The organism is Streptomyces sp. NPDC031466 (assembly GCF_055581265.1).
Genome location: NZ_JBVIJT010000009.1, coordinates 125,914 through 239,624, shown reverse-complemented (window position 1 = coordinate 239,624; position 113,711 = coordinate 125,914). Strand labels below are relative to the sequence as shown.

Here is a 113,711-nt window from a genome sequence, read left to right as displayed (position 1 = left end):
TGCACCGGTTCCGGCTCGACGTGCCGGCCGACACGGTCGGGGCGGTGCTGCCCGTCCTCGCCCGGCTGCGGGCCGTGCCGCACACACCGACGACGAGCGGAGCCTCGTACCGCCTGGAAGGAGACATTCCCGCGCAGCAGGTGCACGCGCTGGAGCAACTGCTGCCGGGACTCACGCGGGGCGAGGGCGAGTGGGAGTCCGCCTTCCACCACCACGAGCCGGTGCGCGGCGCCCCTCCCGCGCGGGAGCGGACGGACCACGACCCGCTCCACCGCAAGGAGTACCTGCTGCGGGTGGTGCGCAGGACGCCCGCCTGAGCAGCCCCTGGGGGCTTGACTCAGTCCCCGAGTGGCGGGATACGCAGGTTCCGCAGTCGCTCGGGGTCCGCGATGATGTTGATCTCCACGATCCTGCCGTCGACGACCGTGAACGACCCGATCGAGAACACCTCGCCGCCCGGAGTGGCGACCAGGCCCGGCTGACCGTTGACGAGCACGAGGTGCTGGTGGACGGCGAGGCTGGCGAACATCGCCGCCTGCCCGGCCACCGTCGCCGCGCCCCGGACGAGCTTCGACAGGCCCGAGGACAGCTCCCCGCTGTCGGCGCGCAACACGACGTCCGGGTCGAGGAGGGCGAGCAGCGCGTCGAAGTCACCGGCCTTCGTCGCCGCCATCCACGCCTCGACGACCTCGCGCTGCTTGGCGACATCCGTCTCCTGGGCGGGGGTCGATCCCTGCACGCGACGGCGGGCCCGGCTGGCCAACTGCCGGGTCGCGGCGGTCGAGCGCTCGACGATGGGCGCGATCTCCTCGAAGGGAACGGCGAACATGTCGTGCAGGACGAACGCGAGCCGCTCGGCCGGCGCGAGCGTGTCCAGCACGACGAGCAGGGCGAGGCCCACGGAGTCGGCGAGCAGCACCTCCTGCTCGGGGTCGACCACGTCGACGCGGCTCACGACCGGGTCCGGCACATGCGTCTCCAGGGAGACGTCGAGGGAGTCCTCGCGCCGGGACTGCCGGGAGCGCAGCAGGTCCAGGCAGACCCTGCCGACGACGGTCGTCAGCCAGCCGCCGAGGTTCCGCACCTCACCGGCACCGGCCTCGTCACCCGCGCCGACGCCCTCGCGGGTGGCCGCGTGCTCGCTGGTGCCTGCCTTCCCGGCGGCCGGCCTCCCGACGGCCGCCTTCCCGACGGCCGCCTTCTCGGTGCGGCTGAGCCGGAACCACGCCTCCTGCACGGCGTCCTCGGACTCGCTCAGCGAACCGAGCATGCGGTACGCGACCGCGTTCAGCCGGGGCCGGTGCTCCTCGAAGCGGGCGGCAAGGCTGTCCTCGGCCGCCTGCCCCGCCTGGCCGGCCTGGCCCACCTGAGCCGCGTGGCCCACCTGAGCCGCCTTGGCCGATGCGTCCTCGATCATCTCTGTCACATTCTTCCGTCGCGATCCGTCATAGCTGTGACCGAGCTTCCCCACCCCGACGCCACACCCGAGAAGAACAGTAATGAACGTCCGTACGCGTCTACGGGCAGCCCCGACGGCCGCCCGAGGCGCTCAGAGCAGGGGACCCAACGCCTCGCGCAGATCGGCGGGTTCGCGGAACAGTACGGCGGGCATGCCCAACGCTTGTGCCGCCGCCACGTTCTCCTGACGGTCGTCCACGAAGAGGCAGCGGCCCGCGGCGACTCCGGAGCGCTCGACCGCGGCGCGGTAGATACGGGGGTCCGGCTTGGTCACGCCGAGGTCGGCGCTGCTGATGACGTCGTCGAAGAGCCCGGCCGGGCCGGTGAGGCCGAGCAGAGCCAGGTCGTCGGCCAGCCACGGCGTCGCGTTCGTCACCAGGAGCACCGGCAGCCCCGCCGCACGGACCTTCCGGAGCATCTCCACCACCGCCTCGTCGGCATGGAACCCGGTGGCGGCCAGCGTCGTCCCGAGCCGCTGCCCGCGCTCCCACGGCACCCGGTCGGCGAGGCCCCGGGCGATCGAGTCGATCCACTGCCCCCTGGTGATCTCGCCGCGCATCAGCGGCAGGTCGGTCCCGGGCGCGAACGCGATCTCGGCGGTGCTGCCCCGCGGCAGCCCGAACGCGTCCTCCAGCCGCTCCAGTTCCCCCATGTCGTAGAAACGGATCACACCGTCGAGGTCACTCAGCACGGCATCGAACGTCCGGCCGGAGATCGTCATCGCACGAGTCCATCGGTCATCGCACGAATCCCTGAGTCATCGCACGTATCAAGTCGTCATCGCCTGTGCTCATCAGTCTCCGCATATGTCCATCAGCCGTCGCCCGTGTCCCACACGCGCGCCGCCCGCGCCGTGCCTCTGACCGTTTACCGTGACTTCTCACCGAGCACCTCGCGCACAGTGTCCCGCACCCGCTCCTGGTCCCTGCGTACGGCCGCGTACCGGGACTTGTTGCGGCGCAGATCCGCGCGCTGCACCTCGTCGCTGACGGCCCACCACACGCCGGCGGTGTTCAGCTCCCGCTTGCAGGTGACATCGGCGACGGCGGTCCCCAATTCGCGGCTCGTCCGGCTCGTGTTGCCGTCGTCGCGGCCCCTGCGCCATTCCTTGTCACGAAACGCGTTCATCGCACTCTCGTACGTCTTGAAGCCCTTGCCCGCGACGCAGCGCGACCAGTCCCGGTAGGCCCGGCGCACCCGCTCGTCCTCGGCGACGGCCTTGTCGAGTTTCTCCTGGCGCCCGGCCACGTACGTCCACATGCGCTCCACGTCCGCCACGCCCCTGACGAGCTGCCGTGCGCCCTCGGCGGAACAACCGCCCCCGGGGACCTCGCGGCCGTTCACCACGCGCTTGCCGCCGCCTTCCGTGCCGTGCAGCACGTCGTCCTCACGTTCCGTCGGCGCACGTCCCGTCGGCAGGATCCTCTTCAGCTCGGCCTCGGCGCGGTCCGGGTCGAAGCCATAGCCCCAGCGGCGCGCCTGGCGCAGGTCGAGCATCCCGTACGAGGGCATCGCGACCATCGTCATGGTGGTGGAGTGGGACTCGGCCATCATGGGCCCCATACCGGGTTCGAGCGGAAAGTCGTCAAACCCGAACGAGCGCATGCACCGCCGCACCACATGCGACTGGGCCCGCGCGATACGCCCACTGTCCCGCGCACTGAACTCCCTCTTCTCCAAGGGAAGCTCACGATGATCCCGCTCGGTCTTCACCCGGGGCACGCCGGGCTCCCGAGCGTACGCGGGCACGGAGCCACCGGAGCCCACACCCACGCCGGCACCGCTTCCGTACCCCACCAACACCAGCACCACCGCCGCCGCCGCTGTCGCCACCAGGGCGACCACCCCTGGCCCCCACCGCACCGTCATCGATCCCCTTCCCCGTGACCGCCGCTACCTGCTGGGGCGCTTCCCGGCCGCCGGAACTCCCTGTCGCCGCGACACGCCCGTCGTACCGCACACGGCAGCACCTGCCCGAGCCCCGGCTGACTGAGCTGGGCGGGAGTCCTCGGGGCACGAACCCCGAACACCCTGCGCCGCCGTATGACCGTACCGACCGGCTCATGGTGCCGGCCCCGACCGCAGAACCCGGGCCCTCCACTACCCATGCACACGGATCATTACCGCTCCGTCCCGCGGAGCAGCCGCCCAGCGCCCGGGACCACCTCCCCGCAGCCGTGTGCCGTCCCGTCCGCTTCCTCACGACGTCAGCCCGTCGCCCCCGGCTCCCGCCACATGGGCCACATCCGCGGCCCGTCCGGCAGATCGAGCGGCGTCCCGGTGACGGCGAACCCCAGCCGTTCGTACAGGTCGCGGCTCCGCGCGTTGCTCGCCTCCAGATAGGCGTGCAGGCCGTCCCGATCACACCGTTCGAGAACGGCGGTGATCAGCGCCGTACCGAGCCCCTCCCCCTGTCGCCCTGGCCGCACGGCGATCATGTGCAGGTATTCATGCGCCCGGTCAGTGGGATGCGCCGCGTCCGTCATCCGCCCGATCAACTCGACCCGCTCGTTCTCCGGATCGACCGCCCGCCGCAACAACGCGGGCCCATCCGCCTCACCGCCCCCGCATTCCCCATCACCCCCGGCAGCTTCCACAGGGAGACCCGGCCCCCGGTCCGAGGCAGCGACTGGCGCGACGCCCGAGGCAGGGGCCGGGGTGAGGCCTGAGGCAGGGGCCGGGGTGAGGCCCGTGGCCGAGCCGGGTGCGACGCCCGAGGCAGCGACTGGCGCGACGCCCGAGGAAGGGGCCGGGGTGAGGCCTGAGGCAGGGGCCGGGATGAGGCCCGTGCCTGAGCCGGGTGCGACGCCCGAGGCAGCGACTGGCGCGACGCCCGAGGAAGGGGCCGGGGTGAGGCCTGAGGAAGGGGCCGGGATGAGGCCCGTGGCGGAGCCGGGTGCAATGCCCGAGGCGACGGCCGTAGCGCCGCCCAGGACACCGCCCGATGTACCCACCGAGGCGCCGGCCGAGACGCCCTCCGGCCTGGCCCGCTCGGCAGGGCCCTCCAGCGTGCCGGGTGCTGAGGCACCCCCGGGCCTGCCCCGCTCCGAGGCGCCCGCCCGCACGGCCCCCTCAGAGACGCCCTCCGACCCCGTCCCTTCCGAAGCCGGCGCCGGGACGGACCACCACAGCGCCGCCGCGTCACCGTCCTCGGTGACCTCTACGTACCCCTCCTGGAGCGCGAGGTCGAAGAAGGCGCCCATCAACGCCCCGTGCCTGCGCCGCCGATGCTCCTCGTCAGGAAAGACCCATCTGCTGACCGGGTCCCCCATGAACGCCTCATCGAGCAACCGCACCACGTCGGCCCGGTCCCCCTCCCCGGCTCTACGGATCGCCACGCCCACAGCCAGCCCCGCCCCTCACCACTCGTCCGCATCCGACGACGCGCCGTCCCCCACACGCCTCAACTCCGCGTGTCGGCTCGCCGGTTGCAGCCTAGGTGATGGCCCCCCTGGCCACAGGAGCCCTGCGCACACCACCCGCCCCTCAGGCGGCGCGCAGCCCCCTCGCCCCTCCTCCCCCTACTCAGAACGCCCCTCAACCACCTCCCCTTCGCCACCCAGCCCAGTCCTTCACCCCTCCACGGCCCCTTCGCGTCGGACCGCCCGAGCCCCACCCGCCTTCGCCCCTCCTCCAGGCCTCGCAACCTCAGGCCCTCCCATGACCCCCCGTGCCGCCCGCCCCGGGGTGCCTCAATGCGTACGCCGCGTCACGAACTCGGCGAGTGCCAGCAACCCGCCCGCCGCCTCGGGGTCCGGCACCGCCCTCGCGAGCTGGCCTATCGCCCTCGACATCCGGTCGGCCGCGTGCACCGTGGCCCAGTCGCGTCCGCCCGCGCGCTCCACCGCGCGGGCCGCCCGCTCCAGTTCGCCCCCGCTCTCGGCGAGCGGGCCGCTGTAGAGCCCGGCGAGCTCCACCGCGGCCGGCGTACCGGAGGCGAGCGCGGCGACCACCGGCAGGGATTTCTTGCGGGCCACGAGATCGGCACCGGCGGGCTTGCCCGTGTGACCGGGGTCGCCCCAGATGCCGATGACGTCGTCGATGAGCTGAAAGGCGAGCCCGGCCTCCCTGCCGAAGCCGTCGAGCGCGTCGACCACCTCCGGCCCGGCGCCCGCGTACAGCGCCCCGAGCGCACACGCACATCCCAACAGCGCCCCGGTCTTGGCCTCGGCCGTGGCTAGGCACTCCGCGAGCGTGACCTCGTCGGGCCCGCGCCGCTCCATCGCGCAATCCGCATGCTGCCCGGCACAGAGTTCCACGACACAACGGGCGAGGCGGGCGGCCGCCGCCGGGGCCCCCGGGTGGGGGTCCTCGGCTAGCAGCCGCTGTGCCAGTGCCTGCATGGCGTCACCGACGAGGATCGCGTCGGCGTCGCCGAAGACGGTCCACGCGGTGGGCCGGTGCCTGCGTGTCGTGTCGCGGTCCATCACGTCGTCGTGCAGGAGCGTGAAGTTGTGGGTCAGCTCCACGGCCGCCGCGGCCCGGACGGCATCGGCGGGGTCCCCGCCGAGCGCCTGCACCGCGGCGAGCACGAGCGCCGGTCGGATGGCCTTGCCCGCGTTCCCCTCGGCCGGCGTGCCGTCCGCGTGCTCCCAGCCGAAGTGGTAGCGCGCGACGCGGCGCAGGGAACGGGGCAGCGAATCGACCGCCCCGCGCAGCTCGGGATCGACGTACGCGCGCGCTGCCGCGAGGATCTCCGCGGCCTCATGCCCGTCGCCGGACCCTTGCGGCCCCGCCGCCTGCGCCGGGGCCGCCGTGTCCGTTGTCATGTCCGTCATGGACTCACCCCGGAAAGGAAAGGGGACGGTGGGGGTTCCTCGGCCCATGGGCGCGTACGCAGGGGGTGTACCCAGCGCGGCGGCCATGGACACGGTCGGGGGGTCAACTCCAGCGGCCGATCTCTACGTTCTCCAGGACACCGAGCGCGTCGGGCACGAGCACGGCGGCGGAGTAGTAGGTCGAGACGAGGTACGAGATGATCGCCTGCTCGCTGATGCCCATGAACCGCACGGACAGGCTCGGCTCGATCTCGTCGGGGATGCCGCTCTGCCGCAGGCCGACGACGCCCTGCTCCTCCTCGCCCGTACGCATACAGATGATGGACGTCGTGCGGGCCTCGGTCACCGGGATCTTGTTGCACGGGAAGATCGGCACCCCGCGCCAGGTAGGGATCCTGTTGCCGGCCATGTCGATGGTCTCGGGGACGAGCCCCCGCTTGTTCAGCTCGCGGCCGAACGCGGAGATCGCGCGCGGGTGGGCGAGGAAGAGCTTGGATCCGCGCCTGCGGCTGAGCAGTTCGTCCAGGTCGTCCGGGCCGGGCACACCGTCGTGCGGCTGGATCCGCTGGTCGTACTCGCAGTTGTTCAGGAGGCCGAACTCGCGGTTGTTGATCAGCTCGTGTTCCTGGCGCTCCTTGAGCGCCTCGACAGTGAGCCGCAACTGCTGCTCGGTCTGGTTCATGGGCTGGTTGTAGAGGTCGGCCACGCGCGTGTGGATGCGCAGAACCGTCTGGGCGACGCTCAACTCGTACTCACGCGGTGACGTCTCATAGTCCACGAAGGTGCCCGGCAGCACCGCCTCGCCGACATGCCCGGCCGAGAGGTCGATGGGTGCCTCGCCGTACCTGTTGGTGCGCTGGGCGGGGATGGACCGCAGCCGCTGGAGGTGATCACGCAGCGATTCGCTGCGCTCGGCGACCTGCTCGAGATCCTGCCTCGGCAGAGTGAGCACGGTGCACGCCGTCACCGCACGCGCCGTGTACTCCCAGATGGCCTCCGAGTCCAGGAGGGCCGACTCCCCGAAATATGCGCCGTCGGCCAGTGTCCCCAGCACGGTGTCGTCCCCGTACGGGCCCGAGCCGACCTTCTCCACCCGCCCGTGCGCGAGCAGGAAGACCTCGTCCGCCTGACTCCCGAAGGAGGTCAGCATCTCCCCCGCGGCGAACTCCCGCTGCCGGCAGCGCCGCGCCAGCTCGCCCAGCGCCTCCTGGTCATCGAAGTCCCGGAGCACCGGCAGCTCGCGGAGCTCCGCCGGAATGACCTCCACATGGTCACCCGTCTGCACAAAGGTCACGCGGCCGTCACCGACCGAATAGCTCAGCCTTCGGTTCACCCGGTACGTGCCGCCCTGCACCTGCACCCACGGCAGCATCCGCAGCAACCAGCGCGAGCTGATCTCCTGCATCTGCGGTGCCGACTTGGTGGTGGTGGCCAGATTCCGCGCGGCCGATGTGCCGAGGCTCTTCTGCGGCTGCTCCGACTGCTCGCGGATCTCTTCGCCTACCGACATTGGTGTGCCCTCCCAAGTACCTGCGGTGATATGCGCACACCAGCCTCCCAGCACGGAACGTGTCGGCGCCATTACACAAACGAGCGGGAATGGATCACGGTCGAACGGGGCAGGGGGCTCTTTTCCACTCGTTCGGCGCACCCGGCTCGCCCGCACGGCGCCGGGGAACTGCAAGATCCCGGCTCCCGTTGAACACTTTGCGGGGCGTCCACCGCCCGCATCCTTCCCCTCGACCCGCAGGAGACAGCAATGGCAGGCTTCCTGGACCGCGCCAAAGAGCAGGCGCAGCGCGGCCTCACGCAAGGCAAGCAGAAGCTCGACGAGGTCCAGGAGAAGCGTGCGGGAGACGCCCTCCTGAAGAAGCTCGGCGCGGCGTACTACGCGGAGCGCCGGGGCACCGGCTCCCCCCAGGCCACCCAGCAGGCGCTGGAGGCCGTGGAATCCCACATCGCGACGCACGGGGACGCCTTCTTGCACGGCACCTGACCGGATCGGCTCGCACGCCGCCCGAACAGTCCCCCGGAGGGATTCCGAACAGCTGGTCCGATCTCGGGACCTCCGGTACAAGCAGGGCATACGAGGCGGACCGCGACAGGCGGCCGTCGCGCCCCGCAAAGGAGGCGGCCATGGCCTCACCCATGTCCGCGGGACGCTTCTTGGAGGCACTGCGAGACGAAGGCGTGACCGTCGTCGAGGTCGGCGACTGGGAGCACCACAACCGCGATCACAAGGGCCCTTGGGGCCCGGTGCACGGCGTGATGATCCACCACACCGTCACGTCGGGCAGTGAGCGCACGGTGGAGATCTGCCGCGACGGGCACCCGTCGCTGCCCGGGCCACTCTGTCACGGCGTGATCACCAAGGACGGCTGCGTGCACCTCGTCGGCTACGGCCGTGCCAACCACGCCGGGCTCGGCGACGACGAGGTGTTGCGCGCGGTCATCGCCGAGAAGCGGCTCCCTCCGGACAACGAGTCGAACACCGACGGCAACCGCCACTTCTACGGCTTCGAGTGCGAGAACCTCGGCGACGGCGAGGACCCCTGGCCCGAGGCCCAGCTGGACGCCGTCGAGAGGGTCTCGGCCGCCATCTGCCGTGTTCACGGCTGGACGGAACGCTCGGTGATCGGCCACCTGGAGTGGCAGCCCGGCAAGGTGGATCCGCGCGGTTTCACCATGGCCGAGATGCGTCGGCGCGTCGAGGAACGCCTCAAGTAGCCACCGGGAAGTCTTCCCGCCGGGCTCCTGTGCCCGACCACCCCCCTGCCGGGCGGCGTGCCGCGGGGGACAATGGCGGGGTGCACCCCACCCCGCCCGCCGGTCCGAGCCCCCGGCTCCCGTCGCCGTTGCAGCGCGTACAGGACGAACGTTTCGACGAGCGCGGCGTGCGTCTGCTGCTCAAGCGCGACGACCTGATCCACCCGGAGCTGCCGGGCAACAAGTACCGCAAGCTCGTCCTGAACCTCCGCGCCGCCGACGCGGGCCACGACACCCTGCTCACCTTCGGCGGCGCCTACTCCAACCATCTGCGCGCCACCGCGGCCGCGGGCCGCCTCCTCGGCTTCGCCACGGTCGGTGTCGTACGCGGCGACGAACTCGCCGGACGCCCTCTCAACCCGTCCCTGGCCCGGTGCCGTGCCGACGGCATGCGGCTGCGTTTCGTCGACAGGGCGACGTACCGCGCCAAGCGCGAGCCCGAAACACTCGCCGCGATCCTGCGCGATACGGGTGCGCGGTCCCCGTACGTGATTCCGGAGGGCGGCAGCAACGCCCTGGCCGTGCAAGGTTGTACGGCGCTCGGAGAGGAATTGCGCGAGCACACCGATGTGGCGGCCGTGGCCTGCGGTACCGGCGGCACCCTCGCGGGCCTGGCCGCCGGCCTGGGCCCGGACCGGCAAGCGCTCGGCATACCGGTCCTCAAGGGCGGCTTCCTGGACGCCGACATAAAAGCGCTGCAACTGGAGACGTTCGGTGCCCCGACCGGCAACTGGCGCCTGGACGACCGCTTCCACTGCGGCGGCTACGCCCGGACGCCTCCCGAGCTGCTCGCTTTCGCCGAGGACTTCGAACGCCGCCACGGCCGGGAAACAGGCCTCTCCGTAGAACACCTGTACGTCGCCAAGCTCCTCCACGCCCTGACCACCCTCTCCAAAGAGGGCGCCTTCCCGCCCGGCACCCGGGTCACCGCGGTCATCACCGGCACCGGCGACACCCCGGCTCAGTCCTCGACCTCCCGGTAGGCCGCCGCCTCCTCCAGGTCCAGTTTGCGCAGCAGCGTCCGCATCATCTCCTCGTCGATGCGCCGCTCGTCACGCATTCGCACGAACACCTCGCGCTCCGCGGCGATCGCCTCCCGCGCCAGTCGCCGATAGGTGTCGTCGGCCGACTCCCCCGTCACGGGATTGGGTTGGCCGAGCCGCTCCCACACGGAGTTGCGGCGGCGCTCCAGAACGGTGCGCAGACGGTCCTGGAGTGGCTGCGGGAGGCAGTTGCGCTCGTCCCGCATGAGGTCCTCGACGCGGGCCTCCGCGGCCTGCGAGGCGGCGTTCTGCGCCTGCGCCTCGGCGAGCGTCTGCGCCTGCGCGTCACGGCCCGGCAGCTTCAGGACACGGATCAGCCACGGCAGCGAGAGCCCCTGCACGACGAGCGTGCCGATGACGGTGGTGAAGGTCAGAAACAAGACAAGGTTGCGCGCGGGGAAGGGCTCCCCGTTCTCCATGACGAGAGGGATCGAGAAGGCGATGGCCAGGGAGACCACGCCGCGCATCCCCGCCCAGCTGACGATCAGCGGCCTGCGCCAGTCCATGTCGTCCTCGCGCTCCCGGATCCGCGCCGACAGCGCCCGTGGCAGGTAGGTGGCCGGGTAGGACCACACGAACCGCGCCGCGACGACGAGGAAGAACACCCCTGCCGCGTACCAGGCCGCCTGCCCGACGCTGTACTCCCCGAGCCCCTTGAGCACGATCGGCAGTTGCAGGCCGATGAGCGCGAAGACCGACGACTCCAGGATGAACGCGACGACCTTCCACACCGCGGCCTCCTGCAACCGCGTCTCGAAGTCCACCTGCCAGGACCGGTGCCCCAAGTAGAGGGCCACGACCACCACGGCGAGCACTCCGGAGGCGTGCACCTGTTCCGCGGCGGCGTACGCGACGAAGGGGATGAGCAGGGACAGGGTGTTCTGCAGCATCGCCTCCTTGAGGTGTGTGCGCAGCCAGTGGATCGGGACCATCAAAAGCAGGCCCACGCCGATCCCGCCGACCGCGGCGACCAGGAACTCCCGCACCCCGCCCGACCAGCTCGCGCCCTCCCCGACCGCCGCCGCGAGGGCCACCTTGTACGCGGTGATCGCGGTCGCGTCGTTCACCAGGGACTCGCCCTGGAGGATGGTGGTGATCCGTGCGGGCAGTCCCACCCTGCGGGCGACGGCGGTCGCGGCGACCGCGTCGGGCGGCGCGATCACGGCGCCGAGCACCAGGGCCGCCGTCAGCGGCAGATCGGGGATCAGCAGATACGCGAGCCAGCCGACGGCGAGCGTCGCGAACAGGACGTAGCCGACCGAGAGCAGCGCCACGGGCCTGATGTTGGCCCGCAGGTCCAGATAGGAGCTCTCCAGTGCCGCCGTGTGCAGCAAGGGGGGCAGGAGCAGCGGCAGCACGATGTGCGGGTCGAGGTGGTAGTCGGGCACTCCGGGGACGTACGAGGCGATGAGCCCGACGCCGACCAGGAGCAGCGGCGCCGGCAGGGGGGTCCTGCGTGCGGCCCCCGCCACCGCGGCGCTCGCCGCGATCAATGCCACCAGGGGCAGTACGTCCATCGGCAGACCCCTCCGCCTTCCGCTTTCCCGTCGTAACCTGGCAATCATGAACGAGTGCCAGCACGTCGCGGCGCTGCCGCACCCCGAGGTGGCCCCGCTGAGCGAAACGTGTCTCGAGTGCCTGGCGGCCGGCAGTCACCCCGTCCAGCTGCGGCTGTGTCTGGAGTGCGGCCATGTGGGCTGCTGCGACTCCTCGCCGTTCCGCCACGCCACCGCGCACTTCGAGGAGACCTCACACGCAGTGATGAGGACCTTCGAGCCGGGAGAGAGCTGGCGTTGGTGCTTCGTGGACGGTTCGATCGTCTGACGCCTGGGTACGTCAACCCGACGCCTTTTCTTTCCAATTGGGCCTGCGAAACCCCTAGCCACTGTGCGTACCCATATGCTTACTATGAGTGACAGCAACGGGGCGGGGCCCCCGGGACACGGAGCTGGGGAGCGCGGTAGCGTCACCGCATAACTACGTGGTGCGTTACCCGTGTGACGCAGTCCGGACCGCCGCTGGGCGGCGGTACCGGAACCCCGAAAGTGCTTGTACCACCTTGGAGGTGAGGGTGTCCCAGATCGCAGGCGAGCCCGGAAATCAGGACTTCGTGGAGGTCCGCCTTCCGGCTGCGGGTGCCTACCTGTCGGTGCTGCGGACGGCGACGGCCGGCCTCGCGGCGCGTTTGGACTTCACTCTCGACGAGATCGAGGACCTCCGCATCGCGGTCGACGAGGCCTGCGCGATCCTGCTCCAGCAGGCCGTGCCGGGCTCCGTGCTCAGCTGTGTCTTCCGGCTCGTCGACGACTCGTTGGAGGTGACGGTCTCGGCGCCCACGACCGACGGCCGGGCCCCGGAGCGGGACACCTTCGCCTGGACCGTGCTGTCGGCCCTCGCGGGCCAGGTGGACTCCACCGTCGCCGAGGACAACACCGTCTCGATCAGCCTCTACAAGAAGCGCGGCGCGGGACCCGGGCCGGCGTGAGGAACGGGGACGGGCCGGTGCGTGACGAAGAGCGCGGCACACAGAGTCTGCCCGCCGACGGCAGGGAGGGGGTACACCCCATGGCCACCGGGATCCCCGAACAGCAGGCCAAACCTCACCCGGAGGACCCGGGAAGCCCCGGGCCCACGACGGTGGCCGATGTGTCGGAGCAGGCAGAGCCGACCGCCAAGGAGGAGCCGAAGCGGCTCTCCGGCCGGGGCGGCGGGCGACGGGCGGGAAACATGAGCGAGCAGCACAGCCGGCACGATCCACAGGACCGAAGCGGCGCACGCGCGATGTTCATCGAGCTGCGCGGCCTGCCGAACGACAGCGTGGAGTACGCGGAACTGCGCAATCAGCTGGTCCGCATGCACCTGCCGCTCGTCGAGCACCTGGCCCGGCGCTTCCGCAACCGCGGCGAGCCCCTCGACGACCTCACCCAGGTGGCCACGATCGGCCTGATCAAGTCGGTGGACCGCTTCGACCCGGAGCGCGGCGTGGAGTTCTCCACGTACGCGACGCCGACGGTCGTCGGTGAGATCAAGCGCCACTTCCGCGACAAGGGGTGGGCGGTCCGGGTCCCCCGACGCCTCCAGGAGCTGCGGCTGTCACTGACGTCGGCCACGGCCGAGCTGTCCCAGCTGCACGGCCGCTCACCCACGGTGCACGAGCTCGCGGAGAAGCTGGCCATCTCCGAAGAGGAGGTACTGGAGGGCCTGGAGTCGGCCAACGCCTACTCCACCCTGTCGCTGGACGTCCCGGACACCGACGACGAGTCCCCGGCCGTGGCGGACACCCTGGGCGCCGAGGACGAGGCCCTGGAAGGTGTCGAGTACCGCGAATCCCTCAAGCCACTCCTGGAAGACCTTCCCCCGCGCGAGAAGCGCATCCTGCTCCTGCGCTTCTTCGGCAACATGACCCAGTCGCAGATCGCGCAGGAGGTAGGCATCTCGCAGATGCACGTCTCGCGCCTGCTCGCGCGCACCCTGGCGCAGCTGCGCGAGAAGCTTCTGGTGGAGGAGTAGCGGTTACTTCTGGCCCTGTACGTCGCCGGGGCCCCGGATGCCCAGGGCCTCGGTCGTCACGGGATGGACCAGGAGCACCAGCGAGGCGACCGCCACGACCGCGAGGGCGATCCCGGCCGGGATCGCCGCGCTGTCGGCCTGGAGCAGCTGCCAGGCCACCGGCAGGGCCATGATCTGGGTGATGATCGCGGGACCGCGGCTCCACCGGCGCAGCCTCATCAGGCCGCGGGCCGCCAGCAGCGGCAGCAGCGCGAGGACGATCAGGGTGACACCACCGGTCTCGGCCTGCCGCGGATTGTCGGGCGACCCGGCGAGCCCCATCACGAGCATGTAGATGCCCCCGGCGAGCAGGGCGAGGCCCTCCAGCGCGGTCAGGGCGGCAGCGGCGGTCAGCCGCGCGGGACGCGGGCCCGACTCGGCCGGTTCCGGGGCTTGAGGGGTGGATTTCCGCTGAGTGCTCACCCCAGCAGGGTAGCTCCGCGTAGCCGCGCACCGGCACCTCGGTCTGGGCCGGGTAAAGGCCGCTGGGTAGGCTGCTGGGCATGCGTGCACTCCTCGTGGTCAACCCGGCGGCAACCACCACCAGTGCGCGTACGCGTGACGTGCTGGTCCACGCGCTGGCGAGCGAGATGAAGCTGGAGGCGGTCACCACGGAGTACCGCGGGCACGCCCGGGACCTGGGCCGGCAGGCCGCGGAGAGCAAGGACATCGAGCTGGTCGTCGCCCTGGGCGGCGACGGCACCGTCAACGAAGTCGTCAACGGCCTGCTGCACCACGGCCCCGATCCGGACCGCCTCCCCCGTCTCGCGGTCGTCCCCGGCGGCTCCACCAACGTCTTCGCGCGCGCCCTGGGGCTGCCGAACGACGCCGTGGAGGCCACCGGCGCCCTGTTGGACGCCCTGCGCGAGGGCAGCGAGCGCACGGTGGGGCTCGGCATCGCCGGCGGCACGCCGGGCACGGAGGACGAGGCCATTCCCTCGCGCTGGTTCACGTTCTGTGCCGGTCTCGGCTTCGACGGGGGCGTGGTCGGCAGAGTCGAACAGCAGCGCGAGCTGGGCAGACGGTCGACGCACGCCCTCTATGTGCGCCAGGTGCTCCGCCAGTTCCTGGACGAGCCCCACCGGCGGCGCGGGATGATCACGGTGGAGCGCCCCGGCGAGGACCCGGTGACGGACCTGGTGATGTCGATAGTCTGCAACACCTCGCCCTACTCCTACCTGGGCAATCGTCCCCTGTACGCCTCTCCGCGGGCCTCCTTCGACACGGGCCTGGACGTGCTCGGCCTCAAAAAGCTCTCCGCGGCCGCGGTGGCCCGTTACGGGACGCAGCTCCTGACCTCCACACCGGAGCGGGGACCGCACGGTAAGCACGCGGTCACGCTGCACGACCTCACCGACTTCACCTTGCATTCGAAGGTCCCGCTCCCCCTCCAGATGGACGGCGACCACCTGGGACTGCGTACGAGCGTGACGTTCACAGGCGTTCGCCGTGCACTGCGTGTGATTGTGTGAGTGGAAGGGCCCAAAGTCCTTTCACTCGAACGTTTAGGCCAGGGTCCACCCCATAGAAGTACGGCTGTGACCCAGTCGACACTGAGGAATCAAAAAAAACTTTCCTGAAGGGGTTGTATCCGCCGCCGAGGTTTGCGAATCTCTACATGGCGATCGGGACGGCCCGCAACATCGGCCCCACAGAGAGCCAGAACCCCTCCTCCATTACAGGTCCACACCAGGCGACTGGGCGTCGGCCCTTCCCGTGTCGAGGGATTCGTGAAAGCGTTCACATTCACAAGCAACAGCATGTAATACCAAGGAGAGGTAGCAGCCATGGACTGGCGTCACAACGCCGTTTGCCGCGAGGAAGACCCCGAGCTCTTCTTCCCCATCGGCAACACCGGTCCTGCGCTGCTGCAGATCGAGGAAGCCAAGGCCGTCTGCCGCCGCTGCCCCGTCATGGAGCAGTGCCTGCAGTGGGCGCTTGAGTCCGGCCAGGACTCCGGCGTCTGGGGTGGCCTCAGCGAGGACGAGCGCCGTGCAATGAAGCGCCGCGCCGCTCGCAACCGTGCACGCCAGGCCAGCGCCTGACGTCCACGCCCCCTACGAGCCTCAGCTTGGCGGCGCGTACAGCGAGTACGCATCTCCCGCCCCCGAGCCGCAGCCGCGCAGTACCCCCGATGCGCATCGCAACGTGAGCAGTGAGCCCCGGACCGAAGTGGTCCGGGGCTCACTGCTGTGTCCAGCGCTTCCTGCTCGCCGAGTGCCTGCCGGCTACTTGGCGGCTCGGTCACTTGTCGGCGCGGACCGGGACGTCGAGGAGGACCTTGGTGCCGCGCTCCGGGGCACGGACCATGTCGAAGGTGCCGCCGAGCTCTCCCTCCACCAGGGTGCGCACGATCTGCAGACCGAGATTGCCGGAGCGGTGCGGGTCGAAGCCCTCGGGGAGGCCCACCCCGTCGTCCTGCACCGTGATCAGCAGCCGCGCGTCCTTGGTCGTACCGCCGCGCACCGCCGAGACCTCGACCGTGCCGGTCTCCCCTTCCCGGAAGCCGTGCTCCAGGGCGTTCTGCAGGATCTCCGTGAGAACCATCGAGAGGGGCGTCGCCACCTCCGCGTCGAGGATGCCGAAGCGTCCGGTGCGCCGGCCCGTGACCTTGCCGGGCGAGATCTCGGCGACCATCGCGAGGACCCGGTCGGCGATCTCGTCGAACTCGACGCGCTCGTCCAGGTTCTGCGAGAGCGTCTCGTGGACGATGGCGATGGAGCCCACACGGCGCACCGCCTCCTCCAGTGCTTCCCGGCCCGTGGCCGAGTCGATGCGCCGGGCCTGGAGACGCAGCAGCGCGGCGACCGTCTGGAGATTGTTCTTCACCCGGTGGTGGATCTCCCGGATGGTCGCGTCCTTGGTGATCAATTCCCGTTCGCGGCGACGTAGTTCGGTGACGTCGCGCAGGAGTACGAGAGAGCCGATGCGGGGCCCCTTGGGCTTGAGCGGGATCGCGCGCAGCTGGATCACCCCGTCGCCGCCCTCGATCTCGAACTCGCGAGGCGCCCAGCCGCTGGCGAGTTTGGCCAGTGCCTCGTCCACCGGGCCGCGGGACGGGGCGAGTTCGGCCGTGGCCCTGCCCAGGTGGTGACCGACCAGGTCGGAGGCGAGCCCCAGGCGGTGGTACGCGGAGAGCGCGTTCGGTGACGCGTACTGGACGATGCCGTCGGCGTCGAGCCTGAGCAGTCCGTCCCCCACACGCGGGGAGGCGTCCATGTCGACCTGCTGCCCCTCGAAGGGGAACGAGCCGGCGGCGATCATCTGCGCGAGGTCGGACGCCGACTGGAGATAGGTCAGCTCCAGCCGCGAAGGGGTGCGGACAGTGAGCAGGTTGGTGTTGCGGGCGATCACCCCGAGGACGCGCCCTTCCCTGCGTACGGGAATGGACTCGACGCGCACCGGGACCTCCTCACGCCACTCCGGGTCGCCCTCGCGCACGATGCGGCCCTCATCGAGGGCGGCGTCGAGCAGGGGGCGACGGCCGCGCGGGACGAGGTGGCCGACCATGTCGTCCTGGTAGGAGGTGGGGCCGGTGTTGGGCCGCATCTGCGCCACGGAGACATAGCGGGTGCCGTCGCGCGTGGGGACCCAGAGGACGAGGTCGGCGAAGGAGAGGTCGGAGAGCAGCTGCCACTCCGAGACCAGCAGATGCAGCCACTCGAGGTCGGAGTCGCCGAGGGCGGTGTGCTGGCGTACGAGGTCGTTCATGGAGGGCACGTGTGCGAGCGTACCTGCCGCGTGCGGCGGGTCCTGTCGGGGAGATTCCCGACGAGCCGCGGCGCCAGGGCGGGACCCTCAACCCGCCCACGGCACCGCAGCCCTTCAGGTGCACCGGCCGCCAGAATGTGCGGTACTGGCGGGCCGATCGAGAGGATCCGGCGCGGTCAGGGCAGAGAGCGCCGGCTCCTCGGTCCGCTCTCCTGTGCGGGAAGAGCGGAGGCTTTACCCACGCATTGTGGACTAGACCATTCTCCCATGTCTACGCGTGCGCGGGATCAGTAATTGCGGCCGCGTCCGCCATGGTCTCTTCCCCGGCCGTCAGACTCCATTCTGCGCCCGCCGAGGCTCCGGCCACGCCCGCATCGCCAGATCGGCGACCGCTTCCAGATGTTCCCTGGTGGCACCGTCCCTCGCCTGCTGGGACATGCCCTGGAAAACCGCCCCCGTATAGCGGGCGAGCGCCGCCGGATCGACGCTCGCCGGCAGCTCCCCCGCCGCGACCGCCGCGCGGATGCGGGACTCGATGCCCGCGATGGTGGCGTTGCGCCGCTCCCTGAGGCTCTCCTCCACCTCGGGCGTCGTGCAGTTGGTGGCCGCGGTGATCACCAGGCAGCCCCGAGGGTGGTCCGGGTCGGTGAACTCGGCGGCGGCCTCGCGCAACAGCCGCGCGACGGCGCCGCGCGCGGTCGGCTCCTCGTCGAAGGCTCGCCCGCTGAAGGCGCCGTGTGTGACCCCGTACCGCACGACGACCTCGTCGAAGAGTGTCCGCTTGTCCCCGAACGCGGCGTAGAGGCTGGGCGCCCCGATGCCCATGACCCGTGTGAGGTCGGAGACGGAGGTGCCCTCGTACCCGTGCTCCCAGAAGGTGCGGAGCGCCTGCTCCAGCGCCGTCTCGCGGTCGAAGGAGCGGGGGCGTCCGCGCTGTTTCGTCGCCATGGGATGAATTGTATAGCGGGCACTAGAAAAACGGTCCGGGGTCGGGTACGGTTTTTTTCTGTAGCGATCACTAGAGAAAGAGGGGCGTCCGCCATGGGTGCATCCACGGGCAGGCTCGCAGGGAAGACGGCGCTGGTCACGGGCGGTAGCCGGGGTATCGGGCGGGGCATCGCCGAGCGCCTGGGGCGGGACGGGGCGCGGGTCGCCGTGCACTACGGCACCAATGAGACGGCCGCGAAGGAGACGGTGACCGCGATCGAGGCGGCGGGCGGCTCGGCCTTCGCCATCGGCACGGAGCTGGGTGTGCCCGGTGACGCCGAGGCGCTCTGGACGGAGTTCGACCGGCAGGCGGAGGGACTGGACATCCTGGTGAACAACGCGGGCATCGGACTGTACGCCCGCGTGGGAGAGGTGCGGGAGGCCGACTACGACCGCGTGTTCGCCGTCAACGCCAAGGCGCCGTTCTTCATCGTGCAGCAGGGGCTCGACCGCCTGCGTGACGGCGGACGGATCATCAACATCTCCTCCGGTGTCACCCGGATCGCCTTCCCGGTCACGGTGGCGTACTCCATGACGAAGGGCGCGGTGAACGTCATGACCCACACCCTGGCCCAGGAGCTCGGGCCACGCGGCATCACGGTCAACGCGGTGGCGCCGGGGATCATCGAGACGGAGATGATGGACGGCGCACCCGAGGAGACGCGGGCGGAGATGGCCGGTTATTCGACCTTCGACCGCATAGGCCGGCCCGCCGACGTGGCGGACATCGTCGCCTTCGTCGCATCGGACGACGCACGGTGGATCACGGGCCAGTACATCGACGCGACGGGAGGATCGGCACTGGGGCTCTGAGGGCGGGCCCGGGCGGGCCCTGACACCGGCCGCGACGTGAGCCCGGCGGTGGGGTCGGCGCTCGGGGGGCGAGGGGGTGGCCGAAGGGTGAGCATGGACGGCGGGAAACAACTGTTCCCGTGGCGCGGCTCTGCTAGATTGGTCTATACCACCAGTCTTCTTGAGTTCCCGTCCCCTCTCCAGATCGGCAGGCCCAGCGTGGAAGTTGTCATCGTCCCGGACGCCAAGGCAGGCGGCGAGCTCATCGCGGAGGCCATGGCCGCCCTGGTGCGCCGTAAGCCTGACGCCCTGCTCGGTGTCGCCACCGGCTCCACCCCGCTGCCCATCTACGAGGCGCTGGCCGCCAAGGTCGCCGCCGGTGAGGTGGACGCCTCGCGGGCGCGGATCTGCCAGCTCGACGAGTACGTGGGGCTGCCCGCCGGGCACCCGGAGTCCTACCGTTCGGTCGTGCTGCGTGAGGTCGTCCGGCCGCTCGGGCTGAGCGAGACCTCCTTCATGGGGCCCGACGGCAGTGCCGAGGACGTGCAGGCGGCGTGCGAGGCGTACGACAGGGCGCTCGGTGAGGCCGGCGGGGTGGACCTCCAGCTGCTCGGGATCGGGACCGACGGGCACATCGGGTTCAACGAGCCCTGCTCGTCGCTCGCCTCGCGCACGCGCATCAAGACGCTGACCGAGCAGACCCGGGTGGACAACGCGCGCTTCTTCGACGGGGACATCGAGCAGGTTCCGCACCACGTCATCACCCAGGGCATCGGGACGATCCTGGAGGCGCGGCACCTGGTGCTGCTGGCCACGGGCGAGGGCAAGGCGGACGCGGTGGCGGCGACGGTGGAGGGGCCGATCGCGTCGGTCGTCCCCGCGTCGGCGCTCCAGCTGCACCCCCACGCCACGGTCGTCGTGGACGAGGCGGCGGCGTCCAAGCTGAAGCTCGCCGACTACTTCCGGCACACCTACGCCAACAAGCCGGGCTGGCAGGGGCTGTAAGAACCTCAGCCTCCGCGCCGGCACCGGAACGAGGACCAGGTCCGGGCCAGGAAGCGGCCCCGGACCCGGGAACGGCCCACGGGCCCGGGCCCCCGGCGACCGGCGCACAGGAGTTCCGCTCCTCGGTACGCATGTCGAAGGGGTGCCCCCCAGTCGGGGGCGCCCCTTCGACGTGCCGTCAGTGCGGTCAGCGGACTCGGCGAGACCAGCGAGACCGGTGAGGTCAGACGCCGGTGATGACCTCGGCTGCCGCCTCGCCGCAGACCCTGGCCGCGCCGCGCGTCGCGATGTGCAGGGCGCCGGTCGGGGCGGACTGGGGGACGCCCATCTCGACCACCACCATGTCGGGGCGGGCGGCGGTGAGCGTGTCCAGGGCCGCGGACATCCAGCCGTGGCGGTGCGCGTCGCGGACCACCGCGACGATGCGCCGCTCCCCCGCGGCCGCGAGGGCCTCGGCGCCCGCGGTCGCGCCGGTGAAGCTGCCCGAGGCCGTGCCGGGAAGCCGGCGTTCGAGTTCGGCGGTGACGCCCCACGGCGTCTCGTCGCCGACCGCGATGTTCGGCAGCGGCGTGAAGGTGGCGACATAGGGCGGCTCGGTGACGGGGGCCGCGTAGGTCTCGCCCCGGGTGACCGTCAGCGCGCGCCGGGCCGCGACGAGGCCGATTCCGGTGTCGGGCGCGCCCCCCGAACGCTCGGCCGCGCCCGACACCGAAGCCCAGCCCGCCAGCGCCCGCACGCGGTCGGCGGCGTCGGCGAGGCGTTCCTCGGACAGTTCGCCCGAGCGCACCGCCGCGACGAAGGCGTCCCGCAGCCGCAACACGGTCCCCTCGTCGGAGGGCCCGCCGCCCACGCAGATCGCGTCGGCGCCCGCGGCGACGGCGAGGACGCAGCCGCGCTCGAAGCCGTACCGGCCCGCGATGGCCTGCATGTCCATGCCGTCGGTAACGATGAGGCCGTCGTAGCCGAACTCGCCGCGCAGCAGGTCGGTGAGGATGCGTCGGGAGACCGTGCCGGGGTTGTCCGGGTCCAGGGCGGGGGCGAGGATGTGGGCGCTCATCACGGCCCGGGTGCCCGCGGCGATGGCGGCGCGGAACGGCGCGAGGTCGCGGGAGTTCAGCACGTCCCGGTCGACGTCGATGACCGGCACGGAGTGGTGCGAGTCGATCGCCGTGTCGCCGTGTCCCGGGAAGTGCTTGGCGGAGGTCGCGACGCCGGACGACTGCATGCCCTCGACGTACGCGGCGGTGTGCCGGGCCACGAGGAGCGGGTCCGCACCGAAGGAACGTACGCCGATGACGGGATTGTCCGGGTTGGCGTTGACGTCCGCCGACGGCGCCCAGTTGAAGTTGATGCCGCAGGCGGCGAGGCGGCGGCCGAGGTCGGCGGCGACCTCGCGGGTCAGCGCCGTGTCGTCGACGGCGCCGAGCGCGTGGTTGCCCGGGTAGGAGGAGCCGGTGCGCACCTCCAGGCGGGTGACGTCGCCACTCTCCTCGTCGATCGCGACCAGGAGGTCCTCGCGTCCGGCCCGCAGCTGGGCGGTGAGGGCGGCCACCTGCTCGGCGCTCTCGACGTTGCGCCCGAACAGGCCGACGGAAGCGAGGCCCTCGTCGATCCTGCGGCGCAGCCAGTCCGGGGCGGTGGTGCCGTCGAAGCCGGGCTGGAGGACAGCCAGGGCGTTGCGGGTGAGGGTGTCACCGGCGTGGGCCAGAGTCGTCATGGTGAGTTATCCCTTCACTGCGCCGTCGGTCAGGCCGCTGACGGCCCTGCGCTGCAGGAAGACGAAGAGGATCAGGATGGGGAGGGCGAAGAGCGAGGCCGCGGCCATGGTGGCGCCCCAGTCGTCGCCGAAGGCGGTCTGGAAGCTGGAGAGCCACACCGGCAGGGTCTTGGCGTCGGCTTCCTTGTTGAGCACGAGGACCAGCGGGAACTCGTTCCAGGCGGTGATGAAGCCGAAGAGCGAGGTCGACATCAGACCAGGGGCGAGCAGCGGCAGGATCACCCGGCGGAAGGCCTGCATGCGCGTGCAGCCGTCGACCATCGCGGACTCCTCCAGCTCCTTGGGCACGGCGGCGACGAAGCCGCGCAGTGTCAGGAGGGTGAAGGGCAGGATCATCACCATGTAGAAGAGGGTGAGCGGGATCAGGCTGTTCAGCATGTCGGCGTCGCGCACGATCATGTAGATCGCGATGACCATGACCTCCCAGGGCGCCATCTGGGCGAGCATGAAGCCGATGATGAAGCCGCGCCGCCCCTTGAAGCGCATCCGGGCGAGGGCGAAGGCCGCGGTCACGCCGATGACGAGCGAGAAGACGACCGCGAGGACCGTGACGGTGATGGAGTTGCCGACCATGGTCCAGAAGTGGTCGGCGTCCATGGCCGTCCTGAAGTGTTCGAACGTGGCGTCGGTCGGGAACCAGACCGGGTCCTCGCTGATGATGTCGCCGGTCGGCTTGAACGCCGTGGCGAACATCCAGTAGACGGGGAAGACGAAGACGAGGAAGAGAAGGACGGCGGTCAGGTTGGGCCAGATCCGGCCCAGCGGCGAGCGCTTCACAGCTCGTCCTCCTCTTGCTTGAGCACGATCCGCAGGTAGTACGAGGTGATGGCCAGCAGGATGAGGATGGTGAGCAGCGCGATGGCCGCGCCCATGCCGAAGTGCTGGTTGCCCATGCCCTCGATGTAGGCGTAGACGGGCAGGATCTCGGTGAGCCGGTCCGGGCCGCCCTCGTTGAGGGTGAAGACCTGCACGAACGCCTTGAAGACCCAGATGATCTCCAGGAACGTCGTGGCGTAGAGGAAGGGCCGCAGATACGGCAGCGTCACCTGGGTGAACTGCTGCCAGGCGCCGGCGCCGTCCAGCGAGGCCGCCTCGTACAGCTCCTTGGGGATGGTCGTCGTGGCGGCGTAGAGGTTGATCGCCACGAAGGGGATCGACTGCCAGACGATCAGGAGCAGGACCACGAAGAAGGTGGAGTACTGCGTGGCGAGCCAGTCGTGGTCGGCCATCGACTCGAAGCCGAGCTTGGCGAGTATCCAGTTGACGACGCCGAAGCGCTGCGCGAACAACCACTGGTAGACAGTGGTCGAGGCGACGACGGGCATGGCCCAGGCGAGGACGAGGCCGACCATGAGCAGGGTGCGCATCTTGCGGCCGAGCCGTGCGAGCAGCAGGCCGACCAGCGTACCGAGGATCATGATCAGTACGACGTTGGCGGCGGTGAAGACGACCGAGCGCCCGGTGACCCGCCAGAAGTCCTCTCCGGTGAGGACCTCCTTGTAGTTGTCGAGTCCGTTCCACTCCGTGAGGTGCAGAATGAACTGCCTCATGTTGAGGTTCTGGAACGACAGGATCCCGTTGTTGACCAGCGGCCAGCCGAGCAGCAGCACGGTGGCGACGATCGCGGGGGCAAGGAGCAGATAGGGCGTCAGGCCGGCGAGACGCCCCGGGTCCTTGCGCGGGCCGCGTGGTCGTGGTCCGCCGTCGGGTGTCTGCACCTCCGTCGGGCCGGAGGGCGGCCGTTCGGTCTTCTGCACGGTCATGCTCGCCATCTCTTTCGTGGGCATCGCGGTACGCAGAGGTGTGCCGGGGCGGCGGGGGCAGGTCACCCGCCGCCCCGGCAAGAGGCGCGTCCTTACTGCTTCTGCGACAGGCGCTTGTTCAGCTCGCCCTCGACCTGCTTGGCGGCGTCGGCCGGCGACTTACCGTTGAGCACCGCGGTCATGTAGTTCTTGATCGGGTTCGGCGGGTTCTCGACCGCGCCCCACTCCGGGATCAGCGGGGTGGTGCCACCGCCGACGGCGGCGGGAGCGGCGGCCTCGGCGGCCGGGTTGCCCTTGAGGTTGGACTCCAGGGCCTTCTTGTTCGGGATCTGGCCGCCTTCCTTGGCGAACTGGCCCTCGAACTTGTCGGACAGCGCGATCTTCAGGAACTCCTTGGCCAGCTCCTGCTTCTTGCTGGTCGCGGCGACGGCGAGGTTGGAGCCGCCGAGGAAGACACCCTCGGGCTTGTCGGCCGTGGGGCCGGGGATCGTGAAGTAACCGATGTCCTTCTCGATCTTCGGGTTGGCCTTGATGGCGGTGGGCGCTTCCCAGCTCATGCCGATGAAGGCGCCGGTCTTGCCCTTGGCGAAGACCTCGGCCTGCTGCGGGGTGGCCTCGTCCTTGTTCTTGGGGGCCTCGGAGAGCTTCTGGAACTCCTGGTACGTCTTCATGGCCTTGGCGACCTTCGGGTCGTCCAGGTTGGAGACGTACTTGTCGCCGTCCTTCTTGACCAGCTCGGCGCCCTCACCGATGGTCAGGCCGACGAAGTGGTACCAGTTCTGGCCGGGCAGGTAGATCGGCTCGGCGTCCGTCTTGGCGCCGATCTGCTTGAGGTCCTTGAGGAACTCGGCGCGCGTCTTCGGGGTCTTCTTGATGCCGGCGTCGGCCCAGACCTTCTTGTTGTAGATCACGACGCGGTTGAGGACGAACCACGGGGCGGCGTACTGCTTGCCGTCCACGACCGAGGACTTGTTCATCGACTCGGTCCAGTCCGCGCCGATCGACTCCTTGAGGTCGCCCAGCTCGGCGAGGCCGCCGGTCTTGGCGTACGCGGGGGTCTGGGTGTTGCCGATCTCGAAGACGTCGGGAGGGTTCTCTTCGGAGAGGGCGGTGGTCAGCTTCTGCTGGATGCCGTTCCAGGTCTGGATCTCGACCTTCAGCTTGGCGCCGGTCTTCTTCTCGAAGGCGGCCTTGACGTCCTTCTGCCACGTGTCCGGCGTCGAGCCGTCCATGGTCCAGAGCGTCAGCGTCTCGCCCTTGAAGCCGTCGGCACCCCCGGCCTTCTTGTCCCCGTCGTCGCCGCCGCACGCCGCGACCGAGACCAACATGCCCGCGACACCAATGGCCGCTATGAGCTTGCGCTTCACGTTCACCCTCCTCAAGGGATGCCAGTCAACCCCCCACCCGCAGCGACCGAATGGACCGAGATCTGCCCGTGGGACTGGAACCTGGTCTTTAATGGTGTAGACCAGTACGGGGAGCTTGGCCTAGACCTATAGGGGTGTCAAGGGTGTATAAGAAGGGCAGTCGCGTCCGTTATCGGACCGACACCTGAGCGGGCAGGGCCCTCCCCCGAGCTCTCGACTTCGCTCGACCAGGGGGCGCCCCATGGCCCGGTCCGTGCCACGATGTGAGCCGCGACAGACGGAGGAGCCGGTGACGGCAGCAGCACAGGAGCCGGGAAGGCAGGCCATGGGCACCGAAGCGGGCAGCACAGGGACCGAAGTGAGCGCGCCCTCGGAGGCCCCGGCCGTCGGCCGTACCGCGCGCGTGCCCAAGTACTACCGGCTGAAGCGGCACTTGCTCGACATGACGGAGACGCTGCCGCCCGGCACCCCCGTCCCCCCCGAGCGCACGCTCGCCGCCGAGTTCGACACCTCGCGCACGACCGTCCGCCAGGCCCTCCAGGAACTGGTCGTCGAGGGCCGCCTCGAGCGCATCCAGGGCAAGGGCACGTTCGTCGCCAAGCCGAAGGTGTCCCAGGCCCTGCAACTGACCTCCTACACCGAGGACATGCGCGCCCAGGGCCTGGAGCCGACCTCCCAGCTCCTGGACCTCGGCTACATCACCGCCGACGACACCCTCGCCGGGCTGCTCGACATCGGCGCGGGCAGCCGCGTGCTGCGCATCGAGCGGCTGCGCCTGGCCAACGGCGAGGCGATGGCCATCGAGACCACGCACCTGTCCGCCAAGCGCTTCCCCGCGCTGCGCCGCTCCCTGGTGAAGTACACCTCCCTCTACACCGCGCTCGCCGAGGTGTACGACGTCCATCTCGCCGAGGCCGAGGAGACGATCGAGACCTCGCTTGCCACCCCGCGCGAGGCGGGCCTGCTCGGCACCGACGTCGGCCTGCCGATGCTGCTGCTGTCCCGGCACTCGCTGGACGCGGCGGGCCGGCCGGTGGAGTGGGTGCGCTCGGTCTACCGCGGCGACCGCTACAAGTTCGTGGCCCGCCTCAAGCGCCCCACGGACTGACCCCGGCCCCACGGACCGACCCGGACCCCACGGACTGACTCCGGCCCCACGGACCCACCCGGACCCCCCGGACTGACCCCGACCCCCTGGACCGACCCGCACCCCTCGGGCGGGCCCGCGCACCGGGGGTCTGGCGCGGACCACCTCCCTGCTCTACGGTCCTCCCGTCATCGCATGCAGCACGTCATCGCATGATGAACGGGAGGACGACCCGGTGCGCAGAGCAGATCCCCGATCCCTCGTCGTCTGGTCCCTCGTCGCGCTGGTCGGCGCCACGGGCTGGACCGTGCTGGCCCTCGCGCGCGACGAGGAGGTGTCGGCCGCCTGGATGGTGGCGGCGGCCCTCGGGTCGTACGCGATCGCGTACCGCTTCTACTCCAAGTTCGTCGCGCACCGGGTCCTGAGGGTCGACGGGACCCGGGCCACCCCCGCCGAGCGGCTCGCCGACGGCATCGACTTCCACCCGACCGACCGCCGCGTCCTGCTCGGCCACCACTTCGCGGCGATCGCGGGCGCGGGCCCACTGGTGGGGCCGGTGCTGGCCGCCCAGATGGGGTACCTGCCCGGCACCATCTGGATCATCGTCGGCGTGATCTTCGCGGGCGCCGTGCAGGACATGGTGGTGCTGTTCTTCTCCACGCGGCGGGACGGCAGGTCGCTCGGGCAGATGGCACGGGAGGAGATCGGGCCGTTCGGCGGGGCCGCCGCGCTGCTCGCCGCGTTCGCCATCATGATCATCCTGCTGGGCGTGCTCGCCCTGGTGATCGTCAACGCGCTCGCCGCGTCCCCATGGGGCACCTTCTCCATCGCGATGACCATCCCGATCGCCCTGTTCATGGGCTTCTACCTGCGCGTCCTGCGTCCGGGACGGGTCAGCGAGGTCTCCCTCATCGGTGTCGCACTGCTGCTGGCGGCGCTCGTCGCCGGGCGCCGGGTCGCCGAGTCATCGCTCGCGGACACCTTCACGCTCGCCCCGTCGACGCTGGTGATCTGGCTGGTGGCGTACGGCTTCATCGCCTCGATCCTGCCGGTGTGGATGCTGCTCGCGCCGCGCGACTACCTCTCCACGTTCATGAAGATCGGCACCATCCTGCTGCTCGCCCTCGGTGTCGTGATCACGCTGCCGACGCTGCGGATGGACCCGGTGACCGACTTCGCCTCGCGCGGCGACGGTCCGGTCTTCGCGGGGTCGCTCTTCCCGTTCGTCTTCATCACCATCGCCTGCGGGGCGCTGTCCGGCTTCCACGCGCTGATCTCCTCGGGCACGACGCCGAAGATGATCCAGAAGGAGACGCAGGTCCGGATGATCGGGTACGGCTCCATGCTGATGGAGTCGGCCGTGGCGATCATGGCACTGGTCGCGGCGTCGATCATCGATCCCGGGCTGTACTTCGCGATGAACGCGCCGGCGGGGGTCGTCGGAGACACCGTGCGGGAGGCGTCGAAGGCCGTCGCGGGCTTCGGGTACTCCCTCTCCCCCGCCGACCTCGCGCAGGCCGCCAAGGACGTGGAGGAGTCCTCGCTGCTCTCGCGCACCGGCGGCGCGCCCACGCTCGCGGTCGGTGTCTCCGAGATCTTCTCCCAGGTCACGGGCGGCTCACTGCGGGCCTTCTGGTATCACTTCGCGATCATGTTCGAGGCGTTGTTCATCCTGACCGCGCTCGACGCGGGCACGCGCGTGGGCCGCTTCATGCTCCAGGACATGCTCGGCAATGTCTGCGAGCCCTTCAAGAGGGTGAGCTGGAAGCCCGGCCTGGTGCTGACCAGCGCCGCCGTCACCGGCCTCTGGGGGTACTTCCTGTGGGTCGGCGTCCATGAGCCGCTCGGCGGGATCAACCAGCTCTTCCCGATCTTCGGCATCGCCAACCAGCTCCTCGCCGCCGTCGCCCTGACCGTCTGCACGACCCTGCTGGTGAAGTCGGGTCGCCTCAAGTGGGCCTGGATCACGGGCGTCCCGCTCGCCTGGGACGTGACGGTGACCCTGACGGCGAGCTGGCAGAAGGTGTTCTCCGGCGACCCGCGGGTGGGGTTCTTCACGCAGCGCTCCCGCTACCGGGACGCCATCGAGGAGGGCAGGATATTGCCGCCCGCCAAGACCATGGACGACATGCACACCGTCGTCACCAACTCCACGGTGGACGGCGTCCTTTCGGCGGCCCTCGCCCTGCTCGTCGTCATCGTGATCGTCGACGCGGCGCGGGTGTGCGTACGGCACGTGCGCGACCCCGCCGCCACCGCACTGCACGAAGTGCCCTACGTGGAATCGAAGTTGACGGTATGAGCATAGTGGTGCGCGCCATGACCATGGCCTCGCGCGGGCTGCGCCGACTTCGGTGGTACGTCCGCGAGTTGACCGGCGAGTCGGCGTACGAGCGGTATGTGGCGCACGTACGCGAGGACCATCCGGCCGCGCCGGTGCCCAGCCGTCGCGCGTTCGAGCGCATGCGGACGGACCGCCAGGAGTCGGACCCCCGGCAAGGGTTCCGCTGCTGTTGAGCAGGCACATCGACCAGTCCGTTATCCGGACAGGGGTTCCATACAGCGAGACTGTGGCTTAGATTTCCCGCACGTTAAGCATGGGATAAGTGAGGGAACGGAGCCGCGACATGTCAGATGCGCCTGAAGTGAACAGACCGGTGGTCACACCGGTCCGCGTGGTCATCGCAGCCTGCCTTGTCGCACCCTTCGTGGCAATGCTCTGGGTGAGTTCGTACGCGAAGGTCGAACCGACCTTCATCGGCATCCCGTTCTTCTACTGGTACCAGATGCTCTGGGTGATCATCTCCACCCTGCTCACGATGACCGCGTACAAGCTGTGGCAGCGCGACCAGCGCGCCCGCAAGGAAGGTGGGCGGTCATGAAGGACGGGGTCAACGGCGTCGCGCTCGCCGTCTTCATCTTCTTCTTCGTCGCGGTCACGGTCATGGGCTTCCTCGCCGCCCGCTGGCGCAGGGCCGAGAACCAGAGCCTGGACGAATGGGGCCTCGGCGGCCGGTCGTTCGGCACCTGGGTGACGTGGTTCCTGCTCGGCGGCGACCTCTACACCGCGTACACCTTCGTCGCCGTCCCCGCGGCGATCTACGCGGCGGGCGCGGCCGGCTTCTTCGCGGTGCCGTACACGATCCTCGTCTACCCGCTGATCTTCACCTTCCTGCCGCGCCTGTGGTCGGTCTCGCACAAGCACGGCTATGTGACGACCTCCGACTTCGTGCGCGGACGCTTCGGCTCCAAGGGGCTCTCGCTGGCCGTCGCGGTCACCGGAATCCTCGCCACGATGCCCTACATCGCGCTCCAACTGGTCGGCATCCAGGCCGTCCTTGACGTCATGGGCGTCGGCGGCGGCCCGGACACCAACTGGTTCGTCAAGGACCTGCCGCTACTGATCGCCTTCGCGGTGCTCGCCGCGTACACCTACTCCTCGGGGCTGCGCGCACCCGCGCTGATCGCGTTCGTGAAGGACGGTCTGATCTACCTCGTCATCGTCGTCGCGATCATCTACATCCCGATCAAGCTCGGCGGCTTCGACGACATCTTCGCCAAGGCCGGTGACGCCTTCGCGCAGACCAACCCGGCGACCGGCAAGCCGCGCGGCGCGCTCGCGCCCGCCGAGGCCGGCCAGTGGACGTACGCGACGCTCGCGCTCGGCTCGGCCCTCGCGCTGTTCATGTACCCGCACTCGATCACCGCGACGCTCTCCTCCAGGAGCCGCGACGTGATCCGCCGCAACACCACCATCCTGCCGCTGTACTCGCTGATGCTCGGCCTGCTCGCCCTGCTCGGCTTCATGGCGATCGCGGCCGGGATCAAGGTGGACAACGGCCAGCTGGCGATCCCCCAGCTCTTCGAGACCATGTTCCCCGACTGGTTCACGGGCGTGGCCTTCGCGGCCATCGGCATCGGCGCGCTGGTCCCCGCGGCCATCATGTCCATCGCGGCCGCGAACCTCTTCACCCGCAACATCTACAAGGACTTCCTCAAGCCCGACGCGACGCCCGAGCAGGAGACCAAGGTCTCCAAGCTGGTCTCGCTGCTGGTGAAGGTGGGCGCGCTGGTCTTCGTCCTCACCATGGACAAGACCGTCGCGATCAACTTCCAGCTCCTGGGCGGCATCTGGATCCTCCAGACCATGCCCGCCCTGGTCGGCGGCCTGTTCACCCGCTGGTTCCACCGCTGGGCGCTGCTCGCGGGCTGGGCGGTCGGCATGGTCTACGGCACGCTGGCCGCCTACGGTGTCGCCTCGCCGACGCAGAAGCACTTCGGCGGCTCGTCCGACTCGATCCCGGGCATCGGCGAGATCGGCTACATCGGCCTCACCGCGTTCGTCCTGAACGTGCTCGTGACGGTGGTCCTCACCTTCGCCATGCGGGCGCTGAAGGCCCCCGACGGCATCGACGAGACCTCCCCCGAGGACTACACCGCGGACGCGGGTGACCCCGGCGTCGTCGAGGAGCTGCCGCCGGCGACGGCGGGCGCCGCGCACTGAACACGACCCCGTGACGCAGGGCCGCATGACGAAGGGCCGCCGGAAATTCGGCGGCCCTTCGCCGTGCCCGTGCTGCACACTGCGCCGCATGGACAACACCACCCTCACGATCAGACCCGCACACCCCGACGAGTACGAGGCGCTCGGCGCCCTCACCGCACAGGCCTATCTCGCCGACGGCCACCTGGACTTCGGGGCGGACGACCCCTACCTCGCGGTGCTGCGCGACGTGGCGGCGCGCGCGGCCGCCGCCGAGGTCCTGGTGGCCGCGGCGGACGGGAAGGCGCTCGGCTGCGTCACCTACGTGCCGTCCGGCGGCCCGATGGCGGACATCGCCCGCGCCGGCGAGGCCGAGATCCGCATGCTGGCCGTCTCCCCCGAGGCCCGCGGCAGAGGCGTCGGCGAGACGCTCGTACGGGAGTGCGTGCGGCGCTCCAAGGACGCGGGCCGCACCGGGCTCGTCCTGTCCACCCAGACGTCGATGCACACCGCCCACCGGCTGTACGAGCGCCTGGGCTTCCGGCGCGCGCCCGAACGCGACTGGAGGCCCATCGAGACGGTGCCGCTGTTGGCGTACACGCTGACGCTGTAGGCGCCGCCCCCCGCGAGCCGACACAAGATGTGGGCCCGCCTCCAAGGCCCGGCACAAGATGTATGCTCGTGCTCGCTGTCGCCGCAGGGGAATCCGGTGCAAGTCCGGAACTGTCCCGCAACGGTGCATGTGTACGCATTCGGCGTACGCGGAGTCCGAGGACCTGCCGGCAGCGCACCCGTACCGTCCGGTCCGGGTGCCGACCGTCCGGGCCTCGTGGAGTGGGCCGGTGGACGCGGTACGCCGCCCTGCCCGGGTGCGCCCGTGTGCGCCCATCCCTCCCCCCTGGCCCAGAGCCGAGCGAGGGAGTGCCCCCACGTGACCATCGCGCCTGCCGAACCCGCGTCAGCGCCGTCGACGCCCACCGCCCAGGGTGCCGAAGGAACCGACGGGCCGGGGACCGCGCTGCTGCGCACCCTGACCGACCTCACCGCCGACCTGCCCGACGCCGACCCCGGCCGGGTGGCCGCCGCCGCGCTGCGCGGCCGCTCGGCGCGGGCCGACGAGGCCGAGCTGCGGGAGCTGGCCACCGAGGCGGCCGCGGGGCTCATCTCCGAGGACCCGGCGTACTCCAAGCTGGCGGCACGGCTCCTGTCGATCGGCATCCGCGAGGAGGCGGCGACGCAGGGCGTGCGCTCCTTCACCGACTCCGTCGCGGTCGGCCACCGCGAGGGCCTGATCGCCGACCGCACGGCGTCCTTCGTGACCGAACACGCGGCCCGGCTCGACGCGCTGGTGGAGGGCGCGCTCGCCGACGGCGCCGACTTCCGCTTCGAGTACTTCGGCCTGCGCACCCTGCACAGCCGCTATCTGCTGCGCCACCCGATCACCCGGCAGGTCATCGAGACCCCGCAGCACTTCATGCTGCGCGTCGCGAGCGGCCTGGCGGAGGACGGCAGCGAGCGCGCGCTCGACGAGGTCGCCGCGCTGTACCGCCTGATGAGCCGCCTGGACTATCTGCCGTCCTCGCCGACGCTCTTCAACTCCGGTACCCGCCACCCGCAGATGTCCTCCTGCTACCTCCTCGACTCCCCGCTGGACGAGCTGGACTCCATCTACGACCGCTACCACCAGGTCGCACGGCTCTCCAAGCACGCGGGCGGCATCGGCCTGTCCTACTCCCGCGTCCGCTCCCGGGGTTCGCTCATCCGCGGCACGAACGGGCACTCCAACGGCATCGTGCCGTTCCTGAAGACCCTGGACGCCTCGGTCGCCGCCGTGAACCAGGGCGGCCGGCGCAAGGGCGCCGCCGCGGTCTACCTGGAGACGTGGCACTCCGACATCGAGGAGTTCCTGGAGCTGCGCGACAACACCGGTGAGGACGCGCGCCGCACGCACAACCTCAACCTCGCGCACTGGATCCCGGACGAGTTCATGCGCCGGGTCGCCGCCGACCAGGACTGGTCGCTGTTCTCCCCGGCCGACGTGCCCGAGCTGGTCGACCTGTGGGGCGAGGAGTTCGACGCCGCCTACCGCGAGGCCGAGGCCGCCGGGCTCGCGAAGAAGACCATCCCGGCCCGCGACCTGTACGGCCGCATGATGCGCACCCTCGCGCAGACCGGCAACGGCTGGATGACGTTCAAGGACGCCGCCAACCGCACCGCCAACCAGACGGCGGAGCCCGGCCACACCGTGCACTCCTCCAACCTCTGCACGGAGATCCTGGAGGTCACGGACGACGGCGAGACGGCCGTGTGCAACCTCGGCTCGGTGAACCTCGGCGCCTTCGTGGACACGGCGAGCGGCGACATCGACTGGGAGCGCCTCGACGAGACCGTCCGCACCGCCGTCACCTTCCTCGACCGCGTCGTGGACATCAACTTCTACCCGACCGAGCAGGCCGGGCGCTCCAACGCCAAGTGGCGCCCGGTGGGCCTCGGCGCGATGGGCCTCCAGGACGTCTTCTTCCGGCTGAAGCTGCCCTTCGACTCCCCCGAGGCGCGTGCGCTCTCCACCCGCATCGCCGAGCGGATCATGCTCGCCGCGTACGAGGCCTCCGCCGACCTCGCCGTCCGCAACGGCCCGCTGCCCGCCTGGGAGAAGACCCGCACCGCGCGGGGCGTGCTGCACCCGGACCACTACGGCGTCGAGCTGACCTGGCCCGAGCGGTGGGCGGCCCTGCGGGAACGTATCGCCGAGACCGGCATGCGCAACTCGCTGCTGCTGGCCATCGCGCCGACCGCCACCATCGCCTCCATCGCGGGCGTGTACGAGTGCATCGAGCCGCAGGTCTCCAACCTCTTCAAGCGCGAGACGCTCAGCGGGGAGTTCCTCCAGGTCAACGCCTACCTCGTGCAGGAGCTGAAGCGGCTCGGCGTCTGGGACGCGCAGACCCGTGAGGCGCTGCGCGAGGCCAACGGCTCGGTACAGGGCTTCGGCTGGATCCCCGAGGACGTCCGCGCGCTGTACCGCACCGCGTGGGAGATCCCGCAGCGCGGCCTGATCGACATGGCCGCCGCGCGCACCCCGTTCCTCGACCAGGCGCAGTCCCTCAACCTCTTCCTGGAGACGCCGACCATCGGCAAGCTCTCCTCGATGTACGCCTACGCCTGGCAGCGGGGTCTGAAGACCACGTACTACCTGCGCTCGCGCCCCGCCACCCGCATCGCCCGCGCGGCCGGCTCCGGCGCCGCCACCACCGCCCCCGTCCCCGCGCAGGTCACGGCCGAAGAGGCCGTCGCCTGCTCCCTGGAAAACCCCGAGTCCTGCGAGGCCTGCCAGTAATGAGCACCACGACGAACAGCGAGAAGAACCTCCTCGACCCGGGCTTCGAGCTGACCCTGCGCCCCATGCGCTACCCGGACTTCTACGAGCGCTACCGGGACGCGATCAAGAACACCTGGACGGTGGAGGAGGTCGACCTGCACTCGGACGTCACCGACCTGGCGAAGATGACGCCCGAGGAGCAGCACCTGATCGGCCGCCTCGTCGCGTTCTTCGCGACCGGCGACTCGATCGTCTCCAACAACCTCGTGCTGACGCTCTACAAGCACATCAACTCCCCCGAAGCGCGGCTGTACCTGAGCCGTCAGCTGTTCGAGGAGGCCGTGCACGTCCAGTTCTATCTGACGCTGCTCGACACGTATCTGCCCGATCCGCAGGACCGGGCGGCCGCGTTCGACGCGGTCGAGGAGATCCCCTCGATCCGCGAGAAGGCGCAGTTCTGCTTCAAGTGGATGGACTCGGTCGAGAAGCTGGACCGGCTGGAGACGCAGGCCGACCGCCGCCGCTTCCTGCTCAACCTGATCTGCTTCGCCGCGTGCATCGAGGGCCTGTTCTTCTACGGTGCCTTCGCCTACGTCTACTGGTTCCGCAGCCGCGGCCTGCTGCACGGCCTGGCGACCGGCACCAACTGGGTCTTCCGCGACGAGACGATGCACATGAGCTTCGCCTTCGACGTGGTGGACACGGTGCGCAAGGAGGAGCCCGAGCTGTTCGACGACGCGCTCCGGACGCAGGTCACGGACATGCTGAAGGAGGCCGTCGAGGCGGAGCTGCAGTTCGCCCGCGACCTGTGCGGCGACGGTCTGCCGGGCATGAACACCGACTCGATGCGCGCCTACCTGGAGTGCGTCGCCGACCAGCGCCTCCAGCGCCTCGGCTTCGCGCCGGTCTACGGCTCGCAGAACCCGTTCTCCTTCATGGAGCTGCAGGGCGTGCAGGAGCTGACCAACTTCTTCGAGCGACGTCCGTCGGCGTACCAGGTCGCGGTCGAGGGTTCGGTCTCCTTCGACGACGAGTTCTAGGGACGGCTGTCACGAACGTGTGGGCCCCCCCCGTCACGGGGGGCGGGGCGGGCCCACCCGGCCGCTCAGCGCGGCTCGGCGCGCAGGACGAGCCGCTTGGGGTGCAGGGTGATGCCGACCCGCGTGCCCGTGTCGGTCTCCGCGACCGGCGCCAGATGCCACCTCGGCACCACCGTGCCCAGGATCAGGGCCAGCTCGGCCAGGCTGAAGTGGTCCCCGGGGCACTTCCGGTTGCCGACGCTGAACGGCATCATCGCGAACTCCGGTACCTCCTGGGCGCGTTCGGGGAGCCAGCGGTCCGGGTCGAACTCCAGGTGCCGCTCGAAGGAACGCGGGTCGCGCTGCATCGCGTACACGCTGTAGACGATGTCCGCGCCGGCGGGAATGCGATAGCCGCCCAGCTCGGCCTCGGTCACGGACCGGCGCGTGAATATCCAGGCGGCCGGGCGTACGCGCATCGCCTCGGTGATGACATTGCGCAGGTGCGGCAGGGATCCCAGATCGGCGAATGTGATCGCGCGATCCCCGGCCACGGAATTTACTTCTTCAACCAACCGCCTTTCCTGCTCCGGGTGTTCGGCGAGCAGATGGAACGTCCATGCCAGTGTGGACGCGACATTCTCCGCTCCGGCGACGACGAGGGAAACCACGTGATCGTGGATCTCCTGATCGGTCAGCGGCTCCCCGGAATCGTCCCTGGCCCGCAGCAATTCCGCGAGCAGGTCCTGCGGGCCGCCGGGGCCGGCCGCGCGGCGCTCCCGGACGATCTCGTCGACCAGCGTGTGCAGATCGGCCAGCGCGTTCCCGAAGCGCCGGTTGGCGGGGGTCGGTACGCGGTAGAGCGGCCCGACGGAGAGCACCATCCGGCGGTAGAGGCCCTGGAAGACGGTGTGCAGCGAGTCGGCGATGCGGTCCGCCTTCTCGCCGATCGAGTCGACCTCCAGGAGCGAGCGCGAGACGATGCGCACGGCCGTGCGGAACATCTCCGCGCTCACGTCGACCGTGGCGCCCGGCCGCCAGCGGGCCGCCGTGGCGCGCGCCTCCTCCTCCATCACCTTGGCGTAGTCGGCGATCCGCTCGGGCCGGAACGCGGGCTGCATCATCCGGCGCTGGCGCCGGTGCAGCTTGCCGTTGCTGGTCGCCACGCCCTTGCCGAGGAGCACTTCGAGGGTGTCCCACAGCGGTCCGCCGACGATGAACTCGGGGCGCTTGAGCATCGCGCCGACGAGTTCGGGGTCGCAGACCGCGTAGGCGGTCCTCGGTCCCAGCCGGATCCGTACGAGGTCTCCATGGTCCCGCAGCGCGGACAGGAAGCCGAGCGGGTCGCGCACCAGGTGCCAGGCGTGACCCAGTACGGGGACAGCGCCGCGGACCAGCGGCGGGGTGCGCAGCGGGCCGGACCCCGGGGCGGCCGGCGCGGGTGTCGCGGATTCGACGCTCATTCCTCACCCACCAGTTCGTTTTCCGCCAGGACGTCTTCCGTGACATACGGGGGAATGGACCGGTCGTCCCAGCTGTCCACCCGATAGCGGCCGGATTCGTGATGGAACCAGTACACGGAAGAGAACCAGTTCCGCATGTTGAAGACGCAGGATTTCACCGCGTCCGCGAGCTCTTTTCCTTCGACGGTTCCGTCGGTCAATTCCTCGACGAGTTGCAGCACTTCCTGTTCGGCCGCGAGGAAATCGGTGACGCACCGACCGACTCGCCGGTGGACTTCCCGGACGGCTTCTTCGAGTGTCATCCCCTCGTGGTGAATGAGGCTGATGCCGAGATTGTGCAGTTCGTCTCCCGCGAGTTCCTTGGGGAGCGAGCACAGGTCGTTGTACCAGGCCGAGAAGTCCTGGGTGGCCAGGGCCGCCCGCCGGTACGCGGGGTGCTTCCTTATGGAGCGCGGCAGTTCGCGGCGCGCGGTGGGTTCGAGCAGGTCGATCCACGCCCAGTGCGCGAACGTGAGGCGGCGCAGCTCCACGTACGCCTCGACGGTGGGGACCGCGCCGCCGCGCCGGTTTTCGAACTCCTGGTCGTAGGCGTCGATCACGGGGTGGAAGTGGCGGGCGAACCTCGTGTTCCAGCTGGGTCCGAGGAAGGAGTACAGGCGGCGGACGCAGTCGGCGAACCCGGCGATCAGCGGGTCGCGGTGGCGCAGGTGGAGCCGGGGGGCGTCCAGGGCGCCGTGCAGGCCCTGGCACAGCCGCCGCCACTGCTCCGCCCTGCCGTGCACGGAGTCCCGGTCGTGCCGGTCGTCCCAGGCGAAGAACCAGCTGCTGAGGTCCGCTATCGCGGTCAGCAGCGCGTCCGGTGCGCCAATGTAGTAGCCCGCCACCAGGTCGGTGTAGCAGAGGCTGTCCGCGTACCGCTCGACCTTGTCCGGCGGCATGAGCCGCATTTCGCGCAACCAGCTCCTGGACTTCTCCTGAAGCTTTGGCCAATACGGATGCAGGCGACGCGGAAACGCGGCCTCGATCACCGGAAGGGCCAGCGCCGGTGGGACCGATACCGCCTGTGTGTGTGGCTGTGTCTGTGAAGTGCTTCCGGAATATGCAGGCACGGACAAACCCCTTTCAGCCGCCTGAGCGGCGCACGCCCCTCTCGCTGTGCCGGGCGCGCGCCGTTGCGTATCCCCGCGCTTTCCATTCAGCACCACAACTGACCGTTCAGGGAACAGTTTTGCGCCATTCACTACCCCCGAGTGCCGAGAACGTCCCCGTACGTGACCGAATATGGATCTTCGTCAGCCGGTTTCGCTCGCACAGGTGAGCGCCTCATGCCAGCGGCCCCCGGCCGGGAAGGTTCCCGGCCGGGGGCCGCTCGTGTCGCGCGGGTCCCGCGCCGCTCAGGCGTCGCGCCCGTCAGTCGTTCGGCACGACGGGGTAGCGCGGCGTGCCCTCCGCCATCTGGCGCAGCGCGTCCTTGCGCTCCCGCTTGGAGAGGCGGTCGATGTAGAGGTAGCCGTACAGGTGGTCCGTCTCGTGCTGGAGGCATCGGGCGAAGTAGCCGCCGCCGCGCACCTTGATGGGGTTGCCCTTCTCGTCCTGGCCGGTCACCTCGGCGTAGTCCGGGCGGGCCAGATCGGCGTAGGCGGTGGGCACGGAGAGGCAGCCCTCGCCCGAGTCGTCCAGGCGGCGGCGCTCGGCGGGCAGCTCGGTCAGGACCGGGTTGCAGACCACGCCGACGTGGCGCACGCCCTCGTCGTCCATGCAGTCGTAGACGAAGACCTTCAGGTCGACGCCGATCTGGTTGGCCGCGAGGCCCACGCCCTGGGCGGTGCGCTGGCTGGCGAACATGTCGTCGACCAGCTTGGCGAGGTCGTCGTCGAAGGCCGTGACGTCCGTGCACTCCTTGTGCAGGACCGGGTTGCCGACGACCGTGATCGGCCGGGACGTGCCGCGCTCGCGGTAGGCCGTCTCGCGCTCCTCGCAGTCCTCCGTGTCGATGACGAAGCCCTCGTCGTCGACGGGGAGCACCCCGCCGGAGGCCTGCTGCTCAGTGTCCTGCGCCATGTCCGCCGTAAGCCTTCCGTGAAACCCTCAAGAGTTTGTGCCGGTACAGCCTACGGCGAAGTGCCGACCGGCTTTCTCGGGTCGGCAGTCCACTGCGGGTGGACAGTCCTCTTCAGGTCAACAGTCCTCTTCACGTCAGCAGACCTCTTCGAGGTCCCGCCAGTCGCGCGAGTCCGGGCTGTCCGCGACCCAGCTGTCGAGGAGCCCGCGCACCAGGGCGGCGGGCGCGGCGATGCCGCACTCGCGCTCCGGCACCCAGACCGCCCCCGGGCTGCGGTGGCCGAGCGGGCCCGGGTGGCCCGGCTCGCTGTGGTCGTGCGGGTCCAGGTGCTCGCCGTCGCCCTCATCGCTCGGCATCCGGGACTCCGAGCACATGCGGCACAGCAGCCGCACCGAGGAGGACCAGTCCTCGGCGGCGAAGCCCGCGTCGGCCGCGAGCCGCTCCAGCGCGTCCCGGTCGTCCTCGGTGGCGGCCTCCAGGAGGACCACCCAGGTCGGCACGGGTGAGGGCGCCCACAGCTCGATCTCGTCGAAGACGGGGTACGAGTGGCCGGCCGCCGTCGTCCGCTCGCCGTGCGGGACGCCGTCGTGCAGCACGACCTCGCCCCAGCGGCGCCCGGAGGAGGGCAGCGGGATGGACAGCACCTCTATGCGGGCGGGGTCCAGCCTGCGGCCCCACACCACCTCCGCCTCGCCCTCCGGGGAGAGCCGCACGGCCGCGCTGCCCAGCTCCATGCCCGAGGGCTCGCCGGACGCCGCGACTCCGCCGGGCACCTTCAGGCCGTACGCCTGCCAGGCGCGGCGGGCCAGTGGCCAGTCCTGCAGCGCCGTCGCCGCGATGCCCACGTTCCACCAGTCCGGGGCGCCCGCCGAGCGGTCCAGGAGCGCCACGGCCCGCAGTCCCGCGGCCCGCGCCTGCTCCCAGTCGTGCCGGAACTTGTGCAGGAGCGCGAGGTTGAACCAGGACTCGGACAGCCAGGGTTCGAGATCCGCCGCGCGCGTGAGCAGCGCTCCCGCGTCCTCGTACCGGCCGTCGCCGATCAGCGTGAAGGCGCGGTCGGTCGCCTGCCGCCATGAGGCGGAGGGCCGGTGCCGTCCCTTGCCGAAGATCCTCACGATTCCCGCCTGATTCCCGCCTGTCACGATTTGTGGAGTCCCATCTTGCGAAGGCGCGGCGTCGGGTCGATGCCCCCGCGCACCCTCTTCTTCGCATCCAACCACGTACGGTCGGACAGCCGCTCATTACCCATGGGTTACCCAGCCGGGGGCGAGCTAAGGCCGCCCCTGGACACCACCCTCGCCAGGGACTCCACGACCTCGGGCTGATAGTCGCGGCCGGTGCCCAGCCGCAGCCTCTCCAAGGCGTGCAGCGGCCCGCCGAGCGCCCCCGTGGGTCCTTCTCCCCGCGCCATCTCGTCGTACGCGTTCGCCGTGCGCACAATACGGGCGGTGAGCGGCTGGTGGCAGTAGGGGTCGGCCTGGCGCTCCACGACGACGGCCACCGCGGAGTCCACCCCGGTCTGGCGCACGACGGCGCCGCCGAGCAGGGCGATGCGGCGCTGCTGCTCCTCGGGCAGGGCGGCGGTGGCGCCCTCGGGCACGGGGTCGACGAGGGAGAGCTGCCCGATGTCGTGCATCAGCGCCGCGTACTCGAGAACGGTGAGGTCCTGCCCGCAGAGCCCGAGGTCCCGCCCGACGGCCCGGCTGAGCCCGGCGACGCGGTGGGCGTGCCCCTGCGGGGTGTACCCGGCGATCTCGGTGGCCCTGGCCAGCGACGCGATGGTCTGCCGGTAGGTGGCCCGCACCGCCGCGTAGCGCCGGTAGGAGAGCTGGGTGAGCAGCAGCGGGAGGCTGAACACGGGCAGCGCCCACAGGCCGGCCACGGCGACCGCGAGCGCCATCACGGCCCCCGTCGCGCAGACGGCCGAGCCGATGCCGAGCATGGCCCGCAGTTCGTCGCGCAGGAGCGGCCCGAACGGCCAGCGGGTGCGGGCGCGCGCCAGCGCGGCGGCGAGTACGGCGTCGCAGAGCGCGGTGAGGACGAGGAGGGCGACGATGACGAGCGCGAACCAGGGGCCGTGGCCGACCCAGTGCTTCAACTTGCCCGCGTTGTACAGGGGTTGGAAGCAGGCCGCGGCGAACGCGACGGTCAGCACGCGCCGCGCCATGTCGTCGGGCATGGGCCCGTGGCCGAGTGCCACATGCGGCACGGCGCCCACCAGGGCGGCCGCGACGACCACGGCGATCACCTGGAGCGCGCCGTGGTGCGTGGCCGTTCCGGCGTTCTGCCCCAGCAGGGCGTACGCCAGGGCGCCCGCGGCCCCGAGCGGTGCGGGCTCCCGCTCGCTCTCGCTGCCCCCGCTGCCCCACCGGGCCAGCTCACCGAGCGTGATCAGCACCCCGAAGGCGAGCGCGACCGGCCGTTCGGCGACGCCGTGCCACAGGGTCCAGGTGAGTGAGACGACGGCGAGCAGGCCGGCGAGGGCGCGGGCCACCGTGGTGGGCAACCGCAGTGCGCGGGAGGCGGCACGCCCCCCGGCGTACGCCGTCACGGGGCGCCCGGCCCGCGCGCCGCGGGCGTGCCGGCGAGGCGGGCGGGCGGTACGTTTCCGCCCGGGTCGGGGCCGTGCCCCAGGTCGCGGGCCGGGACGTCGGAGGTGACTTCCGGATGCCAGCCGTCCCGGCCGAGCGCCCGGGTGAGGGCGGCGACCATCGCGGGGTCGAACTGCTCTCCGGCGCACCGGGCCAGCTCCTCCAGTGCGGCGGACACCGGCCGGGCACGCCGGTAGGACCGGGTGGACGTCATCGCGTCGAAGGCGTCGGCGACGGCCACCACCCGGGCGGACTCGGGGATCTGCCGCCCGGCGAGGCCGTAGGGGTAGCCGCTGCCGTCGATCCGCTCGTGGTGGTGCAGGATGGCCGCCCGCGCCTCGCCGAGGAAGCCGATGCCGCGCACCATCTCGTGCCCGTACTCGGGGTGGAGTTCGATGACGCGCCGCTCCTGGGGCGTCAGGGGGCCGTCCTTGCGCAGCAGGCGGGTGGGCACGCCGAGTTTGCCGACGTCGTGCAGGATGCCGGCGAACCGCAGGACCTCGACCCGCTCGTCGTCCATGCCCAGCTCCCGCGCGATCATGACCGAGGCGCGGCCGACCCGCTCGCTGTGGCCGCGGGTGTACCTGTCCTTGAGGTCGACGGCCTGGACGAGTGCGCGGATGGTGGCCTGGTGGGCGGCCCGCTCCCGGTGGTACTGCGCGAAGACCCAGCACGAGACGCCCATCGGGAGCAGCACGAGCAGCGCTGCCGGGGGCCCGTACGGGCTGGTCCACAGGACCGCCATCATCAGCCCGGCGAGTCCGTGCACCGCCACGGGCGCGAGGGAGCGCGGCAGGAGTCCGCGCCAGGCGGTCCGCAGCGGCAGCCTCTCGGCGGTCGCGAGGATCCCGGCGTCGAGGACGGCGAGCACAACGCAGAAGCCGAGGACGGCGGCACCGGTGGGCCCAAGGACGTGCGGGAAGTCGCACGCGGCGCGGGCGGCGGGTCCGCCGAGCGCGCCGTACACGTGTGCCGCGGTCCAGGTGGCGAGGACGAGCTGCGCGCCGCGCCACAGGCGGCGCACCCGGCGCGGACGCCGGTCGATGCGGGCGAACAGCGCGCCCGGCACGGCGACGAGGGCGGCGGCCGAGGGCGGCAGCAGGAACACCCCGGCGAGCAGCACCGGGAAGAAGGTGCCGAGGCCGCCAGGGACACGGCGCCCGATGAAGCGGCACCGGCCGGTCTGCTCGCACCCGGCGTAGAGCACCGCGAGGAGCGCGACGGCGGGCCAGGGGGTGCGGCCGCCGCTCAGGGCCGGCGCGAGGCAGGCGGCACCGGCCAGGGCGACGCCCAGGATGTACACGCGGGCCCACGCCGGCACCGACCGCATGGAGTTCTCCTCCCCGTTCCAGGTCCTGCGACCCAGTCGTCCGGGTCGCGAGACCCAGCTCCGGAGATTAGAACGGCCATCTCGCGGTCAGCGCCCGACGGCGGCGAATTAGCACATTCGAGTGACGCTGCGGCGTTTCACGCCTCCGAGGCCCGCACTCCCGGTGCGGTGTCCTGGCTGACGTCCTGGTCGGGCACGGCCTGTCCGGAGCGGATGAGGTCGATGCGCCCCATGACCTTGGCCCGCAGGTCGATCGGGACGTCGTCCTGGCCGCAGCAGCGCTTGACCAGCTTCTTCACCGCCTGCTCCAGGCCGTACTTCTCCAGGCACGGCGAGCACTCCTCGAAGTGCGTCTCGAACTTGGTGCAGTCGCTGTCCGGCATCTCGTGGTCCAGGAACTCATAGAGATGGTCCAGGACTTCACTGCAGTCAGTCTCGTGCGGCTCTCCGCAGCTCATGAGCCCGAGCCTTTCGTTCCGTTCGACTCGCCGGCGCCGGCCGGGACGAGCCCGCGCTCACGGGCGTAGTCCTCCAGCATGCCGCGCAGTTGGCGTCGGCCGCGGTGCAGCCGGGACATCACCGTACCGATGGGTGTCCCCATGATGTCCGCGATCTCCTTGTACGCAAAGCCCTCTACATCGGCCAGATAGACGGCGATGCGGAATTCCTCGGGGATCGCCTGGAGCGCCTGCTTCACGTCCGAGTCGGGCAGGTGGTCGAGCGCCTGCGACTCGGCGGAGCGCAGACCGGTGGACATGTGCGACTCGGCGCGCGCGAGCTGCCAGTCCTCGATCTCCTCGGCGGCGCTGCGCTGGGGCTCCCGCTGCTTCTTGCGGTAGGAGTTGATGAAGGTGTTCGTGAGGATGCGGTACAGCCACGCCTTGAGGTTGGTGCCCTCGCGGAACTGGTGGAACGACGCGTACGCCTTGGCGTAGGTCTCCTGGACCAGGTCCTCCGCGTCCGCCGGGTTGCGGGTCATGCGCAGCGCGGCGGAGTACATCTGGTCGAGGAACGTCAGCGCGTCCCGCTCGAAACGGGCCGTGCGCTCCGCGGCCGTCTCAGAACCCTCTTCGGGGCGCTCCGCCTGGCCGTGCTCGGTCCCTGCGTCGGTCCCTGTGACCGGACCCACCTCCTCCAACGACGTGACGAGGCCGAAAGCAGCCCCACTCGAATCGGAGGATAGACGACGATCCGCTCCGCGCGCCGCCCGAATAGTTGCGTTTTTGGGTGCGCTCAAGACCGTCCACTCCAGGTCAGCGGCGCTGGAGCGGTTCGGGCAGATGGTCGAACCCATGCGGCGGACTCCCTCTCGTACGAACACGTCTGCGACGGTGTTCACCGTCTGTTCGCGACAACAGAGGTCACGCGGCCAGCATTCCCGCCCACCGTGTGACGGCGTCCGTGATGATCGCCACGGCCTCCTCCTGGGTCAGGTCCGCCTTCTTCGGCACCGCGAAACCGTGATCGCCGTACGGCACTTCCACCCTTTCGTACGCGCCGTCAGGGAACTCGGCGGGCCTGCCGAAGGGGTCGTTCCCGCCCTGGACGACCAGGGTGGGCACCCCGGCGCCGAGCAGCTCGTCGGCGCGGGACTTCTCGGGCCTGCCCGGGGGGTGCAGGGGGAAGCTGAGGGCGAGCACGGCGGCGGCGCCCAGCTCGGTGGCCGTGCGGCAGGCCACGCGGGCACCGGCGCTGCGGCCACCGGAGATCACCGGGAGCCCCCGCTTCTCCAGTGCGGGCCAGCTGCCCCGCCAGCCGACGTCCAGCGTCTTGGGGGCGGGCGCCAGCTTCTTGCCCGCGACCCGCCAGGGCTGCTCGAAGAGGGCGACGCTCACGCCGTGCGCGGGCAGCGCGGCGGCGAGGGCCGCCAGGTCGCGGGCCTCGATGCCGCCGCCGGCGCCGTGGCCGAGGGCCAGCAGGAGGCGGGGCCTGCCCTTCGCCGGGTGCCAGGTGATCCGCGCCCGGCCGGCGTCGGTCTCGACGGTCTCGCTCTGGGGCGGGTGTGTTTCGTGCGTCACGTCAGAAGAGTGTGCCCTCTTCGGGGCCGTCCAGCTCCTTCAGCAGCTCCGGGCCGTTGTTGCGTACGTTGCTGACCGCCGTGGACACGGGGTAGGCCCGCATCAGGCCGGGCGGGGGCGGCGCCAGGAGGGGGCGCAGGTCCTCGACGTCGGTGCGCGACGGGTCGAGCCAAGCGTCCCAGCGGTCGGGCGTCAGCATCAGCGGCATCCGCGGGTGGATGTCGGCGAGCGAGCGCGGGCCTTCCTCGGGGGCGACGGCGAGCGGGGTCGTCTCGGCCTCCGTGGTGATCACCGTGCAGGTCACCCACCAGGCGAGGGGGTGCTCGTCGGGCAGGGTCTTGTCCCGCCAGAATTCATAGAGGCCCGCCATGGCGAAGACGGAACCGTCGGCGGGGGTCACGAAGTACGGCTGCTTGCGGGGCCGCTTCTTCTTGCCCTCGACCTCCAGCCGCCGCTCCTCGGGCGCGGTCAGCCACTCGTAATAGCCGTCGGCGGGCAGCACACAGCGGCGTGCGGCGAAGGCGCGGCGGTAGGAGGGCTTCTCGTGCACGGTCTCGGCACGGGCGTTGATCATCCGGGCGCCGCCCTCGGGCGTCTTGGACCAGGAAGGGACGAGGCCCCACTTGAGCGTACGCAGCTGGCGAACCGGAGCCGGGTCCTCGGCGTCTTTCAAGGGACGATCGAGCACCGCGTAGACCTCTTTGGTGGGGGCCACGTTGAAATCGGGGACCAGCTCCTCCCCCTCCTCATCGGGCTGCCACTTCTCCACCTCGAAGATCCCCGCGAGGTCCTCGGGCCCACGACTCGATGCATACCGTCCGCACATACGTGCCAGACTGCCACGACCCGATCCCCCAGAGGAGCCAGTTCCGCCCATGGAAAGCACCGCCAACGCCGGCCTGGCCGCCCTCTGGGACCGCGTCTTCGGCACGCAGTCCGCGCCCGAGCAGTGGCTGGTGGTCGGGGCCGGCCTGGTGGCCCTCGCCGTCGTCGTGCCGCACGGCGTCTGGCGTCTGGCCCGCAACGCCATCACCATCGCGCACGAGGGCGGCCACGGCCTGGTCGCGCTGCTCACCGGGCGTCGCCTCGACGGCATCCGGCTGCACTCCGACACCTCGGGCCTGACCGTCTCGCGGGGCAGGCCCACGGGCCTCGGCATGATCCTCACCGCGGCGGCGGGCTACACCGCTCCCCCGCTGCTCGGCCTCGGCGGCGCGGCGCTGCTCTCCTCGGGGCGCATCACGGCGCTGCTGTGGCTCGCCACCGCGCTGCTCGTCGTGATGCTGGTGATGATCCGCAACGCGTACGGCGCCCTGACGGTGGTCCTGACCGGCGGCACCTTCCTGCTCGTCTCCTGGCTGGCGGACACGGACGTCCAGGCGGCCTTCGCGTACGCGGTGGTGTGGTTCCTGCTCCTCGGCGGGGTGCGCCCCGCCTTCGAGCTGCAGGCCAAGCGCCGGCACGGCGGCGCGGGCGACTCGGACGCGGACCAGCTCTCGCGGCTCACCCACGTGCCCGCCGGGATGTGGCTCTTCCTCTTCCACACCGTCTCGCTCTGTTGCCTGATGGGAGGGGCGCGCTGGCTCCTCGACGTCTGAGCGGGGTCCGTGGCAGCCACTAAAGTGAGGGCATGACCGAAACCCCGGCGCACACCGCCCTCTGGCCAGCCCCGCACGCAAGCGGAGCCGTCACCGCGACGGTCCACGTACCCGGTTCGAAATCGGTCACCAACCGCGCGCTCGTGCTGGCCGCGCTCGCCGCCGAGCCGGGCTGGCTGCGCCGCCCGCTGCGCTCCCGCGACACGCTGCTGATGGCGGGTGCCCTGCGCGCGATGGGCGTCGGCATCGAGGAGACGGTGTCCTCCAGCTCCTCCGCGGCGGGCGGCTCCGGCGAGGCCTGGCGCGTGATCCCCTCGGGCCTGCACGGCCCCGCCACGGTCGACGTCGGCAACGCCGGCACGGTCATGCGCTTCCTGCCCCCCGTCGCCGCCCTCGCCGACGGTCCGATCCGCTTCGACGGCGATCCCCGGTCCTACGAGCGGCCGCTGACCGGTGTGATCGACGCCCTGCGGGTGCTCGGCGCCCGGATCGACGACGACGGCCGCGGCGCGCTGCCGCTGACCGTGCACGGCGGCGGCGCCCTGGACGGCGGGCCGGTCGAGATCGACGCCTCGTCGTCCTCCCAGTTCGTGAGCGCCCTGCTGCTGTCGGGCCCGCGCTTCAACCAGGGCGTGGAGGTGCGTCACGTGGGCGGCGCGCTGCCCTCCATGCCGCACATCCGCATGACCGTCGACATGCTCCGCTCGGCCGGCGCGCAGGTGGACACCCCGGAGGCGGGCGGCGAGCCCAACGTGTGGCGGGTGACCCCCGGCGCGCTGCTCGGCCGCGATCTGACCATCGAGCCGGACCTCTCCAACGCCCAGCCGTTCCTCGCCGCGGCCCTGGTCACCGGCGGTACGGTCACCATCCCCGACTGGCCCGCGCACACCACCCAGCCCGGCGACGCGCTGCGCGAGATCTTCACGGAGATGGGCGGCTCCTGCGAACTGACCGAGCAGGGCCTGGTGTTCACCGGCTCCGGCTCGATCCACGGCCTCGACGTCGACCTCGGCGAGGTCGGCGAGCTGACCCCCGGCATCGCGGCGGTCGCGGCCCTAGCCGACTCCCCGTCCACGCTGCGCGGCGTCGCCCACCTGCGGCTGCACGAGACGGACCGCCTGGCCGCGCTCACCAAGGAGATCAACGAACTCGGCGGCGACGTCACCGAGACCGCCGACGGCCTGCACATCCGGCCGCGCCCGCTGCACGGCGGCGTCTTCCACACCTACGACGACCACCGCATGGCGACCGCCGGCTCGATCATCGGCCTCGCGGTGGACGGCGTACGGATCGAGAACGTCGCGACGACGGCGAAGACCCTGCCGGACTTCCCCGACCTGTGGACGACCATGCTCGGGAACGGCTGACGGGCGGTACGACGACCATGCGCCGCTACGGCAAGAACCCCGACGAGGACGACATCCGCGTCCGCCCCAACCGCAAGGGCAACCGCCCCCGCACCCACATCAGGCCCAAGCACGAGGACGCCTGCGAGGGCATGGTCCTCACCGTCGACCGGGGCCGCCTCACCGTGCTGGTCGACGACCGGATCGTGATGGCCATGACGGCCCGCGAGCTGGGCCGCAAGGCCGCCGTGGTGGGTGACAGGGTCGCGGTCGTCGGGGATCTGTCCGGGAAGAAGGACACCCTCGCGCGGATCGTGCGGATCGCGGAGCGCACCTCCGTCCTGCGGCGCACCGCCGACGACGACGACCCCTACGAGCGGGTGGTCGTCGCCAACGCCGACCAGCTCGCCATCGTCACCGCCCTCGCCGACCCCGAGCCGCGCCCGCGCCTGATCGACCGGTGCGTCGTGGCCGCGTACGACGGCGGGCTCGAACCGATCCTCGTGCTGACCAAGTCGGATCTGGCCTCCGCCGACAAGCTCCTGGAGACGTACTCCACCCTCGACATCCCCTACGTGGTAACCAGCCGTGAGGAGTTCACCGACGGCGCGGAGCTGGCGCGGGTGCACGAGCTGCTCGACGGCAAGGTCACCGCCTTCGTCGGGCACTCCGGGGTGGGCAAGACGACGCTGGTCAACGCGCTGGTGCCCGAGGCGCAGCGGCGCACGACCGGGCACGTCAACGCGGTCACGGGCCGCGGCAGGCACACCACCACCTCCGCGCTCGCGCTGCCGCTGGCGGAGGTGGGCGGATGGGTGATCGACACCCCGGGCGTGCGCTCGTTCGGGCTCAACCACGTCGACCCGTCGCGCGTCATCCTCGCCTTCCCCGACCTGGAGCCCGGGACGGAGGGCTGTCCGCGCGGCTGCAGCCATGACGAGAAGGACTGCGCGCTGGACGCCTGGGTCGCCGACGGGCACGCCGATCCGCAGCGCCTGTACTCCCTGCGCCGGCTGCTGGCCACGCGCGAGCGGCGCGAGGACGACTGACCCGGCCGGTGTTTGCGCCGGCGCGGCACCAGGTAGATGCATACTCGCACCAGGCCGGATCGAGCCGGACGAAAGCGGCCGCGGAGTCGTGGGCGAGTGCGGGAGGCAGGGACATGGCGTGGCTGCTGGTCATCGTGGCGGGGTTTCTGGAAACCGGCTTCGCGGTCTGTCTGAAGCTGTCGCACGGCTTCACCCGGCTCTGGCCGACGATCGCGTTCGCCTGCTTCGCGCTCGGCAGCTTCGGCCTGCTCACCCTGGCGCTGAGGAAGCTCGACGTCGGACCCGCCTACGCGGTCTGGACGGGCATCGGCGCCGCGGGCACCGCGATCTACGGCATGATCTTCCTCGGTGACCTGGTCTCCACGCTCAAGATCGTCTCGATCTCGTTCGTCATCATCGGTGTGATCGGGCTCCAGCTGTCCGGCTCCGCGCACTGACGACCCGCCCGGCGCCACCGATCGGTCACCGGGGGGCGACCCAGCGCCCTATGGCCCCGCGGACCACCTCCGCGGGGTCGTCGTCGTCGCGGGCGGGCGCGACCACGTACGACAGGGCGAGGCGGACGGCGCTCTCGCAGGCGAGGGCGAGGTCCGGGTCCCGCGGCCTGCCCCGGCCGCCGAGCGCGGTCACCGCGCGGTCGCGCACCAGCGCGAGCAGCTCCGCCGCCGAGGGCACCCCGGCGTCCGCGCGGCGCTGCGCGGGCACCGGCGACGCGGCCCCGGGGGCCCCGCTCGGCGTGGGCAGCCGATCGCTCCAGCAGCCGGTGAGCGCGGCCCGCACGAGCGCGTTGCCGCGTGCGGCGCCCACCGTCCAAGCGGCGACGGCGGCCAGGCGGTCGGCCGGTTCGCGTTCCTCGGCGAGCGCGCGTTCGACGCCGTGCAGATAGCCGTCGGTCTCACGGCGCAGGAGGGCGCGGGCGAGGCCGTCCTTGCTGCCGAACTCGTTGTAGAGGGTCTGCCGGGACACCCCGGCGACCGCCGCGACCTCGACCATGCGCACACCCGGCCACGGTCTGCGGGCGAGCGCCGTGAAGGCCGCGTCCAGTAAGGATTCCCGTGCTGCGGGCATCCCCGCCTCCCCGGGTCGAAGCGGCTCCGGCTGCCAGAGTTGACGCGCTCGCGGGCACTGTCAAGGGCTCCCGCGCGAGCCCGCGCGAGCGGGCCGGATCGGGCGCTGTGGCCCGCCTCGACCGGGCTCGATACTGTTCACCCATGCCCGACTACCACGATGATCTGCGTCTCGCCCATGTCCTCGCGGACGCCGCCGACGCCCAGACCATGGACCGGTTCAAGGCCCTCGATCTCAAGGTCGAGACCAAGCCGGACATGACGCCGGTGAGTGAGGCCGACAAGGCGGCCGAGGAGCTGATCCGCTCCCAGCTGCAGCGCGCGAGGCCGCGCGACGCGATCCTCGGCGAGGAGTACGGCATCGAGGGCACGGGCCCGCGCCGCTGGGTGATCGACCCGATCGACGGCACCAAGAACTACGTACGCGGTGTGCCGGTCTGGGCCACGCTCATCTCCCTGATGGAGGCGGGCGAGGGCGGCTACGAACCCGTCGTCGGCGTCGTCTCCGCGCCCGCGCTCGGCCGCCGCTGGTGGGCGGCCAAGGGCGGCGGCGCGTACACGGGGCGCAGCCTCACCTCGGCGACCCGGCTGCACGTCTCGAAGGTCTCGCAGCTCTCGGACGCCTCCTTCGCCTACTCCTCGCTCTCCGGGTGGGAGGAGGAGGGCCGCCTCGACGGGTTCATGGACCTCACCCGTGCGGTGTGGCGCACCCGTGCCTACGGCGACTTCTGGCCGTACATGATGGTGGCGGAGGGCGCGGTCGACATCTGCGCGGAGCCGGAGCTGTCCCTGTGGGACATGGCGGCGAACGCGATCGTGGTGACGGAGGCGGGCGGCAGCTTCACCGGCCTCGACGGCCGGCCGGGCCCGCACAGCGGCAACGCGGCGGCGTCGAACGGCCTGCTGCACGACGAACTGCTGGGCTATCTCAACCAGCGGTACTGAGCGCGGTACTGAGCTGAATCAGCGCTGCCGTTCGGACATCCCACGGGCGTTCTGCCCGGATGCCCCGAACTGACCACGCGCGCCCTCTTGTTGGCCCCCGCTCCGCCTGCCACATTGAGAGTCCCCACACTTGTGCACTTGTGAATCCGTTCTCCGAGCCGGGAGCGGAGGCAATCCTTCGCCCACCGGGAGACCGCGGATTCACCAAGGAGGTGGCTCACGCCCATGCACGTCCGCGACGCCATGAGCACGGTGGTCCTGACCATCGGCCCCACCCACACCCTGCGCCAGGCGGCCACGCTGATGTCGGCGCGCCGCGTCGGCGCCGCCGTCGTCCTCGACCCCGACACCTGCGGGCTCGGCATCCTGACCGAGCGCGACGTCCTCAACTCCCTGGCTCTCGGCCAGAGTCCGGACACCGAGATCACCGGTACGCACACCACGACCGACGTCGTCTTCGCGAGCCCCGCGTGGACCCTGGAGGAGGCGGCGGACGCCATGGCGCACGGCGGCTTCCGGCACCTGATCGTCCTGGACGCGGGCGAGCCCGCGGGCATCGTGTCGGTCCGCGACATCATCCGCTGCTGGGCGCCGGTGCGACGCGCGGCGGCGCAGCGGATGACGGTCTGAGAAAACGGCGGCGGGCCGGGGCCCCGAGGGGATCCGGCCCGCCGTCATTCCCCGGCAAGTGGGACTGGTCAGCCGCGCAGGGCCTGGACCGCGGCCTCCAGCCGCTTGCCGAAGTCGGCGTCCGCCTGGCGGAAGTTGTTGATCGCGCGCTCGGCGATGTCGTCGCGCGAGACCTTGGCGATGAAGCCCGACAAGTTCTCGACCAGCCGGTTCTTCTCGTCCTCGGTCATCAGGCGGTAGAGGTTGCCCGCCTGCACGAAGTCGTTGTCCTCGGAGTGGATCGGAGCGGCCTGCTCGCCGGTCACGCCGGTCACCGGGACCGGCTGCCACAGCGGGCGATCGGTCTGGTGCGGCCCGCCGAAGCTGTTCGGCTCGTAGTTCTTCGCGCCCTTGTGGCGGCCGTCGTACAGGAAGCCGTCGCGGGAGTGGGTGCGCGCCTCGGCGGCGTGCGGGCGGTTCACCGGCAGGTGGTCGGCGTTGATGCCGACGCGGTAGCGGTGGGCGTCGCCGTACGCGAAGAGGCGGCCCTGGAGCATCTTGTCCGGCGAGGGGCCGATGCCCGGCACGAAGTGGGCGGGGCTGAAGATGGCCTGCTCGACCTCGGCGAAGACGTTCTCCGGGTTGCGGTTGAGCTCCAGCTTGCCGATCTCGATGACCGGGTGGTCCGCGTGCGGCCACACCTTGGTGAGGTCGAACGGGTTGAAGCGGTACGTCGCCGCCTCGGCCGCCGGCATGACCTGCACACCCACGGTCCACGTCGGGTACTCGCCCCGCTCGATGGCCTCGCGCAGGTCGCGCTGGTGGGAGTCGGGGTCCTCGCCGGCGAGCCTGTCGGCCTCGGCCTGGGTGAGGTTCTTGATGCCCTGGTCGGTCTTGAAGTGGTACTTGACCCAGAAGACCTCGCCCGCCTCGTTGTTCCACTGGAACGTGTGCGAGCCGAAGCCGTCCATGTGGCGGTACGAGGCGGGGATGCCCCGGTCGCCGAAGAGCCAGGTCACCTGGTGGGTGCTCTCGGGGCTGAGCCCCCAGAAGTCCCAGACGTTGTCCGCCTCCTGCGAGCCCGTGTAGGGGTCCCGCTTCTGGGTGTGGATGAAGTCGGGGAACTTGATGGCGTCCCTGATGAAGAAGACCGGGGTGTTGTTGCCGACGAGGTCGTAGTTGCCCTCTTCGGTGTAGAACTTCAGCGCCCAGCCCCGCGGGTCGCGCACCGCGTCGGCCGACCCGAGGTTGCCCGCCACGGTGGAGAAGCGCAGGAACGTCTCCGTCTGCTTGCCGACCTCGGAGAGGAACTTCGCCCGCGTCCACTGCGAGACGTCACGGGTGAGGGTGAAGGTGCCGTAGGCGCCCGCACCGCGTGCGTGCACCACGCGCTCCGGTATCCGCTCGCGGTTGAAGTGGGCGAGCTTCTCCAGCAGCAGCTGGTCCTGCACCAGAACCGGCCCGCCGACGCCCGCCGTCTCGCTGTTCTGGTTGTCGGCCACCGGCGCGCCGGCCTCCGTGGTGAGGGGTCCCTGCGTCACGTGCGCCTCCTGCGTCATCAACCCTGCGGGTGGTTCCTGCGGGTGCTGTCCCTTGGCCAATGCCTGTCCTCTGACCAACGTCGTAATTAATCCTACGATAGACTTTGTCTAAGTCAAGTGAACATCCAAAGTCACACCCGTTCGGGACTGGCGCCCCCGCCTGTTAGGCTGGTTTTCATGAGTGACCTGTTGGAACGACTGCGCGGACGCGGCTGGCGCATGACAGCGCAGCGGCGCGTCGTGGCCGAGGTGCTCGACGGGGAGCACGTCCACCTCACGGCGGACGAGGTGCACGCCCGCGCCACGGACAAGCTGCCCGAGATCTCCCGGGCGACGGTCTACAACACCCTGGGCGAGCTGGTGAGCCTCGGCGAGGTCCTGGAAGTGGCCACGGACCGCCGCGCGAAGCGCTACGACCCGAACGCCCACCGACCCCACCACCACCTGGTGTGCGCCCGCTGCGGCGCCATCCGGGACGTGCACCCCACGGGCAATCCGCTGACCAGCCTCCCCGACTCGGAGCGCTTCGGCTTCACGGTCGAGGGCGTGGAGGTCACCTACCGGGGCGTCTGCCCGGACTGCGCGACGGCCTGAGCCCTCCCGCGTTCACGAATTCCGCGTGGCACGAAGGGCCCGGCACCGAGAGGTGCCGGGCCCTTCGTCTCGCGCGTCCCGCGAGCGCGTCCCGCGACTGACTGACGCACGCACGCGGTCCCGGAAACACCGAAGGCCCGGAATCCTGGGATTCCGGGCCTTCGGCCTTCAGTAGCGGGGACAGGATTTGAACCTGCGACCTCTGGGTTATGAGCCCAGCGAGCTACCGAGCTGCTCCACCCCGCGTCGATGAACACAACAGTACGGCAGGCCTGCGACCAGCGCAAATCCGTTCCGGGGGGGGCGGGGTGGCCCCGGGATGTCTACGCGGACAGTTCCTGCCGCAGCGCCTCGCGCAGCCGGCCCGCCCGCTCCGCGACCTCCGCGGGGCCGAGCTCCACGGCCCGCGAGGCCCAGCGCTGCCCCTGCGCCAGCTGCCCGCGCCGGGCGTACAACAGGGCGAGCCGCAGCGCGGCCCTGCCGTGCCCGGCGTCGGCAGCCCGCGTCCACCACAGGGCGGCCTCGGGCTCGCTGCCCTCGCGGGCCAGGAGCAGCCCGAGGTTGAAGGCGCCGTTGCGGCTGCCGGCCTCGGCGGCCTTGCGGTACCAGCGCGCCGCCTCGACGACGTCTCCCCGGCCGGCGGCCAGCATGCCGACCCGGACCTGGGCCCGCCGGTGGCCCTGCTCGGCCGCGCGCTCGTACCACTCCTCGCACTCGGTCTTCTCCGCCGCGGGCTCGCCGAGAGCAGGCGGTGCCGCGTCGGCGCGACGCGCGTCGAGCAGCGTCCCGAGCCGGTACGCCGCCTCCGCGCTGCCGCCCCCGGCCGCGCACCGCAGATGCCGTTCGGCCTCCTGCTCGTCGCCCTCGCGCAGCCGTGCGGTGCCGACCTGGAGGGCCGCGTCGGTGTGCCCGGCGGCGGCCGCGCGCTCGTACCAGCGCAGGGCGGAGGCCGCGTCGCCACGGCTCGCGTACAGGATTCCGAGGTTGAACGCCGCGTCGACGCTGCCCGCCTCGGCGGCCTTGGAGAACCACGGCTCGGCGCCGGCCGCGTCCCCGCCCTGGAGCAGCAGCACGGCCAGCGCGTTGGCGGCCTCGCGGTGGCCCGCGTACGCGGCGCGGCGGTACCACTGGTCGGCCTGCGAGGTCCTGCCCTGCTCGGCGCAGAGCAGCCCGAGGTTGTACGCGCCGTTCACGTCGCCCGCGTCCATCGCGGCGCGGTACCAGCGCTCGGCGGTCTGGGTCTCGCCGCGCTCGGCGTGCAGCGCGCCCAGCGCGTTCGCGGCGTTGCCGTCACCGTCCTGGGCGGCCTTGAGCCACCACACGGCGGCGCTCTCCTCGTCGCCCGCGTCCCGCAGCAGGAAGCCGAGGGCGCAGGCCGCCCTGGCCTCGCCGTCCTTGGCCGAGTTCAGGTACCAGCGGCCGGCCTCCTTCAGCTCGCCGCGGTGCTCCAGGATCGCGCCGAGGTGCAGCGCGGCCCTGCGGTGGCCGCGCGCGGCGGCCTGCCGGTACCACTGCTCGGCCTCGCCGGCCGGGGTGTGCGTGCCGCCGCCCTCGCGCGCGGCGCGGCCGGCCCGCACCGGGCTCTCGCCGCGCTCGATGGGCTCGCCGCGCTCCGCCGCCGCCCGTCGGTCCAGCGCACGGGCCAGGCGGTACGCGGCCTCGCGGTGGCCGCGCTCGGCGGCGACCCGCAGCCAGCGCTCGGCGCCGACGTCCCCGCGGTGCTCCAGCAGGTCGGCGAGGGCGTACGCCCCCAGGGTGTGGCCCTGCTCGGCGGACTGGCGCAGCCAGTACTCGGCGGCGGGCTCGTCGCCCCGCTCGCGGTGGTAGCGGCCGAGCGCGTGGGCGGCCGCGGCGGATCCCGCGACGGCGGCGACCCGCCACCAGCCGGCCGCCTCGTCGGCGTAGCCGCGCTGGTGGAGCAGGACGCCGAGGTTGTTGGCGGCGGCGCGGTCGCCCTCGGCGGTCGCCGCGCGCAGCATGGACTCGGCCCCGTCCAGATCGCCGCGACGCAGCAGCAGGCTTCCCAGGACGCTCATGGCGTCGACATCCCCGGCCTCGGCGGCCAGCCGATGGCGCATCTCCTCGGCGACCGTCCCGGGATCTTCCTCCCGGTCGGCCGCCTGCACAAACCGCCCTGTATCCAACAGAGTTGCCTTGTCCCCCATAACGTCCATCGTCGCACCACCCGCAACCTGGGTACACCGCATATACCGCGTATACCCACAGCCAGTGAAGTCACTTCGGCGTTTTGTCGACATGCCCACAGAGAGATAAGTGAAACACAGATCCCCCAACTCTCCCCCGTCAGCGCGCCGTTCGCGCGAGTCGACATAGGACACCCGCGATCCCACGGCGGACACCGCGACACACGACAAAGGCCCGGATCCGTAAGGATCCGGGCCTTCACCTTGCAGTAGCGGGGACAGGATTTGAACCTGCGACCTCTGGGTTATGAGCCCAGCGAGCTACCGAGCTGCTCCACCCCGCGCCGTTGTGTTCAAACCGTACCACGGCGCGAGGTGGCTCCTTGACCAGCTGCTAGTCGGCGCTCTTGTCGGCTTCCTTGTCGGAGGGCTTGTCCGCGTTCTTGTCCGTGCCGCCGGCGGTGTCGTCCTTCTTCGCCGCCGCGGCCGACGCGTCCTCGGCCCGCTCCAGTGCCTCCTGGAGGCGGTCCTGCGCCTCGCCGTACTTCTTCCAGTCGCCGCTCTTCATGGCCTTCTCGCCGTCCTCGAACGCCTTCTGGGCGTCGTCGAGCGCGGCCTGGACCGTCGGATCGTTCTTCTTCGGCGGCTTGGTCGGCTCGTCCGCGTCCCCGTCCTGGTCCTCGGCCGGTGGCTTGGTGCCGCCGGCCGCGCCGAAGACCTGGTCCAGGCCCTCGCCCAGGGTGTCCGCGAAGACGGTCTCCGTGCCGTAGGAGACGGCCACCTTCTTCAGCAGGGGATACGCCGACTTGCGTCCTTGCACGTAGACGGGCTCGACGTAAAGGAAGCCGTCGTCCAGTGGCACGGTCAGCAGATTGCCGTAGAGGACGTCGGAGTCGGCGCCCTTCATGTCGCGGACGAAGTTGCCGACCTCCGTCATGGAGTTCAGCTTGTTCTGCACCTGTTCAGGGCCGTCGACGTCGCCCGTCACTCTCAGCAGCTTCATCCGGCCGTAGTTCTCGCTCCTGGCGTCCGCGTCGACCGTCATGAAGGCCCGCAGGTTGGGCCGCTCACTCGGGGTGAACGTCGTCGTCAGTGCGAACTGCTGCTGGTTCTGGCCCGGCGCCTTCATGGACAGGTAGTACGGCGGGACCGCGCTGTCGTCCTTCTTCGTCGGGTCGTTCGGCACCTGCCAGGCGTCACTCGCGTTGTAGAACTGGCCCGGATCCGTGACGTGGTAGAGCGTGAGGAGCTCGCGCTGCACCTTGAACATGTCCTGCGGGTAGCGCAGGTGGTCCTTGAGCGCCGGCGGGATCTCGCTCTTGTCCTTGACGGTGCCCGGGAACGCCTTCTTCCAGGTCTTCAGGACCGGGTCCTTGTCGTCCCAGGTGTAGAGCTTCACGTCGCCGGTGTACGCGTCGACGGTCGCCTTCACCGAGTTCCGGATGTAGTTGACCTGGTTCTGCTGGGCGATCACCGTGCGCTGGCTGTCCTCCTGCGACAAGGAGTCGGCCGTGGTGTCGCCGAGCGTGGTGCGCGAGGCGTACGGATAGCCGTTGGTGGTCGTGTAGGCGTCGACCACCCACTGGATGCGGCCGTCGACCACCGTCGGGTAGACGTCACCGTCGATCGTCAGCCAGGGGGCCACCGCCTCGACGCGCTCCTTGGGCGTGCGGTTGTACAGGATCCGCGAGCCCTCGCCGATCGCTCCGGAGTACAGGATCTGCGGCTCCCCGAAGGAGACCGCGTACGCCGCGCGGTTGATCGGGTTGGAGAGGTTGACCCCGCTGTCGCCCTTGTAGCTGTAGGTCTTCTGACCGCCGCCGTCCTCTTCGTAGTCGAGCTCCTTCTGGGGCCCGCCCACGATCGAGTACTGGGTCGTCTTCTCGCCGTAGTAGATCCGCTGCTCGTAGTCCTTCATCTCACCCGTGGTGGGCAGGCCGGACTCGGTGAACGCCGGGGCTCCCTTGGAGCCCTTCTTGGTCTCCGTGCCCTTGGCGGCGACGACGCCGTAGCCATGGGTGTAGGCGAAGTGGTCGTTGATCCAGTTCCGCTTGTCGAGCTTGTTCACGTTCAGCTCGCGCAGGCCGACGATGGTGTCCTGGCCGTTGTAGCGGTCCACGTCCAGCGTCCGCGGGAACTGGTAGTAACTGCGCTCCTGCTCCAGCTGCTGGAACGTGGGCGAAACGATGTTCGGGTCGTTCAGCCGGTAGTTGGCCGCCGAGTCCGCGTTCTCGCGCTTCTTCTGGCGGTCCTCGTCGACCTTGCCCGCGCCCCGGTAGTCCTCGGGCTTCACACCGTTGATGCCGTAGGCGTCACGGGTCGCCTCGATGTTCTTCTCGATGTACGGCGCTTCCTTGGCCTGCTCGTTCGGCTGGACCTGGAACTTCTGGACGATCGCGGGGTAGAGCCCGCCGATGAGGATCGCCGAAAGCACCATCAGGCCGAAACCGATGACCGGCAGCTGCCAGGTGCGCCGCCACAGCGTCGCGAAGAAGAGCAGGGCGCAGATGACGGCGATGCAGAACAGGATCGTCTTCGCCGGCAGGTACGCGTTCGCGTCGACGTACCTCAGGCCGGTCCAGTTGCCCGTCGCCTTGAAGTCACTGGACTTCACCGCGAGGCCGTACCGGTCGAGCCAGTACGCGACGGCCTTGAGGGAGACGAAGACGCCGAGCAGCACCGAGAGGTGGCCGGTCGCCGCCGCGGTCGCGCGCGCGCCGGGGCTGGTGATCCGCAGCCCGCCGTACAGGTAGTGCGTCAGGGCGGCGGCGACCAGGGAGAGCACCGTGGCCGCGAAGCCGAAGCCCAGCAGGAAGCGGTACCAGGGCAGGTCGAACGCGAAGAACGCCACGTCCATGTGGAACTGCGGGTCCTTCTGGCCGAAGGGCACACCGTTGACCCAGAGGAGCCAGGTGCGCCACTGTCCCGCCGCGGACGCGCCCGCGATCAGGCCCACCAGGGCCGTGATCGCGATCAGCAGCCACTTCTTGTACGGGGCGATGCCCATGCGGTACCGGTCGAGGCTCTGCTGCTCCATCGACATGGCGCTCAGCGGCGGGCGCAGCCGGTGCGCCAGCCAGATGTTCACGCCGACCGCGGCCGCCATGATGAGGCCGAAGACGAAGAAGAGGCCGATCTTGGTCCACAGGGTCGTCGTGAAGACCGATGAGTAATGGACCGAGCGGTACCACAACCAGTCGGTCCAGAACCCGGAGAACATGACGAAGGCCATGGCCAGCACGGCCAGCACGCCCAGTGTCATGAGCAGGGTCCGGACGCGACGGGAGGGTCGGCCCACTCTGATCCGTGGCCCCGACGGGCCTCCGCCGCGGTCCGGCATCTGGAAAGCCAAGGTGCGCACCTCGAAGTTCGCTGTTGATTCGTTGGTCCGTCAGGCCCCCGAGATCGCGGACCCACACCTATGCAACTTACTCACGCTTTACTCGGTTCCCGATTCTCGGGACTAACGAGGCAGGATTGTGACCATGTCCAACACACCCATGGCAGCGAGCCCCCTCACCCGGGCCGTGCTCGAGATCGACGAGTACGTCTCCGGCCTCGGCTGGGACCGGCCCGCCCGCCTCTTCGCGCTCGTCGACACGGCGCGGCTGCGCACCCAGGAACCCGGCCTCGCCTCACAGCTCGGCCTCGACGACGGCGTCGAGCACGCCGGTTTCACCCCCATCGAGCAGGAGGAGATCTCCGCGGACAAACCGCTGGACGAGTTCCTCGGCACCATCGCCTGGCCGGACGCGGTCACGGGCTGCGCCCTCACGGTGGAGCGCCTGATGCTGCCGCCGTCCGCCGAGACGTCCGTCCCCGAGGGCCTCAGCGAGGCCCAGCTGGCGAAGTGGGTGGCCAAGCACCCCGACCGCCAGGAGGTCCGCATGACGGTCGCGGTGCTCCGTGACGGCGCGCGCGAGTCGGCGCTGCGACTGCGCGAGAAGGACTCGCCGACCGAGGTCCTCACCGGCTCCGACCTGGTGCCCGGCCTGGCGGACGCGCTGGCGGCGACGTTCGCGTAGAGCGGCCCATCCATTCGTACATACATACGTACGAGGGGGCGCCGGTGGGCGCCCCCGCTGCCGCTCTGCTTCTGGCGCTCTACTTCGCGGAGCAGCTCGGCAGGGCGTCGGTGTCGCCCTCGCGGATCTTCTTCAGGGCCCGCACGGCGTCGTGGATGGTGTCCACCTTGACCAGGGTGAGGCCGTCGGGGACGTCGCTCGCGGCGGCCGCGCAGTTGGCCTTCGGCGTCAGGAAGTACTGCGCGCCCTTGGCGCGCGCGCCGACGGTCTTCATCTGGATGCCGCCGATGGGCCCGACCTTGCCCCTGTCGTCGATGGTGCCGGTACCGGCCACGAACTCACCGCCGGTGAGGTCCTCCGGCGTCAGCTTGTCGACGATGCCGAGCGCGAACATCAGCCCGGCGCTGGGGCCGCCCACGTCGGCGAGCTTGATGTCGATGGTGAACGGGAAGGTGTGGTCGGTGCCGGCCTCGATGCCCACGATGGCGCGGTCGGCGTCCTCCGCCTTCTTCGTCGTGATCTTGACGTCCTCGGTCCGGGTCGGCTCCTTGTCGGCCTTCTCGGCGGCGGCCGCCTCCTTGACCGGGACGACCGTGAACGTGACGCTCTCGCCGGGGTCGTGCTCGGTGACGAGCTTGGCGACGTCCGTCCTGTCCTTGACGGGCTTGCCGTCGATCTCCTTGATGACGTCGCCCGCGTGCAGCTTGCCCTCGGCCGGGTCGCCCTTGACGACGGTCGAGACGATGACCTGGGACTTCACCGGGAGGTCCAGCTCCCTGAGGGCCGCGACCTTGGCGGTCTCCTGGGACTCGCTGAACTCTTCGGCGTTCTCCTGGGAGGACTGCTGCTCGGTCTTGCCGTCGGGGTAGAGCGTGTCGTGCGGCACCACGATGTTGTCGTGGGCCAGCCAGCCGTAGACGGCCTCCGCGAGGTTCATCTTGTAGTCGGCACTGGTCACCCTGACCGTCGTCATGTTGAGGTTGCCGGTCGTGGGGTACGTCTTGTGCCCGGAGATCTGCAGCACCGGCTCGCCGTCATGATCACCGAGAGTGTTCACGGTGGGGCCCGGGGACATCTCCGCGTAGGGCACTTTGATGAGCACTCCGGCGCAGAGCAGCGCGATCAGCATCAGGGTGGAGGCGAGCATCGTCGCAGTGCGGCGTGGCATGGAACGACAGTACGGGACGGGCCTGTCGGTGCACCTGTGGGGCCGGTCCGTACGGGGCGCCGGCACGGCCGCCCCAGAGGGCCGTGTCAGGTGCCGGAGCGGGACTTCTCCATCGCCTCGCGGAAGGCCGCGTAGCCGTTCAGTTCCGTGTGATCACCGGTGCGGCCCGACTTGCGGTTGCGGGCGGCCCAGCTGCCCCACAGACCCGCACCGACGGCCGCCAGAAGTGGAATCAGCAACCAGGCAAGTGATGCCATGTCGACCTCCTGACCCCATGAGCGACCGCAACTGACTGATCAGCAGATTAACCATCCGCAAGGTCAACGCTCACGGCAGGGGTCGGGTTACGCAACCGGAGCCGCATGGGTCAATCACCCCTGGCCGCCTCCCCCACGCCCCTGACGGCCCGGGTGGGACTCAACAGGCCCCGACCCACTCCTCCTTGCCGTCGGAGAACCGCTGGTGCTTCCAGATCGGCACCTCGTGCTTCAGGTCGTCGATGAGCTTGCGGCAGGCCTCGAAGGCCTCCGCGCGGTGCGGGCAGGAGACGGCGACGACCACCGCGAGGTCGCCGACCGCGAGATCGCCCACGCGGTGCACGGCGGCCAGGGCGCGCACGGGGAACCGGGCGACGACCTTCTCGGCCACCCGGCGCATCTCGGCCTCCGCGGTGGGGTGCGTCGAATAGCCGAGCTCGGCAACGTCCGCGCCGCCGTCGTGGTTGCGGACCGTGCCGACGAAGAGCGCCGTGCCGCCCGCCGCGTCGTCCCCGACGGCCCGGAAGACCTCGTCCAGGGAGAGCGGGGTGTCACGGATCGCGAGGAGGCGGATCGGGTCCTGAGCGGCCTGCTCGCCGGGGTGGTCCATCGTGGTGCGTGCCATGCGGCCATGGTGCCGCACGGCACGGACATCGCGGAATAGATCTTTCGCCCGGCACGCGCGTGTGCCGCCTTGGATCTCCCTACAGCCGACGGGACCGCGGCGGACCTGCCGCGGCCCCGCCGGGCGAGCCCTCAGATCCGCCGCCGCGCCTTGCGCGCCCTGCGCACCACGGCCGCCGCGCCGAGCAGCGCGACCGTCGCCCCCGCGGCGCCCGCCGCCGTGGCGTCCTTGCGGCCCAGACGCCGTCCGGCGACGGTCCGCCGCCCGGAGACCTCCTCGAGCAGCTCCGCGAGCACCTCTTCGTTCGTCCAGCGGGGCCGCCACCCGGCGTCGTGCAGCCTGCTCACGCTGACCACCCAGGGGTACATCGTGTAGGCGAGGTCGCCGGCCGGGGACGGGGTGAGGCCGATGCGGTGCAGCCGGGCGGCGGCGCCGAGCGCGACCGCCGAGGGCAGCTCCATGCGGCGGATCCCGCTGAGCTCCTCGACCTCCTCCTGCTCCAGCCAGCCCTCGCAGCCCACGGCCAGCTCACCGTCGACCTTCTCCAGGACGGCGTACTCCAGGGCGCTGCACAGGTCCTCGACGTGGCAGAACTGCCAGGCCGGGCGGGAACCGGCCACCACCAGCAGGCGCGGCGACTCGAAGTAGCGCGTGAGGGCCGTGTCCGTGCCGCCCACGAGGGTCGCGGGGCGTACGACGGTGACGTTCAGGCCCGGGTGTGCGCGGGGCGCACGCCGGGCGAGCCGCTCGACTTCGAGGAGGTCACCGACACCGGTGGCCTCCGCGGTCGCCCGCAGTTCGCCGTCTTCGGAGAGGGGCAGTTCGTTGTCGGGCAGTGCTCCGTAGACCATCGCCGAAGTGCACAGGACGACCCGGTGGACGCCCGCGGCGGCGGCCGCGGTCAGGACGGTCTGGGTGCCGCGCACGTTGTACGCGGTGCGGGCGGCGCCGTCGGTCTCCAGGTCGAGGTCGAGCGCCAGGTGGACCACGACGTCCGCCCCGCGCAGTTTCTCGGCGATCGCCGGGTCCCGCACGTCCAGGATGTGCCACTGGACCTGCGAGCACTCGCCTCGGCGCTCGTCGATGGCGATGACCTGCTTGATCTCCTCCGAGGCGGCGAGCCGCTCGGTCAGCAGCGCCCCCACGCCGGAGGCGGCGCCGGTGACGGCGACTACGGGCCCACGGGCGGGCACCGGGGTTGACGGGTTTCGCGCTGCGCGAACCTGCGGATCTGGGGAACTCACCGGGCGTCTCCAGCGGTTGTCTTCAGTACGTACGCGGATGACGCGTACGTACCAGGTGGCATCCATCCTGCCGCAGGCCATCAGTCGGCGAAGCACCGAGGCCCGAACCCGTCACGGTGTCTACGCTGGGTGGTGTTGTAGGGCAGCCGCCGCCGGACGATACCGGCGGCCTGACGAGCCGAGGAATCCCGTGAGTGACACCCCATTCGGATTCGGCCTTCCGCCGGAGGAGCCGGACGACGGCGACGAGGGCAGGAAGAAGGAATCCCCCGGACAGGGCCAGGGCGGGGCGCAGGGTGCCGGAGGCGCCGGAAATCCGTTCGGCTTCGCGTTCCCCGGCGCGGGCGGCCCGGGCGGCGGGGACAACCCCTTCGCCGCGATGTTCGGTGCCATGAACCCGAACGACCTGGGCGCCGCCTTCCAGCAGCTCGGCCAGATGCTCTCGTACGAGGGCGGCCCGGTGAACTGGGACATGGCCAAGGACATCGCCCGCCAGACCGTCTCCCAGGGCACGGCGGACGGCAGCAAGGACGCCAGCGTCGGCCCCGCCGAGCGCTCCGCCGTCGAGGAGGCCGTGCGGCTGGCCGACCTGTGGCTGGACGACGCGACGTCGCTGCCCTCCGGGTCCGGCACGGCCGTGGCGTGGAGCCGCGCCGAGTGGGTCGAGGCGACCCTGCCGGTGTGGAAGGAGCTCGTCGACCCGGTCGCCGAGCGCGTCGGCCTCGCCATGGGCGACGTGCTGCCCGAGGAGATGCAGGCCATGGCCGGCCCGCTGATCGGCATGATGCGCTCCATGGGCGGCGCCATGTTCGGCCAGCAGATCGGCCAGGCCGTGGGTGTGCTCGCCGGTGAGGTCGTCGGTTCCACGGACATCGGTCTGCCCCTCGGCCCCACCGGGAAGGCCGCGCTGCTCCCGGTGAACATCGAGAACTTCGGCAAGGACCTGGGCGTCGACAAGGACGAGGTGCGGCTCTACCTGGCGCTGCGCGAGGCCGCCCACCAGCGGCTCTTCGCCCACGTCCCGTGGCTGCGCTCGCACCTCTTCGGTGCCGTCGAGGGGTACGCGCGCGGCATCAAGGTCGACACGGCCAAGCTGGAGGACGTCGTCGGCCAGCTCGACCCGCAGAACCCCGAGCAACTGCAGGAGGCCCTCCAGCAGGGCATGTTCCAGCCGGAGGACACCCCGGCCCAGAAGGCCGCCCTGGCCCGCCTGGAGACGGCTCTGGCGCTCGTCGAGGGCTGGGTGGACGCCGTGGTGCACGCCGCCGCCAAACCCCGCCTGTCGTCCGCCGACGCCCTTCGGGAGACGCTGCGCCGGCGCCGTGCGAGTGGCGGCCCCGCCGAGCAGACGTTCGCCACGCTGATCGGTCTGGAGCTGCGTCCGCGCCGGCTGCGGGATGCCTCGCGCCTGTGGGCCTCGCTCACGGACGCGCGCGGTGTCGACGGCCGCGACGGCCTGTGGGAGCACCCGGACATGCTGCCGACGGCGTCCGACCTGGACGACCCCGACGGTTTCGTCCACCGCGAGCAGCTGGACTTCTCCGAGCTGGACAAGATGCTCGGCGAGGCGGCGGGCAGCGCTTCCTCGCCCGGGCCGGACCTCAAGAAGCCGGACCTCAAGAAGGACGAGGGCCCCGAGAAGGGCGCGGGCGACGACGAGGCCCCGGAGGACGGCGGCAAGTGAGCCTGTACGACGACGCGGTCCTCGTACTGAAGGAGTACGAGGACCGGGACGACCAGGCCGAGCTGCGCCTGGCCTATCTGGACCACCTGTCCGCGCACGGCGAGGACGGCATGTGGAAGGCGTGCACCGCCGGCCATGTGACGGCGAGCGCCCTGGTCGTCGACCCCACCCGGGGGCGGGTGCTGCTGACCCTGCACAAGAAGCTGCGGATGTGGCTCCAGATGGGCGGCCACTGCGAGCCCGGCGACACCTCGCTGGCCTCGGCCGCGCTGCGTGAGGCCACGGAGGAGTCCGGCGTGCCGGGCCTGACGCTCCTTCCGGGCGGCCCCGTGCGCCTGGACCGCCACCCGATCCCGGGCCCGTGCACGCGGCACCTGGACGTGCAGTACGCGGCGCTGGCCCCGGCCGACGCGGTCGAGGCGATCAGCGACGAGTCCCTGGACCTGCGCTGGTTCCCGTACGCCGAGGTGGCGGACGTGGCCGACGAGTCGGTCGTACGTCTGGTGGAGGCCACGAGGGCGCGCCTGTAGAGCGCCTTGGAGCGCCCCTTCGGGGACGTGCCCCAAAAAGGGGGCGCGGGGAACTGCGCGACCAGCCACAACCGGCCCGCAGACAACCCCGCGCCCCTTTGGTGTCCCCGCTGGACACGCGGAGCGCTCAGCTCCAGACGTTCCCCTGGTTCTGCCCCCGGGCACCTTGCTGGCCCAGCCCGAGCTGCGCCTGGGCGCCCCGCCCGATGACCGCGTTCTGCGGCGGCAGCATCTCGCTGGGCTGGACGAGCGCGTAACCCTGTCCCATGAAGCTCAGCTCCCAGCCCTCGCCCGTGTTGCCGCGGCGCCGCCAGACGCCGGAGGAGTGGGTCTGGGCCTGCATCTGCACGCGCAGGCCGTTGGACCAGGCGACGATGGCGTCCGCGTCGGCGTTGACGTACCGGTCGGGCGTGACCTGGAGCATCAGCGGCTGGCCCGACGTCATCAGGGCGACCTTGCCGCGCCCGGAGATGTTGAGCTGGTACTTGCCGGAGCCGGAGATGCCGTACTGGCTGTCCACGGCGATGACCTGATGGGTCAGCGACGAGTCCATCGCGAGGACATAGCTGCTGTCCACGGTCAGGCCGTCCTGGTCCACGTCCACCACATGGATGTACTGGGCGAGGTTGGCGAAGTAGACGGTGCCCTGACCGTGGCAGCGCATCAGGTCCAGGCCCTCACCGGTGTGCGCGCGGGCACGCTGGTTGCCCCGGCTCTGGTACTCGGCGTCGAACTCGATCATCCCCTGGTAGGCGACCATGGCCCCCTTGCGGGCCAGGACGTCGTCGTGCCCCTCCAGAGCGACCCGCAGCAGCTGCGGGTTCTGGACGGAGTAGCGCTCGTGGGTCTGCTGCTCGGCGTGCGCGAAAAGTGGGCTCTGCATGGTGTGTTGCTCCCCCTCAGCCCCGTGCTCGGAGACGGTCGGTGCTGTCCTCGCTGGGCTGTACGACGACGATGCCCTCTCCGGAGAAGCCCATCTGGTAGGCCTCGCCGCTGCCGCGCCCGATGAGGGAGCCGGCCTTGAAGCTGCGCTTGCCCTTCACCTTGAGATTCGGTGACCAGGCGATCAGGGCGTCGGGGTCGACGTACGTCTCGTCCTCGCCGCGCCCGCAGTCGACGACGAGGGGCGTGCCGCGGGAGGTCAGGGCGACCCAGCCCTGACCGGAGATCTTGATGTTCCACAGGCCCTGTCCGGCGAACTTGGCCAGGCCCTTGACCCGCTCGACTCCCCACTGGAGGCAGGCGTCGAAGGCGAGGAGGTTGGTGCCGTTCACCGAGAGGGAGTCACCCGCCAGGTTGATGACGACGACGTCCGCTCCGTAGTCGGCGAGGTAGAGCAGGCCGTCTCCGGAGCACTTCATCAGGGGCGCGCCCTCACCGGTCATCCACTCGCGCGCGACCTGGCGGACGGCGGGCGGATTGGGCTCGTACTGCACGAACCCTTCGTAGGCGACCATCGAGCCGACGCGCGCGAAGAGGTCGTTGCCGCTCTGCATGGCCACCTTGAGCATGTGGTGGCCGTGGTTCTCCATGCGGGCGGCGACGGGTGCGGGAGCGAAGCCCGCGAGCTGCTGATTCATGACGGGCTCCCTCAGACCTCGTACGGCTGGACGACGATGAAATTGCCGGGAGCGCCACGGAACTGGAGATTCACGCTCTCCCCCGTGGAACCCGCGTAGGCGTTGCTGCGCATCCGCACCTGGCTGGAAACGATCGCCTGAGCGGCGGCCGACCAGGCGACGACGGCGTGGCAGTCGGCGAACGTCGTCGGCGTGACGGGCAGGACCACGGGCACGCCGTGGGTCTTCACGACGACCGTGCCGGTGCCCTGGAACTGCATGACGAACAGCGCGCCGCCGGGGATCCCGTGGCCCTCGATCCTGCGTACCTCGTGCTGGAGGGACTCGTCGAAGGCAAGGACGTTCTCCGCGGAGACGCAGATCGCGTCGCCCTGGAGCTCGATGGGGTGCAGGTGGTTGGCCTCCTCGGCGAGGAAGACCTGGCCGCGGCCGGAGCAGCGCATGAGCTGCATCTCCTGGCCGGTGGCGTTGCCCACGATGCGGCCGGCGAAGCCCGCGCCCTTGTAGCCGAACTCGACCTTGCCCTGGTAGAGCACCATGCTGCCCTGGCGGGCGAGGACCGGCTGGTCGGCGACGCCCAGATCGACGCGGATCAGCTTCTCGTTCTGCTGCGTCCAGCGCCGGCCGGTGGGGGCCTCGCGGTACTTCTGGAGGGCGGCGGCCACACCGGCGCCCTGGGGTGCGGCGCTTTGCGGGGCTCCCTGGGGTGCCTGGGGCGGGCCGGGGAACTGCCCGCTCGGCGGCTGCTGGCCGTAGCCGGGCGGCATCGGGGCGGCGGGCTGCTGACCGTACCCCGGAGGCATCTGGGCCTGGGGCTGCTGGCCGTACCCGGGCGGGAGCGGTGCGCTGGGGCCCGGAGCCTGCGGGGGCGGCGTCTGGCCGTACGGCGGGGGCTGCGGGGGCTGCTGCTGGTCCGGCTGGGCGTACGGCGGCTGCTGACCGGGCAGGCCGTACGGCGCGGGGGCCGGCGGCTGGAGCACGGGGGCCACGATGGTCTGCGCGGCGTGCGTCGGCGGGGCGGCGGGAGCGGGCGCCGGGGGCGGGGTGGCGCTCTGGGGCGGCGCGAAGCTCTGCGCGGGGGCCGGGGCGGGTGCCGCGGCAGCGGGGGCGCCGAACGCGGGCGGCGCCGAGGCCTGCGCGGGGGGTGCGAAGGAGGGCGCGGCGGCCTGCTGCAGCGCCGGGGCGGGCTCCTCCTCGGCGACCTCGCCGCCGAAGTTCTTCAGGAGGGCGTCGAGCCCGCCGTCGAAGCCCTGGCCGATCGCGGCGAACCGCCAGACGTCCTTCAGGTAGAAGTCACCCAGCATGACGGCGCGCTCCGTGGAGAACTCCGCGCCGGTGAACGCGTAGCGGGCCACTTCCTCGCCGCCCGCGACGATACGGATGTATCCGGAGGCGACCTGTGACATCTGCCCGGCGCCGTCGATGGTCGCGGTGAACGACAGCCGCTGGATCTGCTGCGGGACGCGGTCGAGCGTGACGCGGAAGGACTCGGTGTCGCCCGCCTGCGCGCCGAGGAGCTGGATCGACTCCTCGGGCGACTTCGGCTGGTTGAAGAAGATGAAGTAACGGTCGTCCGAGAGGCGCTCACTCGCGTCCAGGCCGAAGCAGCTGATGTCGAAGGTCAGCCCGGGGGCCGAGATCTGCACACCCACGTACAGATCGGTCCCTGCGGTGAGGTCACTGATCTTGGCCTTGTGGCCGCGTTGGAATTCCCTGGCCATACGTAACGACCGTCCCCCATCCCGAGTGAATGCGTCGCGCCAGGCTAACCGCAAAGTCGGACACCGGACCAAGCCGGTACAGACCCGCTACACAACCGGCGGACCGGGCGGACGTTCACCTCTCGCGCGAGGTGGGCGGATGGGGCAGGCGGGTGGCCGCGACCACTCCTTCGAGGTACCCCCTGGCCCGCTCCGTGCGGGGGTAGGCCTCCAGGAGCCGCCAGAAACGCGGGCCGTGTCCGGGGACCAGAAGGTGGGCCAGTTCGTGGACGAGGACGTAGTCCACGACGTACTCCGGCATCCCCTGGAGTCGATGCGAGAGGCGGATGCTGCCCTCCGAAGGGGTGCAGGAGCCCCAGCGGGTGTTCTGGTTCGTGACCCAGCGAACGGAGGTGGGCCTGGCCCGGCCGTCGAAGTACTGCTCGGACAGCTGCCCGGCGCGCTCGATGAGCTCCGCGTCACCGATCAGGCGCTTGCTCTCCTGCGCCGCGAGCTTGTCGAGCATCACATCGACCCAGCGCCGCTCCTCCGCCTCGGACATCCGGGCGGGGATCAGGACGACGGTGCGCTCGCCCTCCCGGTAGGCCGAGACCGTCCTGCGGCGGCGGGCGCTGCGTCTGACCTCGACCGCGTCCGCGAGCGCGCCGGGGGGCGGCGGACTGGTGGTCGTGCTGCGCTGTGGAGTCGTGGCGCGAGGCGCTGAGGTCTCCCCAGCGACGCGAGAGGACGGGTCGGCGGGCACGCCCCGACGTTACCCGCTGGGCGTGGGGGAAGTCCCGCCTCCGGGACGGTTCGGCGCCGATCCGCTTCCAGGCGATTTGCCCGGGGCGACGGGTGGCCGTGGTCGGGACGACTGCTCGGCCCGAGGCCAGGACGACTGCTCGGTCCGAAAGCAGGACGACCGATTAGTACGACAAACACACCGTGCCTGTGGACAACGGGACGCGGGCTTTCGGCGAGGCGGGCATTCTGGCATTCGATCGGCGCGGCGGACGGGAGCGCGCCGACCGGACGACGGGGGACGACCATGCATCCGACCTTGAAGCCCGCGCTGCGGCGCGGCTGGCGGGACCTGAGCACCGTGCAGTTCGGGGTGGCGCCCGCGCATGCCCTGGTGCTCGGTCCGATGGACACCGCGACGGGCAGTTTCCTGACGCTGCTCGACGGCACCCGCGGGCTGCCGCTCCTGCGCGAGGAGGCCAAGCGGATGGGGCTGCCCGAAGGGCACGTGGACCGGCTGCTGGCGGAGCTGTCGCGGGCCGGCCTGCTCGACGATGCGACGGGCGGCGGCCCGGCGGCCGACGCCCTGCGCGGGAGGAGCGGCCCCATGGACCGGCTGCGGGCCGACCTGGCCTCGCTCTCGCTCCTCGCCTCCGAACCGGGTGAAGCGATGGAGAAACTGGCGGCACGCCGGGGCACGCGCGTGCGTGTCCAGGGTGCGGGGCGGGTGGGCGCCGTGGTGGCCTCCCTCCTCGCGGGGGCGGGCGTGGGCCGGGTCGAGGTGCTGGACGGTGGCCATGTGGAGCCGTGGGACGTCGCGCCGGGCGGGCTGCCGGCCGAGGCGATCGGGGAGCGCAGGGACACGACCGCACGCCGGCTCGTGCGGCAGTCGGCGCCCGACCGGTCATCGCGGGCCCCCCGCTCGGCCTCGGCCCAGGAGGGGGAAGCCGGGCTCTCCCTGGTGATCATCGCCCCGCGGGACGGACTGGACGCGTACGCCCCCGACGCGGCGGCCGCGGCGGACCTGCTCGCGGCGGGCACACCCCACCTCTACGCCGGAGTGATCGAAGGGACGGGTGTGGTGGGCCCCCTCGTCCTGCCCGGGACGACCGCCTGCGCGGGCTGCCTCACCCGCCGGCGCTCGGACCGCGATCCCACCTGGGCCCGGATGCTGGCCCAGTGGCGCTCGGGCAGAGCATGGCAGGTGCCCGCGTGCGACCTGGCCCTGTCGACCTCGGTGGCCGGGATGGTCGCAGGGCATGCGCTCGCCTTCGTGGACGGGACATCAGCTGCCTGCGCGGGAGTCCGCTGGGAGGGGTCCGTTCCTGGCTTCGACTGGCACACTCGCCCGATTTCACCCCATCCCGCCTGCCCTTGCGGGGCCGGTGCGCACGTTAAGGGGGATCGGCTCACCGCGGAGATGGACCAGCACGCAACAATGGCCGGGTAACCGCCTGCGAGGGCGTGGCTGTCTGGGACTTGGAGGGGCGCATGTCTGATCTTCCCCGGAAGGCGGTCACCCGAACCGCCAAACTGGCCGCGCTGCCGCTCGGCTTCGCGGGACGCGCGACCTGGGGGCTCGGAAAGCGGATCGGGGGCAAGTCGGCGGAGATCGTCGGCCGTGAGCTGCAGCAGCGAACCGCGGAGCAGTTGTTCAAGGTCCTGGGCGAGCTCAAGGGCGGCGCCATGAAGTTCGGGCAGGCACTGTCCGTCTTCGAGTCGGCGCTGCCCGAGGAGGTCGCGGGGCCCTACCGCGCGGCGCTGACAAAGCTCCAGGAGGCGGCGCCCCCGATGCCGACGAGCACCGTGCACACCGTGCTCAGGGAGCGGCTCGGTGAGGACTGGCGCGAGCGGTTCCTGGAGTTCGACGACAAGCCGGCGGCTGCCGCGTCGATCGGCCAGGTGCACCGGGCGGTCTGGGAGGACGGACGCGAGGTCGCGGTCAAGGTGCAGTACCCGGGAGCGGGCGAGGCGCTGCTGTCCGACCTCAACCAGTTGAGCCGGTTCGCCCGCCTCCTGGGGCCGCTGATACCGGGGATGGACATCAAGCCGCTCATCACCGAGCTGCGCGACCGGGTCTCGGAAGAGCTCGACTACAGTCTGGAGGCGCAGGCCCAGGAGGCACACGCCCTGGAGTTCGCCGACGACCCCGACGTGGTCGTGCCCGGGGTGGTGCACCAGAGCGAGCAGGTCCTCGTCACCGAGTGGATCGGCGGAATACCCCTGTCCGAGGTGATCGCGAACGGCACCCAGGAGCAGCGCGACCGGGCGGGCCAGTTGCTTACCCGCTTCCTCTTCTCGGGTCCGGCGCGCACGGGGCTGCTCCACGCCGACCCGCATCCGGGCAACTTCCGCCTGCTGCCGGACGAGAAGAGCGGCTGGCGGCTCGGTGTCCTGGACTTCGGCACCGTGGACCGGCTGCCGGGCGGATTGCCCTCGCCCATCGGTGAATCCCTGCGGATGACGCTGGACGGTGAGGCCGACGCGGTCTACGACATGTTGCGCGAGGAAGGGTTCGTCAAGGAGAGCGTGGAGCTCGAACCGGACGCGGTGCTCGACTACCTCCTGCCGATCATCGAGCCGATGCTGGTGGAGGAGTTCACCTTCACCCGGGGCTGGATACGCAGCCAGGCCGCCCGGGTCGCCGACCCCCGCTCCCCCGCCTACCAATTGGGCAAGCGGCTGAATCTCCCGCCGTCGTATCTGCTGATACACCGCGTGACGCTCAGCACCATCGGGGTGCTGTGCCAGCTGGGCGCGACGGTGCGGATGCGGGACGAGCTGGAGGAGTGGCTCCCCGGCTTCGTGGCCGAGGTGGAGGAGCAGGCGGAGGCGCGCGAGGAGGGCGAGGCGGCGGTGGAGGCCTGAGCGACGGAGGCCCGGCCCGACCGAGGAGGCCGGCCCCTGTGCTGACGCACAACGCAGCGCGGAGGCCGGTCCGGTCGGACGGCCCCCGCGAAGTTCACTGACTGCTACTGCCTGCTGTTTCTTGTTACTTCTTGTTACTGCATGAGCGCCATGGCGAGCGCGCGCCGGGCGCGCAGCGAGGCGCGCTCCGCGCGGCGCTGCATGCGGCGGGCCGCCAGCAGGCGCTCGGCCGGGCGCTGCGCGTCGGCCTCACGCAGTCGTTCGTGCATATGCGCACGAGCCATGGCTTCTGGGATGAGTTGCATCTCTCGGGTCCTGTTCTGGCGCGAGGTGTGCGCGCCGGTGGTGGTGAAGTCTCGGGTCGCGGAGCCTGCGGGCTCGCGGGTGGCTGTCTTCATCGGGGCCTGCTTCTTGGGGTCGTGCGTCAGGGGGCGATCGATTGTTCCGGCGGTGTTCATGCGACGACCGGGTTCTTGCGCGGGCGGCCGCGGGGCCGCTTGCGGGCGACCACCACACCCTGGACGAACAGCTCGCCGCCCCAGACGCCCCACGGCTCACGCCGCTCCTTGGCGCCGGCGAGGCAGGCCTCCATCAGCGGGCAGGTACGGCAGAGGGACTTGGCGTACTCGACATCGGCCGGGGACTCCGCGAAGAAGACCTCGGGGTCGTAGGCACGGCAGGGAACGGGTACGCCGAGGTTCTCGATGGCGTCGTCGAGCGCGGTGAGCGCGGTCAGGGGGGTCAAGGCCGGGTCCTCCGTGGGCGTGTGCGGGGAGATCGTCTGTGAAGGCGGTACGGACGGGGCGTGCGCTTCGAGTTGCACGGTGGTGTTTTCCTCGTCTGGTCGTGCCGGCCTGGGTCGGCCGGTTGGCGGCTGGTACCGGGTCTTGCTTTGGCCCCTTCGCTCTGTCTCCCTGTTTCGGGGAAAACAGAAGGGCCGCGGATCCCGGGTGGGGTTCCGCGGCCCTGAAGGCGCCTGTCTGATCGAGATCAGACTGGATCACTCCAGGGTTCGAGCCCACGGAAGGCCCACATCGTGTGGTGCTGCGTCGTCTGCTTGCGGAATCCGGCACCGACCGCCGCGAAGGCATAGGCCTGGGCCTGCGTCTTCGCTACTGCTGCTTCCGGTGCCTCGGTCGGTCGCTCATTGCCCTCGATGGCCTCACCCATGGGGAGACCGGCGAGAGGCAGGGCGGACAGCGGACGCACGGCGGCGATACCGCCGGACAGACCGGTGCCCTGGTGCGAGAAGCCGAGCAGGCAGGAAGCGACGACCGAGCGATCGGTCATTTTGACGGTGCTGATGAAGCTCTCGTTGATGCTGATCACTGGAATTCGCCTCCTCTCGGCGTCTATGGGATCGACCGGAACCGATCCAGCGGGGCTGACAAGTACAGCACGGGACCAGGGCTTCGGAGAAGCCGCCGTTCCCGTGCTTAAGAACCTATGGGTCATCCTTGCGCATGCGCAAACTATTTTTTCGACGAGTTTGAATCACTCGTCGTCGGCGCCCCTTACATAGTCCTGACCTGCGCAGATGGCGAGCACCTCGGCGCCGAAGCGGTGGAACTTGCGGACACCGACCCCGGGGATGCGCGCCAGCTCGCCCTCGTCGTCCGGCACGGCCTCCGCGATGGCGATCAAGGTCTTGTCCGTGAAGACGCAGTACGCGGGCTGCCCCAGCTGCTTCGCCTGGACGGCACGCCATTCCCGCAGCCGTTCATAGAGCCCCTCGTCCATGTCCGACGGGCAGTCCTCGCACCGCATGAGCTTCAGCTCGCCCGCGTCGGTGAGAGTCCTGCCGCAGACCCGGCAGCGGGCCGGGGCGCGATTCTTGCGCTGCACGCGGCCGACCGCCGTCGCCGGGCCCTCCCCTGCGCTGCCGCGCTCGACGCCGCCGGGACCGCCACCCGCCGCGCGTCCCGCGGCGCCCGCCCCGGAGCCCGGGCGCAGCCCATCCAGGAAACGGGTCGGGCGGCGGTTGGGACGGCCGCCCGGCGAACGGGACAGGGCCCAGGACAGGGAGAGGTGCGTGCGGGCGCGGGTCACCCCCACATAGAGGAGGCGGCGCTCTTCCTCGATCTGCTCGTCGGTCTTGGCGTAGGTGATCGGCATCATGCCCTCGGCGAGACCGACGAGGAACACGGCGTCCCACTCCAGGCCCTTGGCCGCGTGGAGCGAGGCCAGCGTGACGCCCTCGACGGTGGGGGCGTGCTGGGCGTTCGCCCGCTCGTCCAGTTCGGCCACCAGGTCGGCCAGGGTCGCCTCCGGCTTGGCCCGCGCGAAGTCCTCGGCGAGGCGCACCAGCGCGGCCAGGGACTCCCAGCGGTCACGGACCGCGCCCGAGCCCGCGGGGGGCTGGTGCGTCCAGCCCTTGGTCGACAGCACGGCCCGTACCTGGGAGGGCAGGTCGACCACGTCGTCGAGGAGCGCGTCGTTGCCCCCGAAGCGGGCGGCGCCGCGCAGGGCCGCGCCCGCCTCGCGGACCTCGGTGCGCTCGAAGAACCGCTCGGCGCCGCGCAGTTGGTAGGGGACGCCGGCGTCGGCGAGTGCCTGTTCGTAGATCTCGGACTGCGAGTTCGTACGGAAGAGGACCGCGATCTCGCTGGCGGGGACGCCGTCGGCGAGGAGGGCCCGGATGCGGCGGGCGGCGCCTTCGGCTTCGGCCGGCTCGTCCGCGTACTCCGTGTAGACCGGTTCCGTGCCGGGATCGCGCTGGGAGATCAGCTCCAGGCGGTGGTCGGCGGCACGGCCGCGGGCCTGGGAGAGCAGGCCGTTGGCAAGGTGGACGACCTGGGGGGTGGAGCGGTAGTCGCGGACCAGCTTGACGACCGTGGCTCCCGGGTGGCGGGTGCGGAAGTTCAGCAGGTGGTCCGGGGTGGCGCCGGTGAAGGAGTAGATCGTCTGGCTGGCGTCGCCGACGACGCAGAGACTGTCGCGCTCCCCCAGCCACAGCTCCAGGAGGCGCTGCTGGAGGGGGCTCACGTCCTGGTACTCGTCCACCACGAAGTGCTGGTACTGCGTGCGGACCTGCTCGGCGATGTCGTGCCGGTCCTGGAGGATGCCGACGGCGAGGAGCAGGACGTCCTCGAAGTCGATGACGGCGCGGTCGCGCTTGAGGTCTTCGTACGCGGCGTAGAGCTGGGCGATCTCGGCGGGGTCGCGCGGGACGAGACGGCCGGATTTGGCCGCCGCGGCCGCGTAGTCCGAGGGGACGGTCTGGGTGACCTTGGACCATTCGATCTCACTGGTCAGATCGCGCAGTTCGTTGCGGTCCAGGCGGATGCGGCAGGCGGCGGCCGCGTCCGCGACCAGCTTGATCTTCCGGTCGACGATCCTCGGCAGGGAGCCACCGACTGCTTTCGGCCAGAAGAACTGGAGCTGGCGCAGGGCCGCGGAGTGGAAGGTGCGGGCCTGTACGCCGGAGGCGCCGAGCTGGCGCAGTCGGCCGCGCATCTCGCCGGCGGCGCGGTTGGTGAACGTGACGGCCAGCACGCTGGCGGGCTGGAGGATGCCGGCGCGCACCCCGTAGGCGATCCGGTGGGTGATCGCCCGTGTCTTGCCGGTGCCGGCGCCCGCGAGGACGCACACCGGCCCGTGCAGGGCGGTGGCCACCTCGCGCTGCTCGGGGTCGAGCCCGGCGAGCACCGCGTCGGCAGAGTCCGGGACCTGCGGGAAGAGGGTGGTGTGCGTTGCTGATGTCACCCTGCCATGCTGCCAGGTCGCCGGGGGCGGGCGAGCCGGTTGTCCACAGGGGGGCGGGTGCGGTCGTACTAATGCGGGAATGGCGGCCGGGTCCCGTACGTTCGTCTCAGTGCGAGACGCACCCGAGCTACGAAGGAGCACGACACACATGCCGGGCACTGTGACGATGTACAGCACCACGTGGTGCGGCTACTGCCGCCGCCTCAAGGGCCAGATGGACCGCGAGGGCATCGGGTACACCGAGATCAACATCGAGCAGGACCCCGACTCGGCGGCCTTCGTCGAGAAGGCGAACGGCGGAAACCAGACAGTTCCCACCGTTCTCTTCCCGGACGGCTCGACGCTCACGAACCCCTCGCTCGCCCAGGTGAAGCAGAAGCTCGGCGCCTGAGGTGCGGCGAAGGCCGGGGGCCGGGGCCGGTCAGCCCACGGTCCCCGGCTTCGGCAGGGGCTTGCCGTACCAGAGTTCGATCAGTCGGGCCGCGATCGAGATGCCGTAAGGAGGCAGGACCTCCCCGGACTCGAATGCGGCCCGCAGGTCTTCCCGGGAGAACCAGCGGGCCTCGTGGATCTCCTCGCCGTCGACGTTGATCTCCGAGGAGGTCGCGTCGGCCATGAAGCCCAGCATGAGGCTGGAGGGGAACGGCCAGGGCTGGCTCGCGACGTATTCGACGTCGCCGACCGTGACGCCCGCCTCCTCGAAGACCTCGCGCCGCACCGACTGCTCGATGGACTCGCCCGGCTCGACGAAGCCCGCGAGCGTCGAGAAGCGCCCTTCCGGCCAGTGCATCTGCCGGCCGAGCAGGATGCGGTCCGCACCGTCCCTGACCGCCATGATCACCGCGGGGTCCGTGCGCGGGTAGTGCTCGGCGCCGCACGCCTGGCAGCGGCGGATGTGGCCCGCCGCTGCGATGACCGTGCGCTCGCCGCAGCGGGAGCAGAAGCGGTGCAGGCGCTGCCAGTTCTCCAGGGCGACGGCGTGCACCATCAGGCCCGCGTCCCGGGGTGAGAGCAGCAGCCCCGCCTCGCGCAGCCCGGCCGGGCGCGCCGACTGGTCCATGCGGCCCGGCAGGGTGTCCTTCTGAAGCGCGAAGTAGCTGACGCCGTCGTCGTCGGTGCCGAGGAAGTAACGGTGTTCCTCGGTGAGCGGCGCCTCGAAGGCCGGGGTCATCACCAGCTCGGTGCGGCCTTCGGACGTCTCGTCGATGAGCACCTGGCCGCCGGAGACCACGAAGACCCGGGTCGTCGGGTGGCTCCAGGCGGCGGCCAGCCAGGCCTCGTCCATGCGGTGATGGGCCGCGCGGTCGATGCCGCTCGGCTCGGTCAACGACACGGGGCGCTCGGCGGTGCTGTCGGTCCAGGTGGTCACAGGTGCTTCCTACTCCCCCGGTGGAATGGGTGGGTTCAGCCAGGCGTGCGGCAGGACGTGGGCGGCGTCGCGGGGGCGGTCAGGGCGCATCGCGCCAGTTCTCCGCGAGATCGCCCCACAGGTAGGCGGCCGTCTCGACGCCCTTCAGGAGGAGGTCGATCTCGACCTTCTCGTTCGGTGCGTGCCAGCCGTCGGACGGGACGGAGATGCCGAGGAAGAGCACGGGTGCGACGAGGACGTCCTGGAGGTCGGCCGCGGGTCCGGAGCCGCCCTCGCGCGTGAAGCGGATCGGCTGCTCGAAAGCGCGGCCCATCGCGCGGGCCACGGACTCGAGGGCCGGGTGGTCGAGCGGGGTCAGACACGGGCGGGTGCCGGGGCTGAAGGTGACGGTGTGGCGGATTCCGGCGGGCACCTGGTCGGCGGCCCAGGCCCGTACGGCCTCTTCGACGTGTGCCAGGTCCTGGCCGGCGACCAGCCGGAAGGAGATCTTCACCAGGGCGGACGACGGGATGATCGTCTTGCTGCCCTCGCCCTGGTAGCCGCCGCCGATGCCGTTGACCTCGGCCGTCGGGCGGGCCCAGACGCGCTCCAGGGTGGTGAATCCGGCCTCTCCCCGGGTGCCGTGCGACTTCGCGGTCCGCAGCCAGCGCTCCTCGTCGAAGGGCAGCTCGGCGAAGAGTTCGCGCTCGCGGTCGGTCAGTTCCGTGATGCCTTCGTAGAAGCCGGGAATCGCCACGCGCCCGTGCTCGTCGTGCAGGGCGGCGACCAGGCGGGCGATCTCGGTGGCCGGGTTCGGCACGGCGCCGCCGAACGAGCCGGAGTGGATGTCCTGGTCGGGGCCGTGCAGCACGATCTCGCACTCGGCAAGGCCGCGCATGCCGGTGCAGACCGTGGGAGTGTCCCGCGACCACATCCCGGTGTCGGAGACGATCACCGCGTCGGCGGCGATGCGCTCCTTGTGGGCCTCGATCAGCTCGCGGAAGTGCGGGGAGCCGGATTCCTCCTCGCCCTCGACGAGCAGCTTGAGGTTCACGGCCGGCGCGCCGCGGCCGGTGGCGGCGAGGTGGGCCCGGACGCCGAGGGTGTGGAAGAAGACCTGGCCCTTGTCGTCGGCCGCCCCGCGCGCGTGAAGACGGTTTCCCTGGACGACCGGCTCGAAGGGGTCGGTCGTCCAACCGTCCTCGCGGGCCGCCGGCTGGACGTCGTGGTGGCCGTAGACGAGCACCGTCGGGGCCTGCGGGTCGTCCGAGGGCCACTCGGCGAAGACGGCGGGCGCTCCCGGGGTCTGCCAGACCTCAGCCGTCGGGAAGCCGGTCTCCTTGAGGGCGGCGGCGAGCCACTCGGCACTGCGGCGCACGTCCCCGGCGTGGTCGGGCTGGGCCGACACGGACGGGATGCGCAGCCACTCGGCGAGGTCGTCGAGGAAGGCGGCACGGTGGTTCTCGATGTACGTGCGGACGGCGCTGTCCGGTGTCTCGCTCATGGTCACGAGCCTATCCGCCGTCCGGGGCGGGCTCGTCCGGTGGTTCCGCGAGGAGCAGGCGTTCGAGCTCGGTCCGGCCCGGGAGGTTCCTCGGCCGGGCCGTCTCCCCGCTGCGCACATACAGGAAGGCGGCCTTCACCGATTCCAAGGGGACGCCCTGCTGCTCGGCCCAGGCGAGGCGGTAGACGGCGAGCTGGAGCGGGTCGGCGCTGTGGGTGCGGCTGGTCTTCCAGTCGACGATCTCGTACGTCGTGTCGTCTCCGTCACCTTCCTTGTAGACGGCGTCGATGCGTCCCCGGATGACGCGGCCGGCGATGACGAACTGGAAGGGCACCTCGACGCGGTGGGGCGTGCGGCGGGCGTACTCGGTGCGTTCGAAGGCTTCCTTGAGGGCTTCCAGATCGCGCTCGTCGGCGATCTCGGCCTCGTCCGGGCCGCCGCCGGGGAGGTCCTCGGGGGCGAGCATCGGCAGGGTCAGTTCTTCGAAGCGGGACTCGACCCAGGCGTGGAAGCGGGTGCCGCGGCGGGCGGCGGGCTGGGGCGGGCGGGGCATGGGCCGGGCGAGGTCCTTGGCGAAACCGTCGGGGTCGGCGGCCAGGCGCATCAGCTCGGACGCGGTGAGCGACGACGGCACGGGGACGTCCCTGACGGCCTCTCGGGCACGCAGGAGCTCTCCGGCGAGGGCGTCCAGGTCGCGGTCCCAGGAGGCGAGGGTGCGGGCTTCCTCGGGCGTGAGACGGGTCTGCTCGCCCCGGGTGCCTTCGCGGTCGGCGGGGTGCGGGCGCGCTCCGGAAGGCTGCGCGGGGAGCGATACGCGCGCGTGAGCCGCCGACGCGGCGGGACCGGCGGGGCCGCTTCCCTCGGCGGGAGGGGTGTCCGCGGGGCGCGGGATCGTGGGGCGCTCCGTCGCCAAGGAGTCCCAGTCCGCGGGGTCGGCGCCGGCTTCGGCGTCGGGGAAAACGGTGTCCCTGTAGGCGTCAGGGAAATCGACGTCTCCGTAGGGGCCGTCTTCGTCCTCTGGAGGGGGCGGCCACTGCGGGTCCTCGGCCGGCGGGATGTCGTCGTGCGCCGACGGGTGGACCTCCGTGTGGGAGCGGGCGGGTTCCGGCGTGCCGTCGCGTGTCAGGCGCTCCAGATGGTCGAGGACGGTCCGGGCGGCGGCGCGGCGGCGGGCCAGGGAGGCGTCGTCCAGCGGCAAAGGCCACGCCTGGTCGGCGCTCGCCTCACGCAGGGCGGGGTTCTCCTCGTCCTCGGCCGGCTCGTCGGCCCAGGCCTCGATCTCGCCGTGGCCGGCCACGCAGTGGTCGTGCAGGGCCCACAGGAAGTCCGAGGGGCCGCGCGGCTTCTTCTGGGAGGGGCCCCACCAGTGGCCCGAGCCCAGGAGCAGGGAGCGGGGGCGGGTGAAGGTCACGTAACCGAGGCGCAGTTCCTCGGTGCGCTGGTGGTCCTTCATGGCTTCGTGGAAGGCCTTCATGCCCTTGGCGTCCCACGTCTCGATGTCGGGCAGGGTGGCCGCGTCGCCGCGCAGTTCGTGCGGGACGACCTTGGCCTGGGCGGTCCATTTCTCGCGGCCCTGAGCACTCGGGAAGGTGCCGTCGACCAACCCGGGGACGGCGACGACGTCCCACTCCAGGCCCTTGGACCGGTGGGCGGTGAGCACCTTGACGGTGTTCTCGCCGCCCGGCAGGGCGTTGTCGAGGCCCTTCTCGTACTGCGCGGCGGTGCGCAGGAAGCCGAGGAAGGCGAGCAGCGTCGCGCCGCTGTCGTTCGCGGCGAAGGAGGCGGCGACGTCCAGGAAGTTGGAGAGGGTCTCGCGGCGGCGGGCCGCGAGGGCGCCCGGCGACGCGGACAGCTCCACCTCCAGGCCGGTCACGGCGAGCACGCGGTGCAGGACGTCCATCAGCGGATCGGACAGCGATCGCCGCAGTTCGCGCAGTTCGGCGGCGAGCCGGGCGAAGCGCACCCTGGCGTCGGCGGAGAAGGGCAGGCCGTCGTCCCGGCCGGACGCGTCGTCCGGGCCCAGGGGGGACTCCAGGAAGGTGTCGAGGGCGTCCGCGAGGGATATCACCTCGGCCGGGTCGACCCCTTCGACGGCCTCGGCGAGGCGCCGGTCCGGGTCTTCGGGGGCGGTGTGCCCGGGGCGGACGAGGAGGCGGGCGCGGCGGCCGAGGAGGGCGAGGTCGCGGGGGCCGATCCGCCAGCGTGGTCCGGTGAGCAGCCGCACCAGGGAGGCGTTCGCCCCCGGGTCCTGGAGGACCTCGCAGACGGCCACGAGGTCGGCGACCTCGGGAAGGTGGAGGAGGCCGGAGAGGCCGACGACCTCCACGGGGATGTCACGGGCGACGAGCGCGCCCTGGATCTCGGCGAAGTCCGTCGCCGTGCGGCACAGGACGGCGATCTCGCCGGGGGCCTTGCCGGTGCGCACGAGGTGGGCGATCGAGTCGGCGAGCCAGTCGATCTCCTCGGCGTGCGTGCGCAGCAGGGCGCAGCGCACCATGCCGTCGCGCTCGGCGCCGGGCGCGGGGCGCAGTGCCTCCACGCCCGCGTGCATCGCGCGCAGGGGCTCCGCGAGGGTGTTGGCGAGGTCCAGGAGGCGGCCGCCGCTGCGGCGGTTCTCGCTGAGCGCGTGCCGGGTGGCGGGGCGGCCGTCGGCGTACGAGAAGTGCTCGGGGAAGTCGTCGAGGTTGGCCACCGAGGCGCCGCGCCAGCCGTAGATCGCCTGGCAGGGGTCGCCGACCGCCGTCACCGGGTGGCCCGTGCCGCCGCCGAACAGGCCGGACAGGAGGATGCGCTGGGCGACGGACGTGTCCTGGTACTCGTCGAGGAGTACGACGCGGAACTCCTCCCGCAGGATCTCGCCGACCTCCGCGCGCGTGCGGGCGAGCGTCGCGGAGAGGGCGATCTGGTCGCCGAAGTCGAGGAGGTCCCGGGAGCGCTTGGCCGCGCGGTACAGCCCGACGAGTTCGGCGAGCTCCAGACGAGCCGCCGCCGTCTCGGGGACCTTGCGCAGGTCGGCGTTGGAGAGCTTCACGCCGTCCAGGGCGCGCAGCAGTCCGGTGTCGTACGCGCGAAGGCTCTCGGGTCGTACGAGGTGCTCCGCCAGCTCGCTGTCGAGGGCGAGGAGGTCGCTGACCAGGTCGGGGAAGGAGCGGGTCAGGGCCGGATAGGGCCCTGGGGCCTCGCGCAGCACGCGTGCGGCGAGCTGGAAGCGGGTGGCGTCGGCGAGCAGCCGGGAGCTCGGCTCCAGGCCGATGCGCAGGCCGTGGTCGGTCAGCAGGCGGCCCGCGAAGGCGTGGTACGTGGAGATGACCGGCTCGCCCGGCGGATTGTCCGGGTCCACGGCCTCCGGGTCGGTGACGCCGGCCCTGATCAGCGCCTGGCGCACCCGGTCGGCCAGCTCACCCGCCGCCTTGTTCGTGAACGTCAGGCCGAGGACCTGCTCCGGGGCGACCTGGCCGGTGCCGACCAGCCAGACCACGCGGGCCGCCATCACCGTCGTCTTGCCGGAGCCGGCTCCGGCCACGATCACCTGCGGGGCGGGCGGCGCGGTGATGCAGGCCGTCTGCTCCGGGGTGAACGGGATCCCCAGGAGCTCCTTGAGCTGCTCGGGGTCGGTGATACGAGGTGGCACGTCAGAGAGGCTAGCGGTGGCCACTGACAACCGGGACGAGCCGGTCGCCCGCGGCCACCGCCGTCACACGCGTGCGTCAGGAGCTCATGAGTTCCTTGAGGTCCATGATCTCGCCGGCCGGCGGGGCCTTGACCTCGACGGGCTTGCCGTAGTCGGAGAAGTACATCGTGCCCGGGTCGTCCTTGCCCGTGTTGACGACCTTCAGGAAGTAGGGCTTGCCCTCGGCGGCGACGTAGAAGGTGGACTTCTTGCCCGACTTGCTCTTGGTCAGGACGGCCGCCGTCTTGCCGTCGACCTCGGCGTCCTTCTCCCGCTTGAGGCCCTTCAGCTCGCCCGACTTGAACATGTCGTCCGCCTGGCAGGCGCCTTCCTTCTTCTGGTTGGGCGTCTTGACCCACTTGTCCTTGAGACGCGAGGCCTGGGAGCCGCCCATGGCGTCCTTCCAGAACGCCTCGTCGCCCTTCATGTACTGATTGCCGTCGACGACGAGCAGCTCGGCGGCGCCCTGGGCGCCACCGTCCATCTTGCCCTTGCACTCGCCGGACTTGGCGACCGAGAAGTCGACCTTGATCGACTTCCCGTCCTGCTCACCCTTGCCGGAGACCCGGAAGGAGCCCGCGTCCTTGGAGGCGTCGGACGCCTTCTTGGCGATCTTGTCGGCGCTCATCCCCTCGAAGGGGTCCTTCTTCTCGTCGTCGCTGCCGCAGCCCGCCAGGCCGATGACGGCGGCGGAGCAGGCGACGGCCACCGCAAGGAGCTTCCGATTGGCTGCCATATGTACGTGTCTCCTCAAAAATGGTGCACCGCTGATCGGTGCACAGCATGTCTTTACTGAGACCTTAGATCGCTGGACGGAGTGTTCCGGCACCAGGTCACTCCACGACCTGCCGCCCCTCCGGGCGCGCGCTGCACGAGGCGCGGAAGGCGCAGTGGGTGCAGTGCTGGCCCGTGGTGGGCGTGAAGCGTTCGTCGAGCACCTTGCCCGCGGCCGTCGCGAGGAGGTCGCCGATCCACTCTCCGGAGAGGGGCTCCTGGGCCTGCACCTTGGGGAGGGTGTCGCCGCCGTTCTTCTTGGCGGCGCCTTGGCGCAGCTGCACCAGTTCGGCGCCGCCCGGCTCGGGACGCGCGCCCGCGAAGACGTCGTCGGCGGCGCCCTCGCGGATCGCGAGCTGGTAGACGGCGAGCTGCGGATGGCGGGCGACCTCGGCGGCGGTCGGGGCGTGCTTGCCCGTCTTGAAGTCCACTACGTAGGCGCGGCCTTCCGCGTCCTGCTCGACGCGGTCCATCGAACCTCGTACGCGCACTTCGTAGGGGCCCGCTTCGAGCGTCACGTCGAAGCTGTGCTCGCTGGCGACGGGTGTGCGGCCGCCGCGCGTGCCGTTGGAGTCGACGTGCCACTGGAGGAAGCGTTCGAGCGCCACGCGCGCGTGCTCCTTCTCCTGGGCCGACTTCCAGGGGGCGTCGAAGGCGAGGGCGTCCCACACCGAGTCGAGGCGCTCCATGAGGACGGCGAGGTCGGCGGGGGTGCGTCCGGAGGCGACCTCGTCGGCGAGGACGTGCACCACGTTGCCGAAGCCCTGGGCGGCGGTCGCGGGCGCGTCCGCCTTCACCTCGCGGCCCAGGAACCACTGCAGGGAGCAGGTGTTGGCGAGCTGGTCCAGTGCGCTTCCGGAGAGCACCACGGGCTTGTCGCGGTCCCTCAGGGGGACCTCGCTCACCGTCGGCTCGTACATGCCCCACCAGCGGTAGGGGTGGGCCGAGGGCACCAGCGGGCGCCCCTCGCCGTCGCTGAGCGCGGCCAGGCGTGCCAGGCGCTGGGCGGCCGCCTCGCGCAGGGGCTCCGAGACGCGCGGGTCGACGGTGGTGGCCCGCAGCTCGGCCACGAGCGCGGCCACGGACAGGGGGCGGCGGGGGCGGCCGGTCACGTCCTTGGGCTCGACGCCGAGTTCGGTGAGGAAGCGGGAGGGCTGGTCCCCGTCGTCCGCGGGGGCCTTGACCGCCGTCACGACGAGGCGCTCTCGCGCGCGCGTGGCCGCGACGTAGAAGAGGCGGCGCTCTTCGGAGAGGAGCGCTCCGGGGGTGAGCGGTTCGGCGAGGCCGTCGCGGCCGATGCGGTCCGCCTCCAGGAGGGAGCCGCGGCGGCGCAGGTCGGGCCAGAGGCCCTCCTGGACGCCCGCCACGACGACGAGCCGCCATTCGAGGCCCTTGGAGCGGTGGGCCGTCATCAGACGTACGGCGTCGGGGCGTGCCGCGCGACGCGTGAGTGTGTCCGCGGCGATGTCCTGCGCCTCGGTCTCCTCCAGGAAGTTCAGGGCGCCGCGGCCGCCGATGCGTTCCTCGGCGCGGGCCGCGGCGGCGAACAGCGCGCACACCGCGTCCAGGTCGCGGTCCGCGTTGCGGCCCGCCGCTCCTCCGCGCCGCGCGGTGCGCTCCAGACGCGCGGGCCAGGGCGTGCCGTCCCACAGCTCCCACAGGGCCTCTTCGGCCGTGCCGCCGCCCGCGAGGCGTTCACGGGCCTTGCGGAGCAGCGCGCCGAGCCGCTGGGCGCCCCGGGCGTAGGCGGGGTCGTGCGCGACGAGCCGCTCGGGCTCGGCGAGGGCGCGGGCCAGCAGTTCGTCGGAGGGCGGCGGCAGGTGGTTGCCCGCCGCGCGCTCCTCCTCGCGCAGGGCGCGACCGAGCCGGCGCAGGTCGGCGGCGTCCATCCCGGCCAGCGGGGAGGTCAACAGGGTCAGTGCGGTCTCGGTGTCGAGCCAGGAGGGCACGGTGCGAGCGGTCGCGGCGGTGCCCGCCGCGGTCCCGGGCGCGCCTGCTGCGGTCTCGGCCGCGTCTGCCGCATTCCCGGGCCCGCCTGCTGCGGTCTCGGCCGCGCCTGCTGCGATCCCGGCTGCGCCCGCCTCATTCCCGGGTACGCCTGCTGCGGTCCCGGTCGTGTCCGCCGCGATCCCGGGTGCGCCCGCCGCATTCCCCGGTACGCCTGCTGCGGCCCCGTCCGCCGCGACCCCGGTCGTGCCCGCTTCGGAGGGCGCGTCTCCCGTGCGCGGGGCGGCTTCTGCGGAAGGCGTGGCTTCTGCGGAGGACGTCGCTTCGGCGAGGGGCGGCGCCGTGTCGGGGCCGGGCAAGGGGTCCGAGGTCACCGTCTCCGGGGCGGAAGGGTCGGTGGACGCCTCCGAGATGACCGCCGTGGCCACCGCCCGCAGCGCGGTCAGCAGCGGTGTCACCGCCGGCTCGTGGCGCAGGGCGATGTCGTCGCCGTCGATCTCCAGGGGGACGCCCGCCGCGCTGAGGCTGCGGCGTACCGCCGGGATGGTGCGGGCGCCGGCCCTGACCAGGACCGCCATGTCGCCCCAGGGGACGCCGTCCTCCAGGTGGGCGCGGCGCAGGATGTCCGCGATGTTGTCCAGTTCCGTACCGGCCGTCGGATACGTGTACACCTCGACCCGGCCGCCGTCCCTGACCGGCGTCAGCTCCCGGTGGGCCCGCACCTTCTCCGCGGGCAGCCTGGTGAGCGGCATGCGGCGGGTGAGCAGCCGGGTGGCGTCGAGCAGCTGCGCGCCGGACCTGCGGGACGTCGTCAGGACCTCGACCGGCGCCGGCGTGCCGTCCACGCGCGGGAAGTCGTACGGGAACTCCAGGATGCCGTTCACATCGGCACCTCGGAAGGTGTAGATCGACTGGTCGGGGTCTCCGAAGGCGACGAGGGTCCGGCCGCCTCCGGAGAGGGCGTGCAGCAGCCGTACCTGTGCCGGATCGGTGTCCTGGTACTCGTCGACGAAGACGGCGTCGTACTGCGTGCCGAGTGCCCGCGCCACCTCGGGGCGGCGCGCGAGCAGCACCGCGCGGTGCACCAGTTCCGCGTAGTCGAGTACTCCTTGCAGGTCGAGCACGTCCAGGTACTCGGCGAGGAAGGCCGCCGCCGCCCCCCAGTCGGGCCGGCCGCTGCGGCGGGCGAAGGCGTCGAGGGCGGCCGGGCCGAGGCCCAGCTCGCGGCTGCGGGCGAGCACCGCGCGCACCTCGTCGGCGAAGCCGCGGGTGGTGAGGCAGGCCCGCAGTTCGTCCGGCCAGCGGACGTGCCCCCGGCCCTCCTTCGCGAGGTCGATCTGGCCCGCGAGCAGCTCTCGTACCGCCACGTCCTGCTCGGGACCGGACAGCAGCCGCAGCGGCTCGACGAACAGCTCGGCGTCCTGGTGGGCCCGGACGAGGGCGTAGCAGAACGAGTGGAACGTCGTGGCCTGTGGGGCGCGTGCCGCCCCTATGCGCAGCGCCATGCGGTCGCGCAGTTCGACGGCGGCCTTGCGGCTGAAGGTGAGGACCAGCAGCCGTGCGGGGTCCGCCCCCCGGGCGACTCGCGCGGCGACGGCCTCCACCAGGGTGGTCGTCTTGCCCGTGCCGGGGCCCGCGAGGACGAGGAGCGGACCGCTCTTGTGGTCAACCACCGCGCGCTGACCTGCGTCCAAGCGAGGGGGCTCCGTCCGAGCCGGCGGTGTGCGCACCAGTCGGTAGGCACCCGGGGACCCCTGTCGTACCTGGTGGTGCGACGGGTGCCGGATGTGCCGGGCGGAAGAGGGGGAACTCACGTGGGTCGCCGGTCCTGGTGGGGGTGCTGGTCGAGAAGTGGGCGCGCGGGGGTCATGAGGTGACGGGGATGCGCGCTGTCGACGCTACGCCAGTGGGCACGGGGGACGTGTGGGTTCCCCCGTACGGGCCACCGACTCCCCGCCGGGCCTCCCGATGCCGGAAGCTGTCAGGTGTGAGCCTTCGGAGCCTGCGGGCGCGCGTCATCCGTGCCGTCGCCCTGCGCCCCCAAGGGACGGACCGACATCACCTCCGCCCCCTCCGCGATGTCACGCACATCACTCACGTCGCGCACATCACACCCGTCCCATCGTGCCTGCCGCATGTCGAGCTTCGGGACGTGCCCTTGGGCGGCGCGCGCAGCCTGGCGCAAGGGGGTGCCCTCCTCGCGGTAGCGCTCCAGGGCCCGCAGTTCGTGCCCCGGCAGCAGGACGCCGTCGGAGCGCACGACACGCCACCACGGGACACCCCCTCCGTAGAGGGCCATCACGCGTCCCACCTGGCGCGGGCCACCCTCCTCCAGCCACTCGGCGACATCTCCGTACGTCATCACGCGCCCCGGAGGGATCAGTTCCGCGACGCCGAGGACCCGCTCCGCGTACTCCGGAAGCGCCTGTTCCGCCTCGGGCGGCGTCTGTCCCGCTCGGCTCTGCTCGCTCATCCGGACCATCCTGCCGTACCCCACCGACACAGTGGCCGGGCTGCCGCGCAGGGCCCCGGGAGGCGGCCCACGGGGCGCTCCGGGGTCCGCGATGTGCCGTTTCGTGACCACTTCGCGTCCTCGCGTTGCCCCCTGATGCCCCCCTGCGACGACGCGGCATGCCACCATCGTGCGGGCGGTGACTGGTGATACGAGATCAAGAAGAGACGACGGAGCAGCAGGGCGTGCATCCCGATGAGAAGGCGGGCACCTCTGCGTCCGAGTCACACCTGGACACCGGTGAGCCCGTCCCGACGAACGACGTCGACAGCCTCGGCCCCGACGACTGCGCCGAGGGCGGAGCCCATTCGGACCGCGTGGAGCGCGACGAACCGCTGCTCTCCGCGCGCGTGCACCGCCCCTCCGACCTCATGCGGCTGCTCGTCGGCGTCCTCGCGCTCGTGGTGCTCCTCTCGATCGCCGCGTTCGCGCACGGCACGACGTCCGGGCTCGAACAGGACATCGACAAGGGCACGGATCAGGCCCCCGATCTGCTGATCAAGGTGGCGGGGCTCGTCGCCAGCATCGGCGTGCTGCTCGTCCCGGTCGCGTTCGCGATCGAACGGCTGATCAAACGCGACGGCCTGCGCATCGCCGACGGGGTCTTGGCGGCCGTCCTCGCCCACGGTGTGACGCTGGCCACCGACCTGTGGGTCGCCAAGGCCGCCCCGGACTCCATCCAGGACGCGCTCACCAAACCGTCCCCTGCGGACCTCCACGCGTTCACCGACCCCGTGCACGGCTACCTCGCGCCCGTCATCGCGTACATGACGGCGGTCGGCATGTCCCGCAGGCCGCGCTGGCGCCTGGTGCTGTTCGTGGTGCTGCTGCTCGACGCGTTCACGATGCTCGTCACCGGCTACACCACGCCGTTCTCGATCCTTCTGACGGTGCTCATCGGCTGGACCGTGGCGTACGGCACGCTCTACGCGGTCGGCTCGCCGAACGTACGGCCCACCGGGCAGACCCTGCTCGCGGGCCTGCGGCACGTCGGCTTCCGGCCCGTGAGCGCCTCCCGTGAGGAGTCCCCGGACAGCGAGCACGGTGACCGGGGCCGCCGCTATTTCGTCACCCTGGAGGACGGGCCGCCCCTCGACGTCACGGTCATCGACCGGGAGCAGCAGGCGCAGGGCTTCTTCTACCGCGTCTGGCGCAGGCTGACACTGCGCGGCATCACGCAGCGGCGCAGCTTGCAGTCGCTGCGCCAGGCCCTGGAGCAGGAGGCCCTGCTCGCCTACGCGGCGATCGCCGCCGGGGCCAACGCCCCGAAGCTGATCGCCACCTCCGAACTGGGCCCCGACGCCGTGATGCTCGTGTACGAGCACACCGGCGGCCACTCCCTGGACTCCCTGCCGGACGAGGCCGTCACCGACGAGCTGCTGTGCGAGACCTGGCGGCAGGTACGGGCGCTGCAGTCCCGGCGCATCGCCCACCGCAGGCTCGCGGGCGACGCGGTCCTGGTGGATCGTTCCGGCGCGGTCATCCTGACGGACCTGCGCGGCGGTGAGATCGCCGCGGGCGACCTGGTCCTGCGGATGGACATCGCCCAGCTCCTGACCACCCTCGGCCTGCGGGTGGGCGCCGAGCGGGCGGTCGCCTCCGCCGTCGAGGTCATCGGTCCGGACGCGGTGGCCGACTGCCTCCCGCTGCTGCAGCCCATCGCCCTCACCCGCTCCACCCGCGCCACCCTGCGCAGACTGGCCCGGGAGCGGTCCCAGCGCGAGCGCGAGGCCGTCCTGGAGGCCTCCCGCAGGTCCAGGAGCGTGCGCGCGGAGGCAGCCGCGGAGGACTCGGCGGACAAGGCGCACCAGACGCTCCAGCCGCACAAGCCGTCGCAGAAGGCCGAGAAGCAGGCGGCCAAGCAGGAGCAGCAGGCCGAGAAGCAGGCCATAGAAGACGCCCTGGAGCAGGCCCGCGAGGAGGACCTGCTCACCCAGATCCGCCATCAGGTGCTGCTCATCCGCCCGACGGCGCCGGTCGAGCCGGCGCAGCTGGAGCGGATCAGGCCCCGCACGCTGATCAGTTTCATCGCCGGCGCCATCGGCGCGTACTTCCTGCTGTCGCAGCTCACCCACGTCGAGTTCGGCAAGCTCTTCCAGGAGGCCGAGTGGGGCTGGGTGGCCGCCGCCGTCGGGTTCTCCGCGCTGAGCTACTTCGCCGCCGCGATGAGCCTGCTGGGCTTCGTGCCGGAGCGGGTGCCGTTCCTGCGGGCGGTGGCGGCGCAGGTCGCCGGGTCGTTCGTGAAGATCGTGGCGCCCGCCGCGGTGGGCGGTGTCGCGCTCAACACGCGGTTCCTCCAGCGTTCCGGAGTGCGCTCCGGCCTCGCGGTCGCGAGTGTCGGCGCCTCGCAGCTCTTCGGGCTCGGCTCGCACATCCTGCTGCTGCTGATCTTCGGCTATCTCACGGGGACGGAGAAGACGCCGTCGTTCACGCCGTCCCGCACGGTCATCGCCGGGCTGCTGTCGGTCGCGGTGCTCGTCCTCGTCGTGACGGCGATCCCGTTCCTGCGGAAATTCATCGTCACGCGCGTGCGGTCGCTTTTCGCCGGTGTCGTGCCGCGCATGCTGGATGTGCTGCAGCGGCCGCAGAAGCTGCTCACCGGCATCGGCGGGATGCTGCTGCTCACCCTGATGTTCGTGCTCTGCCTGGACGCCTCCGTGCGGGCCTTCGGCAACGAGGAGATGACCTCGCTGAGTCTCGCGAGCGTCGCGGTGGTCTTCCTCGCGGGCAACGCCCTGGGATCGGCGGCGCCGACTCCCGGCGGTGTGGGCGCGGTCGAGGCGACACTGACGGTCGGTCTGATCGCGGTCGGTGTCCCCAAGGAGGTGGCGGCGCCCGCCGTGCTGCTCTACCGGCTCCTGACCCTGTGGCTCCCGGTGCTCCCCGGCTGGCTGTTCTTCAACCACCTCACAAGGAAGGGGCTGCTTTAACGCTCCGCGGAGCGCTGGGAGCGGCTCACCCCGCCCCCAGCAGCACGCCGCCGCGCTCGCCCGCCCACGCACCTCCACCTCACCCGCTCGGCCCGTGCCCCGAGCGGCCGGGCAGGGCCCCGCGCAGGATGGGCACATGCCCTCACCGCCCCAGCCACGCGCCGGCGCCCTGGCCGCCGCCACCCTGCTCCTATCCGTCACGCTCGCGGCGTGCGGCGACAGCGACGCCAAGGACGAGGACCTGTCGGCCCAGAAGCTGAGCTGGAAGGACTGTCCCGCGCCCGCCGCGTCCGAGGGCGGGGGCGAGGCGCCCTCCCCGCTGCCCGGCGGCGCCGAGTGGCAGTGCGCCACCATGAAGGCGCCCCTCGACTGGTCGAAGCCGAAGGGCGACACGATCGACATCGCGTTGATCAAGGCCGCCGCGAGCGGCGACAAGGGTGAGCGCATCGGTTCCCTCGTCTTCAACTTCGGCGGCCCCGGCGGCTCGGGCGTCACCACGCTGCCCGCCTTCGGTGCGGAGTACGCCAAGCTGCGCACCCGCTACGACCTGGTGAGCTTCGACCCGCGCGGGGTCGGCCGCAGCGCGGGCGTCGCGTGCGAGGACGACGAACAGCTCGACACCTACTTCCAGCAGGACTCCACCCCCGACGACGACGCCGAGAAGAAGAAGCTGGTCGACAACGTCAAGGCGTTCAACAAGGCCTGCGAGAAGAACTCCGGCAAGACGCTCCCCCACGTACGCACCACCGACGCGGCCCGCGACATGGACCTCATGCGCCAGGTGCTCGGCGACGACAAACTGCACTACTTCGGCATCTCCTACGGCACCGAACTCGGCGGGGTCTACGCGCACTTGTTCCCGGCACGCGTGGGCCGGGCCGTCTTCGACGGCGTCGTCGACCCCACCCAGAACGCCGAGGAGAGCTCGCTCGGCCAGGCCAAGGGCTTCCAGCTCGCGCTCGACAACTTCGCGAAGGACTGCACCTCCAAGGTCGCGGACTGCCCGGTCGGCGACACGGAGCGGGACGTCAAGAACAAGATCGCCACGTTCCTGAAGGACCTGGACGCCAAGCCGATCCCGGGCCTGCCCCCGCGCGAACTGACCCAGACGGCCGCCACCACCGGCATCGCCCAGTCGCTGTACTCCAAGGACTTCTGGCCGTACCTCACCCAGGGGCTCGAAGAGGCGTACGACGGTGACGGCAGGATCCTGATGTCGCTCGCGGACTCGATGAACGGCCGGAACGAGGACGGCGAGTACAGCAACATCCAGGCCGCCAACGTCGCCATCAACTGCGCGGACGACAAGGCGCGTTACTCCACTCGGTACGTGGAGGACCGCCTCCCCGCCTTCCGGAAGGCGTCACCGCTGTTCGGCGACTATCTGGCGTGGGGCATGGTCGGCTGCACCGACTGGGCCGTCCCGGGCCAGGCCGACCACCCGGACGTCTCGGCCAAGGGCGCGCCGCCCATCGTCGTCATCGGCAACACCGGCGACCCGGCCACGCCGTACGAGGGTGCGCGCGCGATGGCGCGGGCGCTCGGCGAGGGCGTCGGCGTCGAGCTGACGTACAAGGGCCAGGGGCACGGGGCGTACGACAGCGAGAACCGGTGTGTGCGCGACGCGGTGGACGGCTATCTGCTGGACGGCAAGGTCCCCGGGGCGGGCACCGTCTGCTCCTGAGAAAAGCCCGGCCACGTAACTGTCAGTGACCCCGCCTACTATGGCGTGACTGTCTTCCAAGGGGGGAAGCGCCACATGCAGCGTTTCGTACGGTCCGCGGCACTGGCCGCCGCTGGAGTGCTGTTGGCGGGGGTCGCCGTCGGCTGCGGCGGCTCTTCCGACGACAAGAACGACGGGAAGAGCGGGGGAAGCGAGGAGAGGGGCGCCGGAAAGGGCCGCGCCGCGCAGAAGCTGGACTGGCACGGGTGCAAGGCCCCCGAGGGCGGCACCGCGCCGGGCGCCGCATGGCAGTGCGCGACGCTCCAGGTCCCGCTGGACCACGCCAAGCCGGACGGCGAGACCATCGGCATCGCCCTGATCCGCGCCCGATCCACCGGCAAGGGCGACCGCATCGGCTCCCTGCTGTTCAACTTCGGCGGGCCCGGCGGCTCGGGCGTCTCCGGCCTGCCGTCCTTCGCCGACATGTACGGCACGCTGCGCGAGCGGTACGACCTGGTGAGCTTCGACCCGCGCGGGGTCGGCGCCAGCGAGGGTGTGCGCTGCCGGGACGACAAGGCGACCCAGGCCGCCGAGGAGAAGGTCGACCTGACGCCGGACACCCCGGCCGAGGAGAAGGCGTACTTCAAGGACGCGGCGGACTTCGGCGCGGGCTGCGCGCGGGGTGCCAAGAAGCTCATCGGGCATGTGTCGACCGTCGAGGCCGCCCGCGACATGGACCTCATGCGCCAGGCCCTCGGTGACGACAAGCTGCACTACATGGGCATCTCGTACGGCACCGAACTCGGCGGCACCTACGCGCACCTGTTCCCCGAGCGCGTCGGCCGCCTCGCCATGGACGCGGTCAGCGACCCCAGTGCGGACTCGGTCGGCCACGCGGAGAACCAGGCGCGCGGCTTCCAGCGCGCCCTCGACAACTACTTCACGGCCCAGGGCGAGGACCCCAAGGCGGGCGCCAAGAGGATAGAGAAGCTCCTCGCGCGCCTGGACCGCGAGCCGATGCGCACCTCCGGCGACCGGAAGCTGACCGAGTCCCTGGCGAGCACGGGCGTCCTGGTCACCCTGTACAGCAAGCAGACCTGGCCCGCGCTGACCGGGGCCCTGCGGGACGCCGGGAAGGGCGACGGCACGGCGCTGCTCCGGCTGGCCGACGCCTACAACGAACGCGACCCCTCGGGCCGTTACAGCACGCAGAGCCATGCGCAGCGGGCGATCTCCTGTCTGGACGCCAAGGACCGCTCCACTGCGCGGGAGGCCGAGAAGCGCCTGGACCGGTTCCGCGGCATATCGCCGGTCTTCGGGGAGTTCCTGGCGTGGGACACGGCCGGCTGGTGCCACGACTGGCCGGTGGCCGGTCTGCACGACTCCCCCGACGTGAGCGCGCCCGGCTCCGCCCCGATCCTCGTCCTCGGCAACACCGGCGACCCCGCCACCCCCTACGAGGGCGCCCGCAAGATGGCGGACGAGCTGGGCAAGGGCGTGGGCGTCCACATGACCTGGAAGGGCGAGGGCCACGGGGCGTACGGCAACGGCAGCGAGTGCGTGGACGACACGGTCGACGCCTACCTGCTGCGCGGCAGGACACCGAAGGACGGGAAGGTCTGCGAGTCCTGACCGACGACATGGCAAGGGCCCCGCACCATCGCCGCGGGGCCCCTCCCGAGCAGACCTGAGCCGCTCGGGCGCCGTGCCTAGTAGACCGGCTTGTCGGGCTCGATCTGGTGGACCCAGCCGATCACGCCGCCGCCCACGTGGACCGCGTCGGAGAAGCCCGCCGACTTCAGGACGGCGAGGACTTCCGCACTGCGGACACCCGTCTTGCAGTGCAGGACGATCTTCTTGTCCTGCGGGAGGCTCTCCAGGGCGGTGCCCATGAGGAACTCGTTCTTGGGGATCAGCTTGGCGCCGGGGATCGAGACGATCTCGTACTCGTTGACCTCCCGGACATCGATGATCTCGATGTTCTCGCCCTCGTCGATCCACTCCTTGAGCTGCTTGGGAGTGATCGTCGAACCGGCCGCCGCCTCCTGGGCCTCCTCGGACACGACGCCGCAGAAGGCCTCGTAGTCGATCAGCTCGGTAACGGTGGGGTTCTCGCCGCAGACCGCGCAGTCGGGGTCCTTGCGGACCTTGACCTGGCGGTACTGCATCTCCAGGGCGTCGTAGATCATCAGACGGCCGACCAGCGGCTCGCCCGTGCCCGTGAGGACCTTGATCGCCTCGGTGACCTGGATGGAGCCGATCGACGCGCACAGCACGCCGAGCACCCCGCCCTCGGCGCAGGAGGGGACCATGCCGGGCGGCGGCGGCTCCGGGTACAGGCAGCGGTAGCAGGGGCCGTGCTCGGACCAGAAGACCGAGGCCTGGCCGTCGAAGCGGTAGATCGAACCCCACACGTACGGCTTGTTCAGGAGCACGCACGCGTCGTTGACCAGGTAGCGGGTGGCGAAGTTGTCGGTGCCGTCGACGATCAGGTCGTACTGGGCGAAGATGTCCATCACGTTGTCGGCCTCGAGCCGCTCTTCGTGGAGGATCACGTTCACGTACGGGTTGATGCCGAGGACCGAGTCCTTCGCGGACTGCGCCTTCGAGCGGCCGATGTCCGCCTGGCTGTGAATGATCTGCCGCTGGAGGTTGGACTCGTCGACCTCGTCGAACTCCACGATGCCGAGCGTGCCGACACCGGCCGCGGCGAGGTACATCAGTGCCGGGGAGCCGAGGCCGCCGGCGCCGACACACAGCACCTTGGCGTTCTTCAGCCGCTTCTGCCCGTCCATCCCGACATCGGGGATGATCAGGTGGCGGGAGTACCGGCGGACCTCGTCGACGGTGAGCTCAGAGGCGGGCTCGACCAGGGGTGGCAGCGACACGGGGACTCCGTTGGTCGGTTCCTACGTACGGTTGTTCTCTCCGTAACACTGCCACGCCCTTCTTCATTCCGAGACACCCGTTCCGATACGCGAGACAATTTCGTCCCAGTACCCGGGCATGGACTCCCAGGGAGCCCCCGCGCCCGCCCCCTCCACCCGGTCGGTGAAGTAGAGCGTCGAGGCGCCCTGCCAGCGGGCGATGCGCAGCGCCTCCTCCAGGTGCCCGCGCGGCACGCCGTGCACGAAGTGGCAGAAGCGCTCCGGTGGATGCTCGGCCGTCCACTCGGCCACCTGCGACCAGCGGTAATCGCTCCAGGGGCCGGCGAAGGTCACCAACTGGTCGCCGGTCTCGGCGTATCCGGGATCCGGGTGCGTCCCGTGACCGAGCACGATGTGGGCGTCGCCGACGAGCGCGCGCAGTGTGGCGACGGTCCCGCGCACCTCGGGGAGCGCGGTCCGCTCCGTGGGACAGCGGTCCAGGGAGTAACCGTCGACCTGGTACCAGTCGACGTAGTGGTGCGCGTCGCGGACCAGCTCCCCGAAGGGGCGTGCGCCGTACCGCGCGTCGAGATGGCCGAGCACGCGGACACCGGCGTTCCGCAGCCGTCCCGCCGCTTCCAGGCAGTGCGGATCGGGCCGCTCACCCGGGCCGTTCGCGACATTCAGGACGACCCACTTCAAAGGGGTGCCCGGCCGGGTGAGTTCGGCCCATTCGGTGGGCGCGAGGAGCGGGTGGGCGAAGCCGGGTACGCCGAAGCCGACACGTACGCCGGTGCTCGCGGAGCCTCTGGTGGGCCTGGTCAGATGCGACACGCGGCCTCCATCCAGATGTCGGCGAGCGACTCCTCGAGGTTGATCCGCGGCCGCCAGCCGAGCCGGTCGCGGGCGGTGCGCACATCGGCCTGCTGCCAGCTGCCGCAGCCGTCCGGGTAGGGATACGCGGCCGGGGACCCGTGCTCCCCCTCCGCGCGGGGGTGGCCGATGACCCCGCGGACGGGCACCTGGTCGAGTTCGTGCAGGGCGCCGCCGTACCCGGCGACGCGGGCGAGCACGGCGGCCGCGTCCCGCAGGCGCACGGCACGGCCCGAGCCGATGTTCACGACGCCCTGGGCGGCGGAGAGGGAGGCGGCGTGCACGGCGCGTGCCACGTCGCGTACGTCGACGAAGTCCCGCTGCACCCCGAGGCCCCCGAGCTTCAGCTCGCCGTCCCCCGCCTGCATGGCGCGCCGCATGGCCTCGGCGAGCCGCCCGAGCGGCGAGCCCGCGGGCGTGCCGGGCCCCGCGGGCGAGAACACCCGCAGGACGACGGCGTCGAGCCCGGAGCCGAGGACCAGTTCGGTCGCCGCCAGCTTGCTGACGCCGTAGGGGCCGCCGGGCCTCGGCACGGCGTCCTCGGCGGTCGAGGAGCCCGGCTGGCTGGGCCCGTACTCGGCGCCGCAGCCCAGCTGGACCAGCCGCGCGCCGCAGCCGCTGCGGCGCAGGGCCTCGCAGACGGTGGCGACGGCGACGGTGTTGTGCCGCGTCAGCTCGCGGGCGCCGCCGCGGGTGGCGCCGGCGCAGTTGACGACGACGCCCGGGTGCACGGCGTCCAGGAAGCGGGTGAGCGCTCCGGGGCTGCCGCTGGCGAGGTCGAACCGTACGTCAGAGTCGTCGCCCCGGCCGAGGGCGGTGAGCTGCACCGCGGGGTCGGCGAGCAGCCGGTCGGCGACGAACCGGCCGAGGTATCCGTTGGCTCCGATCAGCAGCACCCTCATCGGGCGCCTCCCGGGGTGGCCGCGCGGACGCGGAGTCGACTTCCGGTGATCATTTGTCTTTCTCCTTAGGGATGTTGCCGTGGGTCACGGGATGAGGCCCGCGGTGTCGGCCCCGCGGGAGAGTGGTCTGGCCGGTCTGTGGCCGCGGCTCACATCGCGTCGCCGGGGACGGGGTGGGCCTGGGTAGGACCGGCGTGGGCCGAGGCCAGGGTCAAGGTCCTGAGCGCGTGGATCAGGAGGGCGAGGGCGGCGGCCCCGCACACGGCGGCGGGGACGACGCCGGGGCCCCAGGTGTCGACGGCCGCCGTGACGGGTGCCGCCACCGCGTCGCAGCCCGGCAGGCGGCCCGTGAACACGAGGGCGGCGGCCGCCGCTTCACCGGCGCCGGCGGCACCCAGGAGCAGGGCGGGCGCCCGCACGAAGCCGTACACGCCGAGCAGCCGCGCGAGCAGCAGCAGGGCGCCGAGCGCGCCGGCCCCGGCGAGGGACGCGCCGGTCTCGGAGGTGTCGAGCAGGGCGTTCGTCGCGGCGAGCGACGCCCAGAGGGACACCGTGAGCGCGGCGAGGAACAGCGTGAGGACACCGAGCAGCAACGGCCGTACGGAGGCGGTGAAGTCGTCGAGGCCACGACTGGCCCGCAGCCGCCCCTTGGCGCGTACGGCGAAGAGCCGGGCGCACCAGGTCGCGGGGGCGACGGCGAGGGCGAGGCCGAGGAGCCCGGCGGTGGCGGGCCGCCAGAGGTCACCCGGTCCGTCGGGACCGCCGGTGACGGCACTGCTCAGCAGGGCGTCGCCCAGGAGCGCGTACGCGAGGAGCCAGCACACCCACGCGCGTGCGGCGGGCGTCAGGCGGGCGCGGGCGGGGGCGCGCAGGGGGCCCTCGCGCAGGGCGATCCACAGCGCGAGGGCTATGGCGAGTGTGCCGGCGAGCGCCACGGCGAGCCGGGTGCCCGCGCTGGTCAGGCCGGTCCCGGCCACCGCCGCCATACCCACCGCGCCGGGCACCAGGGCGAACAGGGCCCGGCCCGGCGGTCCTTCGGGCACGGCGGGTCCCGCGCCTTCGGGGGCACGGCTTTCGTCGTCGCGGGGCACGCGCGCGTACATCTCCTCGGCCAGGGCGAACACATCCCGGTGCCGGTAACGCGCGGCCGCCCGGTCGGTCACGCCGTGCGCCTCCAGGCCGGCCGCGATCTCCAGCGGGTCGACGGCCCGCGCGCACAACTCGCGATGGCGGTGCATCAGGGCCTTCACGGGGTCGGCGGTCCCCCGGCGCGGCGCCCTGGCCCACGCGTCGCGGCCAGGCCGGCCGGCGTCTCCGCCAGCATCGTCCGCGCGGCTTCCCCCACCGGTGGCGCCCACGCGGCCTCCCCCGCCGACCCGCGCATGCCCCACGTCCGCCCGCCCCGCACACCCCCAGCCCGTGTCACCCGCACCATCCGCGCGGACCTCCCCACCGACGGCACCCGCGCGGCCTCCCTCGCCGCCACTCGCCCGCCCCGCGCCCGCGCTGCCCGCGCGCCCCGCGCTCACACCACCCGCGCGCCCCCCGTCGGCGTCACCCGCGCGCCCGGTGGCGCGGACGTCTGCACCGGTAAGAGGGTCCCCGCCGAAGCCGAAGCTGGAGCCGAGGACGGACCGCCCCGCAGGGAATGCGCCCTGCCCTTCGGCCGCTCTCCGCGCATGCGCCGCCGCCCGCCCGCTGTCCCGCCGTGTCATACGGCGGCTCCCTTCAGCTGCTCCCGGCCATCCGTTTCCCGCGTGGCCCAGCTGGGCGCGTCGCCGCTCTCCGCGCCCGGCGCGGGGCCCACCGCGACCGCCCACCGCCCCGGCACGTACGCCTCGGCCGGGGTCGCGAACGGCACCGGTCCGCCCGCCTCGTCCACGGCGTCCCGACGTACCGGGCAGTGCGAGACGATCTCCAGGTAGATGTCGCGGAATGCCGCGACGTTCTGCTCGACGGTGAAGAGTTCGAGCGCTCGCGTCCGCGCGGCCGCCCCCAGGCGCGCGCAGCGCTCGGGGTCACGCAGGAGCGCCCCGCACGCCTCGGCGAGCGCCCGCGGATTGCGCGGCGGCACGACGAGCCCCGTGCCGCCGATCACCTCCACCACCGCGCCGACGTCCGTCGAGACGGTCGCGCGCCCGCAGAACATGGCCTCCACCAGGCCGGCCGGAAAGCCTTCGACGACGCTGGAGAGGACGACGACGGCGCCCGTGGCGTAGACACCGGCCGGCTCCGGAGCCTCGGGGCCGCCGATCTCCTCGAACGCGACGGGGTTGTCGCCGACGGCGTGCGCGTCCGCCGCCTCGTCGGGGAAGAGCTGCGCGGCGAGCGCCCGGCAGTGCGCGAGGTACTCCGCGGCCCCGGGCTCCTCGGCGGGCGCCCCGACGATCCGCAACCGGGCCCTCGGCTCCCGGCCGCGTACCTCGGCGAAGGCGTGCAACAGGGAGATCAGGTCCTTGGCGGGCTCGACGCGGCCGACCCACAGCAGGGTGTAGGGGTCGGCGGTGTCCTGGCCCCGCTCGCCGATCGCGCGGAAGCGGTCGGACTCCATGCCGGGGTGGACCGTTTGCAGCTTGGCCCGGTCGGCGCCGCAGCGCTCCTGCCAGCGGCGGGCGTGGGCGTCGCCGGGAGTGATCAGGACGGCCCGGTCGTACACCTCGGCGGCGAGGCGGGTGTGGAAGGCGGCGAGCAGCGCCCGGACCGGTGCACTCAGGTCCATGCCGCCCGCGGCGAGGTGGTGCGCGCGCAGCCGCACGCCGTACTCGGTCACGAGCAGCGGCACGCCCGCGAAGTGCCGGGCGAGCAGGCCGGGCAGCGCCGCGGGTCCGCCGGAGGTGGCGTGGCACAGGTCGGCGGCGCCCAGGGCGTCGTCCCCGTACCAGTCGAGGGAGAGCGGGCGCAGCGCCCGCTCCATCAGACCGGCGGCGACGAGCAGGTCCGCGACGCGCGCGGTGCGGGCGGCGGGAAGTGCGCCGGGCGCGCGGCAGGCGCTTTCCAGCGCGCGCACGGCGGCCTCCGAGCGCAGGGCGCCGACCAGGCCGCCCTCTTGTCGGGCCAGGTCGGCGAGGCCGTACAGCGCGCTGGCGAAACGGTCCGCCACATCGTCGGAGCCGGCCCCCGACGCCGGGTCCGGGCGCGGCGCGCCACCGGCTCCGCCCCGGCAGACCACGTCCGCGAGCTCCGTGAAGCACTCCGCGAACCGGCGTCGCGCCCGTCGTCCGCGGCCGCCGCGTGGGCCCGCGCTCTGGAGGGCCGCGTCGTCGGTGGTCCACAGCGGCGCCGTGCGCACCCGGGTGACGTGCGGCGGGAGGTCGACGCGGCCCGAGGCCTCCTGACGGGCGTCGCGGCCGAGCGCGTAGAGGTCGAACTCGTGCTGCCCGAGCCCGCGCACGAGCCGGTCGCACCAGAGCCGGCCCTCACCCCTCACATACGGATAGCCACCCTCCGTAAGCAGTGCAACGCGCACGAGCGCACCCCCGATCTCCCGTTTGGGGAGCCGCCGTTGAGTCGGCGGCCCGCAGCGGGAAGAACGTATGCGGTCCTGCCGGTGGCGCGACGGACGGTTGTCCATCGCGCCACCAAAAGGGGTGAACGGCCGTAACTTTCCCGTGCCGGTGGCGTTCTGTCGCGCTATGGCGGCAGGAAGGCGCCGTTCCGCCGTGGACCGTCAGGCGGCGGCCGGCTCCGTGCGGGCCTCGCGCCGCAGTGCGACCGTCTCCGGATCCAGCGACGGCACGGCGGTGAGCAGCTGTCTCGTGTACGGGTCGCGCGGCGAGCCGTAGACCTCGCCGACGGGCCCGTACTCGACGAGCCGGCCGCGCCTGAGCACCGCGACCCGGTCGCTGACCTGGCGTACGACCGCGAGATCGTGCGCGATGAAGACCAGCGCCAGGCCGAGATCCCGCTGCAACTCCGCCAGGAGGGCGGTGACTTGTGCCTGGGTCGTCACGTCGAGCGCGGACACCGGTTCGTCGCACACGATGAGGCGCGGTTCGGCGGCGAGCGCCCGCGCGATGCCGACGCGCTGGCGCTGACCGCCGCTGAACTGGTGCGGATAGCGGTCGTAGTGCGCCGGTTCGAGCCCCACGCGTTCCAAGAGCTCCCGCACGCGCCCCCGCACGAAGGTGTCGCTCGCGCCCCTGGCGCGCAGCGGGTCGGCGACGGACTCGCCGATCGAGCGGCGGGGGTTGAGCGAGGCGACGGGGTCCTGGAACACCATCTGCACGGCCGGGTCCACGCGGCCGCCGGGCCGCTCCACGCCCTGGTGGCGCAGCTTCCCCGCGCTCGGCTCCAAAAGGCCCACGAGCATGCGCCCGAGCGTGGTCTTGCCGCTGCCGCTCTCGCCCACGACGCCGAGGGTCTCCCCGCGGCGGACGCTGAGCGTGATGTCGTCGACGGCGGTGACGGCGCGCTTCCCGTGGCCGAACTCCCGGCGCAGGCCCACCGCTTCGAGCACCACTTCCCCGCTCGTGCGGGGCGAGGGGGGTTTCGGCGGTGCGTCGAGCCGCGGCACGGCGCTCAGCAGCTCTCGGGTGTACGGCTGCCGGGGCGCCCTCAGGACGTCCCGCACCGCGCCCCGCTCCACTTCCCGCCCGCCCCGCATGACCAGGACCTCCTCGGCGCTCTCCGCCGCGACGCCCACGTCGTGGGTGATCAGGAGCAGGCCCATCCCGGTCTCCTCCCGCAGCGCGTGCAGCAGGTCGAGGATCTGGGCCTGGACGGTGACGTCGAGGGCGGTGGTGGGCTCGTCGGCGATCAGCAGTTCCGGTGCGCAGGCCAGCGCCATGGCGATGAGAGCGCGTTGGCGCATGCCGCCGCTGAACTCGTGCGGGCGCGAGCGGGACCGGCGCACGGGATCGGGGATGCCGACCCGGTCGAGCACCCGCACGGCACGCGCGCGTGCCGCCCGCCGGGAGGCGCCGGTGTGCACGCGGTACACCTCGGCGATCTGGTCGCCCACCGCGAAGTACGGGTCGAGGGAGGAGAGCGGGTCCTGGAAGACCATCGCCGCCTTCCCGCCGCGCAGCCGCCGCAGCTGTGCCCGCGACGCCTCCTGTACGTCGACGCCGGCGACCCGTACGGATCCCTCGACGCGCGCGCCCGTGCCGCGGTGCAGCCCGAGCAGCGCGGACGCCACGGTCGACTTGCCGGACCCGGACTCGCCCACGAGGGCGAGCGCGCGGCCCGCCTCCAGGGTGAAGGAGAGCCCGTCCACGGCGCGTACGCCGGAGTCGAACTCCACCCGCAGGTCCCTCACTCGCACGAGGCTCATGTCAGTACCACCCGTCGGTCGGCCACCGCGTACAGCACGTCCGCGACGGCATTGGCGAGCACCACGAAGAAGCCGGTGACCATGACCAGGCCGACCACCACCGGCAGGTCGACGGACTTCACCGCCTGCACGAGTTCGCGCCCGAGGCCGGGGAGCCCGAACAGCGACTCGGTGAGCATCGCGCCGCCGAACAGCGACCCGAAGCCGTTCGCGGTCAGGGCGATGACGGGGGCCAGCGCGCCCCGCAGGGCGTGCCTGCCGATGATCGCCCGCTCCCCCACGCCGTACGCGCGAAAGGTCCGCACATGGTCGTCGGCGAGCGTCTCCAGCATCGCGGAGCGGGTCACCCGGGCGTAGGTGGCGGCCTCGACGAGCGCGAGCGCCAGCCAGGGCAGGAGCAGGTTCCAGGCCCACTGGGTCGGGTCGTCGCCGAAGTCCACGTACTGCGGGAAGGGCAGCCATTGGAGCTGACCGCAGACGACGATCATCAGCAGCAGGCCGACCACGAAGACCGGCGTGGCGGTGCCCGCGAGGGTGAGGGCGGTCAGGACGCGCTCGCCGAGCCGGCCGCGCCGCCAGACGGAGAGGACGCCGGTGCCGACCCCGAGGGCCAGCCACAGCACCATCGCGCCGAGCGCCAGTGAGGCGGTGACCGGCAGCTTGGCCGCGATCAGCGCGGTGACCTGCTGGTCGTTCTGGTAGGAGACGCCGAGACAGGGCGCGCCGCAGTGCTCCACGCCGGTGCCGGTGGAGTAGTCGTGGCCGGTGAACAGGCCCTGGAGGAAGTCCGCGTAGCGCACGTACAGGGGGTCGTCGAGGCGCAGCTGGTCGGCGACCTGGTGGACCTGCGCGGGCGAGCAGCGGGGGCCGCAGGTGATCTGGGCGACGTCGCCGGGCGCGACGTAGAACACCGCGTAGATGATCACGGAGAGGGCGAGGAGCGTGCCGAGGGCGCCGGCGAGGCGCCGCAGCAGGAAGGCGGTGAGCCGCCGGGACCCGGTCACGCGGAGGCCTCCCTCTTGCGTCCGGTGCCGATGCGCAGCCGGGAGGCGGCCCGCGGGTCCAGCGCCGTGCGCACGCCGTCCCCGAGCACGGTGAGGGCGAGCACGGTCACGAACAGGGCGCCCGCCGGGAGCAGCAGATACTGCGGGGCCGCCTGGTACCAGACGTTCGCTGCCGTGAGCATCTGCCCCCACGAGGGGGTCGGCGGTTTCACGCCGACGCCGAGGAAGGAGAGCGCGGCCTCGACGGTGATGTTGGCGGGGACGAGCAGCGCGGCGTAGGTGATGACGGGTGCGGCGAGGGCGGGCAGCAGCTCGCGCCGGGCGATGCGCACGGAGCCCCAGCCGCTGAGCCGTGCCGCGGCCACGTGGTCGAGCGCCTTGAGCGTGACCGTCTGCGCGCGCACGACCTTGGCGACGCTGCCCCAGGCGACGAGGCCGATGACCAGGGCGACGAGCACCGGCCGCGGGAATCCGCTCGGCACGACGGTCATCAGCGCGAGCGCGAGGACGGTCAGCGGCAGGGCCACGATGACGTCGGTGGCGCGGCTGAGCACCTGGTCGAGCCGGTGACCGCCGAATCCGGCGGCGACACCGACCGCGACGCCGATGGTCACCTGGACGACGGTCGCGGCGAGCGCGACGCCGAGGGAGACCCGCGCGCCGTGGACGAGCCGGGCGAAGAGGTCGCGCCCGGTCTGCGGTTCGACGCCGAGCCAGTGGTCGCCGCTGATCCCGCCGAACGGGCCGATGGGCACCCCGCCGCGCGCCGAGTCGACCAGGTCGGGGTGGTACGTGGTGGGGTCCTGCCCCTCCAGGGCCGTCAGGAGGGGCGCGGCGAGCGCCACGAGCACCAGCAGCGCGACGACTCCCGCCGCGGCCAGGGCGGCCGGCTGCCCGCGCAGCCGCCGCCAGAGGGTGATTTCGCCGGTCATGACGACTTCACCGCGACCTGGGAGACGTCGAGGACACCGGTCCAGTCGCTGATCACGACGTTCCTGACGTCCTTGCCGTACAGCCGCTTGAAGACCGGGTGGAAGAGCGGCACGGTCAGGGCCCGCCGGCCGATCTTCTTGTCGAGGGCGCCCCAGCGCGCCGCGGCGGCGTCCAGGTCGGTCAGCTTGTTGATCTCGTCGATCTCGTGGTTGACGGCCTTGTCGTCCAGGAAGCCCGCGTTGAAGTTGGCGCCGTCCTTCACGATCTGGCGCCCGTCGAAGATCGGGGCGATGAAGGGGCCGCCGGAGGGCCAGTCGGCGCCCCAGCTGGCGAGGAACAGGCCGGGCTCGTGGTCGACGTCGTGGATCCGGTCGGAGTAGTCGTTGTCCTCCAGGCCGTCCAGTTCGACCGTGATGCCGGCCTTCTTCAGGGCGTCCTGTACCGCGGTCGCGACCTCCGGGCCCGTCTCGTCGTTCTTGGCGTTGGAGTGCGTGAGCCGGATGGTCAGGCCGTTCTCGTGACCGGCTTCCTTCAGCAGTTCCCTGGCCTTCTTCGGGTTGCCGGAGGCGCCCGCCGGGAAGTGGTCGTACTCCGTGTGCCCGAAGGACTTCTGGTCCGGCAGGAAGGTGGTGGCGGGCTCGGCGAGCGAGGAGCCGCCGACGGCGTTGACGACCGAGGAGCGGTCCACGGCGTACGCGACGGCCCGGCGCACCTCGGGGTCGTCGAAGGGCTTCACCTTGGGGTTGAAGGCGAGGTAGTGCGTCTGCCCGAAGTGTCCGGTGCCGACGTGGGCGGCCAGGTCCTTGTCGCCGCTGACCTTGGTGAGTTCGGCCGGGCCGAGGTTGGTGTCGGTGGTGACGGCGGCGGCGTCCGCGCCCCGGCCCGCGGCGAGCCGCTGGTTGATGACGGACGCGTCGAGCCCGGAGCGTACGTCGATGACGTCCGGGTAGGCCTTGCGCTCCGCGTCGGTCGCGGCGGACCAGTGGGGGTTGCGCTCCAGCCGCAGCCGCTCCCCGTCGCGTTCGTTCCCGACGACCTTGTAGGGGCCCGAGGAGAGGGGGTGCTCCTCGTACTTCGTGCCCTTGTCCTTGCTCTTGGGGACGGGCGCGAACTGCGTCTGGGTGGCGAGGAAGGGGAACTCTCCCTCGGGCTTGTTCAGATGGAAGACGATGGTCCGCTCGTCCGGCGTCTCGATCGACGCGAGTCCCTTGCCGCTCTTGTCCTTGTAGGGCCCCTCATAGGTGTCGCCGCCGACGAGCCAGTCCCGCAAGTAGGGTGCCCCGCCGCTGAGTTCGGCGGCGAAGGACCGCTCGATGCCGTACTTCACGTCGGCGGTGGTGATCGGCGAACCGTCCTCGTACTTGAGCCCCTTCTTCAGGGTGTACGTCCACACCGTGGCGTTCTCGCTCGGTCTGCCGAGGTCCGTCGCGAGGTCGGGGACGACCTTCGCGCCCTTCGCGCCGGCCTCGCGGTTGCGGGTGGTCAGGGTGCGGAAGACGAGGCCCGGTATGTTGCCGCCGCCGGAGGTGTAGAGCCGTGCGGGGTCGAAGTCGGCCTGCGGGTCGCGGTTGAGGACGGTGAGCGTGCCGCCCTTGGCGGGGGTTCCCTCCGCGCCACCGTCGGCGTCGTCCCGCGGACCCGCGCAGGCGGCGGCGCCCGAGGCGAGGACCAGACTGACGGATGCCGCGGCCACACGGCGGGCGATGACGGACGATTGACGCATCGGAGGCGACCTCTCGGGGAAAACCGCCGCGCGAAGGCAGCGGATCAGCGGAAATGGAGCAGAGCTGACCCCGGAGAGGGTGCGGGGAAAAAGCGGCACCGGGCCGTGCGGGAAGGCAGGGCACAGGGGCGGCCGGAAAGGAGCGACGCACTCGCCGGGGCGGGCGTCAGCAACAGTGGACGTCGGACACGCAGAGCGCGGTCACGCCGAGCAGCGCCAGCTCGATGGCTGCGCTCGAAGGGGCGTGACGGTTCGACATGCGCAGAAATATGAACGAATTTCCGACGGATGTCAAAGCGGCGGGCGCCTGCCGCCCGCCGTCACCTCACCTCTCGGGAAAGGCCCAGGGATTGGCCTTGCACTTGATCCCGTCGTGGTCCAGGAACTTGGTCTGCTGCTGCATGACGGGTGCGAGGTCCCCGTCCTTCGCGCAGTCGGTGTGGTCGAAGCCGAGCCGGTGGCCGACCTCGTGGTTGATCAGCATCTGGCGGTAGGGGCGCAGGGCGTTGCCGTAGGTCTTCTTGACCGCGTCGCCGTAGGTCTTGGCGCCCTGTGCCCACCGATATCCGTTGATCATCACGCGGTCCGTCGCCGCGGAATCGCACGACACATTGTCCTGGGCCGTGTCGAGTCCCGATTTCGCGCACCAGGCCGCGGTCGTCCCGGGGCTCGCCAGAGTGATGACGAAATCAGGTTTCCCGGACGAGACGCGCTCGAAGGTACGGGCGCCGGCATGGGCCCAACTCCGGTCGTCGTTCAGGGTTTTCTGCACCGCCTGCGCGAACAGTCCGCCGTCGAGACCGAGCCCCTTCTCGACGTCCACGCGATAGCGGAAAAGCTGCCCCTTTCCGGGCGCCTTGTCGAATCCGGCGACCGCCTCGAATTCACCGGACGCCCTGAGCTCGGGGTCCAGGGGATATCTCTCGCCGATCTTCTGCTCATACGTCATTTGCGCCAGGTCCGGTTTCGCGGCGGGGCCCCCGGGCGGCGGGCGCTCGTCGGAGCGTGAGGCGGGGTCCCCGGTGTCGCGTGCGCCGTCGCCGGGGGCGGCCTGGGGCCTGTCGTCGGAGCCGCCCGCGCCGTCGCCGACCTGACCCGCGAGGAACGCCGCGAGCAGGAGGGTCGCGGCGGCGGCGGCGCTACCGGTGATCACGCGGGCGCGCCCGCCCTTCCGACCGCCACCGGTGCCGTCGGCGCCCTCGCCACGAGGCTCGGACACGTCGCTCCAGTCGGTGACGGAGGCGTAGGGATCATCCTCCGGGAACGCCTCCATGTAGTCCTGTCGAGGAGCGGAGCGATCCTGCCGCAGGGCGGAGCGGCCCCGCCGCGGGGTGGGGCGGTCCTGCCGAGGTCGCGGTATGCCGTGCTCGGCCCCACCGGGCTCGTGCTGCTCGGGGTGCCCGCCACGGACGCGCGGGAGCCCATGGGCCGGTGTCGCGCGCGCGGACTCGTGCGTGGAGGTCTCGTGCGCGGGGGTTCCCTGTGCGGGCGTCCCGTGCGCAGGGATCTCCTCGCCGGCGTCCAAGGAGGTGCGCCTGCGGCGCCCGGTACCGGGCGCCGACTGCGGGGCCGGGGCGCGGCGCGCCGGCGGGGAGCCCGAGGTGCCCGTGCCGTCAGGGGCGCTCTCGTCGGGGGTGCCGTGTTCAGGGGTGCTGTGTTCAGGGGTGCTGTGTTCAGGGGCGCCGTGATCAGGGGCGCCGTGATCAGGGGCGCCGTGATCAGGGGCGCCGTGATCAGGGGCGCCGTGATCAGGAATGCTTGCCGAAGATGCGCTCGCCGGGTCGCGGCGGCTGTGTCGTCCCACGCGCCGCCTCAGCTCCCCGAACCCGTACGGGAGTCACGCGAGGCACTGGAGTCACGGGGAGTGCTGGAGTCGCGGGAGGCACTGGCGTCGCCGGAACACGGCGGGGCGCTCGGCTCCTCTCCCAGTTCGACGAGCAGTTCGCGGAACGCCGTGGCCACGCTCTGTGGGTCCTCCATCATCGGCAGATGCCCCGCCTCGGGCAGCGTGAGCAGCCGCGAGTCGCGGAACGCGGTACTCGCCTTGCGCGCCATGCGGTACGAGACGAGGAGGTCGCGCCCGCCGTAGACGAGCAGGGTCGGCGCGAGGACCCGCTCGGCCTGCCGCCACAGGCCGTGCTGGCCGCCCAGCGTGTACGCGTTCACGATGCCGCGCGCCGAGCGCGTCATCGCGTCCCAGAAGTAGGGGAGCTGCAGCCTGCGCTCCATCTCCCGCACCGCCGCGCCGAAGCCCTCCGGCGTCACCTTGGCCGGGTCGCCGTAACAGAGCCCCAGCATCCCGCGCACCCGCTGCTCGGCCGACCACTCCTTGGTGAGCCGCATGAAGAGGGTGGCGACGCCCGGCACGGCGAGCAGCCCGGTGGGCACCGCCGTGCGCTGCACCCGCAGCTCGGGCAGGGCGGGCGAGAGCAGGGTCAGCGTACGGACGAGGTCGGGACGCACGGCGGCGACGCGCGTCGTGATCGCGCCGCCCAGGGAGTTCCCGAAGAGGTGGACGGGACCGCGCGCGCGGGCGTCGAGGTAACGGATGACGGCGCGGGCGTGCCCGGTGATCGAGTAGTCCCCGTCGTCCGGCGGGGGCGAGTCCCCGAACCCGGGCAGGTCGATCGCCTCGCAGTCGACGACGTCGGCCAGCAGCGGCATCAGCGCCGACCAGTTCTGCGAGGAGCCGCCGAGGCCGTGCACGTAGAGCGCGGGCGGGAGCCCTTCCCTGGCCGGGGGCCGTGAGCGCACCGTCAGCGTGAGTCCGGGCAGGCCGATCGAGCCGAGCCGCTCGCCCTCCGCGACCGCCACGGCACCGGGCTTGGGCGCGGCGGTGGCGGCCAGCAGGTTCGGCAGCTCGGTCGAAGACATGCGGCAATGTTACGAGACGATCACGCCCCGACTCACGTGTTCGCCGTCACAGACCGCACACGGATCGCGTAGCGCCTCATCCGGGTGTCTCCTACGCTCATAGAAAGCGGACGATGAGGGCACTCGCATCACGAAGGGCCGTCAGTACCGCGAGGGAAGAGAGCAACACATGAGTGTCGATCCGACCGATCCCGAGACCTTCGAGACGGAAGAGAGCACCACCGGAGCCGAGGCCGGCGTGGAGGCCCCGGAGGCGGACACCGCCGAGCAGCACACCGACCTCGCCCCCAGCAGGGACGACTCGCTGCGGGACGCCGACCCGAACGCCGCGAGCGAGGCGGACCTGGCCGAGCAGGCCCGCGTGGTCGACTTCGACGAGGACGACTACCGCTGACCGCCCCCGGGGGACCGGGGCGGCCCGTGCCGATCCGGCGGGGCACGTCCCGTCGGCGGCCGCCCCGAGCCCCGTTCACCACGGCCCTGTACACCTCCGTACACCCCGACCGGTCGATCTGGCCGTATTTGCCCTGCTACGCACCGCGGCGGAGGCCTTCTGCAGTTGTCCAGTCCATGAAATCCTGCGTCCGCACCGCGCACATCGCTGTTACCGAAAAGTACGATGGCGGCGCGGGCGCACACCGCGCATCGGACGATTGGGAGGCGGCGTGACAGCCATCGAGCAGACAGAGGCGGCACGCCCGCGGGGCACACGCCTGCCGCGCCGTGCCCGACGGAACCAACTTCTCGGCGCGGCCCAGGAAGTTTTCGTCGCACAGGGTTACCACGCGGCCGCGATGGACGACATCGCCGAGCGCGCCGGGGTCAGCAAGCCGGTGCTCTACCAGCACTTCCCCGGCAAGCTCGACCTCTATCTCGCCCTGCTCGACCAGCACTGCGAGTCACTGCTCCAGTCGGTCCGCACGGCGCTGGCGTCCACCACGGACAACAAGCTGCGCGTGGCCGCGACGATGGACGCCTACTTCGCGTACGTCGAGAACGAGGGCGGCGCGTTCCGTCTGGTCTTCGAGTCGGATCTGACGAACGAGACGGCGGTCCGTGAGCGCGTGGACCGCGTGACGCTCCAGTGCGCGGAGGCGATCTGTGAGGTGATCGCCGAGGACACCGGCCTGCCGAGGGACGAGGCGATGCTGCTCGCCGTGGGCCTCGGCGGCTATTCGCAGGTCGTCGCCCGCTACTGGCTGGCCAGCGGCAGCACGGTCCCGCGCGACAAGGCGGTGGAGCTGCTGACGTCGCTCGCCTGGCGCGGCATCGCGGGCTTCCCGCTGCACGGCACCGAGGGCCACTGACACCGCGCGCTTTGTTCCCGTTCCGTGTTCGCTACCGGCGTTCACGGCGGCGGCCCTCCGCATCGCCTCACCGGGCTAATGTGTGCTGGGTACGGCGCGGACGGCCGCGCACAGACTGAGCGTCGGAGGGACAAAGCCGTGGAGGTCAAGATCGGCGTGCAGTACGCGCCCCGCGAGATCGTGCTGGAGAGCGGCCAGAGCGCCGAGGAAGTCGAGACCGCGGTGTCCGAGGCGCTGACCGGCAAGTCGCCGCTGCTGAGCCTCGTGGACGACCACGGCCGCAAGGTCCTGGTTCCGGCCGACCGCCTCGCGTACGTGGAGCTCGGCGAGCCCACCGCGCGCAAGGTGGGCTTCAGCGCCCTGTAGAGGGCGTCCGCGGGACACGCGGACAGGTAGGACGAGTACGACAGTTATTACAGCAGTTATAACGAGTACGACGAGTGCGGCCCGGTGGTTGTCGACCACCGGGCCGCACTCGTCTGTTGTTGCTGGAGGGTTGCGTTCCGGCCACCTTGGGTACACCGGCTACGACCGATTCGCACCGGCCGTGAGGGAGGGCATCACCGTGATCCTGGAAGCATTCGGCTCCGCTCTACTGGGTTTCGCCCTGTCCTGGGCCATCGCGCACCGCCTGGCGCACCGGCTGCCCGCGCGCAGCCTCGTCCTGTCGACGGGCCCCGTGGGCGCCCTCATCGGCGCCTTCATCACCCACATGGCGTTGGGCCCCGGCCACGCGCCCGCGACCCTGCTCGGAGCGCTGACCGTCTCGGTGGCCCTGCTCTCCCTGCTGATCCGCCCCACCCGGGGCAGCCTGCACCGCTCGGCGACAGCATAGGAAGCGCCCCCGAAGGGGCGCCGGCCGCGCCCTAGGCCGCCAGGCCCAGGGCGGCCATCCGCTTGGTGTGCGCCTCGGTGATGCGGGAGAACATCCGGCCGACCTCCGCGAGGTCGAACCCGTCGGCGACACCGCCCACCAGCATGGTGGAGAGCGCGTCCCGGTCCGCGACGACCCGCTGGGACTGCGAGAGGGCCTCGCCCATCAGCCGCCGCGCCCAGAGCGCGAGCCGCCCGCCGACCCGGGGGTCGGCCTCGATGGCGGCCCGTACCTTCTCCACGGCGAAGCTGGCGTGCCCCGTGTCGTCGAGGACGCCCAGCACGAGCCGGCGCGTGTCGCCGTCGAGGCGGGCCGCGACCTCCCGGTAGAAGTCACTGGCGATGGAGTCGCCCACGTACGCCTTGACCAGGCCCTCCAGCCAGTCGGACGGCGCGGTCTGCCGGTGGAAGCCGTCCAGCGCCGCCACGAACGGCTGCATGGCCTCGGTGGGCTCCGCGCCGATCGCCGAGAGCCGGTCCCGCAACTGCTCGAAGTGGTGGAATTCCGCCGACGCCATCTTCGCCAGCTCCGCCTTGTCGCCGAGCGTCGGCGCCAGCTTCGCGTCCTCGGCGAGCCGTTCGAACGCCGCCAGCTCCCCGTAGGCGAGCGCGCCGAGCAGGTCGACGACCGCGGCGCGGTAGTGGGGCTCGGTGGACGCTTTCGCCCAGTCCTGGGCGGCGATCCCGGTGGGTTCGGCGGGGGTTTCGGCGGCGGATTCAGCGGCGGTGTCAGGCGTCTCCATGAAGCGCACAATAGCCCGCCTGCCGTAAGGCGTAAGGTCCCGGTCAGTCGGTGTGACGACAGCCATGTGACGAATTCGCCGGACACGCATGCGAGATTCCGGGGTACAGTGGTAAAGCGCCTGCCGAATATTCGACGGGCGGTATGAATGAGGATGCCCGGTCGGTGGCCCGATCGGCTCCGACCCGACAGCCCTCCGGGCGGTACGCGCAGCTGCGTACGGCACGAGGAGGGAACCTCAGCGGTAAGAGCGCTCGAGCGCAGGCAGTGGTCCCGCGCCCCCGGCCCGCCCCCCAAGCAGCCGGCGGTAGTGGCACGGTCACGACCCCCAGCGTTCGCCTCACGCCGCGTCTCACAGAAGAGGCATAGCCCTGACTACGACTTTCCGAGAGCTCGGGATTCTTCCCGAGACAGCCGAAGCCCTTGAAGCCGTCGGCATCATCACCCCCTTCCCCATCCAGGAGATGACGCTCCCCGTCGCCCTTTCGGGCAAGGACGTCATCGGCCAGGCCAAGACCGGCACCGGCAAGACGCTCGGCTTCGGCCTGCCGCTCCTGGAGCGCGTGATCGTCCCCGCCGACGTCGAGGCGGGCCGCGCCGAGCCCGAGCAGCTGACCGAGGCGCCGCAGGCCCTCATCGTCGTCCCCACCCGCGAGCTGTGCCAGCAGGTGACGAACGACCTGCTGACCGCCGGCAAGGCGCGCAACGTCCGCGTCCTCGCCATATACGGCGGCCGTGCCTACGAGCCGCAGGTCGAGGCCCTCAAGAAGGGCATCGACATCGTCGTCGGCACCCCCGGTCGTCTCCTCGACCTCGCGGGCCAGCGCAAGCTCGACCTCAAGCACGTCAAGTGCCTCGTCCTGGACGAGGCCGACGAGATGCTCGACCTGGGCTTCCTGCCCGACGTCGAGCGGATCATCAACATGCTGCCGCCGAAGCGTCAGACGATGCTCTTCTCGGCGACCATGCCGGGCGCCGTCATCGGCCTCGCCCGCCGTTACATGTCGCAGCCCACGCACATCCGCGCCACCGCGCCGGACGACGAGGGCCAGACGGTCGCGAACACCGAGCAGTTCGTCTACCGCGCGCACAACATGGACAAGCCCGAGATGGTCTCGCGCATCCTGCAGGCCGACGGCCGCGGACTCGCGATGATCTTCTGCCGTACGAAGCGGACGGCCGCGGACATCGCCGAGCAGCTCGAACGCCGGGGCTTCGCCGCGGGCGCCGTGCACGGCGACCTCGGCCAGGGCGCGCGCGAGCAGGCGCTGCGGGCCTTCCGCAACGGCAAGGTCGACGTACTCGTCTGCACGGACGTCGCCGCGCGCGGCATCGACGTCGGTGGCGTCACGCACGTCATCAACTACCAGTCCCCCGAGGACGAGAAGACCTATCTGCACCGCATCGGCCGCACCGGCCGCGCGGGCGCCAAGGGCATCGCGATCACGCTGGTCGACTGGGACGACATCCCGCGCTGGCAGCTGATCAACAAGGCGCTGGAGCTGGGCTTCAGCGACCCGGTCGAGACGTACTCCAGCTCCCCGCACCTGTACGAGGAGCTGAAGATCCCGGCGGGCACCAAGGGGGTGCTGCCGCGCGGCGAGCGGACCCGTGCGGGTCTGGGCGCGGAGGAGATCGAAGACCTCGGCGAGACCGGTGGGCGCGGCCGCGGTGGCCGTCCCGCGCGCAGTGGCGGCCGTACGCAGGACCGTGACCGTGACCGGAACCGCGATCACGACCGTGACCGTGAGCGTTCCGCCTCGGGCTCGGGCTCGGGCCCCGGCTCGGTGTCGGCCGAGCGGGAGCGTCCCGCGCGTACGCCGCGACGCCGCCGTCGCACGCGGGCCGGCAGCCCGCTGGGCGCGGCCCAGGCCACGCCCGCGGCATCCACTGCGCCCAGTGCGCCCACGGCAGCACCGGCCGCCGCTGCGGCGCCGGTCGCCTCGCCCGTCGAGACCAGCACCGAGCCGACGGAGTCGCGCACCCCGCGTCGCCGTCGTCGCACGCGTGGCGGCGCCGCGTCGGAGACCCCGGCCGCGGCCGAGGTCGTGACGGCAGCCGTCACCGCGGCGGCTCCGGTCGCCGCCCCCGAGGCGGAGCCCGCGCAGGCCCCGGCTCCGGTGACGAAGCCGCGCCGCCGCACGCGGAAGGCCGCCGAGCCGGTGGCCGAGGCGCATGCTCCGGTGACGGAGGTTCCGGTGGCGGAGGTTCCGGTGGCGGAAGCGGCGGTGGCGGAGGCCCCCGCAGCGGAGAAGCCGAAGCGCCGTACGCGCAAGGCCACCGCGCCGGCCGCCGAAGCCGAGGCACCCGTAGCGGAGGCCCCGGCGGAGGAGAAGCCCAAGCGACGCACCCGCAAGGCCACCACACCGGCCGCTGAGGCTCCCGTAGCCGAGGCCCCCGTAGCGGAGGCCCCGGTGGAGGAGAAGCCCAAGCGCCGCACCCGCAAGACCGCGGAAACCGTCACGGAGACGGACGCCACGGCCGCACTGGCCGAGGAGAAGCCGAAGCGCCGCACGCGCAAGGCCACCGCGCCAGCCGCCGAAGCCGAGGCACCCGTAGCGGAGGCCCCGGCGGAGGAGAAGCCCAAGCGACGCACCCGCAAGGC

98 protein-coding genes, 2 tRNA genes, 2 pseudogenes and 1 riboswitch (1 of these 103 running past the window's edge) are annotated in these 113,711 nt (G+C 71.5%); of the genes and pseudogenes, 41 read left to right on the top strand and 61 right to left on the bottom strand.

Going from position 1 to position 113,711, the window contains the following annotated elements:
* Positions 1-317: the 3' portion of a GTP-binding protein gene (locus tag ACZ5GP_RS23640; RefSeq protein WP_468752714.1), read on the top strand. It extends 1,795 nt beyond the left edge of the window; 317 of the gene's 2,112 nt are visible here — the last part of the coding sequence; its start codon lies off the left edge, out of view; the stop codon is at positions 315-317.
* Between the two features lie 20 nt (positions 318-337).
* Here the strand turns inward: ACZ5GP_RS23640 and ACZ5GP_RS23635 are convergent, their stop codons facing one another.
* The 6 genes and pseudogenes from ACZ5GP_RS23635 to ACZ5GP_RS23610 all read right to left on the bottom strand — a co-directional run bounded on the left by ACZ5GP_RS23635 (position 338) and on the right by ACZ5GP_RS23610 (position 7,746).
* Entirely contained in the window at positions 338-1,270 is a 933-nt protein-coding gene (locus ACZ5GP_RS23635) for a nuclear transport factor 2 family protein (RefSeq protein WP_468752876.1), read from the bottom strand.
* A gap of 279 nt (positions 1,271-1,549) precedes the next feature.
* Entirely contained in the window at positions 1,550-2,179 is a 630-nt protein-coding gene (locus ACZ5GP_RS23630) for an HAD family hydrolase (RefSeq protein WP_468752713.1), read from the bottom strand.
* A gap of 146 nt (positions 2,180-2,325) precedes the next feature.
* A complete protein-coding gene (locus ACZ5GP_RS23625; protein ID WP_468752712.1) occupies positions 2,326-3,009 on the bottom strand; it encodes a hypothetical protein in 684 nt (227 codons plus the stop codon).
* A 656-nt stretch (positions 3,010-3,665) separates the two neighbouring features.
* A pseudogene (locus ACZ5GP_RS23620) lies at positions 3,666-4,025 on the bottom strand (GNAT family N-acetyltransferase); the annotation flags it as partial.
* A 1,125-nt stretch (positions 4,026-5,150) separates the two neighbouring features.
* Positions 5,151-6,227, bottom strand: a complete 1,077-nt coding sequence (locus ACZ5GP_RS23615; RefSeq protein WP_468752875.1) for a family 2 encapsulin nanocompartment cargo protein polyprenyl transferase — start codon at positions 6,225-6,227, stop codon at positions 5,151-5,153.
* A gap of 112 nt (positions 6,228-6,339) precedes the next feature.
* A complete protein-coding gene (locus ACZ5GP_RS23610; protein ID WP_468752711.1) occupies positions 6,340-7,746 on the bottom strand; it encodes a family 2B encapsulin nanocompartment shell protein in 1,407 nt (468 codons plus the stop codon).
* A gap of 249 nt (positions 7,747-7,995) precedes the next feature.
* Here ACZ5GP_RS23610 and ACZ5GP_RS23605 point away from each other — a divergent pair, with 249 nt between their 5' ends.
* The 3 genes from ACZ5GP_RS23605 (at position 7,996) to ACZ5GP_RS23595 (ending at position 9,985) form a co-directional block, all read left to right on the top strand.
* Positions 7,996-8,232, top strand: a complete 237-nt coding sequence (locus ACZ5GP_RS23605; RefSeq protein WP_358582550.1) for a hypothetical protein — start codon at positions 7,996-7,998, stop codon at positions 8,230-8,232.
* A gap of 140 nt (positions 8,233-8,372) precedes the next feature.
* Positions 8,373-8,963 (top strand): N-acetylmuramoyl-L-alanine amidase, encoded by a 591-nt coding sequence (locus ACZ5GP_RS23600; RefSeq protein ID WP_468752710.1) that lies wholly within the window; start codon positions 8,373-8,375, stop codon positions 8,961-8,963.
* An 80-nt stretch (positions 8,964-9,043) separates the two neighbouring features.
* A complete protein-coding gene (locus ACZ5GP_RS23595) occupies positions 9,044-9,985 on the top strand; it encodes a 1-aminocyclopropane-1-carboxylate deaminase/D-cysteine desulfhydrase (protein WP_468752709.1) in 942 nt (313 codons plus the stop codon).
* On the opposite strand, the gene ACZ5GP_RS23590 is transcribed toward ACZ5GP_RS23595, so the two are convergent.
* Positions 9,964-11,562, bottom strand: coding sequence for a Na+/H+ antiporter (locus ACZ5GP_RS23590; RefSeq protein WP_468752708.1), 1,599 nt, complete (start codon positions 11,560-11,562; stop codon positions 9,964-9,966). The genes ACZ5GP_RS23595 and ACZ5GP_RS23590 overlap by 22 nt on opposite strands.
* Before the next feature lie 46 nt (positions 11,563-11,608).
* Here ACZ5GP_RS23590 and ACZ5GP_RS23585 point away from each other — a divergent pair, with 46 nt between their 5' ends.
* The 3 genes from ACZ5GP_RS23585 (at position 11,609) to ACZ5GP_RS23575 (ending at position 13,555) form a co-directional block, all read left to right on the top strand.
* Complete coding sequence (locus ACZ5GP_RS23585; RefSeq protein WP_358582562.1) at positions 11,609-11,869, top strand: UBP-type zinc finger domain-containing protein; 261 nt, start codon at positions 11,609-11,611, stop codon at positions 11,867-11,869.
* Positions 11,870-12,116: 247 nt separating this feature from the next.
* Positions 12,117-12,530, top strand: coding sequence for an ATP-binding protein (locus tag ACZ5GP_RS23580; protein ID WP_030780840.1), 414 nt, complete (start codon positions 12,117-12,119; stop codon positions 12,528-12,530).
* Positions 12,527-13,555, top strand: coding sequence for an RNA polymerase sigma factor SigF (locus tag ACZ5GP_RS23575; protein ID WP_468752707.1), 1,029 nt, complete (start codon positions 12,527-12,529; stop codon positions 13,553-13,555). The genes ACZ5GP_RS23580 and ACZ5GP_RS23575 overlap by 4 nt, the downstream gene beginning before the upstream one ends.
* A 3-nt stretch (positions 13,556-13,558) precedes the next feature.
* On the opposite strand, the gene ACZ5GP_RS23570 is transcribed toward ACZ5GP_RS23575, so the two are convergent.
* A complete protein-coding gene (locus tag ACZ5GP_RS23570) occupies positions 13,559-14,017 on the bottom strand; it encodes a hypothetical protein (RefSeq protein WP_468752706.1) in 459 nt (152 codons plus the stop codon).
* Positions 14,018-14,097: 80 nt separating this feature from the next.
* Between ACZ5GP_RS23570 and ACZ5GP_RS23565 the strand changes: the two genes are divergently transcribed.
* Positions 14,098-15,066, top strand: coding sequence for a diacylglycerol/lipid kinase family protein (locus tag ACZ5GP_RS23565; protein ID WP_468752705.1), 969 nt, complete (start codon positions 14,098-14,100; stop codon positions 15,064-15,066).
* Between the two features lie 315 nt (positions 15,067-15,381).
* Complete coding sequence (locus ACZ5GP_RS23560; RefSeq protein WP_016639615.1) at positions 15,382-15,639, top strand: WhiB family transcriptional regulator; 258 nt, start codon at positions 15,382-15,384, stop codon at positions 15,637-15,639.
* A gap of 199 nt (positions 15,640-15,838) precedes the next feature.
* On the opposite strand, the gene ACZ5GP_RS23555 is transcribed toward ACZ5GP_RS23560, so the two are convergent.
* A complete protein-coding gene (locus tag ACZ5GP_RS23555) occupies positions 15,839-17,305 on the bottom strand; it encodes a sensor histidine kinase (RefSeq protein ID WP_468752874.1) in 1,467 nt (488 codons plus the stop codon).
* Positions 17,306-17,635: 330 nt separating this feature from the next.
* A complete protein-coding gene (locus ACZ5GP_RS23550; RefSeq protein ID WP_468752704.1) occupies positions 17,636-18,253 on the bottom strand; it encodes a TetR/AcrR family transcriptional regulator in 618 nt (205 codons plus the stop codon).
* A 93-nt stretch (positions 18,254-18,346) separates the two neighbouring features.
* On the opposite strand from ACZ5GP_RS23550, the gene ACZ5GP_RS23545 reads away from it, so the two are divergent.
* On the top strand, positions 18,347-19,105 hold the full coding sequence (locus ACZ5GP_RS23545) for an SDR family oxidoreductase (protein WP_468752703.1): 759 nt from the start codon (positions 18,347-18,349) through the stop codon (positions 19,103-19,105).
* 198 nt (positions 19,106-19,303) lie between these two features.
* Positions 19,304-20,089, top strand: coding sequence for a glucosamine-6-phosphate deaminase (gene nagB, locus ACZ5GP_RS23540; protein WP_468752702.1), 786 nt, complete (start codon positions 19,304-19,306; stop codon positions 20,087-20,089).
* A gap of 223 nt (positions 20,090-20,312) precedes the next feature.
* Here nagB and ACZ5GP_RS23535 read toward each other — a convergent pair whose 3' ends face one another.
* The 4 genes from ACZ5GP_RS23535 to ACZ5GP_RS23520 form a co-directional block, all read right to left on the bottom strand.
* A complete protein-coding gene (locus ACZ5GP_RS23535; protein ID WP_468752701.1) occupies positions 20,313-21,806 on the bottom strand; it encodes a glycoside hydrolase family 3 protein in 1,494 nt (497 codons plus the stop codon).
* Between the two features lie 6 nt (positions 21,807-21,812).
* On the bottom strand, positions 21,813-22,643 hold the full coding sequence (locus ACZ5GP_RS23530; RefSeq protein ID WP_358582586.1) for a carbohydrate ABC transporter permease: 831 nt from the start codon (positions 22,641-22,643) through the stop codon (positions 21,813-21,815).
* The gene (locus ACZ5GP_RS23525) at positions 22,640-23,629 is read right to left on the bottom strand and encodes a carbohydrate ABC transporter permease (protein ID WP_468752700.1); all 990 of its coding nucleotides are present in this window, start codon (positions 23,627-23,629) and stop codon (positions 22,640-22,642) included. Before ACZ5GP_RS23525 ends, ACZ5GP_RS23530 begins: the two co-directional genes overlap by 4 nt.
* Positions 23,630-23,721: 92 nt before the next feature.
* Positions 23,722-24,996, bottom strand: a complete 1,275-nt coding sequence (locus tag ACZ5GP_RS23520) for an extracellular solute-binding protein (RefSeq protein ID WP_468752699.1) — start codon at positions 24,994-24,996, stop codon at positions 23,722-23,724.
* 325 nt (positions 24,997-25,321) lie between these two features.
* Between ACZ5GP_RS23520 and ACZ5GP_RS23515 the strand changes: the two genes are divergently transcribed.
* From ACZ5GP_RS23515 to ACZ5GP_RS23480, 8 genes are all read left to right on the top strand, one after another.
* Positions 25,322-26,104, top strand: a complete 783-nt coding sequence (locus ACZ5GP_RS23515; protein WP_358582630.1) for a GntR family transcriptional regulator — start codon at positions 25,322-25,324, stop codon at positions 26,102-26,104.
* Between the two features lie 214 nt (positions 26,105-26,318).
* Entirely contained in the window at positions 26,319-28,385 is a 2,067-nt protein-coding gene (locus ACZ5GP_RS23510) for a carbon starvation CstA family protein (protein ID WP_468752698.1), read from the top strand.
* A gap of 17 nt (positions 28,386-28,402) precedes the next feature.
* A complete protein-coding gene (locus ACZ5GP_RS23505; RefSeq protein ID WP_468752873.1) occupies positions 28,403-28,600 on the top strand; it encodes a YbdD/YjiX family protein in 198 nt (65 codons plus the stop codon).
* 110 nt (positions 28,601-28,710) lie between these two features.
* Entirely contained in the window at positions 28,711-28,965 is a 255-nt protein-coding gene (locus ACZ5GP_RS23500) for a DUF3311 domain-containing protein (RefSeq protein ID WP_358582598.1), read from the top strand.
* Positions 28,962-30,587 (top strand): monocarboxylate uptake permease MctP, encoded by a 1,626-nt coding sequence (mctP, locus tag ACZ5GP_RS23495; protein WP_468752697.1) that lies wholly within the window; start codon positions 28,962-28,964, stop codon positions 30,585-30,587. Before ACZ5GP_RS23500 ends, mctP begins: the two co-directional genes overlap by 4 nt.
* An 88-nt stretch (positions 30,588-30,675) precedes the next feature.
* The gene (locus tag ACZ5GP_RS23490) at positions 30,676-31,179 is read left to right on the top strand and encodes a GNAT family N-acetyltransferase (RefSeq protein WP_468752696.1); all 504 of its coding nucleotides are present in this window, start codon (positions 30,676-30,678) and stop codon (positions 31,177-31,179) included.
* Positions 31,180-31,241: 62 nt separating this feature from the next.
* Positions 31,242-31,364, top strand: a riboswitch (cobalamin riboswitch).
* 133 nt (positions 31,365-31,497) lie between these two features.
* Complete coding sequence (locus ACZ5GP_RS23485; protein WP_468752695.1) at positions 31,498-33,903, top strand: ribonucleoside-diphosphate reductase subunit alpha; 2,406 nt, start codon at positions 31,498-31,500, stop codon at positions 33,901-33,903.
* Positions 33,903-34,925, top strand: a complete 1,023-nt coding sequence (locus ACZ5GP_RS23480; RefSeq protein WP_468752694.1) for a ribonucleotide-diphosphate reductase subunit beta — start codon at positions 33,903-33,905, stop codon at positions 34,923-34,925. Before ACZ5GP_RS23485 ends, ACZ5GP_RS23480 begins: the two co-directional genes overlap by 1 nt.
* Positions 34,926-34,990: 65 nt before the next feature.
* Here the strand turns inward: ACZ5GP_RS23480 and ACZ5GP_RS23475 are convergent, their stop codons facing one another.
* The 10 genes from ACZ5GP_RS23475 to ACZ5GP_RS23430 form a co-directional block, all read right to left on the bottom strand.
* On the bottom strand, positions 34,991-36,367 hold the full coding sequence (locus ACZ5GP_RS23475; RefSeq protein ID WP_468752693.1) for a bifunctional albaflavenone monooxygenase/terpene synthase: 1,377 nt from the start codon (positions 36,365-36,367) through the stop codon (positions 34,991-34,993).
* Positions 36,364-37,476 (bottom strand): epi-isozizaene synthase, encoded by a 1,113-nt coding sequence (gene cyc1 / locus ACZ5GP_RS23470; protein WP_468752692.1) that lies wholly within the window; start codon positions 37,474-37,476, stop codon positions 36,364-36,366. Before cyc1 ends, ACZ5GP_RS23475 begins: the two co-directional genes overlap by 4 nt.
* 301 nt (positions 37,477-37,777) lie before the next feature.
* Entirely contained in the window at positions 37,778-38,428 is a 651-nt protein-coding gene (gene def / locus ACZ5GP_RS23465; RefSeq protein ID WP_468752691.1) for a peptide deformylase, read from the bottom strand.
* Positions 38,429-38,563: 135 nt separating this feature from the next.
* The gene (locus ACZ5GP_RS23460; RefSeq protein WP_358582621.1) at positions 38,564-39,544 is read right to left on the bottom strand and encodes a tetratricopeptide repeat protein; all 981 of its coding nucleotides are present in this window, start codon (positions 39,542-39,544) and stop codon (positions 38,564-38,566) included.
* A gap of 137 nt (positions 39,545-39,681) precedes the next feature.
* Positions 39,682-40,935 (bottom strand): HD-GYP domain-containing protein, encoded by a 1,254-nt coding sequence (locus ACZ5GP_RS23455; RefSeq protein ID WP_468752872.1) that lies wholly within the window; start codon positions 40,933-40,935, stop codon positions 39,682-39,684.
* A gap of 41 nt (positions 40,936-40,976) precedes the next feature.
* Positions 40,977-42,350: an HD-GYP domain-containing protein gene (locus ACZ5GP_RS23450; protein ID WP_468752690.1), complete on the bottom strand. Its 1,374-nt coding sequence runs from the start codon at positions 42,348-42,350 to the stop codon at positions 40,977-40,979.
* A gap of 137 nt (positions 42,351-42,487) precedes the next feature.
* On the bottom strand, positions 42,488-42,808 hold the full coding sequence (gene rsrA / locus ACZ5GP_RS23445; protein WP_358588985.1) for a mycothiol system anti-sigma-R factor: 321 nt from the start codon (positions 42,806-42,808) through the stop codon (positions 42,488-42,490).
* Positions 42,805-43,479, bottom strand: coding sequence for an RNA polymerase sigma factor SigR (gene sigR / locus ACZ5GP_RS23440; protein ID WP_030780923.1), 675 nt, complete (start codon positions 43,477-43,479; stop codon positions 42,805-42,807). Before sigR ends, rsrA begins: the two co-directional genes overlap by 4 nt.
* Before the next feature lie 232 nt (positions 43,480-43,711).
* Positions 43,712-44,368: an alpha/beta hydrolase family protein gene (locus tag ACZ5GP_RS23435; RefSeq protein ID WP_468752689.1), complete on the bottom strand. Its 657-nt coding sequence runs from the start codon at positions 44,366-44,368 to the stop codon at positions 43,712-43,714.
* Position 44,369: 1 nt separating this feature from the next.
* The gene (locus ACZ5GP_RS23430) at positions 44,370-45,194 is read right to left on the bottom strand and encodes an SOS response-associated peptidase (protein WP_468752688.1); all 825 of its coding nucleotides are present in this window, start codon (positions 45,192-45,194) and stop codon (positions 44,370-44,372) included.
* Between the two features lie 49 nt (positions 45,195-45,243).
* Here ACZ5GP_RS23430 and ACZ5GP_RS23425 point away from each other — a divergent pair, with 49 nt between their 5' ends.
* The 4 genes from ACZ5GP_RS23425 to ACZ5GP_RS23410 all read left to right on the top strand — a co-directional run bounded on the left by ACZ5GP_RS23425 (position 45,244) and on the right by ACZ5GP_RS23410 (position 48,798).
* On the top strand, positions 45,244-45,966 hold the full coding sequence (locus ACZ5GP_RS23425; RefSeq protein WP_468752687.1) for a M50 family metallopeptidase: 723 nt from the start codon (positions 45,244-45,246) through the stop codon (positions 45,964-45,966).
* 32 nt (positions 45,967-45,998) lie between these two features.
* Positions 45,999-47,333: a 3-phosphoshikimate 1-carboxyvinyltransferase gene (aroA, locus tag ACZ5GP_RS23420; protein WP_468752686.1), complete on the top strand. Its 1,335-nt coding sequence runs from the start codon at positions 45,999-46,001 to the stop codon at positions 47,331-47,333.
* Positions 47,334-47,350: 17 nt separating this feature from the next.
* Positions 47,351-48,361: a ribosome small subunit-dependent GTPase A gene (gene rsgA, locus ACZ5GP_RS23415; protein WP_468752871.1), complete on the top strand. Its 1,011-nt coding sequence runs from the start codon at positions 47,351-47,353 to the stop codon at positions 48,359-48,361.
* A 113-nt stretch (positions 48,362-48,474) separates the two neighbouring features.
* Positions 48,475-48,798, top strand: a complete 324-nt coding sequence (locus ACZ5GP_RS23410) for a DMT family transporter (protein WP_358588995.1) — start codon at positions 48,475-48,477, stop codon at positions 48,796-48,798.
* 25 nt (positions 48,799-48,823) lie between these two features.
* On the opposite strand, the gene ACZ5GP_RS23405 is transcribed toward ACZ5GP_RS23410, so the two are convergent.
* Entirely contained in the window at positions 48,824-49,429 is a 606-nt protein-coding gene (locus ACZ5GP_RS23405) for a TetR/AcrR family transcriptional regulator (protein ID WP_468752685.1), read from the bottom strand.
* A 143-nt stretch (positions 49,430-49,572) separates the two neighbouring features.
* On the opposite strand from ACZ5GP_RS23405, the gene hisN reads away from it, so the two are divergent.
* Entirely contained in the window at positions 49,573-50,373 is an 801-nt protein-coding gene (hisN, locus tag ACZ5GP_RS23400; protein ID WP_468752684.1) for a histidinol-phosphatase, read from the top strand.
* Positions 50,374-50,598: 225 nt separating this feature from the next.
* The gene (locus ACZ5GP_RS23395; protein ID WP_468752683.1) at positions 50,599-51,003 is read left to right on the top strand and encodes a CBS domain-containing protein; all 405 of its coding nucleotides are present in this window, start codon (positions 50,599-50,601) and stop codon (positions 51,001-51,003) included.
* Between the two features lie 68 nt (positions 51,004-51,071).
* On the opposite strand, the gene ACZ5GP_RS23390 is transcribed toward ACZ5GP_RS23395, so the two are convergent.
* Positions 51,072-52,523, bottom strand: a complete 1,452-nt coding sequence (locus ACZ5GP_RS23390) for a catalase (RefSeq protein ID WP_468752682.1) — start codon at positions 52,521-52,523, stop codon at positions 51,072-51,074.
* A gap of 177 nt (positions 52,524-52,700) precedes the next feature.
* On the opposite strand from ACZ5GP_RS23390, the gene ACZ5GP_RS23385 reads away from it, so the two are divergent.
* The gene (locus ACZ5GP_RS23385) at positions 52,701-53,117 is read left to right on the top strand and encodes a Fur family transcriptional regulator (protein ID WP_358698329.1); all 417 of its coding nucleotides are present in this window, start codon (positions 52,701-52,703) and stop codon (positions 53,115-53,117) included.
* Positions 53,118-53,289: 172 nt separating this feature from the next.
* On the opposite strand, the gene ACZ5GP_RS23380 is transcribed toward ACZ5GP_RS23385, so the two are convergent.
* The 4 genes from ACZ5GP_RS23380 to ACZ5GP_RS23365 all read right to left on the bottom strand — a co-directional run bounded on the left by ACZ5GP_RS23380 (position 53,290) and on the right by ACZ5GP_RS23365 (position 58,601).
* Positions 53,290-53,363, bottom strand: a tRNA-Met gene (locus ACZ5GP_RS23380).
* A 77-nt stretch (positions 53,364-53,440) separates the two neighbouring features.
* Positions 53,441-55,291 (bottom strand): tetratricopeptide repeat protein, encoded by a 1,851-nt coding sequence (locus ACZ5GP_RS23375; protein ID WP_468752681.1) that lies wholly within the window; start codon positions 55,289-55,291, stop codon positions 53,441-53,443.
* 240 nt (positions 55,292-55,531) lie between these two features.
* Positions 55,532-55,605: transfer RNA gene (locus ACZ5GP_RS23370), tRNA-Met, on the bottom strand.
* A gap of 50 nt (positions 55,606-55,655) precedes the next feature.
* Positions 55,656-58,601, bottom strand: coding sequence for a UPF0182 family membrane protein (locus ACZ5GP_RS23365; RefSeq protein WP_468752870.1), 2,946 nt, complete (start codon positions 58,599-58,601; stop codon positions 55,656-55,658).
* Between the two features lie 145 nt (positions 58,602-58,746).
* Between ACZ5GP_RS23365 and ACZ5GP_RS23360 the strand changes: the two genes are divergently transcribed.
* Complete coding sequence (locus tag ACZ5GP_RS23360) at positions 58,747-59,286, top strand: PPA1309 family protein (RefSeq protein WP_358583286.1); 540 nt, start codon at positions 58,747-58,749, stop codon at positions 59,284-59,286.
* Between the two features lie 79 nt (positions 59,287-59,365).
* On the opposite strand, the gene ACZ5GP_RS23355 is transcribed toward ACZ5GP_RS23360, so the two are convergent.
* From ACZ5GP_RS23355 to ACZ5GP_RS23340, 4 genes are all read right to left on the bottom strand, one after another.
* Complete coding sequence (locus ACZ5GP_RS23355; protein ID WP_468752680.1) at positions 59,366-60,454, bottom strand: YlbL family protein; 1,089 nt, start codon at positions 60,452-60,454, stop codon at positions 59,366-59,368.
* 86 nt (positions 60,455-60,540) lie between these two features.
* Positions 60,541-60,711 (bottom strand): hypothetical protein, encoded by a 171-nt coding sequence (locus tag ACZ5GP_RS23350; protein ID WP_219688003.1) that lies wholly within the window; start codon positions 60,709-60,711, stop codon positions 60,541-60,543.
* A 160-nt stretch (positions 60,712-60,871) separates the two neighbouring features.
* Positions 60,872-61,336 carry a molybdenum cofactor biosynthesis protein MoaE gene (locus ACZ5GP_RS23345; RefSeq protein WP_468752679.1) on the bottom strand — a complete coding sequence of 155 codons (465 nt, stop codon included), beginning with the start codon at positions 61,334-61,336 and terminating at the stop codon, positions 60,872-60,874.
* A 131-nt stretch (positions 61,337-61,467) separates the two neighbouring features.
* A complete protein-coding gene (locus ACZ5GP_RS23340; protein WP_358583282.1) occupies positions 61,468-62,580 on the bottom strand; it encodes an SDR family oxidoreductase in 1,113 nt (370 codons plus the stop codon).
* 190 nt (positions 62,581-62,770) lie between these two features.
* Between ACZ5GP_RS23340 and ACZ5GP_RS23335 the strand changes: the two genes are divergently transcribed.
* Positions 62,771-64,264: a zinc-dependent metalloprotease gene (locus ACZ5GP_RS23335; protein ID WP_468752678.1), complete on the top strand. Its 1,494-nt coding sequence runs from the start codon at positions 62,771-62,773 to the stop codon at positions 64,262-64,264.
* On the top strand, positions 64,261-64,794 hold the full coding sequence (locus ACZ5GP_RS23330; protein ID WP_468752677.1) for an NUDIX hydrolase: 534 nt from the start codon (positions 64,261-64,263) through the stop codon (positions 64,792-64,794). The genes ACZ5GP_RS23335 and ACZ5GP_RS23330 overlap by 4 nt, the downstream gene beginning before the upstream one ends.
* Before the next feature lie 127 nt (positions 64,795-64,921).
* Here the strand turns inward: ACZ5GP_RS23330 and ACZ5GP_RS23325 are convergent, their stop codons facing one another.
* The 4 genes from ACZ5GP_RS23325 to ACZ5GP_RS23310 all read right to left on the bottom strand — a co-directional run bounded on the left by ACZ5GP_RS23325 (position 64,922) and on the right by ACZ5GP_RS23310 (position 68,837).
* Entirely contained in the window at positions 64,922-65,677 is a 756-nt protein-coding gene (locus ACZ5GP_RS23325; protein WP_468752676.1) for an AIM24 family protein, read from the bottom strand.
* Between the two features lie 16 nt (positions 65,678-65,693).
* Positions 65,694-66,374 (bottom strand): AIM24 family protein, encoded by a 681-nt coding sequence (locus tag ACZ5GP_RS23320; RefSeq protein WP_468752675.1) that lies wholly within the window; start codon positions 66,372-66,374, stop codon positions 65,694-65,696.
* Between the two features lie 11 nt (positions 66,375-66,385).
* Positions 66,386-68,095, bottom strand: coding sequence for a TerD family protein (locus ACZ5GP_RS23315; protein WP_468752674.1), 1,710 nt, complete (start codon positions 68,093-68,095; stop codon positions 66,386-66,388).
* 115 nt (positions 68,096-68,210) lie between these two features.
* Entirely contained in the window at positions 68,211-68,837 is a 627-nt protein-coding gene (locus ACZ5GP_RS23310) for a M48 metallopeptidase family protein (RefSeq protein WP_468752673.1), read from the bottom strand.
* A 285-nt stretch (positions 68,838-69,122) separates the two neighbouring features.
* Here ACZ5GP_RS23310 and ACZ5GP_RS23305 point away from each other — a divergent pair, with 285 nt between their 5' ends.
* Positions 69,123-70,265 (top strand): ThiF family adenylyltransferase, encoded by a 1,143-nt coding sequence (locus ACZ5GP_RS23305; RefSeq protein WP_468752672.1) that lies wholly within the window; start codon positions 69,123-69,125, stop codon positions 70,263-70,265.
* A gap of 41 nt (positions 70,266-70,306) precedes the next feature.
* Entirely contained in the window at positions 70,307-71,683 is a 1,377-nt protein-coding gene (locus tag ACZ5GP_RS23300; RefSeq protein WP_468752671.1) for an ABC1 kinase family protein, read from the top strand.
* Positions 71,684-71,817: 134 nt separating this feature from the next.
* Here ACZ5GP_RS23300 and ACZ5GP_RS23295 read toward each other — a convergent pair whose 3' ends face one another.
* The 4 genes from ACZ5GP_RS23295 to ACZ5GP_RS23280 all read right to left on the bottom strand — a co-directional run bounded on the left by ACZ5GP_RS23295 (position 71,818) and on the right by ACZ5GP_RS23280 (position 75,538).
* Positions 71,818-72,141: a hypothetical protein gene (locus ACZ5GP_RS23295; RefSeq protein WP_468752670.1), complete on the bottom strand. Its 324-nt coding sequence runs from the start codon at positions 72,139-72,141 to the stop codon at positions 71,818-71,820.
* Positions 72,138-72,506 (bottom strand): WhiB family transcriptional regulator, encoded by a 369-nt coding sequence (locus ACZ5GP_RS23290; RefSeq protein ID WP_468752669.1) that lies wholly within the window; start codon positions 72,504-72,506, stop codon positions 72,138-72,140. The genes ACZ5GP_RS23295 and ACZ5GP_RS23290 overlap by 4 nt, the downstream gene beginning before the upstream one ends.
* Positions 72,507-72,673: 167 nt before the next feature.
* On the bottom strand, positions 72,674-73,012 hold the full coding sequence (locus ACZ5GP_RS23285; protein WP_468752668.1) for a hypothetical protein: 339 nt from the start codon (positions 73,010-73,012) through the stop codon (positions 72,674-72,676).
* Between the two features lie 165 nt (positions 73,013-73,177).
* Entirely contained in the window at positions 73,178-75,538 is a 2,361-nt protein-coding gene (locus tag ACZ5GP_RS23280; RefSeq protein ID WP_468752667.1) for an ATP-dependent DNA helicase UvrD2, read from the bottom strand.
* Here ACZ5GP_RS23280 and ACZ5GP_RS23275 point away from each other — a divergent pair.
* Entirely contained in the window at positions 75,537-75,779 is a 243-nt protein-coding gene (locus ACZ5GP_RS23275; RefSeq protein ID WP_468752666.1) for a mycoredoxin, read from the top strand. The genes ACZ5GP_RS23280 and ACZ5GP_RS23275 overlap by 2 nt on opposite strands.
* Before the next feature lie 30 nt (positions 75,780-75,809).
* Here the strand turns inward: ACZ5GP_RS23275 and nudC are convergent, their stop codons facing one another.
* The 6 genes from nudC to ACZ5GP_RS23245 form a co-directional block, all read right to left on the bottom strand.
* Complete coding sequence (nudC, locus tag ACZ5GP_RS23270) at positions 75,810-76,757, bottom strand: NAD(+) diphosphatase (protein WP_468752665.1); 948 nt, start codon at positions 76,755-76,757, stop codon at positions 75,810-75,812.
* A gap of 79 nt (positions 76,758-76,836) precedes the next feature.
* The gene (locus tag ACZ5GP_RS23265) at positions 76,837-78,240 is read right to left on the bottom strand and encodes a dipeptidase (protein ID WP_468752664.1); all 1,404 of its coding nucleotides are present in this window, start codon (positions 78,238-78,240) and stop codon (positions 76,837-76,839) included.
* Between the two features lie 10 nt (positions 78,241-78,250).
* On the bottom strand, positions 78,251-81,871 hold the full coding sequence (locus ACZ5GP_RS23260; RefSeq protein ID WP_468752663.1) for a UvrD-helicase domain-containing protein: 3,621 nt from the start codon (positions 81,869-81,871) through the stop codon (positions 78,251-78,253).
* A 76-nt stretch (positions 81,872-81,947) separates the two neighbouring features.
* Complete coding sequence (locus ACZ5GP_RS23255; protein WP_468752662.1) at positions 81,948-82,646, bottom strand: hypothetical protein; 699 nt, start codon at positions 82,644-82,646, stop codon at positions 81,948-81,950.
* Positions 82,647-82,743: 97 nt separating this feature from the next.
* Positions 82,744-86,445, bottom strand: a complete 3,702-nt coding sequence (locus tag ACZ5GP_RS23250; RefSeq protein WP_468752661.1) for an ATP-dependent helicase — start codon at positions 86,443-86,445, stop codon at positions 82,744-82,746.
* A 167-nt stretch (positions 86,446-86,612) separates the two neighbouring features.
* Positions 86,613-87,104: an MGMT family protein gene (locus ACZ5GP_RS23245; protein ID WP_468752660.1), complete on the bottom strand. Its 492-nt coding sequence runs from the start codon at positions 87,102-87,104 to the stop codon at positions 86,613-86,615.
* A gap of 185 nt (positions 87,105-87,289) precedes the next feature.
* Between ACZ5GP_RS23245 and ACZ5GP_RS23240 the strand changes: the two genes are divergently transcribed.
* From ACZ5GP_RS23240 to ACZ5GP_RS23230, 3 genes are all read left to right on the top strand, one after another.
* The gene (locus tag ACZ5GP_RS23240) at positions 87,290-90,073 is read left to right on the top strand and encodes a lysylphosphatidylglycerol synthase domain-containing protein (RefSeq protein ID WP_468752659.1); all 2,784 of its coding nucleotides are present in this window, start codon (positions 87,290-87,292) and stop codon (positions 90,071-90,073) included.
* Positions 90,074-90,209: 136 nt separating this feature from the next.
* Complete coding sequence (locus ACZ5GP_RS23235; protein ID WP_468752658.1) at positions 90,210-91,757, top strand: alpha/beta hydrolase; 1,548 nt, start codon at positions 90,210-90,212, stop codon at positions 91,755-91,757.
* 75 nt (positions 91,758-91,832) lie between these two features.
* Positions 91,833-93,368: an alpha/beta hydrolase gene (locus ACZ5GP_RS23230; protein ID WP_468752657.1), complete on the top strand. Its 1,536-nt coding sequence runs from the start codon at positions 91,833-91,835 to the stop codon at positions 93,366-93,368.
* Between the two features lie 77 nt (positions 93,369-93,445).
* Here ACZ5GP_RS23230 and moeZ read toward each other — a convergent pair whose 3' ends face one another.
* The 11 genes from moeZ to ACZ5GP_RS23175 all read right to left on the bottom strand — a co-directional run bounded on the left by moeZ (position 93,446) and on the right by ACZ5GP_RS23175 (position 106,835).
* On the bottom strand, positions 93,446-94,624 hold the full coding sequence (moeZ, locus tag ACZ5GP_RS23225) for an adenylyltransferase/sulfurtransferase MoeZ (protein WP_468752656.1): 1,179 nt from the start codon (positions 94,622-94,624) through the stop codon (positions 93,446-93,448).
* A 63-nt stretch (positions 94,625-94,687) separates the two neighbouring features.
* Positions 94,688-95,437, bottom strand: a complete 750-nt coding sequence (locus ACZ5GP_RS23220; protein ID WP_468752655.1) for a spherulation-specific family 4 protein — start codon at positions 95,435-95,437, stop codon at positions 94,688-94,690.
* Entirely contained in the window at positions 95,425-96,378 is a 954-nt protein-coding gene (locus tag ACZ5GP_RS23215; RefSeq protein WP_468752654.1) for an NAD-dependent epimerase/dehydratase family protein, read from the bottom strand. The genes ACZ5GP_RS23220 and ACZ5GP_RS23215 overlap by 13 nt, the downstream gene beginning before the upstream one ends.
* 149 nt (positions 96,379-96,527) lie before the next feature.
* Positions 96,528-97,616, bottom strand: coding sequence for a hypothetical protein (locus ACZ5GP_RS23210; RefSeq protein WP_468752653.1), 1,089 nt, complete (start codon positions 97,614-97,616; stop codon positions 96,528-96,530).
* A 473-nt stretch (positions 97,617-98,089) separates the two neighbouring features.
* Positions 98,090-99,844: a DUF3492 domain-containing protein gene (locus ACZ5GP_RS23205; protein ID WP_468752652.1), complete on the bottom strand. Its 1,755-nt coding sequence runs from the start codon at positions 99,842-99,844 to the stop codon at positions 98,090-98,092.
* Positions 99,845-100,045: 201 nt separating this feature from the next.
* Complete coding sequence (locus ACZ5GP_RS23200) at positions 100,046-101,650, bottom strand: dipeptide ABC transporter ATP-binding protein (protein WP_468752651.1); 1,605 nt, start codon at positions 101,648-101,650, stop codon at positions 100,046-100,048.
* Positions 101,647-102,654: an ABC transporter permease gene (locus tag ACZ5GP_RS23195; protein WP_468752650.1), complete on the bottom strand. Its 1,008-nt coding sequence runs from the start codon at positions 102,652-102,654 to the stop codon at positions 101,647-101,649. Before ACZ5GP_RS23195 ends, ACZ5GP_RS23200 begins: the two co-directional genes overlap by 4 nt.
* On the bottom strand, positions 102,651-103,586 hold the full coding sequence (locus tag ACZ5GP_RS23190) for an ABC transporter permease (RefSeq protein WP_468752649.1): 936 nt from the start codon (positions 103,584-103,586) through the stop codon (positions 102,651-102,653). The genes ACZ5GP_RS23195 and ACZ5GP_RS23190 overlap by 4 nt, the downstream gene beginning before the upstream one ends.
* On the bottom strand, positions 103,583-105,310 hold the full coding sequence (locus tag ACZ5GP_RS23185; RefSeq protein ID WP_468752648.1) for an ABC transporter substrate-binding protein: 1,728 nt from the start codon (positions 105,308-105,310) through the stop codon (positions 103,583-103,585). Before ACZ5GP_RS23185 ends, ACZ5GP_RS23190 begins: the two co-directional genes overlap by 4 nt.
* Positions 105,311-105,476: 166 nt before the next feature.
* Positions 105,477-105,569 (bottom strand): Ms4533A family Cys-rich leader peptide, encoded by a 93-nt coding sequence (locus ACZ5GP_RS23180; RefSeq protein ID WP_358589930.1) that lies wholly within the window; start codon positions 105,567-105,569, stop codon positions 105,477-105,479.
* Positions 105,570-105,635: 66 nt separating this feature from the next.
* Positions 105,636-106,835 (bottom strand): DUF3152 domain-containing protein, encoded by a 1,200-nt coding sequence (locus tag ACZ5GP_RS23175; RefSeq protein ID WP_468752647.1) that lies wholly within the window; start codon positions 106,833-106,835, stop codon positions 105,636-105,638.
* On the opposite strand from ACZ5GP_RS23175, the pseudogene ACZ5GP_RS23170 reads away from it, so the two are divergent.
* A pseudogene (locus ACZ5GP_RS23170) lies at positions 106,734-107,000 on the top strand (hypothetical protein); the annotation flags it as partial. The gene ACZ5GP_RS23175 and the pseudogene ACZ5GP_RS23170 sit on opposite strands and share 102 nt — an antisense overlap.
* A 122-nt stretch (positions 107,001-107,122) precedes the next feature.
* Here the strand turns inward: ACZ5GP_RS23170 and ACZ5GP_RS23165 are convergent.
* Entirely contained in the window at positions 107,123-108,184 is a 1,062-nt protein-coding gene (locus ACZ5GP_RS23165; protein ID WP_468752646.1) for an alpha/beta fold hydrolase, read from the bottom strand.
* A gap of 169 nt (positions 108,185-108,353) precedes the next feature.
* On the opposite strand from ACZ5GP_RS23165, the gene ACZ5GP_RS23160 reads away from it, so the two are divergent.
* The 4 genes from ACZ5GP_RS23160 to ACZ5GP_RS23145 all read left to right on the top strand — a co-directional run bounded on the left by ACZ5GP_RS23160 (position 108,354) and on the right by ACZ5GP_RS23145 (position 110,326).
* Positions 108,354-108,578 (top strand): hypothetical protein, encoded by a 225-nt coding sequence (locus tag ACZ5GP_RS23160; RefSeq protein ID WP_468752645.1) that lies wholly within the window; start codon positions 108,354-108,356, stop codon positions 108,576-108,578.
* Between the two features lie 271 nt (positions 108,579-108,849).
* Positions 108,850-109,491, top strand: coding sequence for a TetR/AcrR family transcriptional regulator (locus ACZ5GP_RS23155; protein WP_358590205.1), 642 nt, complete (start codon positions 108,850-108,852; stop codon positions 109,489-109,491).
* 138 nt (positions 109,492-109,629) lie between these two features.
* Positions 109,630-109,857 carry a DUF3107 domain-containing protein gene (locus tag ACZ5GP_RS23150; protein ID WP_358590202.1) on the top strand — a complete coding sequence of 76 codons (228 nt, stop codon included), beginning with the start codon at positions 109,630-109,632 and terminating at the stop codon, positions 109,855-109,857.
* Between the two features lie 199 nt (positions 109,858-110,056).
* On the top strand, positions 110,057-110,326 hold the full coding sequence (locus ACZ5GP_RS23145; RefSeq protein WP_468752644.1) for a hypothetical protein: 270 nt from the start codon (positions 110,057-110,059) through the stop codon (positions 110,324-110,326).
* Between the two features lie 31 nt (positions 110,327-110,357).
* Here the strand turns inward: ACZ5GP_RS23145 and ACZ5GP_RS23140 are convergent, their stop codons facing one another.
* Entirely contained in the window at positions 110,358-111,107 is a 750-nt protein-coding gene (locus tag ACZ5GP_RS23140; RefSeq protein WP_468752643.1) for a ferritin-like fold-containing protein, read from the bottom strand.
* 463 nt (positions 111,108-111,570) lie between these two features.
* Here ACZ5GP_RS23140 and ACZ5GP_RS23135 point away from each other — a divergent pair.
* On the top strand, positions 111,571-113,711 hold a 2,141-nt coding region (locus tag ACZ5GP_RS23135; RefSeq protein ID WP_468752642.1), incomplete at its 3' end, for a DEAD/DEAH box helicase.

What these genes read in the sequence shown, in the direction of transcription:
- ACZ5GP_RS23590 (WP_468752708.1), bottom strand. Translation starts at nt 11,562, where the DNA reads ATGGACGTACTGCCCCTGGTGGCATTGATCGCGGCGAGCGCCGCGGTG.
- ACZ5GP_RS23365 (WP_468752870.1), bottom strand. Translation starts at nt 58,601, where the DNA reads ATGCCGGACCGCGGCGGAGGCCCGTCGGGGCCACGGATCAGAGTGGGC.
- hisN (WP_468752684.1), top strand. Translation starts at nt 49,573, where the DNA reads ATGCCCGACTACCACGATGATCTGCGTCTCGCCCATGTCCTCGCGGAC.
- ACZ5GP_RS23480 (WP_468752694.1), top strand. Translation starts at nt 33,903, where the DNA reads ATGAGCACCACGACGAACAGCGAGAAGAACCTCCTCGACCCGGGCTTC.
- ACZ5GP_RS23410 (WP_358588995.1), top strand. Translation starts at nt 48,475, where the DNA reads ATGGCGTGGCTGCTGGTCATCGTGGCGGGGTTTCTGGAAACCGGCTTC.
- ACZ5GP_RS23515 (WP_358582630.1), top strand. Translation starts at nt 25,322, where the DNA reads ATGGGCACCGAAGCGGGCAGCACAGGGACCGAAGTGAGCGCGCCCTCG.
- rsgA (WP_468752871.1), top strand. Translation starts at nt 47,351, where the DNA reads ATGCGCCGCTACGGCAAGAACCCCGACGAGGACGACATCCGCGTCCGC.
- rsrA (WP_358588985.1), bottom strand. Translation starts at nt 42,808, where the DNA reads ATGAGCTGCGGAGAGCCGCACGAGACTGACTGCAGTGAAGTCCTGGAC.
- aroA (WP_468752686.1), top strand. Translation starts at nt 45,999, where the DNA reads ATGACCGAAACCCCGGCGCACACCGCCCTCTGGCCAGCCCCGCACGCA.
- ACZ5GP_RS23185 (WP_468752648.1), bottom strand. Translation starts at nt 105,310, where the DNA reads ATGCGTCAATCGTCCGTCATCGCCCGCCGTGTGGCCGCGGCATCCGTC.
- ACZ5GP_RS23215 (WP_468752654.1), bottom strand. Translation starts at nt 96,378, where the DNA reads ATGAGGGTGCTGCTGATCGGAGCCAACGGATACCTCGGCCGGTTCGTC.
- ACZ5GP_RS23430 (WP_468752688.1), bottom strand. Translation starts at nt 45,194, where the DNA reads ATGTGCGGACGGTATGCATCGAGTCGTGGGCCCGAGGACCTCGCGGGG.
- ACZ5GP_RS23295 (WP_468752670.1), bottom strand. Translation starts at nt 72,141, where the DNA reads ATGAACACCGCCGGAACAATCGATCGCCCCCTGACGCACGACCCCAAG.
- ACZ5GP_RS23375 (WP_468752681.1), bottom strand. Translation starts at nt 55,291, where the DNA reads ATGGACGTTATGGGGGACAAGGCAACTCTGTTGGATACAGGGCGGTTT.
- ACZ5GP_RS23500 (WP_358582598.1), top strand. Translation starts at nt 28,711, where the DNA reads ATGTCAGATGCGCCTGAAGTGAACAGACCGGTGGTCACACCGGTCCGC.
- ACZ5GP_RS23315 (WP_468752674.1), bottom strand. Translation starts at nt 68,095, where the DNA reads ATGGCCAGGGAATTCCAACGCGGCCACAAGGCCAAGATCAGTGACCTC.
- ACZ5GP_RS23385 (WP_358698329.1), top strand. Translation starts at nt 52,701, where the DNA reads ATGAGTGACCTGTTGGAACGACTGCGCGGACGCGGCTGGCGCATGACA.
- ACZ5GP_RS23625 (WP_468752712.1), bottom strand. Translation starts at nt 3,009, where the DNA reads ATGGCCGAGTCCCACTCCACCACCATGACGATGGTCGCGATGCCCTCG.
- def (WP_468752691.1), bottom strand. Translation starts at nt 38,428, where the DNA reads ATGGCGCAGGACACTGAGCAGCAGGCCTCCGGCGGGGTGCTCCCCGTC.
- ACZ5GP_RS23545 (WP_468752703.1), top strand. Translation starts at nt 18,347, where the DNA reads ATGGGTGCATCCACGGGCAGGCTCGCAGGGAAGACGGCGCTGGTCACG.
- ACZ5GP_RS23210 (WP_468752653.1), bottom strand. Translation starts at nt 97,616, where the DNA reads ATGCACCGCCATCGCGAGTTGTGCGCGCGGGCCGTCGACCCGCTGGAG.
- ACZ5GP_RS23345 (WP_468752679.1), bottom strand. Translation starts at nt 61,336, where the DNA reads ATGGCACGCACCACGATGGACCACCCCGGCGAGCAGGCCGCTCAGGAC.
- ACZ5GP_RS23235 (WP_468752658.1), top strand. Translation starts at nt 90,210, where the DNA reads ATGCCCTCACCGCCCCAGCCACGCGCCGGCGCCCTGGCCGCCGCCACC.
- ACZ5GP_RS23160 (WP_468752645.1), top strand. Translation starts at nt 108,354, where the DNA reads ATGAGTGTCGATCCGACCGATCCCGAGACCTTCGAGACGGAAGAGAGC.
- ACZ5GP_RS23140 (WP_468752643.1), bottom strand. Translation starts at nt 111,107, where the DNA reads ATGGAGACGCCTGACACCGCCGCTGAATCCGCCGCCGAAACCCCCGCC.
- ACZ5GP_RS23165 (WP_468752646.1), bottom strand. Translation starts at nt 108,184, where the DNA reads ATGTCTTCGACCGAGCTGCCGAACCTGCTGGCCGCCACCGCCGCGCCC.
- ACZ5GP_RS23200 (WP_468752651.1), bottom strand. Translation starts at nt 101,650, where the DNA reads ATGAGCCTCGTGCGAGTGAGGGACCTGCGGGTGGAGTTCGACTCCGGC.
- ACZ5GP_RS23585 (WP_358582562.1), top strand. Translation starts at nt 11,609, where the DNA reads ATGAACGAGTGCCAGCACGTCGCGGCGCTGCCGCACCCCGAGGTGGCC.
- ACZ5GP_RS23630 (WP_468752713.1), bottom strand. Translation starts at nt 2,179, where the DNA reads ATGACGATCTCCGGCCGGACGTTCGATGCCGTGCTGAGTGACCTCGAC.
- ACZ5GP_RS23320 (WP_468752675.1), bottom strand. Translation starts at nt 66,374, where the DNA reads ATGAATCAGCAGCTCGCGGGCTTCGCTCCCGCACCCGTCGCCGCCCGC.
- ACZ5GP_RS23325 (WP_468752676.1), bottom strand. Translation starts at nt 65,677, where the DNA reads ATGCAGAGCCCACTTTTCGCGCACGCCGAGCAGCAGACCCACGAGCGC.
- ACZ5GP_RS23550 (WP_468752704.1), bottom strand. Translation starts at nt 18,253, where the DNA reads ATGGCGACGAAACAGCGCGGACGCCCCCGCTCCTTCGACCGCGAGACG.
- ACZ5GP_RS23245 (WP_468752660.1), bottom strand. Translation starts at nt 87,104, where the DNA reads ATGAGCGAGCAGAGCCGAGCGGGACAGACGCCGCCCGAGGCGGAACAG.
- ACZ5GP_RS23610 (WP_468752711.1), bottom strand. Translation starts at nt 7,746, where the DNA reads ATGTCGGTAGGCGAAGAGATCCGCGAGCAGTCGGAGCAGCCGCAGAAG.
- ACZ5GP_RS23275 (WP_468752666.1), top strand. Translation starts at nt 75,537, where the DNA reads ATGCCGGGCACTGTGACGATGTACAGCACCACGTGGTGCGGCTACTGC.
- ACZ5GP_RS23615 (WP_468752875.1), bottom strand. Translation starts at nt 6,227, where the DNA reads ATGACAACGGACACGGCGGCCCCGGCGCAGGCGGCGGGGCCGCAAGGG.
- mctP (WP_468752697.1), top strand. Translation starts at nt 28,962, where the DNA reads ATGAAGGACGGGGTCAACGGCGTCGCGCTCGCCGTCTTCATCTTCTTC.
- ACZ5GP_RS23355 (WP_468752680.1), bottom strand. Translation starts at nt 60,454, where the DNA reads ATGCCACGCCGCACTGCGACGATGCTCGCCTCCACCCTGATGCTGATC.
- ACZ5GP_RS23230 (WP_468752657.1), top strand. Translation starts at nt 91,833, where the DNA reads ATGCAGCGTTTCGTACGGTCCGCGGCACTGGCCGCCGCTGGAGTGCTG.
- ACZ5GP_RS23350 (WP_219688003.1), bottom strand. Translation starts at nt 60,711, where the DNA reads ATGGCATCACTTGCCTGGTTGCTGATTCCACTTCTGGCGGCCGTCGGT.
- ACZ5GP_RS23555 (WP_468752874.1), bottom strand. Translation starts at nt 17,305, where the DNA reads ATGAACGACCTCGTACGCCAGCACACCGCCCTCGGCGACTCCGACCTC.
- ACZ5GP_RS23180 (WP_358589930.1), bottom strand. Translation starts at nt 105,569, where the DNA reads ATGTCGAACCGTCACGCCCCTTCGAGCGCAGCCATCGAGCTGGCGCTG.
- ACZ5GP_RS23300 (WP_468752671.1), top strand. Translation starts at nt 70,307, where the DNA reads ATGTCTGATCTTCCCCGGAAGGCGGTCACCCGAACCGCCAAACTGGCC.
- ACZ5GP_RS23560 (WP_016639615.1), top strand. Translation starts at nt 15,382, where the DNA reads ATGGACTGGCGTCACAACGCCGTTTGCCGCGAGGAAGACCCCGAGCTC.
- ACZ5GP_RS23280 (WP_468752667.1), bottom strand. Translation starts at nt 75,538, where the DNA reads ATGTGTGTCGTGCTCCTTCGTAGCTCGGGTGCGTCTCGCACTGAGACG.
- ACZ5GP_RS23525 (WP_468752700.1), bottom strand. Translation starts at nt 23,629, where the DNA reads ATGACCGTGCAGAAGACCGAACGGCCGCCCTCCGGCCCGACGGAGGTG.
- ACZ5GP_RS23395 (WP_468752683.1), top strand. Translation starts at nt 50,599, where the DNA reads ATGCACGTCCGCGACGCCATGAGCACGGTGGTCCTGACCATCGGCCCC.
- ACZ5GP_RS23565 (WP_468752705.1), top strand. Translation starts at nt 14,098, where the DNA reads ATGCGTGCACTCCTCGTGGTCAACCCGGCGGCAACCACCACCAGTGCG.
- ACZ5GP_RS23535 (WP_468752701.1), bottom strand. Translation starts at nt 21,806, where the DNA reads ATGACGACTCTGGCCCACGCCGGTGACACCCTCACCCGCAACGCCCTG.
- ACZ5GP_RS23505 (WP_468752873.1), top strand. Translation starts at nt 28,403, where the DNA reads ATGACCATGGCCTCGCGCGGGCTGCGCCGACTTCGGTGGTACGTCCGC.
- ACZ5GP_RS23450 (WP_468752690.1), bottom strand. Translation starts at nt 42,350, where the DNA reads ATGCGGTCGGTGCCGGCGTGGGCCCGCGTGTACATCCTGGGCGTCGCC.
- ACZ5GP_RS23360 (WP_358583286.1), top strand. Translation starts at nt 58,747, where the DNA reads ATGTCCAACACACCCATGGCAGCGAGCCCCCTCACCCGGGCCGTGCTC.
- ACZ5GP_RS23425 (WP_468752687.1), top strand. Translation starts at nt 45,244, where the DNA reads ATGGAAAGCACCGCCAACGCCGGCCTGGCCGCCCTCTGGGACCGCGTC.
- ACZ5GP_RS23265 (WP_468752664.1), bottom strand. Translation starts at nt 78,240, where the DNA reads ATGAGCGAGACACCGGACAGCGCCGTCCGCACGTACATCGAGAACCAC.
- ACZ5GP_RS23600 (WP_468752710.1), top strand. Translation starts at nt 8,373, where the DNA reads ATGGCCTCACCCATGTCCGCGGGACGCTTCTTGGAGGCACTGCGAGAC.
- ACZ5GP_RS23490 (WP_468752696.1), top strand. Translation starts at nt 30,676, where the DNA reads ATGGACAACACCACCCTCACGATCAGACCCGCACACCCCGACGAGTAC.
- ACZ5GP_RS23405 (WP_468752685.1), bottom strand. Translation starts at nt 49,429, where the DNA reads ATGCCCGCAGCACGGGAATCCTTACTGGACGCGGCCTTCACGGCGCTC.
- ACZ5GP_RS23635 (WP_468752876.1), bottom strand. Translation starts at nt 1,270, where the DNA reads ATGCTCGGTTCGCTGAGCGAGTCCGAGGACGCCGTGCAGGAGGCGTGG.
- ACZ5GP_RS23255 (WP_468752662.1), bottom strand. Translation starts at nt 82,646, where the DNA reads ATGGCAGCCAATCGGAAGCTCCTTGCGGTGGCCGTCGCCTGCTCCGCC.
- ACZ5GP_RS23475 (WP_468752693.1), bottom strand. Translation starts at nt 36,367, where the DNA reads ATGAGCGTCGAATCCGCGACACCCGCGCCGGCCGCCCCGGGGTCCGGC.
- ACZ5GP_RS23605 (WP_358582550.1), top strand. Translation starts at nt 7,996, where the DNA reads ATGGCAGGCTTCCTGGACCGCGCCAAAGAGCAGGCGCAGCGCGGCCTC.
- ACZ5GP_RS23190 (WP_468752649.1), bottom strand. Translation starts at nt 103,586, where the DNA reads ATGACCGGCGAAATCACCCTCTGGCGGCGGCTGCGCGGGCAGCCGGCC.
- ACZ5GP_RS23305 (WP_468752672.1), top strand. Translation starts at nt 69,123, where the DNA reads ATGCATCCGACCTTGAAGCCCGCGCTGCGGCGCGGCTGGCGGGACCTG.